Genomic DNA, 112,820 nt, shown 5'->3' with positions numbered 1-112,820 from the left:
GCCGCCAAGGCTGACAACACCAAGAAGAACAAGGAAGAGAACAAGGGGGCGACCGCCGACCAGCAAAAGGAGAACAAGTCCGACCGCGAGATCACCCGCCAGATCCGTCGCACCGTGGTGAAGGACAAGTCGCTCTCCATCACGGCGCACAACGTCAAGATCATCACCAAGGACGGCCACGTCACCCTGAAGGGGCCGGTGAAGAGCGAAGACGAGAAGAAGACGGTGGAAAAGGCCGCTGTCGGCGTGGTCGGCAAGGCGAAGGTGACCAACGAGCTGGAAGTGGCTCCCCCCAAGGAGAAGAAAGAGAAAAAGGACAAGAAGGAGACGACCGACCAGAAAGAACAAAAAGAGCAGAAGTAGTCCCCCCAATGCTACTCGTGGGGACGCGAATCGAAACGCCAGGAAAAGGGGACAGGCTACTTTTTCGGAAACGCAGCCTGTCCCCTTTTAAGTGCGAATCAAAAAGGCCAGGCTGCCTCGGGCAGCTTGGCCTTTGCCGTTGCCGGAGACGGCACCGTCAGCGGTTGCGGCGCTCCTGCTTGCGGGCCACCAGCAACTCCCACTGCCGCTGGACCTCCTCCGGTGCATAGCGCTTGAAGAAGCGGGGGAAAAACCTGGCGATGAGCCTGTCCTCCCAGGTGAAGGTGGCGACCCAACGTTGCGCGGGATCTGTATCGCGTTCTTCTTTCATGACACCCACCTCGATATCACCAACGCCCGGTCAACTGCACCTGCCGCGCTGATGCCTTTACCCACAGTTTGCCGTTGATGAGCTCGCCGGCCACCACGCCGGTCACCGATCCAAGGCCATCCGCAAGAAGATCATACCAACTGAAGTGGGTCCCGGTAAACTCGTCCGCCACCTCGATGGCGAACCCCGGGATCATGGCGAGCCCCGTGGCGGCCACCATCCGCTTGGGTCGCTCCAAGTCGGTGGCGTGATACAGCACCGTGTCCGTGGTGAGCCCCAAGATCGCGCCGCCGCCGAAGTGCGAGATCTTGTCCTTGTCCAGAGCCTGAGCCGGCAGGGCGAACAGTAACGCGAGCAAAACGATGGCTGTTTTCATGCGGAACCTCCTGTACCCTTGTGCTGGGACCGATTGCACCATGTGCCTACAGGAAAGCCGATACAGGCCAACATTTTACCGGATTGCCGCTTCATGACTACCGCCATCGGGAAATTTTATTGACAATCGCTAACACTTTAAAACGAGAGCCATCTTGCACCATTCAACTTTGTTGTATAATATCCGTTGTCTCAGCAACCAGCGACATCACCGGGCTTCGAAGGAGCGACCTATGAACAAACAAGAGATCCTGGAATTTTTGAACTCCAATCCGATATTCCATATAGCGACAACCGACGGCGATACACCGCACGTGCGCGGCATGCTTCTCTACAGGGCCGATGACAACGGCATCGTCTTCAACACCGGCAAGATCAAGGATCTTTACCACCAGTTGTCCAGGAATCCGAAGGTCGAGCTCTGTTTCAGCAACGGCATCTTCGAGAACCTGATCCAGGTCCGCATCGCCGGGACCGTCGAGGCACTGGAGGACCTGGACCTGAAAAAGGAGATCGTCGACAAGCGCGACTTTTTAAAGCCATGGGTCGACAAGGTAGGCTACGACCAGCTGGCCGTGTACGTGCTGAAGAAGGGTACCGCCACCGTCTGGACCATGGCGACCAACACCGAACCGAAGGAGTACATCCAGCTCTAGCGCCCCACTCTCCCCGCGCATGACAAAAGGCGTCTCCCCTCGAGGGAAGACGCCTTTTTCTTTGTTGCCATCCGCAATGTTGCGGCCGATCGTGCATCCAGCCGGCTCAACACATCTCCCTACACGATCTCGTTCATCTGGTTGACGGTCTTGTCACTGAGCAGATCGGCGACTGCGGCGACATACGACTTGAAGTGCGGGGAGTTCATGTGCTCCTCGAAAGCGGCTTGGTCCTTCCAGTTCTCGTAGAAAACAAAGACCGCCGGATTGGACCTGTCCTGGTGCAGGCGGTATTCGACGCACCCGCTCTCCTGTCGGGTCGGCGCGACCATCTTGATGACTTCAGCTTTTACCGCCTCAATGCAGTCGTCCTTGGCCGTCAGCTTCGCCACGATAGTTACTTTTGACATTGTTGTCCCCTTTGTTTTTGAAATGCCCCGGAGGGCGTCGAGCCTTTGCGATAGGTCATGACCGCGCCCGTTCGATGATCTCCTCCAGGGTCAGTCCACGGCTGGCCCAGAGGGGGAGTTGATCGACCGCGTCGAAAAAGGCGATCTCGCCGGCGAATTCCTCGTCCCACGGCCTGCCGTCAGGGGCGACCTTGCCGCAGGGGACGAAGCTCGCGTAGCCGGGGTAGGACTCATCGACGTAGTCCGGATCCGGCTCGCCGGGCGTGGGGGGCGGCGCCAGTTCCCCCTCCTTGAGGGTCAAGGGAAAGAGCCAGCCTTCTCGTCGTTCGCCATAATCAGTGTGTAACCGCAAAGAAAAAGGGCTATGCGTGAACATAGCCCTTCTTGCTGTTGTTGATGTACCGTGGTGCCCGGAGCCGGGGTCGAACCGGCACGGCTGCGAGGCCGACGGATTTTAAGTCCGTTGCGTCTACCAATTCCGCCATCCGGGCCGATCCCGTCGGTTGCTGCTGCTAGAGGTTGTTCACGCGCTCCCGCAGGTCTTTCCCGGTCTTGAAGAACGGGGTCTTCTTGCTCGGGATGCTGACGATCTCACCGCTCTTCGGGTTCCTCGCCTCGCGCGGCTCGCGGTCACGGATGGTGAAGCTGCCAAAGCCGCGGATCTCAACCTTGTCACCCTTGGTGAGGGCCTCGCTCATGGCGTCGAACACCATGGAGACCACAGCCTCCGAATCCTTGCGGGTCAGAGCGCCGCGTACTTCCACCAGTTTGTCGATCAATTCGCTCTTAGTCATGTACACACCTCAAATATGAACCTATAAGATTACTCAGTCGGCGAAGTGACTGGTCTATTCTTCAGTGCTCTTCTTCAGCTTCTCCTTGAGGAGGTCGCCGAAGCTGGAGGTTGCCTCACCCTGGCTCCCCATGTAGGAAGCGATTTCGGCTTTCTCCATGGCGGTCTGCAGCGCCTTGATGGAAAGGGCGATCTTCTTGTCGACCATATCCACGTTCAGCACCACGGCCTCGAGTTCGTCACCCACGTTGGCGAAGTCTTTCGGGGAGGCTACTTTCTCGTAGGAGATCTCGGAGACGTGGATGAGGCCTTCGATCCCTTCCTCGATCTCGACGAAGATGCCGAAGTCGGTCACGGAGGTCACCTTGCCCCTGACCTTGGAGCCCGGCTTGTACTTCCTGGGGATCTCTTCCCACGGATCCTGAACCAGCTGCTTGATGCCCAGGGAGAGACGCTCGTTCTCCACGTCGATGTTGAGAACCACGGCCTGCACGGTCTGCCCCTTGCTGAACAGCTCGCCCGGGTGCTTCACGCGACGGGTCCAGGAGATGTCGGAGACGTGGACCAGGCCGTCGATGCCGTCCTCGATGCCGATGAAGACGCCGAAGTCGGTGATGTTCTTGATCTGCCCCTCGATCTTGGTGCCGACCGGGTAGCGCTCGCCGATCACGGTCCAGGGGTTGACCTCGGTCTGCTTGAGACCGAGCGAGATCCTGCGGTTGCCCGGATCGACGCCCAGGATCACCGCCTCGACTTCCTCACCTACCTTGAGGATTTCGGACGGATGACGCACGCGACGGGTCCAGGACATCTCGGAGACGTGCACCAGGCCTTCGATGCCGTCCTCGAGGGAGATGAATGCGCCGTAGTCGGTGAGGCTCACGACCTTGCCGCGCACGCGCTCGCCTTCCTGGTAGCGATCGGAGACGTTGAGCCACGGATCGGGCACGGTCTGCTTGAGGCCCAGGGAGATCTTCCCTTTCTCGCGGTCGTACTTGAGCACCATGACGTTCAGGGTGTCGCCCACCTTGACCATCTCGGAGGGGTGGCCGAGGCGGCCCCAGGACATGTCGGTGACGTGCAGCAGGCCGTCGACGCCGCCCAGGTCAACGAACGCGCCGTACTCGGCGATGTTCTTCACCACGCCGCTGACGATGTCGCCCTCTTTCAGGGTCGCCAGGGTCTCGGTCCTCGCCTTGTCGCGCTCCTCCTCGAGCAGCACGCGACGGGACAGCACCAGGTTGCCGCGCTTTCTGTTCAGCTTGAGGATGCGGAACTCGTAGGTCTGGCCGACGAAGCGGTCCATGTTGCCGCCGGGACGCAGGTCAACCTGCGAAGCCGGGAGGAACGCCTCGACGCCGACATCGACGGTCATGCCGCCTTTGACCTTGCCGGTGATCTTGCCTTCGATGGTGCCGCCTTCGCCGGCAGCGGCGATGGCTTCCCAGGCTACCTGGGAATCGGCCTTCTTCTTGGAAAGGACCATGTGGCCGCGGATGTTCTCACCGCGCTCGAAGTAGACGTTGACCTCGTCGCCGACCTTGACGGTCAGTTCGCCGTTCTCGTCGATGAACTCGCCGATGCGGATGGCGCCTTCGGACTTGTAGCCGACGTCAACCAGTACCACGTCCTGCTCGATCTGAACCACGACCGCCTTGACGACTTCCCCGCTCTGCGGCTGCCTCAGACTGTCCTGGAAGAGGTCAGCAAACTCGCCACCCATTTCTGCCTGGTCCAGCTCCTCGTCATTATCGTGTAACCGCCTAATCGGCATATCTTTTTTCTTGAACGTACGTTTTTCTTCACCCATTGAAACCGTTACCCCCTCGTGTAATCTCCATATAAAATCGAGCTAATTTAGCACATCGGACAAAAATATCAACCTATTTTATCCTTGTCGATGGCCGAAATTCTTTCCGTCACTTCGTCGATCAACCACTTCGGGGTGGAAGCCCCTGCGGTCACGCCGACTCGCTGCACCCCGTCGAACCAGGCCGGATCTATCTGCCCGGCGGTCTCGATGTGGTGGGTGCGCGGCAAAAACTCCCGGCAGATCTGGGCGAGGCGCTTGGTGTTGGCGCTGTTGAAGCCGCCGATCACGATCATGCAGTCAACCTCGCTGGCCAGCTTCTTGGCCTCTTCCTGGCGCACCGCGGTGGCGTCGCAGATGGTGTTGTAGACCCTGGTCTCGCCGCCGCGGGCGAGGCAGGCGGCAACCACCTCGTTCAAGTGCTCGAAAGACTGCGTGGTCTGCGCCACGACCCCCATCTTGGCCATGCGCGGCAGCCTTTCCACGTCCTTGCCGGAGCTGACCACGTAGACCCGGCCGGTGGCGTAGGAGACGATTCCCTGCACCTCCGGATGCACGGCGTCCCCCACCACGACCACGTCGTACCCTTCCCTGGAGAGCGTCGCCACGTGTTCCTGCGCCTTTTTCACGAAGGGGCAGGTGGCGTCGACGATGGCCAGGTCGGCGCGCACGACGGCTTCCAGTTCCTCGGCGGCGACGCCGTGGGAGCGGATGATGACGGTGCTGCCGCTTTTGATCTCGGCCACGTCCTCGACCGATTTCACCCCCATCTCCTCGAGCCGCTGCACCACCTGCGGGGAGTGGATGATCGGCCCCAGGGTGCAGGTATCGCCCCCCTTGTCGGCCGCGTCGAAGGCGAGATGGGTGGCCCTTTTGACGCCAAAGCAAAAACCGGCGTGTTTGGCAAGTATCACTTCCATGGTTACCCCTTGTCGCCCTGTGCCAGGCGCTCGCGCACGGCGTTCTCCATGACGGTCAGCACCTCGCCTATGGAGAGGCTGGTGGAATCGATGGGGAGCGCGTCATCGGCCTGCCTGAGCGGAGCGTGCTCGCGTCCCTCGTCCTGGCGGTCGCGCTGGATCACCTTGGCGATGGTCTCCTCGAGGGTGGCCGCATCGCCGCGCGCGGCCAGTTCCAGGTAGCGGCGCCGGCCGCGTTCCTCGGCGCTCGCAGAGAGGAAGAACTTCACCTCGGCATCCGGAAAGACCACGGTACCGATATCGCGTCCCTCGAGGATCACGCCCCCTTTGGTCCCCATGGCGCGCTGCATGGCCAGGAGCGCGTCGCGCACCGGCTTTCTGGCCGAGATGGCGGAGGTAAGCAGGCCGATCTCCTCGGTGCGGATCTCGGTGGAGACGTCCTCGCCGTTGGCCAGGACCCGGCAGCTCTCGCCGTCCCGCACGAAGGTGATTTCCAGCCCGCGGCACAGTTCGGCCAGCCCCGCGTCGTCGTCGCTGGCGATGCCGGCACGCTTGGACATGAGGGCGACGGCGCGGAACATGGCGCCGGTATCGATGTGAATGTAACCAAGGCGCCGGGCCAAAAGCCTGGTGAGGCTGCTCTTGCCCGCCCCGGAGGGTCCGTCTATGGCTACGATGACGCCGTTTTCTCTCACTGCACTCAACGCTGTACTACCCCCTCGAGAAGTTCACGGAAGCCGGGGAACGAGGTGGCGATGCAGTCGACGTCGGAGATGGTGGTCTCCCCCTGCGCGACCAGCCCTGCCACCATCATGGACATGGCGATGCGGTGATCGCCGAAGCTGTCTGCGGCGCACGCCTTGAGGGCGGATACGCCGGTTATTTCCATGCCGTCCGGTGTCTCCACCACGGTGACCCCGGCCCGCCTGAGATTGTCGGCCATGGCCGTGATGCGGTCGGTTTCCTTGACCCGCAGTTCCTCCGCGCCGCTTACCACGGTAGTCCCCTGGGCGAGAGCCGCCGCGACGCAGATGGCCGGGAACTCGTCGATGGCGCGGGGCACCACCTCGCCCGAGATGGCCATGGCCTTCAACTGCGCATGGCGCACCCGGATGTCCGCCACCGGTTCGCCGGTCTCGTCGCGCTCGTTCAGAAGTTCCAGGTCAGCCCCCATCCCCTTCAGGATGTCGATGATGCCGGTGCGGGTCGGGTTGATGCCCACCCCCTTGATGACGAGTTCGGCGCCCGGGACGATCGATGCCGCGACCATGAAGAAGGCGGCCGAGGAAATGTCGCCGGGGACGACGATGTCGCGCCCGGTCAACTCGGCACCGCCGCGGACCTTGACGCCGCCGGGGAAGGTCTCCACGTGGGCGCCGAAAGCGCGCAGCATCCGCTCCGAGTGGTCGCGGGAGAGGTGCGGTTCGCGCACCACCGTCTCGCCCTCCGCATAGAGTCCCGCCAGCATGATGGCGGACTTAACCTGGGCGCTGGAGACCGGGGAGTCGTACTCGATACCCTTCAGCTTGGAGCCCTGGATGGCGAGCGGCGCCTTTTCCCCGCCGGCGCGGCCGCCGATGCGGGCGCCCATCTTGGAGAGCGGACCGACCACGCGCTTCATGGGGCGGGCGCGCAGGTACTTGTCGCCGGAGAGGACCGAGAAGAAGCTCTGGCCGGCCAAGAGGCCGGTGAGGAGCCGCATCGAGGTGCCGGAGTTGCCGCAGTCGAGGACGTCGGTCGGTTCCTCGAGTCCGTGCAGCCCCTTGCCCACGATGGTCACCGTCTCGCCGTCGTCGTCGATCTGCACGCCCATGGCGCGGAAGGCCTCCAGGGTGGCGAGGGCGTCCTCGCCGCGCAGAAAGCCCGAAACCTTGGTCACGCCGTTGGCGATGGAGCCGAACATGATGGAGCGGTGCGATATGGACTTGTCGCCCGGAACGCGGATTTCGCCGCGCACGCTCTTGGCGGGTTGAACGGTGTAGCTTTGCATGAAGCACCTCGCGTTGTGTCGGACCTGGTCAGACCGTCGGGTTTGCCGCTTGCGGTCCGCTACTAGAGAATGGCGTCCCGCTTCTGCTTGGAGTTCAGGAAGAACGCCTGCAGGCCGTCGGCATCGCCTTGGGCCACCAGGGCACGCAGCTTCTCCAGGTACACGGAGAAAAAGTCCATCATCTCCAGGATCGCGTCGCGGTTGGTAAGCGCGATGTCGCGCCACATGACCGGGTCCGAGGACGCGATCCGGGTGAAATCCCTGAAACCACCGGCGGAAAAGGAGAGCAGATCGCCGCCGAAACGGTCGTAGCCATCCACGGCGTTCACCAGCGAATAGGCCACCATGTGCGGCAGGTGCGAGATGGCGGCGACCACCAGGTCGTGCTGCACGGGATCCATGAGCGGCACCGTGGAACCGGCCACCTTCCAGAGCTCGACCACCTTCTCCAGCGCCACCGGATCGGTGTTGGCGGTGGGGGTGACGATGCAGCGCCTTCCCACGTAGAGTGTGGAAAAGGAGGCCTCGACGCCGGAGTGCTCGGTCCCGGCGATGGGATGGCCGCCGACAAAGAAGGTTCCCTTAGGCATGAGCGGCTCGCAGGCCGTCACCACGGTTTCCTTGACGGAACCGCCGTCGGTGACGATGCAGCCGGGCGCCAGGTAAGGCGCAATCTCGGCGACCACCTTCGGTATGGTGCAGACCGGTGTGGCCACGAAGACGAGATCAGCTCCGGCCACCCCCTCCCTGGCATCGGTGGTGTAGCTGTCCAGAACGCCCAGTTCCACGCCGCGCTTCAGGTTCGCCTCGCCGCGGCCGACGCCGACCACCTCGTCCACGGCCCCCTTCTCGCGCAGCACGCGGGCCAAGGAACCGCCGATCAGCCCGACGCCGATGACGGCCATCTTCTTGAACCGGACCATACTAATTCCCCCTCACTGGCGCGCCCGGGGGTACGAGCCCAGCACCTTGACGAACTGGCAGCACGTGGACAGGTCCTGCACCGCCTCGCCGACGCCGGGATCGGAGATGTGCCCGGAGAGGTCGAGATAGAAGATGTATTCCCAGGCCTTCTTCTTGAGCGGGCGGGACTCGATCTTGGAGAGGTTGATGCCGCGCTTGGCGAAGGGCTCCAGCATCCGGTGCAGGATGCCGGGCTCGTCGCGCACCGAGAACATGAGCGAGGTCTTGTCGTCGCCGCTGCGCTCGGCCATCTTCCGCCCCACAACCAGGAACCTGGTGAAGTTGTTCACCTGGTCCTCGATGCGGGCCTTGACGATCTTCAGGTTGTAGATGGAAGAGGCGTACTCGCTGGCGATGGCCGCTGCCGTATAGTCCTCGGCCACGATCTGGGCGGCGAGCGTCGTGGAGGCGACGTCGACCAAGGGTACGTTGGGGAGGTTCTCGGCGAGCCACTTGCGGCACTGGGCCAGGGGCTGCGGGTGCGAGTAGACCTTCTTGATGTCCTCGAAGCGCCCGGTCCTGGAGAGCAGGAAGTGGGACACCTCCAAAAGGACCTCGGCGTTGATCTTCAGTTCGCTCTCCATGAACATGTCGAGCGTGTGCGAGATCATCCCCTCGGTCGTGTTCTCGACCGGAACGACGCCGTAGTACGCCTCCCCCTTTTCCACCGCCTCGAAGACGGCGGGAATGGAGCGCTCCGGCGAGAGAGAAGCCGACAGGCCGAAGTGCTGCATGGCGGCCAGGTGGCTGAAGGTGGCGTTGGGGCCGAGGAAGGCGACCTTCAAGGGCTTTTCCAGCGCCAGCGACGCGGAGATGATTTCACGGAAGACGCCGCGCACCGCCTCGGCCGGGAAGGGGCCGGGGTTCGCCGCGGCGAGACGCTCGTAGATCTCCCTCTCGCGGCTGGGCACGTGGAAGTCGCTGCGGTTTTCCGTCTTTACCGCGCCGACTTGCATCACGAGCTTGGCCCGCTCGTTGAGGAGTTCCAGGATGCGATCGTCCACCGCATCTATGTCCTGACGGAGTTTTGCCAGAGTCTGCTTTTCTTTCAAAGCTTTTGGTCACCTTTCAGGAGGGATAGTGGCTTTTTGCGGAGCTGATACTTATAAGGCACCCGTCGCAAATATGCAACTTTTTTTCTCTTTCTCAGGTGACCTCGGGGTGCGCCTGCGGGTTCATCGGGTTCATGCGGACCGCGAGCGAGAAGAGGTAGGGGTAGTCCTTCTGCAGGTGCGCCATGTAGGAGAGCCACTCCATGAGCAGGTAGGTGTGGGCGCGTTTCATGTCACCGCTTAAGTGGTCCATGTCGCTGGCGGGGAGCCCGGTAAGGGAGCGGCGGGCCTGCAGTTCCTCGATCAGGTGGAAAACGGCCCAGAGGAGGTCGGTGAAGGATTCGTGCTCCAACAGGTTCGGGTTCTCCATGAGGGAGAGCATGACCCCTTTCTTTTCGCACAGGAAGGCCCTGAGGGCGGAGAGGTCGCCGGCGCGGGAATCGGGACGGATTTCGTGCTGCTTGAGGAATTCCCTGGCCGCGCGGTAATCCTCCGCGCGCCAGCGCACCGTGACCCCGAGTTTTTGGGAGAGTTCGTGGCCGTCGGGGTAGAAGTCGTGCAGGTCGCGCAGCAGCGGCGAACCGACCTCGCTGAAGAAGATCCCGATGACCATGTTCAGCTTCTTGATCATCGCCTCGCGCTCGCGCTCCTTGAGCACGCGTTCGATCATGAGCGTCACGAAGAGGACGTAGACCGGGAGGAAGGCCACGTTGGACATGAAGTTGAAGCCGATCTCCTCGGCGCGGGGGAACAGGAAGTAGTCGGCCAGATACAGGATCAGGGAAACCAGGAGCAGCAGCCAGACGATACGGTCCTTGGGCAGACGAAGAAATCTCAACGGGAACCTCCTGAAACAAAAGCACAAAGGCTAAAAGCTCTAACGCAAAGGCGCAAAGCCGCAGAGGCGCAGGGACAAACTAAGCGTTTTTGCACATCAGAGGCAAAGGCGCCGGGGGGAATCTCTAAGAGTACGACTGGAAAGCGGGAACACAGGCGGGTTCTTATACTGGGTTTTGCCTGAAAACACAAGATATTGGTTTTTCTTCGCGCCTTTGCGGCTTGGCGTCTTTGCGTTGAGGCTTTTCGCGCTCTAACTCTACCCAATACGCTTCAACCCGTCGGCGATGCGGATGGTGGCGCCGCGCCAGGTGGGGAAGATCCCGGAGACCACACCCACCGACAGGGCCGCGGCCAACTCCAACAGGATGGTCTCGCTGGAAACGCTGAAGTAGGGAAAGTACTGGGCCAGTTCCAACTCGATCCAGTGGGCCGCCGGGAAGGTGGCCGCCACGCCGACCAGACCGCCGCAAAGGGAGATCAGCACCGACTCCCCGAAAATGAGCCCGCCCAGGTGCCCCCCCTTGAAGCCCAGGGTCTTCAAGGTGGCGTATTCCCCGATCCGTTCCCTCGCCGTCATGGCCATGGTGTTGGCCGCCACCACCATGATGATGGCGATCACCATGTAGGAGACGATCTGGATGGCGACCATGATCGCCTCGGTCATGGAGACGAAGCTCATGTGGAACGCCTTCTCCGTTTCCGTCAGGGTCTCCGCGAGCGAATTCTTGAACAGGGAGTCGATGGCCAGCGACACCTCGGGCGCGAGTTCCGGCTTTTTCACCCCCACCACGAAGTAACCGACCTGGTCGGCGCGGCGCGGGACGGTCTGGCGCATGGCCTCGTTGAGGTAGCTCCAGTGGAAGAGGAGGATGCGCTCCTCGGTCGCCTTTTCCTTGCCGTGGTAGACGCCGCGCAGCACGAACTCCCACTGGCCGGGGTAGATGGTCCCCTTCAAGGTGATCAAGTCGCCGACCTTCCAGCCATAGGTCCTGGCCAGGCGCTCCCCGACGATGCACCCCTTGCGGTCCAGGAAGAAGTCGTTCTTCTCCTTGGGCGAGAGCATGAGCTCCGGGTAGAGCTCAAGGTAGCCGCGCGGCTCGATGGCGTAGTTGGCGAAGAAGTTCTTCTGTTCCTTGTAGTAGGCGCCGAACCAGTTGCCGTAGGAGACCGAGGTCACGCCAGGGACGCCGCGGATGCGGTCCAGGTAGGAGATGGGAAGCGGGAAGACCAGCGAGATCGCGTTGCGGGTGACCAGGCGCGTGTCCGAGGCGTGCTCGGCGCCTGAGTACCAAAGTCCCACCAGGGTGCGCAAAAGCCCGAAGGCGAGCACCGCCACGGCAACCCCCACGATGGTGAGCACCGAGCGGAGCTTGTGCCGGAAGAGATTCCTGAGGATGTATTTGAGAAAAAACATCAAAACCTCGGAAAAGACCAAACCATTGGCCACGGAGAACGTCTGAGGAAATCTGAGAAAACCAAAAACAAAAGCAAGAGACTTTGGGGTACCCCCAAAAGACGTTAGGTTCTCTCCGAAGTTCTCGGATTTTCTCCGTGGCTAACGGTTTTACGTGGCCCGGAGGGCCTCGACTATATTCATGCGCGAGGCGCGCAACGCCGGGAGCGCGCCGCCCACGAACCCCATGACGACGGAAAAGAGCAGCGACTTCCAAATGATGCTGAAGTTGAGGGTGAACGAAAAGGCCAGTTCGGAAAAGGAGGCCCAGTTCATGGTGGAAATGGTGATGAGCTGCATGAACGACGCGGCGCAGACGCCGAGAATCCCCCCGCACAGCCCGAGCAGCAGCGCCTCGATGATGAAGGCGGCCAGGATGCTCTTCCTCGGGAACCCCAGGGCACGCAGCGTCCCGATCTCGGTGACCCGGTTGGCGACGGCGGCGTACATGGTGATGGTGGCCCCGATCACGGCGCCGATGGAGAAGATGACGGTGAGCACCAGCCCCAGGATGCGCAAGAACTTGGCCATTGCCTCGGACTGGTCCAGGTAGTACTGGGTCTCGCGCTTCGCCTCGACGGTGAGCCGGGGATCACCCTCCACCCGCGCCTTGTAGGCGTCGAAGGCGGTGGTATCACGCAACCGGAAGATTATCGAGGAGTAGACCGGCCTCCTGAACGCCTGCATCATCTGGTCGCGGTCGCCCCAGATCTCGGAGGAGAACCCGGTGGACCCGGCATCGAAGACGCCGACCACGCGCCAGTCGCGCATCCCGAAACGCAGGGTCTCGCCCAGCCCGCACCCCTTGAAGCGGCGCGACACGCTCTCTCCGGCCACGACCTCGGCGGAACCGGGCCGGGGCATGCGCCCCTCCTTGAGCCGGACCGCGGGGCGCAGCTTCAACGAGGCGGCGTCGATGCCGCGGATGATGACGTTGGAGGGCTTGTCCCCCACCCGCTTTTTCAGATTGATCAGGACCACCAGCTCCTTGGCGAGCAGGGGCTCCCCGTCCGCCCCCACGGCTATCTCGGGCTGGCTCTCCAAAAGCGAGGCCTGGTCCCTCTCCACCGCGCTTTGCACCTCGGAATTGGACGATTTCCGGAGCAGGACCACGTTATCGGAAGAGCCGGTCTGCACCAGGGTCTTTTGCAGCCCCTCGGTGAGCATCAAGGTGGCGGCGAAGACGAAGACGACCAGGGCCATGCCGCTCGCGGTGAGCACCGTGGTGAGCCGCCGGGTCCAGAGGTTGCGGAAGCTGTAGGAATAGGGGATGCCCATCTAGGTCACGCTCAGCTCACCCTTTTCCAGGTGCCGTATCAGGTGGGCCTTCTCGGCGGCACGCGGGTCGTGGGTGACCATGATCACGGTCTTGCCGAACTCATGCACCAGGCGGTCCATGAGCAGCAGGATCTCCTCGGCGGAGACACGGTCCAGGTCGCCGGTCGGCTCGTCCGCCACCAGGATCTCCGGGTCGGTGACGATGGCGCGGGCGATGGCGACCCGCTGCTGCTGGCCTCCGGAAAGCTGGGAGGGATAGTGGTCCATCCGGTCGGCGAGCCCCACCACGTTCAGTACCGCCTCCACGTGCTCATGGCGCTCGCGCCGGCTCAGGTGGGTCAAGAGCAGGGGGAGCTCCACGTTCTCGTAGGCGGTCAGGACCGGGATCAGGTTGTAGAACTGGAAGATGAAGCCGACGCTGCCGGCGCGCCAGCGGGCGAGTTCGCTTTCGCCAAGGCGAGTGATCTCGACGTCGCCGATCTGGATCGACCCTTGATCGGCGCTGTCGATCCCCGCGATGAGATTCAAGAGGGTGCTCTTGCCGGAACCGGAGGGGCCCATCAGGGCGACGAACTCGCCCCGGGCGATGTCGAAGTTGATGCCGGTGAGGACGGGGATCACCTGGGTTCCGCGGCGGTATGCCTTGGAGAGGTTCCTGATCCGGACGATGGGCTCGCTGACTTCGGCCATGATCACTTTTCCGCCGTCTTGACGCGGCTGCCGTCGTGCAACCGGTCCAGGGGCTTGGTGGCGACGCGCTCGCCCGCCTTGATGCCGGAGCGGACCTGCACCAGGTCGCCGAGCTTGCCCCCAAGCACCACCGGGGTCAGTTCGGCCCGGTCCTTGACCACCTTGAAGACGTAATCCTTGCCGTCGCGGTGCACGACCGCTGCGGGCGGCAGGCCGACCAGGGGGGTTCCCTCCCCCTGCCTCAGCTCGCGCTCAAGGAAGGCGACCTTGGCGCTCATCTCCGGGAGGATGCGCCGGTCCTTGTCCAGGAAGCGGACCTTGACCATGACGCTCCCCTTGCTGCGGTCGGCGGTGGGGACGATGGTGTAGAGCGCGCCGCGGAAACGGACATCGGGGAGGGCGTCGAGCAGGATCTCGCAGGGCTGCCCCACCTTGACCTTGGCAAGGTTCGCCTCGGAGACGTCGGCCTCCACCTGAAGCGAGCCCATGTCGGCCATGGTGACCACGGCGGCCTTGGCGTTGGCGGCGGCGGCCAGCGGCGAGACGATGTCGCCGACGTCGGCGTTCTTGGTGAGCACCACGCCGTCGAAGGGGGCGCGGATCAGGGTGTAGTCGAGGGAGGCCTCGGCTCCGCTCAGGGCGCTTTGGGCGCCGTTTATGTTGGCCTGGGCCGCGGCCACCGCGGCCGCCGCGCGCTGGTAGCGGGCCTCGGCGGTGTCGTAATCGGCCTGGGCGATGATCCCCTGCCCGATCAGTTCCTTGGCGCGGGAGAGGGCGCGGCCGGCGTCGGTCCGCTCCACCTTGGCCTGCTCCAGGTTGTCGCGCGCGGCGGAAAGGGTCGCCGACGCCTGCCCTTTTTGGGCGGCCACGTCGCGGTTCTCCAGGCGGGCCAGCAACTGCCCCTCGCGCACCACGCTCCCCTCCTCCACGCCGAGCCATTCCAGCCTGCCGGTCGCCTTGGAGGAGACCGCCGCCTTTCTCTGGGCCACCACGTAGCCGCTTGCGTTGAGCAGCGAGATGGTCTGCGACGGATAGACCAGGGAAACGGTGGCCACATCCACCTCGACGCTGCGCCTGGTCGCCGCGATCCAGATCCCCAGCACCAGGGCCAGGAGCACCAGCGCCGCCACCACCTGCTTGCGCCGCCCTCTCGGGGCGCCGGCGGCGGGGGTGGAGCGTTGTTTGTCGATGGTAAGTCTGTTCAAGTCATCTTGCGCCATGCCCGGTCACCCCGATTAACGGATTCATAGAAGCGGAAGCTAACACATTTTCTGATGGGTGGGAAGCCACAATGCGGCTACAGCTCTTCGACCAGCAGGTCCACGATCTGCAGGTCCGGCCGCTCGGACACCAGCCAGTACTCCAGTTCCTGCAAGAGCTGACGGGCGCGGGTGGCGCTCGGGGCGACGGTTACGAAGCAGAGCTCGGCGTCGGCGGGTTGGTCGTTGAGGGCGCTCTCGGAACAGGCGACGTTGAACCGGTTACGCGCACGCGCCAGCACGCTCTTCACGATGGCCCTCTTCTCCTTGAGGGTGCGGCTTGGCAGCAGCAGTCTCATCCGCAGCAAGGCGACGTGCATCGAGATCCTCCTTAGACAAAGACAATGGTGCGATTCTACCACATCACCCGCGTGCTGGAGCAGCGGATCCGGTATACGGCTCAACTCGGTCCGGGCACCCTGTTCCAGGTTGTTTTGACGTGGCAAATTGAGTACACTGGCGTCGCTCAAATCAGGAGGCGTCATGAAGAATATTCTGCTGACTTTATCCGCGGTCGTTATGCTTTTCTCCCTCGCCGGCTGTGCCGCGACGCTGCCGGCACAGCTACCGGCCGGGTTCCAGGTCAAACCAGCCGGACGCTCCGACGTCGGCGCCCCGTTCCAAGCCGGCACCAAAGGAGCCGTGGCGGCGGTGGCGCAAGGTGCGGTGGAACTCACCGACAAGCAGGGTCGGAAGGTGAGGCTTGCCGACCGGCCGGCCACCGCGATCAGCTTTTCCCCAGGCGGCGAGAAGGTGGCGCTGGTGCTTCCCGTGCAGAACGCGACGCTGCTGCGGATCGTCGACCTGGAGGGCAAGACGCTCGGTGAAACGAGGGTCACCGGCAAGGTCACCTCGGTCGCCTGGCGCTCAGAGAATGAGCTGCTGGCCGGGGTGCTCAAGATCACCAAGTTCAGCTTCGGCTCGCAGATGGCGACCCATCTGCTCCAGTGGGACGGCAAAAGCACGCCGGTCGACAGCACCATAATCGATATCACCTTGCGTCCGCAGGTGGCGAGCCTGCCCGAAGATGTGCTTTACGACCAGCTCCACATCGCGGTCTCGCCCTACCGGGACGAAATCGCCTTCACCTCGCTCAAGGATCCGCCCCTTTTCGCGCCGTACCTGAAGGTGCTGGTACGCAACCTGGACACCGGCGGCGGCTACGAGGTGGGGCAGGTGCCGCTTGGGGCGGGGAAGGTCTTTTACACACCGGACGGGGAATCCCTGGTTTTCGCCCAGGGGGTTGAAGCGACCCGCAGGGTGTCGCTGCCGGAAGGAAAGGAGCTGGAAACCTGGGGGAGCCCGGCCATCAATCCGGCGGCCTCACCTTCCGGCACCTACCTGTTACTGGACGGCCACCTGTACCGGAAGGGGAAGGAGATCGCTTCCGTCCCCCCCGACGCCAGGGGGAGCTTCCTGCCCGACGGTTCCGGGCTGGTGCTGAGCTACCGAGGGAACCTGTTCCACGTCTCCGGGCTTGACGACGGTGCGCCGGCGGCGCTGCGCCCAGACCTGGAGCGGGTGCTCAAACTGCGCAGGCTCCGCAGCCAGGGGCTGATCACGGAGCAGGAGTACCGCAAGGAACTGGAACCGAAGGAGCCGGCGCGATGATGAAAGCGATCTTTGCCGCAGCCTTTTTCTGTCTGGTGCCGCTGGCCGCTCACGCCGCCGAACCATGCCTTCCCTGTCACGCCGAGAAGACCCCCGCGGCGGTGGCGCAATGGCAGGGAAGCGCCCACGCCAGGGCCGGAGTCGGCTGCGAGAAGTGCCACGGCAGCGACCACGACAAGATCGTGAAGGGCGAGGCCAAGGTCGGCATGAAGGTATGCGGCCCCTGCCACCAGAAGGCTTACCAGGAGCACCGCGCCAGCCGTCACGGCATGGGGCTGCACTCCGGGTGGGGCTGCACCAGGAACCTTCCCAACCGCAAGGAGGGAGAGTGCCGGTTCTGCCACGAGAAAGGGGACGAGATCCCGCGCTCCGAGGTGCAGTGCGCCCGGTTCCTGAAGCAGTCGCCGGAGATGGGGGAGATCGGCTGCAATTACTGTCACAGCGTCGAGGACGCCTGCGACTCCTGCCACTCAAAGCACATGACCGACCTGAAGATCGTGCGCGATCCCAACTCCTGCGCCAAGTGCCACATGGGTCCCGACCACCCGCAGTGGGAGATGTGGCAGACCTCGCTGCACGGCACGCTGAACGCGAGCACCGGCAGAAAGACCGGGCCCGACTGCCAGACCTGTCACATGCCCAAGGGGACCCACAACGTATCCATCGGCGTCACCATGAACTCCGGAGGGGTCCCCTACCCCGCCGCCAAGGCCGAACCGGCCCGGGCCGACATGGTCAGGATCTGCAGCGACTGCCACGCCCCCTCCTTCGCGAAGAGGGAGCTCGAGCGCGGCGACCAGGTGCGCGGCCAGAGCCTCGCCATCCTGAAGGAGGCGGAGCACGTCATCTGGGACCTGAACGACCGGGGGCTCCTCGACCCGATGCCGGAAAACCGACCGCCCCACCCGCTGAGCGGGCCGCGCCTGGTGACCGACAGCCAGATGCTCTACGAGGACACCTCGCACATCGAGCGGCTCTTCTTCAAGATGAAGAAGTACGACTACGCCCGGACCGTCAAGGGGGCCTATCACCAGAATCCGGCCTACACCCACTGGTACGGCAACGCCGAGCTGAAGATGGACCTCGTGGACATCAAGGGGGAGGCGAGCCGGCTCAAGGAGCGGGGGAAGAAGGGGGAGACCAAGGCGGCCGCCCCCGGTGCCGAGGACGAGTTGAAGGTGCTGAAGAACAAGTTCGATAGAGGCGCGCTGAGCGAAGAGGAATACGCGAAGGCGAAGGCGAAGGTGCTGGAGAAAATGAGGTAAAAACCAAACCGTTGGCCACGGCTTGCGGGCAAATTCAAAAGACTCAGGCTTTACCTTCAAAAGCCTTTAAGGTGTTCTCCGATTTTCTCGGACTTTCTCCGTGGCCAATGGTTTTGGCTCTTTGGCCTTTTTAACTTGCCCCCCAAGGGCAAAAGGTGTATCCATGCTGTCCCCGTTCGCGCGGGACAAGAAAAGCAAAGTGAAGGAGAATCATCGATGGGCATCCTCGCCAACACAGTAAGCGTCTGCCACTTCAAGGTCCAGGGGGATCTCCCGCCGCAGGAAGAACTTTACGCCTGGATCACCAAACAGCTGGCGGCGAACAGGTTCAACCCGATCGACCAGGGGACCGAGGAAATGTCGGTCGGCTGGGTGCACCTGGACGACTCCAGAATAGCCGACTTCGACTCCCCCGCGGCCTGCTGCCGCGAACACTACTTGATGTTCACGCTGCGCCGCGACAAGCGCGCCGTCCCCTCGGCGGTGCTGAAGGCGCACCTCGAGAAGGCCAAGGAGGAGTTCCTGGCGGAGAATCCCGGTTTCGCCAAGGTGCCCAAGCAGAAGAGGGAGGACCTCAAGGAGGCGGTGCACGCGATGCTCCTGTCGCAGACCCTCCCCACCCCGGCCACCTACGACGCGGTCTGGGACACCAAGACCGGCATCCTCACCTTCAGCTCGCTATCCCCGAAGGTCATCGAACTCTTCGAGGACATGTTCAAGAAGACCTTCGAGGGGCTCAGGGTCTCCGCCTTCCATCCCTACGCCCGGGCCGAGAGCGTTCTGGACGAGGGGAACAAGGTGCTGCTGGCGCAGGCCAACAAGGCCGGCGGCGACAACTACCTCGAGTTGATCAAGGAGAACCAGTGGCTCGGCACCGACTTCATGCTCTGGCTCATGTACCAGACCATGAACGAGTCCTCCGAGTACAGCGTCAACCAGCCGGGCGTGCTGCTCGCCAAGGAGCCGTTCGTGGCCTACCTGGACGACCGCGTGGTGCTGCTTGGTTCCGGCGAGAACGGCGCCCAGAAGATCACGGTGGCAGGCCCCCAGGATCACTTCAACGAGGTCAGAAGCGCGCTCTTGAACAAGAAGCAGATCACCGAGGCCACGCTGCACATGGAGGCGGGCGACGACCACTACAAGCTGACCTTGAAGGGTGAGCTGTTCCATTTCGCCTCCTTCAAGTCCCCCGCGGTGCAACTTGAGAAGGACAGCACGGTGGACGAGGCGATGGAGCGGGAGGCGGTCTTCTTCGAGAGGATGCTGCTGCTCGAGAAAGGGACCCAGCTCTTCGACTCGGTGTTCGCCACCTTCCTGAAGCTGAGGCTCGGCAAGGAGTGGGAAGAACAGGCGACGGCGATCCAGAAATGGCTCAACGTCTGCACCTACTGCAACAGCCAGCTGGCATAACCGCTTCGGCGTACCGGCAGCACAGGCATACAACAAAAGGGCGCGGGGGAATTTCCCCCGCGCCCTTCTTACGTCCGGTGCCTATGGCCAGGTATGCGGATCAGCAACGGTTCCCGCGAACCTATTCGCCGGAGCGCAGCGCCTTGACGATGCGGCCGCCGCCGACCAGCTCGTCCCCCTGGTAGAACACCACCGACTGCCCCGGGGTCACCGACTTCTGTGGCTCCTCGAAGAAAACCTCGCCCAGACCTTCCCCCAGGATCTTCACCCGGCACTCGATGGGCTGCTGCCGATAGCGGATCTTGCAGGTGGTCTCCACGGCATCCCCCTCGACCGGGACCACCCAGTTCAGATCGCAGGCGAGAAGCCCCGGCGCGAACAGCCCCCCGACCTCGCCGACCACGACCCTGGCGCTGTCCGCATCGATGGCGACCACGTACAGCGGCTCCTTCCAGGCAATGCCCAATCCCCTTCTCTGCCCGATGGTGTAACGATGGGTGCCGTTGTGGCGTCCGAGCACGGTGCCGTCCACGTGGACGATCTCTCCGCTTCTCCCCTCGAGCCCGCCGTCCTTTTCCAGGAAGGCGACGTAATCGTCGCCGGGGACGAAGCAGATCTCCTGGCTGTCGCTTTTCTGCGCCACCGGGATGCCGAAGCCCTCGGCCAATCTCCTCACCTCGTCCTTGCTCGGCATATCCCCCAGCGGAAAGATCACGCGGGCCAGCTGCCGCTGGGTCAGGGTATGGAGGAAATAGGATTGGTCCTTGGCGAGATAGGCCGCCTTCAAAAGGTGCCAGGTTCCGCTTTCGTCCCTGCTGGTCCTCACGTAATGGCCGGTGGCGAGGTAGTCGGCGCCCAGTTCCAGCGCCTTGTCCAGGAGCAGCCCGAACTTCACGTACTTGTTGCAGCGCACGCACGGGTTGGGGGTCTCCCCGCCGAGGTACTGGGCGCGGAAGTCCTCCATGATGAGACGGCCGAACTCCTCCTCCAGGCGCACCTGGTGAAACTCTATGCCGAGATACTCGGCGACGATCTGGGCGTCCCCCTTGGCCTGAGGGTCCTCGCCTTCACGCTTGAACAACTTCATGTTGATGCCGATCACCTCCGCCCCCTGCTCTTTGAGAAGCGCCGCGACCGTCGATGAATCCACGCCGCCGCTCATGGCGACGGCTACCTTCTTGCCTTTATAGTTTGCTGACATGTCCGCTCCGTTATGCTGCCGTTTGCCGCGCATCCATACTTGACCGAATCGCGGCTGCAAGGCAACCTTTTTCTCCCGGGGCCACGCTTATCCCGCGCCACGCCGCTCCGGCTCTCAAGTTCCAGCGCCGCCAGCCGATTTGTATTGTTATGGCTTGGCCGGGTGCATTAAACTGTCTCCTGGCCGTAGCCCAGTACAAGGAGAATCGCCATGCCCCTGTCGCTCACCATCAGGCGTCTGCTGACGAACCAGCCCATCGACCTCCCCGTCTTCCACCCCATCGCGGTGAGGATCCTGCACCTGCTGCAGACTCCCGACTTCACCATGACCCAGATCACCGACCTCGCCAACGAGGACCAGTCCCTGGCGGGCCAGATCCTCAAGATGGCCAACTCGCCGATGTACATCGGCCGGGTCCGGACCGAGACCATCAAGGAGGCGGTAGTCAGGCTGGGGGGGCAGGAAATCGCCAACCTGGCCATGGCGGCGTCGCAGGCCAGCTTGCATACCTCCGAAAACAGGACCATCAACAGGTTCATGCAGTCGCTTTGGCTGCACAGCCATGCCTGCGCCCTGGGGAGCCGGTGGCTCGCGCGCCACGCGGGGTACCCGCAGCACAGCGACCAGGCTTACATGGCCGGACTGCTGCACGACATCGGCAAGTTGTACCTGTTGAAGGCGCTGGAGCGACTGAACCAGATGGGGGTGGCGCACGCAGCGCTGGAGGAGGACCTGCTGCTGGATATTTTCGCGGAACTGCACGTCGAGCAGGGGTGCCGGCTCATGGAGCACTGGAACATGCCCAAGGTCTACTACAACGTGGTCGCCAACCACCACGACGACAACTTCGATACTCAGGACATCGTGCTGACGGTGGTGCGGCTGGTGAACACGGCCTGCAGGATGAAGGGGATCGGCCTTTTGCACGACCCGGAGATCGATCTCGCCGAGCAGACCGAGGCCGCCATGCTGCAGCTTAGCGATGAAGAGATGGATGACCTGCTGGACGTCCTGGATGACTCTCAGGAACTGGTGTTGTAAGAACTCTGATACTCCAAAATGATGGGAAGGTCGGCGTCGGCCCACTCCAGCTCCAGCATCCGCCCGGGGGGCAGCCAGGTCATGGCGGAGTGCTCGTGCAGGACGATGTCGCCGGATACGATGCTGCAGACGAACGGGTAGAGGGTCACGTCGAAGGTCGGGTAGCTGTGGGTGGTCGGCGTGAGCGGGCGCCCCACCGCTATCTCCACCCCCATTTCCTCCACGAGCTCACGCTTCAGGCACTCCTCGCGCCCCTCTCCGGGCTCAATCTTCCCACCGGGAAATTCCCACCGCAACGGCAGGTTCATGGACGCGCTGCGCCGGGCCGACAACACCAGCCCATCACGCTCGATGATGGCGCAGGCTACGTGGACGTGTTTTCGCTCTGAGTATGTCATGACGCGGCACTATAGCATCTTTGGCCGGCACCAAACACAGCTAATTTGGGACAGGCAGGACGGCGTCGGGGTCCGGCAGCACCAGCGGGATCTGCAGTTGGAATACCGAGCCGCCGTCGGGAAGGTTCTCGGCCCAGATGCTGCCGTCCATCAACTCGGTCATGCGCCGCGCCAAGGTGAGCCCGAGCCCGAGGCCGGGGTAGGAACGGGTGATCGAGCCGTCGGACTGGGTGAAGTCGCTGAAAATGCGCTCCAGGTCGGCCTGGTCGATGCCGACGCCGGTGTCCGAGACCGAGAACTGCAGCATCTGCTCCCCCGCGACTTCCTGCCGGCGCACCTCCAGCCCCACCGCCCCCGCCGGGGTGAACTTGACCGCGTTCCCAAGGAGCATGGTGAGCACCTTGTGCAACATTCCCTGGTCGCTGACCACCGCTTCCGGCAGCGCGGGTTCGACCTGGACGTTGAAGGTGAGCCCCTTGCCATCGGCCAGGGCCTGGGCCTCCATGATCACGGTGTCCAGGAAGCTTTTGAGATGGAAGGGGGCGTTCTCCGGGGCTCCACCCTCCCCTTCCAGGCGGCTGGTCTCGATGAGATCCTCAACGATCCCCAGCAGTCTCAGCGCCGATTTCTGCACCATCCCAAGGTACTTGCGCTTGTTGCCGTCCTCCTCCTGGTTGAGCACGAGGTCGGTCATGCCGATGATCGGGGTAAGCGGCGTGCGCAGTTCGTGGCTGACGCTGCGCAGAAACTCCTTCTTGGCGCGGTCGGCGGCGCTCGCCAGGGTCTCCAGGAGGTCGCGGTAGCGCTTGAGCTCCAGGTGGTTCTTGACCCGTGCCCGGACGATGTGCGGGCTGATCGGCTTGGTGAGGTAATCTATGGCGCCCAGCTCGAGCCCCTTGATCTCCTGCTCCTCCTCGATCATGGCGGTGACAAAGATGATCGGGATGTCCCGGGTAGAGGGATCGTTCTTCAGGATGCCGCACAGTTCGAAACCGTCCATGCCCGGCATCATGATGTCCAGCAGGATCAGGTCCGGCTTGTCGGCACGGATCAGTTCCAGGGCGTCCAATCCGCTGGTGGCGAAAAAAAGCTCGTAGTCGTCCCCCAGGCTCTCGCTCAGGATCTCGATGTTGGCGGGGGTGTCGTCGACTATCATCACCGTCTGGCGTTTCATAGCTACTCCCTGTTATCCGGATGGGGCTCTTGCGCGGTCGGGAAGATGGACAGCAGCTGCCGTGCCTTCCTGAAATCAAGTTTTTCCATGCAGGCCTGGAGCGCCTGCAGTTCGTTGACGAAGCGGCCACGCGGCACCTGGCTGCAGAATTTCTCGAACTGGCGCTTGGCGTCCAGGCTGTTCCTGGCCAGCAGGCGTTCCAGCTTCGTCTTCTCGGCGGCGAACCGGTCCGGCTCGAAGGAGCCCTGGGCTGCCGTCCGCACCGGCCGCGCCACCGGCTCGGAAACCGGCGCCGGTTCGGCCTGGTGTGCGGCGGTACGGGAAACCGCCCGGATCATGCCGTCCACCAGCAGCGAAGGGCGCACCGAAGCGGGATACACCGCGCTCACCCCCCACTCATCCCCCAGTTGCCGCACCGCCTCCACCTGCTCCGCCGGCACCGTGGCCAGGACCGGCACGTCGTTGTGGTACCGGCTGGAGATGGTGCGGGAGAGCTGCTCCAGCCCGTCTTCGCCAGCGGTCGCGGCGTCGATGACCACCATGTCGAACGGGAACTGCCCCGCGACCGGTGGTTCCTTGAGTGCCTCGCTGGCCGCGGCGAAAGTCGGCACCGCCTGCAGGTCGATCGGCATTCCCTGCAACATCTCGGCGATCCCCTCCACCGATGCGGGGTTGCCGTCCAGCACCAGGAGCCGCAGGTTGCGCAGTTCCTCTTTACGCGCCTCCTTGATGGCCTTCCCGGCAGCCGGGACGGCGAAGCCGACCGTGAAGGAAAAGCTGCTCCCCGCGCCGGGGACGCTCTGCACCTTCAGTTCCCCTCCCATCAGTTCAACCAGTTGCCGGCTGATGGAAAGCCCCAGGCCGGTGCCGCCGTAGCGGCGCGTGGTGGAACTGTCCGCCTGGGTGAAGGGGGTGAAAATGCGCTCCATCTGCTCGGGGGTAATACCGATGCCGGTGTCCTGGACGGAAAAATTCACCTGCACCACCCCGGCTTCCTGTTCGACCGGCTTCACCGCGACCACGACCTCGCCGCGGCCGGTGAACTTGAGCGCATTGGCGATCAGGTTGTTGAGCACCTGTGTCAGGCGCAGCGGGTCGCCCAAAAGTTTCCTGGGGAGTTCCGGGGCGAGCCGCATCTTGAAGTCGAGCCCCTTTTCCTGTGCCTTCAGGTGGTGCATGTCCGAGATGTTGCCCAGCACCTCCTGCAGGCTCAGTTCGGTCTTTTCCAGCTCCAGCTTGCCCGCCTCCATCTTGGAGAAGTCCAGGATGTCGTTGATGATGTTCAGCAGCGTCCTGCTGGCGGAGCAGATCTTCTCGAGGTACTCGCGCTGCTTGGGCATGAGCTCCGTCTTCAGGGCGAGGCGGCTCAGCCCCATCACCGCGTTCATCGGTGTCCTGATCTCGTGCCCCATGTTGGCCAGGAACTCGGTCTTGGCCTGGCTGGCAGCCTGCACAAGGTCGCGCTCCCGGCGCAGCTCCTGGGCCTCCCGCTTGGCGGTTACGTCCTCGATAACCCCGATCAGGTACTTGGGCTCCCCTTTTGGGCCGCACACCAGGGACTTGGTGAGGTTCACCCACACCACGGACCCGTCCTTCCTGAGCTGGCGCATCTCGATGCTGTAGTTGTCGATCTCGCGGTTGACCAGGCGGGAGAGCTGCCCCTGCTCGGCGGTGCGGTCGTCGGGGTGGATGGTCTGTTCCAGGGTCCACCCCAGGAGCTCCTCCTGGCTGTACCCCAGGATGTCACAGAAGCGCCGGTTGATCCTGATCAGGATGTCGCTCAGTGCGATGTGGCAGATCCCCACCGCCGCCTGCTCGAAGGTGTTGCGGAAGCGCTCCTCGCTCTCCTTCAGCTGTTCCTCGGCCTTCTTGCGGAAGGTGATGTCGGTCAGGACGCCGAGCAGGGCGTACACCCGCGCGTGGTCGTCCTTGAGCGGGATCAGGGCCTTGCTCACCCACCTGCCGTCCCGCTCACGCTGCTCGTCCCGCTCGACGGCGGTCCCCGCCGCCATCACCCTCTCGTCCTCCTCCTGGCGCTTGCGGGCCAAGGGGGCCTCGAAGAGGTCGTAATCGGTCTTGCCGAAGACGTCGGCTGGCTCAAGTCCCAGTTCCCTCGCGAAACTTGAGTTGCAGGAGAGATAGACCAGGTTGCAATCCTTGAGGAAGATGCGCTGCGGCAGGTTCTCGATCAGTCCCCGGTATCGTTTCTCGAAGAAAAGGGCGCTCTCCGCCTCCTTGCGTTCGGTGACGTCGTGCACCACGCAGACCACCCGCAACGCCGTGCCGGAATAGTCCCGAAACACCTCGCCCACTTCGGAGAGGTGGCGCTGGCTGCCGTCGGGACGAACCACGGGATATTCAACGACAAAGGAATCGCCGCCGGACAGGGCCCTGGCGACGGCAGCCTCCACCGTCTCCCGCGCCGGCGCCGGAAGCAGGGCGAGGAACTGGGCGAAGCTCTGCGGCGCCTCCTCGAACGGGATCCCGAAGATGCGGCACAGTTCCTCGGAACAATCCAGGCGACCGGTGACCACGTCCCAGTCCCAGCTCCCGATATGGGCGATGCGCTGCGAGATGCGCAACTGCTCCTCGCTGCGCCTCAGCTCGTCCTCCGACTGCCGGCGCCACTTGAGGCGCAGGGCGTGCAGCCCCCCCACGAAGACCATGGCCAAAGCTCCGACCGGTCCCGCCTGGGGGCGGCAGACGGCCGCGACCAGGACCAGGATCAGGCAGGCGCAGATGCCCAGGGCCAGCGCGCTTCGGCTGTGGATTGCTGCGGATCGGGAGATGAACAACATGGGCTCCTTTGGCCACCGGAGGGGGTGCCTGATCCCGCTGCGCGGCTTTCCAAGCACTCGAACGCAGCGGTCGCCCCACCGTCTGCAGGGGCATAGCCACATTATCGGCGCGCCGCGTTAAAACATTAATGAAATTAGCGGGAAGCGGAACGGAAATTGTGGCGTTTTCCCCCACCCCCAGCCTCCTGTGGCGTGCTCCCCGGAATTGCCTTTGTCGGGACAGGCGCCATTTTTTGGAACGCTCTATGCTCTTTAACCGGGTAACCTGTCCGTCCGGGCAGTTCCAATCGTCGTAAGGAGGTGAAATTCATGGGAAAGGCTGTCCTGTACGTTCGCGACGAGGATCTCCTTGAGAGCCTAAAAAACAGGCTGAGGGAGCGGGGTTTTGCTGAAATAATAGCGTCCGGGAGTTCGGGCGAGCTTCTGAGCGAGGCCTTGGCCAACCATCCGGAGGTGGCCGTCGTCGAATTCCGGACCGGTGACCAGGACATCGTCGGCACGGTAAGAAAACTCTGGGACAAGCTGAGCCTTCCGATCGTGATGATCGCGGAAAGTCGCGACCTGGAGGCCGTGCAGACCTGGGGTGAGTCGGCGGTCTCCACCGTTCTGGCCAAGCCGGTGCGCGAGGAGGAACTGGTCGCCGCGCTGGTCCTCTCCATCGCCGCGGCGCGGCGGGTGGAGCGGCTCAAGGAGGAGGTCTCCTCGCTGAAGGAGAGCATCGAAAGCAGGAAGGTGATCGAGAAGGCCAAGGGGCGGCTCATGGAGCGGGACAAGCTCTCCGAGGCCGAGGCGTTCCGCAGGATGCAGCGCCTCGCCATGGACCGCAGGATCTCGATGCGGCAGCTGGCCGACGCGATCCTCCTCACCGAGAGCATCGCCGGCTGACTGTAGATTCCCCCCCGTGGGAAAGGGAAAAGAAACGGTTGACACCAGTGGCTCCGTTACCTATATTTCATGATGGTAAAGGGGAGTAGCTAACGGTTGACACCGCAACCGACCCGTGTTCGTCAAGACGGCCATCAAGGCCCGGACATGGGGCATGACAATCCTGTCAGAGCAGGCAAGACCTTTATCCAGTGCAACGCGCCTGGGTAAAGGTCTTTTTATTTGACCAGGTGACTCGGCAAGGGGGTAAGTCATGAACAGATTCAAGACAGCGGTCCTGCTCACCACGCTCACGCTGATCATGGTGGCGCTCGGAAGCGCCATCGGCGGCCGGGGCGGCATGTACCTCGCCTTCATCATGGCCTGCGCCATGAACCTCTTCTCCTACTGGTTCTCCGACAAGATCGTGCTGCGCATGTACGGCGCCCAGGAGATCACCGAGGCGGAGAACCCGGCCTTCTACGGCATGATCAGGAGGCTCGCCGTGCAGGGGGGGCTTCCCATGCCCCGGGTCTACATCATCCCCTCGGAGAGCCCCAACGCCTTCGCCACCGGCAGGAACCCGGAGCACGCCGCGGTCGCCGCGACCGAGGGGATCCTGCGCATCCTCACCCCGGAGGAGATGGAGGGGGTGATGGCGCACGAGCTGAGCCACGTCGCCAACCGCGACATCCTCATTTCCACCATCGCCGCCACCATAGCGGGCGCCATCTCCATGCTGGCCAACATGATGCAGTGGGCCGCCATCTTCGGCAGCCGCAGCGACGACGAGGAAGGTGGGGGGTGGGGCGGCCTCGCCCTCGCCATCATCGCGCCCATCGCCGCCATGCTGATCCAGCTCGCCGTCTCCAGGAGCCGCGAATACCTGGCCGACGAGAGCGGCGCGAAACTGTGCGGCAAGCCGCGTTCCCTGGCCAGCGCGCTCAGGAAGCTGGACCAGGCGTCCCGGGCCCTCCCCATGTACGAGGCACGGCCGGCGACGGCGCACATGTTCATCGTCAACCCGCTCAGCGCGGGGATGCTGATGAAACTTTTTTCCACGCACCCCCCCATGGAGGAGCGTATCGCCCGACTGGAGCAGATGGGGCATTAACCGGAGGGAGTTTTGACCAACAGAGAGATGATGTGGATCGCCTTCGCGGGGATCATCACCGTGATGTTCATCCTGGACCTCTTCGTCTTCAACAGGAAGAGTCACGAGATACGGTTTCGCGAGGCGCTGGCGTGGACGGCAGTCTGGGTCGGCCTCGCCATGGCCTTCAACGTCGGCGTCTGGTACGTGCTGGGTTCGGCCAAGGCCCTGGAATTCCTCACCGGCTACATCATCGAGGAGTCGCTTTCCGTCGACAACCTCTTCGTCTTCATCATGATCTTCTCGTACTTCAAGGTGGCTAGGGCGCATCAGCCCAAGATACTGAAGTGGGGGATCATCGGGGCGCTGGTGATGCGCGGCATCTTCATCGTGGTGGGGATAGAGCTCATCGAGCGTTTCCACTGGATGGTCTACGTCTTCGGGGCGGTGCTGATCTACACCGGTTTCAAGATGGCCTTCGGAGGGGACGAGGAGGTGCACCCGGAGCACAACCCGCTGGTGCGGCTGGTGCGCCGCTTCATCCCCATCACCAAGCGGGCCCTCGGCGACCGTTTCTTCATCAGGAGGCGCGGCATCTGGGCCGCGACGCCGCTGTTTCTGACCCTGGTCGTGGTCGAGTCGAGCGACGTCATCTTCGCGGTCGATTCCATTCCCGCGGTGCTCGCCGTTACCCACGACCCCTTCATCGTGTACAGCTCCAACGTCTTCGCCATCATGGGGCTGCGCTCGCTGTACTACCTGCTGGCCAACGTCATGGAGATGTTCGCCCATCTGAAGCTCGGGGTTTCCGTGATCCTCGCCTTCGTCGGCGGGAAGATGCTCCTGTCGAACCTGGTCGAGATCCCGTTACAGCTTTCGCTGGGCGTCATCATAGGCTCGCTGACCATCTCCATCCTCACCTCGCTCATGGCGGCGAAAAGGCATAGGGGCTAGGGACTGGGGGCTAGGGGCTAGAAAAAGCAAAGGCGGGCCAAATGCCCGCCACTGCCAACAGTTCCACTTCTAATCCCGCAGTCCACAGCCCCCAGGTTTCGAAGCCGCTGAGTCCCTAGTCCCTAGTCCCTAGTCCCTAGTCCCTAGCCCCTAGCCCCTAGCCCCTAGCCCCTCGTCTTTCTTAACAATGCGCACCTGGGTGATGCCGGTGCGGGTCACTTCCTCGCAGGTCAGCAGGTATTCGCCCAGCTCGACCGTCTCGCCCTGCTCGGGAAAACGCCCGATCCGGTTCAGGATCAGCCCCGCCAGCGTGTCGTAGGGAAGGTCCTCGCCCAGGTCGACCTCGAGGAGGTCCTCGAGATCCGAGATGGAAATGAGGGCGTCCACCAGGAAGCTCCCGTCCGCCAGCACCTGCACCCGGCTTGGTTCCCCCACGTCATGCTCGTCCTCGATCTCGCCGACCAGTTCCTCGAGTAAGTCCTCCGTCGTTACGATGCCGCTGATGCTGCCGTACTCGTCCACCACGAAAGCCATGTGCACCCGGCTCTTCTGCATCTCCTTCAGCAGCTCACTCACCTTCTTCCCCTCGGGGACGAACACCGGCGGGCGCACGATGGAGCGGATGTCGAAGTCGGGCTCGCGCACCATGCGCCCCAACAGGTCCTTGCCGTGGATGAAACCGACCGTCTCCTCGATGCTGCCGAGGTACACCGGGTAGCGGGAGTACATGTTGTCCAAGACGCCGTTTAGGATCTCGTCGTTGGAGAGGTTCAGGTCGAAGGCGACCACGCGGGTGCGCGGCACCATTACCTCGCGCACGGCGGTGTGGGTGAAGTCGAAAAGGTTGTCGATAAAGGTGTGCTCGGTCTCGCTGAAGATGCCGCTTTCGTGCCCCTCGGCAACGATGTGCTGCACCTCCTCGCGGGTCATGAAGGCCGTCCCCTCCCCCTTGAGTCCGAAGATGGCCAGGGTTAACTTTGTGGAATAGCTGAGAAAGGAGACCAGGACCCCCGCCACCCGGGCCAGGAAGGTGATGGATTTCACCACCCGCAGGGCGACCGGCTCGGCGTACTGCAACCCGGCGGTCTTGGGGACCAGTTCCCCAAGGATCAGTTGCAGGTACGAGATGGCGCTGACCACGATGCCGATGGCGAGAGGCTCGGCGGCGTTGCGGATCATGGCGATGGAGGAGACCTGCAGCACGGGGCGAATGTAGTCGACCGCGATGACGCCGCCCACCGCCGAGGCGGTCGATCCGACTACCGTGACGCCGATCTGCACGATGGCCAGCAGGCGGTGCGGGTCGTTTTGCAGCGACTCCACCAGCGCGGCCCGCTGGTCCCCCAGGGCTACCAGTTGTGCCACCCTGCTTTTGCGAATGGAGATGATGGCGAATTCGGCGCAGGAAAAAAAACCGTTCAGCAGGATGAGGACGGCGATGACCAGCAGTTCAACAAAGACGGTGTCCAATTACCCTCCGGGTTAGTTCATGGGGGTCGCGGCGGCCGCGACTGCCAAAGCTCAACAGATGCTCATTTTCAACGCTAACCGGGGTCTTGTCAACCTTTTGTGTGGCTAAGGGTGCTAAAAGAGACGGCGCTGTGGCCGGGCGGAGGGATTCGCATCGAAGGCGAGAGAAGCGGCCACGCTCAGGTGGCCGCTTCGTCGATCTGTTCCGCAGGTGACTACTTGCCGATCTTGAAGGAGAGCAGGAAACGCTCCTCCCCGCAGACAAACGGCATCACCAACGATTCCGCGCTGGAAATGCTCTCCAGGGCGTAGTCGTTGCCGTAGATCACCGTCGGTATCGAGAGGTTGATGTCGGCGCCCTTGGGGGAGAAGATGTGTTTCACGTCGCCTCCCACCATGTTGGCGATCTCGCCCATGGCGTCGTTGACATCGTCGTCGACCTCGGTGACATCCATGCCGAGCATGTTGGAGGTGACCTGCAGCGCCAGCTTCTTCGGGCAGTGGATGGCCAGGATGCCCGAGTGGCTCCCGGCCAGGCCGACCATGCTGGTCACCGTTTCGTGAAAGGTCAAGACCGGCTCATCCAGGGGAGGCTCGTCGACCACGTCCAGCATCACCATGGTGGAAAAGACCCCCTTGGTGATGTCCGCGATGGTTTTCCTGACCTCGTCCTCGGTGGTGTTGGCCTCGCTGAGCACCGCTGCATCAAGCCCCATGTTCCGTCCTCCTCACCCGCATCGATTAGGTAGCGTAGTCCAGCACCTGACTGAAGAAAAGCAGGTAGATAAAGATGCGTATAAATGCATTCGGCAGATATGCGCCGGTCTTTAGCGAATTTTTAACAGACCAGGAAGTCCCCCCGGGCCAGGGCCTGGCAGAACTCGGGGATCCCGGAGAGTTGGCGCTGCATGACCTCCCGCACCTCGGCCTCCACCTCGGCGACCGTGCGCCGGGGTTCCATGACCAGTTGCGCGTTGGCCATCTGCGGCCGGTCCACCGGGTCACCGATCCGGCTCAGCAGCATGACGTAGGCCCCGCGCACACCCGCCACCGACTTGCAGATCTCCCGCGCCATCCGGTGCGACAGCACGTTATAGATCTTGCCGACGTGGCTCATCGGGTTTTTCCCCGCGGCGGCCTCGGTGCCGATGGCACGCGCGATGGGGATCAGGCCGTTGACGCGGTTGCCCCGCCCGACCTGCCCGGAGTCGGCGTCCTCGGCCGAGGTCCCGAGCAGGGAAAGGTAGACGCCGGCGAGGCCGCGCCCGGCCCGGTCCAGCGTGTTGTAGTGCACCCGGGTGCGCTCGAAGCCGCGGCACCCCCGCTCCAGGAAGTCCCGCATCTCCATCTCGACGGCGTGCTTTCTCTCGAAATACTCCCGCTCCGAGCCGATGCGCCCGGCGAGAAGCGGCATGGCGACGGTCAGGTCAAGCTCGGTCCCGTTTCTGAGCCCCATCACCTTGACGTCCTCGCCGGTCTCGGGGAAGAGCGTCTTGAACCGCCCGCTGTTCAGTTCCCGTTCCAGGGTGAGCACGGCGCGCTCGGTCGGGCTCAGGGGATAGTAGCCGACGGCGGCGGAGGTGTCGTTGGCCCCCCTCACCGCGCCGGGGCGCGCGAAGATGTCGGTCAACTCCTGCGAGCCGGGAGCGAGCTTCAGCCGGTAGCTCACGTGGCGCTCGGGATCCACGTGGCGCAGGTTGCGCGAGATCCACGCTTTGGCCGCGCCGACCGCGATGTCGTGCACCGGGATCTCCTTCCCCGCCAGGCTGAAGGTGGCGCGGTCGCCGATGGTGAGCTCCATCGGCTCGATGACCTCGCCGCCGCCGAAACGCATCTCCACGCGCCCGGCCGCCAGAAGCCCCTTGTCGATGTTGTGGTGGAGGATGGTGCCGAATTCGGAGAGGTAGGCCTGGGAGAGGGCGACCGAGATGGAGTCCATGATGCAATCGCAGATCTGGTCCGGGTGTCCCGTCCCCTTGCGCTCCACAATCTCGACCCGTTGCTGCGTGACCTGCGTGCCGTGAAACTCTTCCACCACCAGCATCGTCTTCCCCTTTCTCCGCGCGGCGCAGGATACGGCCGCCCGGGCAACCCGAAAATAGTAGCCGAAAAAGGTGGGGGCGCAATTGGAGACGGCATTGGGTCCCCCCTCCCGCCTTCGCGGACCGAAGCGCAACGGCGCGCAGGCCCGTCAAGGGAGGGGGAGAGCTGGAAGCGACAGGACACGCTGGACGGGAAGAGAAGGTTAGAAGTGGCGGCGCACCACGAAGCCGCCGCGCGAGATCTTGTTCTGCAGCCAAAGCCCGAGCCAGAGCTTGATGAAGCGCCTGGTGGCCGGGATCAGGAAGAAGATGCCGAGGAAATCGGTGAAGAAGCCGGGAGTGGTCAGGAGGACGCCGCCGATGAAGATGAGGGCGCCGTCGAGCAGTTGCGCGGCGGGAAGCCGCCCCTGGGAGAGCTCGTCGCGGATCTGGCCAAGCACCCTCCCCCCCTGGTGCCGGATCAGCCAGGCGCCCGTGAGGCTCATGAAGAGCAGAATGGCGACCGTGGCCGCCCCGCCGATCACCTGGCCGACCTTGATGATCAGGTAGATCTCGATGACCGGCACGATCAGTAAAATGAGAAACAGTCTGAAGAACATGGCGCCCCGTTACTTCTTCATGTCGATGCCGTAGCTCTTGATCTTCCGGTGCAGGTTGCTCCGCTCCAGTTCGATCGCCTCGGCGGTCTTCGAGACGTTCCAGTCGTTCTCCTCGAGCTTTTGCATGATGAACTCGCGCTCGAACTCCTCGCGCGCCTCCCTGAGGCTCGAGAGCTCCAGCACGCTGTCGAGCTTCCCCCCCGCCCCTTCCCGCCCGCCGGCGGAGACGAAGTCGTCGGGGAGGTGGTTCATGGTGATGGTGCCGCCGGGGGTCATGATCACCAGCCGCTCCACGATGTTCTTCAACTCGCGCACGTTGCCGGGCCAGTCGTAGCGCTTGAGCGACTCCATCGCCTCGGGGACGATGCGCTTTCTCTCCCTCCCCTCCTGGTCGCAGAAGGCATCCAGGAAGTAGCCGGCCAGAAGCGGGATGTCCTCGCGGCGCTCCCTAAGCGGCGGGACCTTGAAGGGGACCACGTTCAGGCGGTAGTAGAGGTCCTCGCGGAAGGTGCCGTTCTTGATCTCCTCCTCGAGGAGCTTGTTGGTGGCGGCGACGACACGGACGTCGACCTCGAGGGTCCGGGTGCCCCCCACCCTCTCGAACTTCTTCTCCTGCAGGATGCGCAGCACCTTGGCCTGGGTCTTGAGCGACATGTCGCCGATCTCGTCCAGGAAGAGCGTGCCGCCGTCGGCCAGGTCGAACTTTCCCTTCTTCTGCGCCACGGCCCCGGTAAAGGCGCCCCGCTCGTGCCCGAAGAGCTCGCTCTCGATCAGCTCCTCGGGAATGGCGGCGCAGTTGATCTCGATGAAGGGCTTGTCCCGGCGCTGGCTGTGGTAGTGGACCGAGCGGGCCACCAGCTCCTTGCCGGTGCCGTTCTCGCCGGTGATGAGGACCGACGCGTTGGTGGGCGCGACCAGCCGGATCTGCTCGGCGAGCTGCTGCATGGCGGCCGAGTTGCCGATCATCTCGTACCCCTGCTGCACCTGCCCCCGCAGCGTCGCGTTCTCCTCCTTGAGTCGGTTCATGGCGAGGGCGTTCTCCACCGTCACCACCACCTTCTCCAGGGAGAGCGGCTTCTCGATGAAGTCGTAGGCGCCCAGCTTGGTCGATTTCACCGCGGTCTCGATGGTGCCGTGACCGCTCATCATGATGACGTTCAGGGCCGGGTGCAGCTCCTTCAGCCGTTTGAGGGTCTCGATGCCGTCCATCCTGGGCATCCAGATGTCCAGAAGCACGAGCCCCGGGAGCTCCTTCTGGCAAAGGGCGAGCGCCTCGACGCCGTCGGCGGCGCAGACGGTGCGGTACCCCTCGTCCTCGAGGATGCCGGCCAGGGAGGAGCGGATGCCGTCCTCGTCATCGACTATGAGAATGGTCTCGGTCATGGTGGTCCCTTCTATCCGGGTAGCCCCGCCTCTTTTGCCAGCTCGCGCCAGGCCGGGATGCTCCGCTCGATCATCCCCTGGTCCACGCAGTAGGCGATGCGGAAGAAGCCGGGGGCGCCGAAGCCGGCGCCGGGCACCAGCAGGATGCAGTGTTTCTGCGCCATCTTCACGAATTCGACGTCGTCGGCAAGCGGCGACTTCGGGAACAGGTAGAAGGCGCCGTCGGGTTTCACCATGGAGAAGCCCATGGCGGTGAGGGAGTTGTAGAGGAGGTCGCGCTTGACCCGGTAGGCGTCGATGTCGACCGAGACGTGCTGCAGCCCGGCCACCAGGCGCTGCATCAGGGCCGGCGCGTTCACGAAGCCGAGCACGCGGTTGGAGAAGACCGCCCCCTCCATGAACTGCTCCACGTTCTTCATCCTCGGGCTCGCGGCCAGGTAGCCGATGCGCTCGCCGGGAAGCGCGAGGTCCTTGGAGTGCGAGGTGACGATGACCGAGTTCTGGACGTAGCGGAAGATGTTGGGCACGCTCTTGCCGTCGTAGGCGATGCGGGCGTAGGGCTCGTCGGAGATGACCAGGATCTGTCTGCCGAGCTCCGCTTCCTTGGCGGCCAGCATCTCCCCCAGTGCCTGCAGGCTCTCCGCGGGGTAGATGACGCCGGTCGGGTTGTTCGGGGAGCAGATGATGATGGCGCGGGTCTTTTCGGTGACCGCCGCGGCGATGGCCGGGATGTCGAGCTGGAAGGTCTCGCGGTCGGTCCAGACCTCGACCGGGACGCCGCCGTGGTTGTCGATGTAGAAACGGTACTCGACGAAGAAGGGGGTGAGGAGGATCACCTCGTCGCCGGCGTTCAGGATGGTCTTCAGCACCACGTTCAGCGCGCCGCCGGCGCCGCAGGTCATCACCACCTGGCTCCCCTGCACCGGGAGATCGGAGGCGGCGGAGAGCATGCGCGCCACGGCGTTCCTGGTCTCCAGGTAGCCGGCGTTGTTCATGTAGCGGTGCATGCCCTGGACCGGCTGCTTGGCGAGCTTCAGGAACTCGGCCTGGAACGCCGCGGGGGGCTCGACGTCGGGGTTCCCCAGGGTGAAGTCGTACACCTTGTCGGCGCCGAACTCCTTCCTGAGCTTCTCACCCTCCTCGAACATCTTCCTGATCCACGACGATTTCGCAATAAATCCGGCGATCTTATCAGCGACGGGCATGCTTCCCCTCCTTGGTTTTGGTGTCCAATTTTTTAACACATTCCGGAATAGGGGGCAAGGCGTATTACCCCGGGGGATCAGGCCACCAAAGCACCATTCTCATATTTCCCTGCAACAGCCGCGGCAATCATGCTATAGTGCGGCCCTTGCCTTGCCATATGACCCACGAAGGAGGAAACCAATGAAGAAGAATTGGCGCATCGAGACCCAGGCGATCCAGGAAGGGTTCGTCCCCAAGGACGGCGACCCGCGCATCCTGCCCATCTATCAGAGCACGACCTTCAAGTTTTCCAGTGCGGAGCACGTCGCCAAGCTGTTCGACCTCGAGGTCGGCGGGCATTTCTACACCCGGCTTTCCAACCCGACCGCGGAAGGGTTCGAACTGAAGATCGCGGCCATGGAGGGGGGCATCGCGGCCATGGCAACCTCCAGCGGACAGGCGGCCTCCACCATCGCCGTCATGAACATCTGCCAGGCGGGCCAGCACGTGGTCGCGGCCAGCACCCTGTACGGCGGCACCTATTCGCTCTTCGCCAACACCTTCCCCAAGATGGGTATCGAGGTGACTTTCGTCGACCCCGAGGCGGACGAGGCGACCATCGTCGCCGCCTTCCGTCCCGAAACCCGCTGCCTGTTCGGTGAGACCATCGGCAACCCCGGCCTCAACATCCTCGATTTCGAAAAATTCTCCCGCATCGCCAAGAAGATGCAGGTACCCCTCATCATCGACAACACCTTCCCGACGCCGTACCTGTGCCGGCCGTTTGACCACGGCGCCGACATCGTCATCCACTCGGCCACCAAGTACATCGACGGCCACGCGACCAGCGTGGGTGGCGTCATCGTGGACAGCGGCAACTTCGACTGGGGCAACGGCAAGTACCCCGAGATGACCGAGCCGGACGAGAGCTACCACGGCCTGCAGTACCTGAAGACCTTCGGCAAGCTCGCCTACATCGTCAAGGCGCGCGTGCAGCTCATGCGCGACATCGGCGCCTGCCCGGCCCCCATGAACGCCTTCTTGTTCAACCTGGGGCTCGAGACGCTGCCGCTTCGCATGCAGCGCCACTCGGAAAACGCCCTCGCCATGGCGAAGTTCCTGGAGAAGCACGAGGCGGTTTCCTGGGTGAGCTACCCGGGGCTCGAGAGCCACAAGAGCTACGCCCGGGCGCAAAAGTACCTCCCCAAGGGGGCAAGCGGCGTGCTCACCTTCGGCATCAAGGGTGGCGCCGCGGCGGGCAAGAAGTTCATGGAGAGCTGCCAGCTGGTGGCGCTCGTGGTGCACGTGGGCGACGCGAGGAGCTGCGTCCTGCACCCGGCCAGCACCACGCACCGCCAGCTTTCCGAGGAGCAGCAGATCGCTTCGGGCGTCACCCCGGACCTGATCCGGCTCTCGGTCGGGATCGAGCACATCGACGACCTGATCGAGGACGTGAACCAGGCGCTGGCGGCGAGCCAGAAGTAACGGCGGCGAGGAAGCCAGGGGCAGCGCGGCCGGGGCAAGAGCCTCACCCGGCCGTCGGCCGTCCTCTCCCGGAGGGCGAGGGTAAATCTGTCCCCGCTAAGGGTGCCAAGGTGTAGCCTGAACTCTGCCGCGGGGATTACCCGAACGGCGTCTGACGAGAAGGTGCCCCGAAGGGGCGGATGAGGGGCTGGAAGCAGCAAGCACTTCCGCAAAAAGAAAGGGGCGAGTGGATTTTCCACTCGCCCCTTCGCTATTCCCGCCTCAGCGGTGCGTACCGCGGCCGGCTACTTGCCGCAGCACTTCTTGTACTTGATGCCGCTACCGCAGCTGCAGGGATCGTTACGCCCGATCTTGGGCGAGGTCCTCACGATCGGCTGCGCGGTCACCGCCTTGCCATCGGTGAAGAGCCAGGTTTCCTTCTCCTTTTTGAACAGGGCGCGCTCGTGGTGCACCCGGTCCTGCCCCTGCTCTTTCCAGCGGGCGATGAACTCCACCTCGCCGGTGACGTCGTCCTTGTCGCCGTCCTTGGTGGAGACGATCTCCAGCCCCTGCCATTCGGACTTCTCCGCCCACTCGCGGGTCCCCTCAGCGTCGTACCCCTCGCGGTGCTTTGGGTGGGTGCTCTCGAATATGAAATCGGTCTCGACGTTGGCGTACGCGGCGTAACGCGCGCGCATCAGCGCCTCTGCCGTCTCAGCGCGGCGCTCCCCCTTGATAACGGGGCGACAGCATTCGGCGTAGGCCACGCCGCTGCCACAGGCACACAACTCCATCAGTTACTCCTCCTCATTGCTCTTTATGTGCTGCTTGAATCAGACTTCGTAGTCGGCGGCGACCACCGAAGAGCAGACGCTCCTCATGTAGGCGGCCACCTCGTTGGCGTGGTACGGATGCACCTGGTAGGCCTGCAGGTCCTCCAGGGAATCGAACTTGGTGTACAAAGCGATGTCCGCCGAGCGCTCGGAGCGGATCAGGTCCACCCCAACCTCGAGATGGCGCAGCAATTCCACCTTGCCGTCCATGCTCAAAAGACGCTGCCTGGCGGCCTCTACGTTCTCAGCGGTGGCCTCTTTGAGCTTGAAAAGCACTATATGCACGATCATGTGTAGCCCCCAGAATCAGTAATGACGTTCTCCGGATACCTGTAATACATCGGCGCCCGCCCCCCTGTCAACGGTGGCAGTCCCCTGAAGAAAAAAAAGTTGTTGCGCGGTCGAAACAATGCTGCTATAAGGACCAACAGGATCAAAAAGGTCTTTTTTAAAATTTCATGCAATGGAGGATTAAATGACTGGCGCTTTGAGATTCATGAGTATAATTGTACTGGCGTTTCTCATGATGACCGCACCTGCCCTGGCGGGAGGCAAGGTCCTTTTCGACAACGGGCACGGCGAACGCTTCCAGGTGAAGGAGCAGGGACCGCTGCAGCTTTCCGGGCTGGCCGAGGTGATCCAGGGGGCCGGACTCGAGGTCGCCACGGTGGACCAGCCTCTCTCCGATGACACCCTCTCCGGCGCGCGCGCCCTGGTCATCAGCGGCGGCTTCGCCCCGCTGCACCCAAACGAGATCGAAGCGGTGGTGAGGTTCATCGAAAACGGCGGTCATGTCGCCATCATGCTGCACATCGCGCCCCCCATGGCCTCCCTGTTGAACCGGCTGCAGGTGAGCCACAGCAACGGCGTGGTACAGGAGCGCGAGAACGTGCTCGATGGTGACCTGCTCAACTTCCGGGTCGTTCGCCTGAAGGAGCACCCCCTGTTCAAGGGCGTCACCGATTTCAGCGTGCACGGCGCCTGGGGGCTCATCAACCAGACCGACAGCGCCCAGGTCATCGCGGCCACCGGATTCCAGAGCTGGGTCGACCTGGACCTGGACCAGAAGCAGGCCAAGGAGGAGACCGCGTCCTTCGGCATCGTGGTGGCCGGCACGGTCGGCAAGGGCTCCTTCCTCGTCTTCGGCGACGACGCCATCTTCCAGAACAAGTTCCTGGAAGGCAACAACAAGATCTTGGCGGCAAACCTCGCCGCCTGGCTCAAATAGTTCGATCAAATCAACCAACCAAACAGGAGGGATTCAATGGCACAGGCTTTGGAAATCTACAAGTGTGAGATGTGCGGCAATATAGTCGAGGTGTTCCATGCCGGCGGCGGCCAACTGGTCTGCTGCGGCGAGGAGATGAAGCTGCAGAAGGAAAATACGGTCGACGCTTCCAAGGAGAAGCACGTGCCGGTTATCGAGCGCGGCGCCGGGACCGTCACCGTCAAGGTCGGGAGCATCCCGCATCCGATGGAAACCGCCCACTACATCGAGTGGATCGAAGTGATCGCCGACGGCAAGGTCTACCGCGCGCAGCTCCAGCCGGGTCAGGCGCCGGAAGCGACCTTCCCGATCAGCGCCGCCGACATCAAGGTCCGCGAGTACTGCAACCTGCACGGCCAGTGGTCCGCGTAGACCCGCACACCACGCTTTGGACGTACAAAGGGGGGACGGCGAAAGCCGTCCCCCCTTTTCATTTGCTGCAGCCGGGGGGAGGCAAATCCCCCCTGTCCACCCTTCGCGAAGGGGGGACGGCTTGGTCACGTGCGGCACTTCGTGGCTGAGGATGCCCCAGTGCCGCCGGTCTCCCTTTACGCCAGCAGGTGGCTCGCGACGTTGATGTTCTTCAAAAGCGGGTCCACCGGCGCGATGATGGAAGCGTAGCGCTTCCCCCCCTGCGCGGCGAGGGTGACCAGTCTCGGCGTTTCCAGCGCCCGTCCCTGTGCGTCGATCAGGACCTTCACCGACGGTTCCGCGCACTCCATCGGGTGCGGCTTGAGCACCAGCGCGATCTCGTTGGTGTCCAGGCGCACCAGGCTCCCCACCGGGTACTCCCCCATCATCGTTTCGAACTGCTCCACCAGCTCCCCGTTGAGCGAGGAGCCGGCCAGGCGGTGCATGATCTCCATGGCCTCCTTGGGGAGGGTCGGGCGCTGGTAGGTGCGCAGCGTGGTGATGGCGTCGTAGCAGTCGGCCACGGAGACGATCTCCGTGTAGAGACCGAAGTGCATGTCCCGCGCCCACTCGGGGTAGCCGGTGCGGTCGTGCCGTATGTGGTGCCCGAGTACCGCTTCCGCCACCGCGGGGGGGATGTTCTTCATCTTCCTGACGATCTCGGACCCTTCCTCCGCGTGGCGCTTCATCTCCTTGAACTCGGTGTCCGAGAGCTTGCCGGGGCTGTTCAGGATGGTCTTGTCGATCTTGGTCTTGCCGATGTCGTGCAAAAGCCCCGCCGTGTTGATCTCGTGCAGCGCCTCCTTTTCCAGGCCGAGAAAGGCGGCCAGGGTGAGCGCCAGGATGCCGACGTTGACCGAATGGCTGAAGGTGTAGTTGTCGTAGTCCTTGATCATGGCGAGCCCGAGCAGGGTGGTCGGCTCCTCCATGGTGACCGAGACCATGTTCTCAACGACACCGTTGATCCACTCGCCGCTGGGGATCCTGCCGTTGTCGATCTCGCGCATGGTGTCGCGTACCGCCTTCAGCGCGTCACGGTAGATGGCCGCGGGGACCAGGGCTTCCTTCTCCCCCTCCCCCTCTCCGGCGACCAGCTCGTCGATGCCCAGCCGGATGTTGCCGATCCCCTTGCGTTCCAGCTCGGCGGGAAAGGTGTCGGGGCCGATCTGCCGGGTCGCCAGCAGCGCCGCGAAGCCGAACAGGTCGTCGGGGGTGACGCCGGGATAGATGGTGACGGCATCGACCCCTTTCTGCAGCAGGCGCTCCACCAGCTCGATCACGGCGGCGTTGGGGGCGACCAGCAGGCACCCCTCGATGAAGAAGGTCCCTTCGACCACCCCCAGGTGCAGCTCGTGACGGTCCCCCATCATCTCGCCCATGAGGACGACCAGTTCCTGCAAGGGCTGGCGCACCGCCGGGTGGGCGAGCGGATAGAGCAGCACCGACTTTATCGAGGCGGTGAACAGCATCGCGGCGCGCTGCACGTCCTGTTTGGTGATGTCACTCATGCCCGGCGTCCTTCTGCGCCGTCGCCTGCAGCGCGGCGGCCGCGGGTCCGGCCAGCGCTCCCTGGCCCGAGGCGTATCCCTGCAGGAAGGCCCGCGCCTGGTCCCCGCCCAGGGCGGCGATGGCCTCGATGGCGACCAGCTTCTGTTCCAGGCGGCGGGTCGTGCCGAGCAGGCAACGCCTGCGCACCAGCTTGAACAACGCCCCCAGCGCGCGCCGGTCGCCGATACGCCCGATGGCCCGCAGCGCCTCCAGCTGCAGCGCGTGCAGCTTCCCCCTCAGGTCGCGCCGCGCCGCCAGCCGCAGCAGTGGATCGAGGGCCGCCTGGTTCCTGCAGTTCCCCAACCAGGAGATCGCCTGCAGCGCGGTGGCCTCGTCCCGCTCCTGCACCAACGACAGGAGCAGGCTGGTGGCCTCCATCCCTCCGACACGCGCCAGCGCCCTGATGCTCTCGGTGCGCACCCTCCCGTCCGGGTGGTACGCGGTCAGGGCCAGCCCCTTCACCGCCTCGCGGTTGCCGATCTCCCCGAGGATGGCCACGGCCATCTGCACCACCTGTATCCTGGCGTCCTTCAAAAGGGCGAGCAACTGGGGCTGCGCCTGCGCGCCGATCCGGACCAGGGCGGTTGCCAGGGCCTTGCGCGCGGTCCTGCTGCCGGTCGCGGTCAGGCGCCGGATCACGGCGTCCACCACGTCGCCCCCCGCGAGCCTGAGCATGCGGCAGATCCGCTCCTTGTCGGGAAAATCCACGTCCTCCAGGTGATCCAGCAGGTGTTCCGCCATCTCCCCAAGAATGAGCTGTTGCAGCACGGTGTGCGCCGCCTCCCGGCAGGCCGTGCTCCTGGCGGGATCGGCCTGCTGTTGCACCAGGCGCGTCAGCACCACGTAGAGCCGGTCGAAGTTCCCCTCCAGCTTCAACGGCAGGGCCTTTTTCAGCAAGAGGCGCGCCAGCTGCCGGTAGCGCTCGTCGTCGGTCTCGGCGGCGAGCGCGGCGAGGATCTCGTCGATGCCGGGCTCGCCCCCCTCCCCGGCCACGCTTCGCTGCGTCTGGGACGACTCGGCGGGATTTTCCTCCAGGACCTCGGCGCCGCTGTCGCCCGCCTCGTCCTCGGACTGCCCGGCCGTTTTCTTGGTGAATACCGCCGTCACGTCGATCTGGTTCACCATCACGGCGGAGACGCCGTTTCGGGCCAGCATGCCGGCCACGCCCCCCTCCTCGGCGATTTTTTGCGGCGACACCGCCAGCGCGGAAAGAAGAGCCGAGAGATCCGCCAGGGAGAGCTCCGGCAGGAAGGTGAGCCGCTGCAGCTCGCGCGCGAAGAGTTCCTGTGCCAGGGCCTTGGTCATCGGATTGCTTTCGACGGGCTCCTGGCGGCCGGCGATGGCGAAGCCACCGCGCTGCACGATGAGGGTGACGCTGCCGTGCCGAACGAGGTTGGTGACAGCCTGGTAGGCGGAATTGAGAATCTGCGAGCGCAGGGGATGGTTGTCGGGATAGAAGGAAAAGGCCTTCAATGCCTTGGAGGTTTCGGCGAGCGCTTTCTGGCAGGCGACGCCGATATCTTCACTGTCTTCGAATAGATTTCGTTGGTCTTCCGGCATTTTCCATTCCCGTTGATAGGACGCCAGATTCTAGCCGAGATAATGATAATTATCAAACAATTTCGCAGCGGTCGTGATGACCGCCTCGGCTATAGTATCTCACCGTCGCTTGTACCATGCTCAAAGGTCCGCTGCCAACTCATTTCGCAGCGAACACCGGCCGCGCATGTTTTTCATACATTGGTGTTGCTCTTGATGCCATCGCGGATAGAATTAGGTGACGTTTTCGACCATACAAACAGCCGCGAGGTGACATTGCCGAAAAACAGCACCAGCAGCCTTGATTCAAGGACCGTCCAGTCCGCCCTGGAGGCCCTGTCGCGCGAAACGAAGCAATCACGGCTCGCCCGCGTCTTCCCCTTCCTCGGCCCCGCCTTCATCGCCAGCGTCGCCTACGTCGATCCCGGCAATTTCGCCACCAACATCCAGGGGGGGGCGCAGTTCGGCTACCTGCTGCTCTGGGTGATCATCACCAGCAACCTGATCGCCATGTTGATCCAGACGCTCTCGGCCAAGTTGGGGCTCGCCACCGGCCAGAACCTCGCCGAACACTGCCGCAACCAGTTCCCCAAACCGGTGTCCATCGGCATGTGGATCATCATGGAGGCGGTGGCCATGGCCACCGACCTGGCCGAGTTCATGGGGGCGGCGCTGGGGTTCCAGCTCCTGTTCGGCATCCCGCTTCTGGCCGGGGCGCTGCTCACCGCCCTGGCCACCATCGCCATCCTCGGCATGGAGCGCTTCGGCTTCAGGCCGCTGGAGGCGGTCATTTCCGCCATGGTCGCCGTCATCGCGCTCTGTTACGTGGCCGAGATCTTCATCGTCAGCCCCGACTGGGTCGACATCGCGGGGCACGTTGCGCGCCCCCGGTTCGCCGGGAGGGAGAGCATCCTGCTGGCCACCGGCATCATCGGCGCCACCGTCATGCCCCACGCCATCTTCCTGCACTCGTCGCTCATGCAGGGGAGGATCGTGGTGAAGGACCGGCGGAAGCTGCGCACCCTGTACCGCTACGAGATCATGGACGTGGTGATCGCCATGGGGATCGCGAGCTTCGTGAACATGGCCATGCTCATCATGGCGGCGTCCACCTTCTACGCGACCGGCAAGACCTCCATCGCCACCATCGAGGAGGCCTACCGGACCCTGGAGCCGCTTTTGGGCCCGGCGGCCAAGTTCATCTTCGGCGTCTCCCTGCTCTTCTCCGGCCTCTCCTCCAGCAGCGTCGGCACCAGCGCCGGCCAGGTAATCATGCAGGGCTTCATCCAGCGCCACATCAGGCCCTGGATCCGGCGCGTGGTCACCATGGCGCCGTCCTTGTTCGTCATCGCCATGGGCTTCGACCCGACCCGCACCCTGGTGATCAGCCAGGTGGTGCTTTCCTTCGGGCTCCCCTTCGCCATCGTCCCGCTGGTGCTGTTCACCCGCCGCCGCGACCTGATGGGTGACCTGGTCAACAAACCGGCGACGACCGCCTTTGCCGCGATGGCAGCCGGCCTCATCGTCGCCCTCAACATCTACCTCATTGTCTCAACCTTATTCCCAGGATGATCGCCATGTTCAAGCACATTCTCGTCCCGATGGACGGATCGAAACTCGCCGAGGCCGCCCTGCCGGCGGCCCGTTTCATGGCCGAAAAGCTGCAGGCCCAGGTGACCCTCTTCCACGTGGTGGAGAAGGACGCCCCGAGCCAGGTGCATGGCCAGAAGCACCTGACCGGCCCCGAGGAGGCGCACGCGTACCTGCGGGAGGTCGCCCTCACCTGGTTTCAAGGCGTCTCGAAGGTCGAGTGCCACGTGCACGAAACGGAGACCCCGCTGGTCTCCGAGAGCATCGTCGCCCACGCCGCCGAGCTCGGCCACGACCTGGTGGTGATGTGCTCGCACGGGCGGGGCAAGGCCTTTCACCTGCTCTTTGGTTCCATCGCCCAGAAGGTGATCGCGGGGGGGACCCTGCCGGTTCTGATCACCCACCCCGACGAGAACGGCGAGCCGCCGCCGTTTTGCTGCGGCCAGATCCTGCTGCCGCTCGATACCGACCCGGAGCACGAGAAGGGGCTGCCGGTGGTGAAGTCGGTCGCCCGCATCTGCAACGCCGACCTGCACATCACCACGGTGATCCCCACCTACGAGTCGCTCCCGCCCGACCAGAAGGTGTCGGCGCGCACCCTGCCGGCGACCGCCGCGCGCATGCTCGACCTCGAGGCGCGCGACGCCTCCGAGCACCTGGCAGGGGTGGTACAGGAACTGGTCCGGGAAGGTATCCACGCCTCGGCCCACGTGCTCCGGGGTGATCCCGCGGAAACCATCGCCCGGGCCGCCCAGGAGGCGAAGATAGATCTCATGGTGCTCCCCACCCACGGCAAGACCGGCATGGCCGCCTTCTGGACCGGCAGCGTGGCCCACGGCATCTGCAGCCGCAGCAGGTGTCCCCTGTTGCTGGTCCCCATTTCCGAGCCGTCTGGCTCCTGAGCCGCGCGCGGGCAGAGCGGACGCAAAAAGGGAAGGCCCAAAACGGCCTCCCCCTTTTTTTCATCGCCCGTGACGCCGGGCGTTCATGCTCACGTCTCCTCGCTCTTGTTCCTATTTCCTTCCCGACCCCTTGCACATGGTGCAGGGAACTTCCTCAACGTCGTATCCGGACTGCCGGGAAGCCATCAGGATTTTTCCTCTGCCGTTGCATTTGGGGCATCTCGATCCAAGCATGGCGCTCCTCCTTTGACAGTAGCTATCTTCTTCTGTGCCAACAATTTTATCAAAAAAGCGTAGAATGGGGTAGCTACAACTCTACCGACACCCGATCAGTTCAATGACACACAGGGGCTATGACATTTTCATCAAGGGAGGTGACCATCATGGCATGCAACAAAGAGACGCACAGCGAGCACATCTGCGCCCTCACCGCTAGAGGAGAGATAGACAAGGTCCACCAGCTCACGCTGCAACCCACCGTCGAATGCGGCAACTGCGGCGCCAAGGCCAGGGACGTAGACGCGGTGTGCGACCCGGTGCAGCTCCCCGAGGCGGGGTGGCTGGGAGACTGAGGCCGACAGCCACCATGAAAAAAGGGGAAAGTCGCGAGACTTTCCCCTTTTCTTTTGCGCTTGATTACCGCTGCAGCCTACCTGCCGCTGCGGCGGGCGGCGTGGTTGCCGGGACGCTGCGCGCCGGCGCGCTGCCCTTCCCCCGCGCCGGGGCCGGCGGGGCGGCTCCCGCCCTGGCGCTGCCCGGTCTGCTGGCGGTTGCCGCCGGCGCCGCGGCTGTTGCCGGGCTGTGCGGCTCTCCCGCCGGCGGGCGCACTCTTGGCTTCGGCAGGCTTGCCCTGGGCCGCGGCGGCCGGCTTCCTGCGTTGCGGCTCGCGGGGCGCCCGGGCGAACTCGGCGTCTTTTTTCGGGGCGGGGACCGTGTAGTCGAAACCTTCCACGCGGCGCCGCTCGATCTTCGCGCCCAGCACCCGCTCGATGCTTTTCACCATGGCCTCGTCCTCGCCGGTCACCATGGTGAAGGCGTCGCCGGTCTTGGCGGCGCGCCCGGTGCGGCCGATCCGGTGCGTGTAGGCCTCGGGGGTGTCGGGGATGTCGTAGTTGATGACGTGGGAGATAAGGGAGACGTCGATGCCGCGCGCGGCGATATCGGTCGCCACCATGATCTGGTAGGTACCGTCCCTAAAGCCGTCCAGCGCCGCCTGCCTGCGGTTCTGGGACAGGTTCCCCTGCAGGCTGGTCGCCTTGTAGCCGGCCTTCTCCAGCTGCTCCCCCACCCTCTTCGCGCGGTGCTTGGTCTTGGTGAAGATGAGCACGCTCTCGGTGTCGGTGTGCTTCAAGAGCTCGAAGAGAAGCGGGGTCTTCAGGTGCTGCCCCACCGGGTAGAGCGCGTGGGACACGGTCGCCGCGGGGGCGGTGCGGCTCACCTGCACGGTCACCGGGCGGCACAGGATCTCGTGCGCCAGACGGCGGATGTCGTCGGGCATGGTGGCCGAGAACATGAGGTTCTGCCGCTTGCCGGGAAGCGCACGGAGGATCTTTCTCACGTCCGGAAGAAAGCCCATGTCGAACATCTGGTCCGCCTCGTCCAGGACCAGTACCTCGACCTTGGAGAGATTGACGGTCCCCTGGGAGATGTGGTCCAAAAGGCGTCCCGGGCAGGCGACCACGATATCGGCCCCTTCCTTCAACTTCTTGATCTGCGTGTTGATGTTGACACCGCCGTAGACGGTGATGCTTTTGAGCCGGGTCTGCTGTGCCATCGCGTTGAGCGACTCGTTGATCTGCTCGGCCAATTCCCGGGTGGGCGCGAGTACGAGCGCGCGCACGTGGCCACGCACGCCGTCGGCCAGACGGTGCAGCAAGGGAAGACCGAAGGCGGCCGTCTTGCCGGTGCCGGTCTGAGCCAGCCCCAGGACGTCCTGACCTGCGATCACGGCGGGGATCGCCTGCAGTTGGATGGGGGTGGGAACCTGGTAGCCCACGGCCTCTACGCCGGCCTGGACTTTGGGGTGCAAGTTAAACTGTTTGAAATCCACTGGTACTCCTGTTTCTTGGTGTGACGCCACAAAAAACCCCAGAAGCCTGAAAGGCCCATGGGGTCCGTGACTCATTAGAGCTGGGAGTATAACACGAAACTGAGGGAAAATGGCGGAAATTTATCCAATGCTGCGTTTTGCCGTCAGAAAAGGCCTCCCCCTCCCGTCCCGCCCCTCCAGGAGAAGGAGGAGAGCCCGGAAGATGCGGTGCGGGAGGAGGCTGCCAGCCGTGGGATCAGTGACGATCCCGGTAATCCCGATGGTCGTCCTTGCGGTCGTCGCGACGGTCATCCCTGCGGTCGTCACGGCGGTCATCACGGGACCCGTCACGGTAGCCGCTGCGGTAGGCATCGCGGTAGTAATCCTTGCGCTCGCCCCAGCGCCCGTCGCGGCGCTCGGCCACCGGACGGTACCAGTTGCCGCGGTAGCGGTCACGGTCGCTCAGGTAGGTGCGGTACTCGTGGTCGCGGTAGTAGCGGATCTGTTCGTAGCGGTGCTGGTGCAGCCCGTAGGGGAGCCGGCGCGGCGCCACGTAGGTCCACGGTCCGCGGTAGCTGCTGGCCATGTACCAGTAGCCGTCCCGGTACTGGTAGTAGCAGTCGTCCATGTAGACCACGTCGTAGGGAAGCCCCACCGACACGTAGAACCCGAGAGCGGGCGAATAGATGAAGCTGGGGGGCTCGACGTAGGCGACCGGCGCCGGAGGAGCCGGGTAGACGACCGGAGGCGGGGCCACGGGGACCGTAGCGACCGGAATACCGACATTGACGCTGAAATCCACCCTTGCCTGGGCTGTGGCGGCCGCGGCAAGTACCATAACGAATGCCAGTGCGATGAGCTTTTTCATGATCTTCTCCTTGCGGCTTCAGCCGTCTTCCTTATGACAGTTACTGTGCGTTGTTTCCCGGCTGCCATGACTTGGCGCCGGGTTCATTCATTCTTTGAGATCCAAGCTACCAGCACAATAAGGAACAATTGTGGAGCAAATGTGGAATTTCCAGAACGCTCAAAGATGCAATGGCACATTAAGCACAACTATGTTAATAACAAAGCTGTACGAGTGACTTAAACGGTGGATGTCATGAAGGTAAAGATCAAATACAGGCTCTTTTTCACCATGCTGGCAGCGACCGGCGCGGTCGTCATCAGCATGTTCCTCATCATGCAGTGGAGCATCGGGCACGGCTTCCTCGCCTACGTGAACACCATGGAGAAGGACCGCCTGCAGCGGCTGGCCCACGTGCTGGAGCAGTCCTACGCCCAAAACGGCGACTGGGATTTCCTGCAGCGGGAAACTTCCACATGGTTCGACATGGTTGCCGCGACCCGGGAAGGGCGCGAGGGTGGCGAAGCCGATCCCGGCCAGCGCAGGATGGGGCGGCGCGGGTTCATGAACCTGAGCGGCCAGGGGCAGCACCTGCCGCAGCGCTTCCTCTACCGTTTCGAAGGTCGCGTGGTGCTGCTCGACCCCGACAAGCGCCTGATCCAGGGGACCCAGGGGAACCTCGATACGGCCCAGGTGCGCAAGCTGACCAGCGACGGCGAGGTGATCGGCTACCTGGCGCTGCGCCCCAGACAACGGCTCACCGACACCTACCAGCTCCTCTTCGTGCAGCAGCAAAAGCTCACCATGGGCCTGGTCGCCATCGTGATGCTGCTCGTGTCGGCGGCGCTGTCGCTCCCGTTGGCGCACCGCCTGGTCGAGCCGATCAAGAGGCTCGCGGCTTCCCTGCACCGGCTCGCCTCGGGTGAGTACGACGCCAGGGTCCCGGTGCAGTCAAGCGACGAGCTGGGGCAACTCGCCCGCGATTTCAACACCCTGGCCCTCTCCCTGGAAAACAACGAGCGGGCCCGCCGTCGCTACCTGGCCGACATCTCCCACGAACTGCGCACACCGCTTTCCATCCTGCGCGGCGAGATCGAGGCGCTGCAGGACGGGGTCCGCCCGCTGGGACCTGAGTCGATGCGGTCGCTGCACGCCGAGGTGATGCACCTGGGGCGGCTGGTCGAAGACCTGTACCAGATCTCCATGTCCGACATCGGCGCGCTCAACTACAGAAAGGAACCTGTCGACCTGACCGAGCTCCTGGAGGACGCGCTGGAGCCGTTTGCAGCCAAGTTCCACCAGAAGAACATCGCCCTGCGGCAGCAGCTCCCCGACGAGGAACTGACCGTCTACGCGGACGGCGTGCGACTGAACCAGCTTTTCAGCAACCTTTTGGGCAACTCGCTCAAGTACACCGACCAGGGGGGTGAGCTGTCGGTACGCCTCTCCCGCAACGACGGCCGGGCCGTGGTGGAATTCGCCGATTCGGCCCCCGGCGTGCAGCCGGAGGAACTGGCGCAGCTCTTCGACCGGTTGTTCCGGGTGGAGAACTCGAGGAACCGGGCCCTGGGCGGCGCCGGGCTCGGCCTGGCCATCTGCAAGAACATCGTCGAGGCGCACGAGGGGACCATCGCGGCACTCCCTTCCCCAAAGGGGGGGGTGCTGATCAGGATAGAACTGCCGCTTAACGGGAGCCGGACATGACACAGACCATCATGATCGTCGAGGACGAGGAAAAACTGGCCAGCCTTTTGGGGGATTACCTGAAGCAGTCGGGATTCGAGACCGTCTGGATCGCCAACGGCACCGAGGTGGTGCCGCGGGTGCGGGTGCGGCAGCCCGACCTCGTGCTGCTCGACCTGATGCTCCCGGGGCGCGACGGACTGGAGATCTGCAAGGAGATACGGACCTTCTCGCAGCTCCCCATCATCATGATCACCGCCCGCGTCGAGGAGATCGACCGGCTGCTGGGGCTGGAACTGGGCGCCGACGACTACGTCTGCAAGCCCTTCAGCCCGCGCGAGGTAGTGGCGCGGGTGAAGACCGTGCTGCGCCGCAGCGTGGAGCAGCCGGCACCGTCCGCCGGCGGGCTTACCCTGGACCAGGACCGCTACTCCGCCCAGTGGCAAGGACGCGACCTCGACCTGACCGTTGTCGAATTCAAGCTTTTGCACTTTCTCTACCAGAACCCGGGGCGCATCTACTCCCGGACCCAGTTGATGGACCGCATTTACTCAGACCAGCGCATCGTGAGCGACCGGACCATCGACAGCCATATCAAGAAGCTGCGCAAGAAGATCTCCGCCGTCGCCCCCGACCAGGAGCTGATCCACTCCATCTACGGCGCCGGCTACAAGTACGAGCCCCCCAGCCAGGATTGAGGTTGGGGGCTTTGCTCATCGCTGTTCCTCCCCACTCTATGCAACCGCATCTTGCCACCATTTCCCTCTAGCTGTTTTCTAACGCCCAGTCTCTGGCGGCCACGCGGTACTCTGCATCTCAATTCTTTGCTTAAGAAAATCCCACGGCTTCCGATATTCACATTAGCACAGGGGAAAAGTGACAACTCGCTATCCTTGCCACACCGCCCTGTGGGAGTTTTAGAAAGCACCTATTCCAACAGGATGATTTGATATCCATCGCCGAAGTCGATACGTCACTTAGCTGACAGGTAAAGATAGGCGCTCTGCCTAAGGAGGGAATAAAAATGCTTAAGAACATGAAGATCGGTACCAGGTTGATGCTCAGTTTCGGGCTCGTTGTCCTGCTGTTGGTAGGAGTTGCCGGCACCGGTTACTGGGGGGTCAAAGACGGCGAACACACCATGGTCACAGTCCTTGACGGTGAAGCCAAGATCGCCGAGCACGCGGCCAGGGCCAGGGCCAACGTATTGGGGATGAGACGCTATGAAAAGGACATCTTCCTGAACATCACCGATGCTAAGAAGGCCGAGGAGTATTACGCCAAGTGGAACGAGGAGGCGGGCAAGACGTCCGAACGCGTTGCGGACCTGGAGAAGGTGGTGCGGGACAAGGAGGACGTGGAAAAGACCAAGATCATAAAAGAAAACTTCGCCCTCTACAAGGCAGGCTTTGCGAAGGTGGCCGGCTCCATCCTCGATGGCAAGTTGAAGACACCGGCCGAGGCCAACGCCGCCGTTGCCGCCTTCAAGGATGAAACCCACAAGATGGAGAATACTGCGGTCGAGCTGGCTCAGGAAGCCAACAAGGCCATGCAGCAGGAAAAAGGAATGGTCCTAAAAGCAACCCAGCGGGTGGTCTCCCTGCTGGTCACCATCTCCATAGTTGCCGTGCTGCTTGCAGTCGCACTCAGTTTCCTGGTCACGTCCAGCATCAAGAAACCGCTGCAGGTGGGGGTCGACACCGCGAACCGCCTGGCTGACGGCGACCTGACCTTCGAGATAGGCCAGACATCGAAGGACGAGACCGGACAGTTGCTCGCCGCCATGAGCACCATGCTGAACAAGCTCAAAGAGGTGGTGACCGAGGTCAAGGCGGCCACCGATTACGTGGCGCAGGGAAGCCAGGAGCTTTCCTCCAGTTCCGAGGAGATGTCCCAGGGGGCGAGCGAACAGGCGGCCGCCGCCGAGGAAGCCTCCTCCAGCATGGAGCAGATGACCTCCAACATCCGCCAGAACGCCGACAACGCGATACAGACCGAGAAGATCGCGGTGAAATCGGCCGAAGACGCCAAGGACGGCGGCAAGGCGGTACTGGAAACCGTCCACGCCATGAAGGAGATCGCCAGCAAGATCAACATCATCGAGGAGATCGCGCGCCAGACCAACCTGCTGGCCCTGAACGCGGCCATCGAGGCGGCCCGTGCCGGCGAGCACGGCAAAGGGTTCGCCGTGGTCGCGAGCGAGGTGAGGAAACTCGCCGAGCGGAGCCAAAAGGCTGCCGGTGAAATATCCGAGCTGTCCGCCAACAGCGTCAATATCGCCGAAAAGGCCGGGGAACTTCTGGCCAAGATGGTCCCGGACATCCAGAAGACCGCCGAGCTGGTCCAGGAAATCAGCGCCGCCAGCCGCGAACAGGACACCGGCGCCGAGCAGATCAACAAGGCGATCCAGCAGCTCGACCAGGTCATCCAGCAAAACGCCAGTGCCTCCGAGGAAATGTCCTCGACGGCCGAGGAACTCGCCTCGCAGGCCGAGCAGTTGCAGAGTACCATCGCCTTCTTCAAGATCGGGGACGAAGGGAGGACCAGGGCGAGATCGATCAAGTCGCCCAAGGCGAAGGACAAGCCGGGCGCCAAACAGATGACCGTGGCCAAGGCGGCGACTGCGCAGAGCGGTTCCGGGCAGATGGGCAAGGCCGTCGGGGCCGACCTGGAGATGGACAACGAATTCGAGCGGTTCTAGTCTCTAAAAACAGCGACGAAAAAGCCGGGTGCCCGGTGACCATGATGGTCGCCTGCGGCACCCGGCTTTTTTTGCGCCTTGCAATGGCGGCGGCTAGATGAGCTCCACCTGGCTCGCCCTGACGATCAGCAGCGCCTGCCGGAAGTCGGCCGTCAACTGATGCCGGTACTGCTTCCACCAGGCCCGGTCCAGTTCCTTGGTCATCACCTCGTAGATGACGATGTCGTCCTGGACCGTGGTCTCCTTGGTCTCCTTCCACAGCCCCCGGGCGGGAGAGCGCATGTAGGTGGTGATGCCGCCGAAGCGCTCGGAAAGCTCGTCGCGCACCTTGAGGAACTCGTCCTGGGTGAACTGGTTCCCATCGTTGTCGTAGAGCGGCAGCAGGATCTGGATCAGGTGCATGTCACCTCCGGGGAGTTACGAGGTCTCGCGCACGTCCATGATCTCGCGCACGTGCGGCCGGATCGCCTCCACCAGCTTCTCCTTGGACACCCCTTGCACCTTGAAGGTGTTGATCCAGGTGTCGGCCTGGTTGCCGTCCACCTCGCTGAAGCCAAGGCCGACGATGTTGCCGCCCGCCTCGTAGATGGTCTTGGTGACGTCGGCGAGGGTCCCCTTGGCACCGGTGGTGGCGACGGTGAGGCGCACCCCCTGGCGGCGGCCGCCCAGGAGCTCGAGCAGGATATTGAAGAGGTCCGACTCCGTGATGATGCCGACCAGCTTGCCCTCCTGCACCACCGGCAGCCCGCCGATCCTGCGGTCGACCATGATGCGGGCCGCCTCCTCGAGCGGGGTGTCCTCGGAGACGGTGATGACGTCCTTCGCCATGCACTTCTCGACCGTGAGCTTGGCCAGCAGGTCGTGGATTTCCCAGATGGCGAGCGAGGTCGCCGGTGACGGGGAGGCTTGCAACAGGTCGCGGTCGGAAACGATACCCACCAGTTGACCGGAGCGGTCTACTACGGGGAGGCGCCGGATCTTCTTCTCTCCCATCAGACGCAACGCCTCGGTCACCGAGATGTCGGGAATGATGGTAATCGGTTTTTGAGTCATCCTGTCTCGTACAAGCATTGTGGCACCCTCCTAGGTTTGTTGTGCTGCAGCCGGCGTCACTGCCGGTTGATAGAATCAGAGGCTGGCATCGGTGTCGCCCGAGGCTCGGCCGGGGCTCCGGCAGCGGGGTCGGGGAGCTCGCGGTTGGAAGATTTCTTCATCATGCTGACCGCGCGCTCCTTGATCTTCATGCTGCTCTCAACCATGTAGTCGACGTAGGTCTTGTAGAGAAAGACCATGACCCCGACGAAAAAGGAGATGTAGATCACCCGGGAAAGCATGGGCGAAGAGAGCCAGGAAGTGAGCTTGCAGACCGCGACGAAGAGGGCGGCGATAACGGCGAGCACCAGCAGCGGCTTGACCCAGACGTGGCGCGACGTCAGCTCCCCGAAGCGTCCCGGCTGGACCGCTGACGCCTCCTGCTGCGCCGACTGGCTTTCGGGGGTGGGCTGCGCGGCCTCCTGGGCCTGCCCGGCGGGCTGCTTTTTCGGCTCTTCACGCGTCACCTTCATGGTGGCGCGGTACTTGGCCGGGACTGCCTGCAGTTTGTTGGTCATGTGCGCCACGCCGCGGTTGTCGGTGTAGCTGTAATAGTCGGCGAGGAGCCAAGAGGGAAGCGCGCAGAGGATGAGCGCGACAAGCAGCAGGAAAAACAGTGACTTGTTCACCTTCCCCCCTTGCGGCAGCCAAAAGCCGCCATTTCAAACAAATTGCATTGCAGCTGTCAGGGCAGCAGCCCTTGCACCAGGTCGAGCACCGCCTGGTCCCGGTTCAACGTGTAGATGTGCACCCCGGGAACGCCGGCGGCCAGAAGTTCCTCGGCCTGCCTGCGCGCATGCGCCACCCCGGCCTCCTGGACGGCGGCAGCCCCCCCCCTCCGGTCGGCCTCCTCCAGCTCGGCCAGGAAGGCCGCCGGGAGGGTCGCGCCGCACAGGGAGATGATGCGCTGGATCACCTTGAGGCTCACCACCGGGATGATACCGGGAATGATAGGCTTGTCAATGCCGATGGAACGGGCCTTGGCGACGAAATCGAAGTAGAGGGCGTTGTCGAAAAAGAGCTGGGTGATGGCGAAGTCGCCCCCCTGGTCCAGCTTCAACTTCAGGTAGCCGAGGTCGTGCTCGGCGTCGACCGCCTCCGGGTGCACCTCGGGATACCCCGCCACGCCGATCCCCATGCCGGGATGGGACTCCTTGATGAAGGCGGCGAGGTCGGAGGCGTGCAGCAGGGTGCGGCAGGCGGAGAACTCGGGGGGGGCATCCTTGGGCAGGTCGCCGCGCAGGGCGAGGACGTCGTTCACGCCGGCCTCGGCGAGGCTGTCCAGGAAGAGCTGCAGGTCGCCGCGGTAGGCGCCGATGCAGGTCAGATGCGCCATCGCGTCCAGGCCGTGCTCGTTTTTGAGCCGGCTCACGATCTCGAGGGTGTCCCCCCTGGTGCTGCCGCCGGCACCGTAGGTGACCGAGGCGAAGAGCGGGTTGACGTGCGCCAGGCGATCAACCACCCGGAAGAAGGCGGGCCAGTCGTTCTTGTCTTTGGGCGGAAAAAACTCAAGAGAGATGAACTGCCGGTTGGAGTTCATCTTGTCGATTATCTTCATGTATGCTCCATTGGCTGCACCGCCGCCGGGCGCTTTGACCAGGGCCGGGGCGGCGGAGACAGGCATTGTTGTCTCCTCGTCAGGCGTGGGCGTGACTTTAGCATTTTTTTATAAGAAAAGCGACAGCGCCGTCCCGTGCCAGCGGCACCGTTAAAATCGTGTCAGAACTGAAAAAAGACGTTGCTCAGCCAGTCGCAGGAATGGTATAAGTACGAGGTTCACGACCACAGGCTACCCTGTGGTCTTTTCATTTTGCACAGAAGGAGCAAGCATGATCAGCGCATCAAACGTCACCCTTTCCTACGGCAAGAGGGTACTGTTCAAGGACGTAAACATAAAGTTCACCCCCGGCAACTGCTACGGCCTGATCGGCGCCAACGGCGCCGGCAAGTCGACCTTCCTCAAGATCCTCTCCGGCGATATCGAGCCGGACAAGGGGGAGATCTCGGTCGGCAAGGGGAGGATCGCCGTCCTCAAGCAGGACCAGTTCGCCTACGACGAGCACACCGTCTTCAACACGGTGATCATGGGGCACAAGAAGCTGTACGAGGTGATGTCCGAGCGTGACGCCATCTATTCCAAGGCCGAGTTCAGCGAGGAGGACGGCATCCGTTCCGCCGAGCTGGAGGCTGAATTCGCCGAGATGAACGGCTACGAGGCGGAGAGCGAGGCGGCGGTGCTGCTCAACGGCCTCGGCATCCCCGAGGAGCTGCGCGGCAAGCTGATGAAGGAGCTGGAAGCGGGCGACAAGGTGCGCGTGCTCCTGGCGCAGGCGCTCTTCGGTAACCCCGACGTGCTCCTCCTGGACGAGCCGACCAACCACCTGGACCTGAAATCGATCTCGTGGCTGGAGGATTTCCTGTACCGCTTCCAGAACACCGTGATCGTGGTCTCCCACGACCGTCACTTCCTGAACCAGGTCTGCACCCACATCGCCGACATCGACTTCAGCCGCATCCAGGTCTATGTCGGCAACTACGATTTCTGGTACCAGGCGAGCCAGTTGAACCTGAAGCAGCGCCAGGACGAGAGCAAGAAGGTGATGGACAAAGCCGCCGAGCTGAAGGAGTTCATCCAGCGCTTCTCCTCCAACGCATCCAAGGCGAAGCAGGCGACCTCCAGGAAGAAGCTTCTCGAGAAGCTCACCATCGAAGACATGCCGGTCTCTTCCCGCAAGTATCCGTGGGTGGTGTTCAAACCGGAGCGCCCCTGCGGCGACATCATCCTCGAGGTGAAAGGGCTTACCAAGACGGTGGACGGCGTGCAGGTGTTCAAGGACCTGGACCTGATCGTCAGGAAGGGTGACAAGATCGCCTTCGTCGGGAGCAGCTCGCTCGCGAAGACCACCCTGTTCCAGATCCTCGCCGGCGAACTGGAGCCCGACGCCGGCACCTTCCGCTGGGGCGTCACCATTACCAACGCCTACTTCCCCAAGGAGAACGGCGACTACTTCAAGGGCGATCTGAACCTGATCGAGTGGCTGGGGCAGTACTCCCCCCCCACCGAAGGTGAGAGCTTCGCGCGCGGCTTCCTGGGCAGGATGCTCTTCTCCGGCGACGAGGCCACCAAGAAGACCAGCGTCCTCTCCGGTGGCGAGCGGGTGCGCTGCATGCTCTCGCGGATGATGTTGACCGGCGCCAACGCGCTGATCCTGGACGAGCCCACCAACCACCTGGACCTCGAGTCGATCACCGCCCTCAACAACGGGCTGATCTCCTTCACCGAGGTGGTGCTCTTCGCGTCCCACGACCACGAGTTCGTCTCCACCGTGGCCAACAGGATCATCGAGATCACCCCCGGCGGCATCATCGACCGCGACATGAACTTCGACGACTACCTCGAGGACGCCGACGTCATCGCCGAGCGCGAACGGCTCTGCAACGGGCACGCGGTGTTGAGCCTGTAAAGCAGACAGGGATGAAGGGATAAAAGAAAAGGGGGCTCCGGTAAACGGAGCGCCCTTTTTTTATGTGCATGCGCCAGCCCCCCCTCCCGCCTCCCCCCTCCGGGGGGAGGAGCATGAAGTGCCGCAGCCCGGAGGACATGGCGTATCAACGTCCCCTCCCCTGGAGGGGGAGGGTTAGGGAGGGGGAAGTCTACGCGCCGATCTTCAAAAAGTTCCTGACCCCGGTAAAGACGATCTGGGCGGCGAGCGCCGCGACGAAGAGTCCGGTCAGCTTGCTCAGGATGGTGATCCCCTTCTTGCCGACGATGTGCTCGATGAAGGAGGCGCAGACGAGGAGGATGCCCACGCAGAGGACCGCCATGGCGAGGGCGGCAAGGCCCACGAAGACCTGCCAGTTATGCTGCACCTCGGCGCCCATGACCAGCAGGGCACCGGTGGTGCCGGGGCCGACGGTAACCGGAATGGCCAGCGGGACCACCGAGATGGCGCCGCGTTTTTCACTGGGAGGGGCGCTATCGTCGCCGTGCACCATGTGCACCGCCGAGAGGAAGAGGAGGCTCCCCGCCCCGATCCTGAAGGAGTCGAGGGTGATCCCGAACAGGGAGAAGAGGGTGTTGCCGAAGGAGTACAGGACGAAGCAGGCCACCAGGACGGCGAGGGTCACCCGAAGTGCCGTCGAGCGCCGTTCGCTCGCGGTGAGCTCGGGGGTCATGGCCAGGAAGGTGGAGAGTACGAAGAAGGGGGTGAGCAGGAAGAAGAACCTGATCCACACGGTGAAGAAAAAATCCGAATAAGCATTCATCCTGGAACTGTACTCTCCTTGGTCTTAAAGCGGTCACGCAAAGCCGCCAAGAACTACCAAAGCGCGGGTAGGCTCGCTTTGCGTCTTTGCGTCTTTGCGTGAGCCGGTTTTTTTATTGCGCTATCTTCAGAACGATCTTGCCGAAGTGCTTGTCTTCTTCCATCATCCGGTGCGCCTCGACCACCTGGTCGATGGGGAACACCTTTTCGATGATGGGGACGATGGTGCGGTCGGCGAACTTTGGCATGGCGCGACGCACGAACTCGGCCGCGATCTCGCCCTTCTCGGAGACCGGACGGGAACGGAGCACGCTGCCGATGATCTGCTGGCGCTTAACCATCATGAGGGCGAGGTTCAACTCCGCCTTGATGCCGGAGATGACGCCGATGACGACCAGCCTCCCCTTGTACCCCAGGGAGTTCATGTTGGGAGCGAGGTACTTGGCGCCGACGTGGTCCAGGATCACGTCCACCCCCTTCTTGTTGGTGAACTCCTTGACCGCCTCGCTGAAGTCCGGGGTCTCGCGGAAGTTGATCACCAGGTCGGCGCCCAGTTCCTTGACCCGCTCGAGCTTCTCGGGGGAGGCGGTGACGATCAGCTTGGCGTTGGGCACCAGTGCCTTGCAGAGCTGGATCGCCGCGGTGTTGACGCCACCACCGCCGCCGTGCAGGATCGCGGTCTGGCCATCCTCGAGCCCGCCGATCATGAACACGTTGAGAAACGCGGTGATGTAGGACTCGCAGATGCAGGCAGCCTCCTCGAAACTGACGGTCTCCGGGATCGGCATCAGGTGGTTGGCGTAGGCCACGGCGTACTCGGCGTAACCGCCACCGCCCACCAGCGATACCACGCGGTCACCCACCTTCCAGCCGGTCACGCCCGATCCCAGTGACTCGATGACGCCGGCCACCTCGAGACCCAGGATCTCAGAGTCGCCGGGCGGGGGGGGATACTTCCCTTCACGCTGCACCAGGTCGGGCCGGTTGATCGAGGTGGCGTGCACCTTGATCAGCACCTCGTTTTCCTTGGGAGCGGGCTTGTCCACCTCGCCCACCTTGAGCACCTCGACACCGCCGAAACCTTCCATAAGCACAGCTTTCATGGCAATCCTCCTTGAACGATAGAATTCATGGCGGCCGGAATCCCGGCCGCGATAGTGTATACGGCGCACACTATCTCAAAAATGTGCGACCTTTATCAACGGAATTCTCTCAAGGGAAGGAAAAAATCAGCGGAATTTGATGGCGGTACCGCGGGCGGTCATCTCGCTTTTCGGGAAGAAGATGAACGTGTCCATCTCGACCTTCACCTCGGGCAGAATCACGGCGTCGGCGCCGATCTTGGCCGCCTCCGCGCGCAGGGCGTCGTTGGCCCAGCTGTAGTCTGCGGGGGTCAGGTCTTCCTTGGCGCCGTAGCGCACCCGGTGCACCTCGATGGTCCCCACCTTCTGGAAGGGGCGCAGGATCTCTTCCTGGGTCAGTATGGGAGGCGCGTCGGCCCTGTAGACGACCCTGGTACAGCCGCCACAGGCTACGGCCAGGAGCAGCAAAAGCACAGGAAGGAAGTTATTGAACAGCCGGTTCGTCCCGTTCATGTTGTCTCCTATCAGGGGGAAGTCCCCCTGTGGCATCAGTCCAGCGACACAGTTTAACTAGCATTTTCCCACTTTACAACACTCTTTTGGGCATGATAGTATTTCGCGTTTCATTTACAAACTGATTGGAAAGGAAGCAGATCATGTCAGGTCATAATAAATGGAGTACCATCAAGCACAAGAAGGGCGCCGCGGATGCCAAGCGCGGCAAGATATTCACCAAGCTGATCAAGGAAATCACTGTTGCCGCGAAGCTCGGCGGTGGCGACCCCGATGGGAACCCGCGCCTGAGAACTGCTATCGATAAGGCGAAAGGCGAGAACATGCCCAAGGATAACGTCGAGCGCGCCATCAAGAAGGGCGTCGGCGGGATGGAAGGCGTGAACTACGAGGAGACCACCTACGAGGGGTACGGTCCGGGCGGCACCGCGGTGCTGGTGGAGGTCATGACCGACAACCGCAACCGCACCGTTTCCGACGTCAGGAGCACCTTCTCCAAGTGCAACGGCAACATGGGCGAGACCGGCTGCGTCTCCTGGCTCTTCGACAAGAAGGGGCTCCTGGTGTACCCGAAGAGCACCGATTTCGACAAACTGTTCGAGGCCGCCATCGAGGCCGGCGCCGACGACGTCGTGGATGAAGAAGAGCAGTACGAGGTGCTCACCGACCCGACCGCGTTCCACCAGGTGAAGACCGCGCTCGAAGCGGCAGGCTTCAAACCGGAGTCCGCGGAGATCACCATGATCCCGCAGACCATGGTCAAGCTGGAAGGAAAGAACGCCGAGAACATGCTGAAACTGATGGACCGTCTCGAGGACAACGACGACGTCCAGAACGTGTACGCCAACTTCGACATCTCCGCCGAGGACATGGAAAAGATGATGTAGCATAAGCAAGTCGTTTTGTGGTACTAAGAGCGCGGGCATCCCCCGCGCTTTTTTATTTAGAAGCAAAGGCAACACCATTAGCCACGGAGAAAATCTGAGAAAATCGGAGGAAGGCAAAAGCTTTTGGGGTGAACCAGATCCTGTTGTTTTGGTTTTCTCAGAAGTTCTCAGATTTTCTCCGTGGCTAATGGTTTTAAGGTTTTGACATGATCATCCTCGGCATAGACCCCGGCTCCCGCAAGACGGGTTACGGTCTCATCTCCAAGCAGGGCAACCGCCTGGTCCACATCGACAACGGCGCCATCTTCACCCAGAGCGCCAAGGACTTCCCGCAGCGCCTGGAGAAGATCTTCACCGGTCTCTCCGCCATCATCGCCGAATACCAGCCGGACGTGGTGGCTGTCGAGGACGTCTTTCTCGCCAAGAACGCCATGAGCGCGCTGAAGCTGGGTCAGGCCCGCGGCGCCGCCATCGTCGCCGCGGTCAACGTGGGGCTCCCCGTCCACGAGTACACCGCGATGCAGGTGAAGCAGGCGGTGGTCGGCACCGGCCGCGCCGAAAAGACCCAGGTGCAGCAGATGATCAAGGCGCTTTTGAACCTCCCCGAGATCGCCCAGGAGGACGCCTCCGACGCCCTGGCCGTCGCCATCTGCCACGCCCACTCCGCCGGCATCAGCGCCCTTCTGAAAAACATCAGGTAGCGAAACGCCCTCTCCCAGAGAGGTGAGGGGATTGTGAATGTCTTGGCGGAAGGTCATGCCTGATCAATCACCAATTTTCCATCGAGGTTTTAAATGATCGCCCTTCTCACCGGCAAGATCGCGCACAAGGCCCCCGACTACGTCATCCTCGACGTGAACGGCGTGGGCTACCAGGTCTTCATCCCCTTCTCCACCTACTACGCCCTCCCCGCCGAGGGGAGCACGACCACCCTGCAGGTCCACACCTCCGTTAAGGAGGATGCCATCAACCTGTACGGCTTCCGCACCCAGCAGGAAAAGGAGCTGTTCCAGCTGCTGATCGGCGTCTCCGGTGTCGGCCCCAAGCTCGCCAACAGCATCCTCTCCAACAGCGAACCGGCCGAACTCTCGGACTCGCTGGTAACCGGCAACATCGCCAGGCTTTCCGCGATACCGGGTATAGGGAAGAAAACCGCCGAGCGCCTGGTGCTGGAACTAAAGGAAAAGATGAAAAAGCTCGGCATCACGGCCGCGGCACCCGGGGCTGCAACCGCGCCGCCCAAGCCGGAGATCCGCGAGGACGTCCTCTCTGCGCTGATCAACCTGGGCTACAAGGAGAACGTAGTACAAAAGGCATTGGCTGATCTCAAATTTCCCGAAGAGGCCACCGTGGAGTCACTTCTTAAGCAGGCACTGAAGAAACTGATGAAATAAGAAGGCGCCGGAGCACTAAAACCCGCTCCGGCCCTGACAACAGCTGTCCCCGCCTCATCACTTTCACCTCAACTGCTGTTCATTGATTGTAGAAAGCCGCGAGATATACTAGTCAAGAGTTGATCCAATGCCGAGTTTTCGAGTCTTGATCAAGGAAAGGAGAATCCATGCGCGCAGTTATTACGGCGGCAGTTGTCTTCTTGACTGTCCTGGCAATTCCAATGACAGCTGTTTGTGCCCCGAGCAAACAGCGAAGCGGTAACGTGACTTTCGCCATAACGGTGACCTCGCCCCAGGACGCTCAAGATGTGAAGATGTGGTTCCCCTACCCCACCTCCGACCTGAACCAGAAGATCGAAAACCTGCATTTCGACGGCAACTACTCAACCTTTACCCTGTCTCGTGAGCCGCAAAGCGGCGCGCTCTACCTCTACACCCAATGGCGCGGCCCCCAAAAAGAGCGTCGACTGACGGTGACCTTCGACGCCACGGCCATGGAGCGCAAGGTCACCAGGCTAGAGGAGAAAGCTGTCCCCATCCCGCCCGAGGTGGCCAAATACGTGCAGTCCGAGTTCTGGATACCCTCGGATGACAAGAAGGTGAAGGCGCTCGCGCGCCAGATCACCAAGGGCAAGAAGGGGATCCTGCCCAAGGCGCGTGCGGTGTACGACTGGGTGGTCGACAACACCAGGCGCGACCCCAACGTGCCGGGTTGCGGCGTCGGGAACGTCCAGGCGACGCTCGCCGCACGCAGCGGCAAATGCGCCGACCTCAGCACGCTGTACGTGGCGCTGGCCCGCGCCGCCGGCGTACCGGCCCGCGAGGTCTTCGGGCTGAGGCTGGGGCGGCCGGGCCAGACGGACATCACCGACGGCCACCACTGCTGGGCGGAATTCTACCTTCCCGGCACGGGGTGGGTCCCGGTGGACCCGGCCGACGTCACCAAGGCCGTGTACGAGAAGAAACTGAGCCCGGCGGCGGCGAAGCCGTATCGCAAATATTTCTTTGGCGCCGTCGACGAGTTCCGCATCGTGCTGCAAAAGGGTGGACGCGGCATCGTCTTCACCGAGGGGAACAAGGAGAGGGTCAACTATTTCATGTATCCATACGCCGAAGTCGACGGAAAGAGCCTCGACTACTGCCGCCCTGGCACCTTCGCCTACACCGTGAAGTTCCGGGAACACTGACCGCCGGTGCCGCACCCACGCCCTGGACAACAGTGCCGGACTCCCCGCCCTCCAGCAGAGGGTCAGCAGGAGCCCTCATGCGCCTGAGCCTCAACATCTCCATCAACCTGATACTCCTCATCGTTATCCTGACGCTGGGCAGCACCATCGGCTTCTTCTTCATTTCGCAGCAAAGGGCGACCCTCCGCAACGACCTGGAGCACCGGGTGGAGATGGTCGGGCGCCAGGTGACCAGCGAGATCTATTCCCCGCTGGCCACCGGCGAACTGAAACACGTCGGGCATATCCTCGAGGCGGCCACGGCGGACCCGGAAGTGGCGTTCATCATGGTCAAGTCCCTGGACGGTGAGGTCCTCGCGGCACGTTGGATGAAAGAGGTCACCGGCGGCGTCAAGGAATTCGACTTCCCGGTGCGCGCCCAGTCCAAGGAGAGCTCCGCCCGCAGCGAAATGACCTTCGGCACCATAACCTCGCTCGCCGGGGGGAGGGAGATCGCGGTGGTCGCCGTCGGCATCGACCTGGAACGGATCACCGAGACGGAGCGGACGCTGGTGATCAGGACGGCGATGGCGGTGGTACTGGGGTCGCTGGTGGCCCTGTTCCTGGGCCTCGCCATCGTCCGCAGGCTGCTGAACCGCTCCATCACGCCGCTGCTCGACGGCATCCGCGAAATCACCTCGGGAGACTTCTCCAGCCGGGTTCGCCAGGACCCCCATCGGGAAATCGCCGAAATCGGCACCGCCTTCAACGAGATGGCGGAACGCTTCTCAACCACGCTGATCACCAAGCACGAACTGGAGGAGACGGTAGCCAAAAGGACCCTGCAGTTACGCCAGGCCCTGGACGATCAAATCCGCGTCAGAGAAGCGCTCTCGGAACGGGAGGAGCATATCCGGCTGCTGTTCAACTCGACCGCGGAGGCGATCTTCGCCATCAACCGCGAGGGGACCTGCACCTTCTGCAACCCAGCCTGTGTCCGGCTTTTGGGATACGACGCCCCGGACGACATCGTCGGCAACCACATGCACAGCTTCCTCGGGCACACCGACTCGGATGGAGCCGCCATCGAGGAGCGCGATTGCCCCATCTGCCAAACGCTGTCCGCCGGCCACGGCAGCCATACCTTGAACGAGAGTTTCCGCAAGAAGGACGGCACGGCCATCCCCGTCGAGTACTGGTCCCACCCGATCCTGCGTGACGGCGAACTGGTCGGCTGCGTGGTCACCTTCCTCGACATTACCCAGCGCAACATGCTGGAGCGACAGTTGCTCCAGGCGCAGAAGCTGGAGGGAATCGGCGTGCTGGCGGGGGGGATAGCGCACGATTTCAACAACCTGCTGACCGCCATCATCGGCGGGGCCGAGATAGCGCTGTACGACATCCCCGCTGACACGAAGGGGGCCAAGGCGATCCACGGCGTCCTCGACGCGGCCACCCGTGCCGCCGATCTGACCCGCCAGATCCTCGCCTTCAGCCGCAAGCAGGTCCTGACCATGAAGGAAATGAACCTGAACGACGAGGTGCTGTCGCAATCGAAGATGCTGCGCCGCCTGATCAGCGAGGACATCAAGTTCCAGGTGAACCTGGCCCCGGAGGAGCTCTGCATCAGGGCGGACGCCGCGCAGTTGCAGCAGGTCCTCTTGAACCTCGCCGTGAACGCGCGGGATGCCATGGCGCCTGGTGGGACCATCACCATCGAGACCACCGGAGCTGTGCTGCAGAGTTCGGACCGCTGGCTCGAGGAGGGGATGCCGCCAGGTCGCTACGCCGTGATATCGGTAAGCGACACCGGCTCCGGCATGGACGAGGCGACAAGGTCCCGCATCTTCGAGCCCTTCTTCACCACGAAGGGGCCCGGCGAGGGGACCGGGCTGGGGCTCTCCACGGTGCACGGCGTGGTCAAGCAGCACCAGGGGAGCATCTCGGTGTACAGTGAACCGGGACGGGGAACCACCTTCCGGATCTACCTCCCCCGCATCGACAGGGTCGAGACCGCCCAGCCCGCACCCGAAGCGGCCGCGATCCCCCGTGGCGTCGGGAAAATCCTCGTGGTCGAGGACGAGAAGGCGGTGCGCGATTTCCTGGAAAGCGCGCTGCAGGATCAGGGCTACAGCGTGGTCAGCGTGGGGAGCGGTCCCGAGGCGCTGGAGGCGTGCGCCGGCACCTCGTTCGACCTCATGGTCTCCGACGTCATCATGCCGGGGATGAGCGGTCCGGAGCTGTACCGGGTGATCCGTGAACAGCAGCCGCGGCTCAAGGTCATGTTCATCTCGGGCTACCCGGCGAGGTCGGCCTCGTTGCAGGACATCCTCCAGTGGGATGCGCCCTTCCTCGCCAAGCCCTTCTCCGCCAAGGTGCTCCTCACCAAGACCCACGAGCTGATGCAGGCGGCCGCGCCGGCCGGGCATGCCCCTTGACCTTTACCTTCAACTGTTATAATTTGGCTCCCTGCATTCAGGCGGCACAAGCCGCCGGCAAGGAGAGGTATGACCCGCTTTATCAGCGCCGAGAGATCCGAAGACGACCTCCTTGAAGCATCGCTGCGCCCCCGGGCGCTGGCGGACTACGTGGGACAGGAAAAGGCGAAGGGGAACCTCGGGCTCTTCATCGACGCGGCGCGCGGCAGGGGCGAGGCCCTGGACCACGTCCTGCTGTACGGCCCGCCGGGACTGGGGAAGACCACGCTCGCCAACATCATCGCCTGCGAGATGGGGGTGAACATCAAGTCCACCTCGGGTCCGGTGATCGAGCGCCCGGGCGACCTGGCCGCCATCCTCACCAACCTCGAGCCGCACGACGTCCTCTTCATCGACGAGATCCACCGACTCTCCCACGTGGTCGAGGAGATCCTCTACCCCGCCATGGAGGACTTCCAGCTCGACATCATCATCGGCCAGGGCCCCAGCGCGCGCACCATCAAGCTCGACCTCCCCAAGTTCACCCTGGTCGGCGCCACCACCCGCGCCGGGCTCCTCTCCTCGCCGCTGAGGGACCGCTTCGGCGTCATCTCCCGGCTGGAGTTCTACACCCACGACGAACTCGCCTTCATCATCACCCGCTCCGCGCGCATCTTCGGGATGGAGATCGCGCCCGATGGCGCCCTGGAACTGGCGCGCAGAAGCCGCGGCACGCCGAGGATCGCCAACCGCCTGCTGCGTCGCGTGCGCGACTTCGCCCAGGTGCGCGCCGACGGCGTGATCACCCGAAAGGTGGCGGACCAGGCGCTGGCGCTTTTGGAGATCGACGACATGGGCTTCGACACCATGGACCGCGCCATCCTTTTGACCATCATCGACAAGTTCGGGGGGGGGCCGGTGGGGCTGGACACCATCGCTGCGGCCATCAGCGAGGAGAGCGATACCATCGAGGACGTCTACGAGCCCTTCCTGATCCAGAACGGTTTCCTGAACCGCACCCCGCGTGGGCGCGTCGCCACCGCCGCGGCCTATCATCATTTCGGCAGGATCGCACCGGAGCCGCCGCAGGGAAGGTTGTTTTAGAGATGCAGCTTATCTTCGATTTCCCGGTCGTGCCCCGCTTTTGCTTCGAGAACTTCGTGGTCTGCGGCGGCAACAAGACCGCCTACCAGTTCGCCCAGCGGCTCGCCAGCGGCAGCGACGCGGAAAACCTCCTCTACGTCTACGGTCCCGAAGGCTCCGGCAAGACCCACCTGTTGACCGCCCTCTCCAGCGAAATCGACGGCAGGTACTTCTCCTTCCGCGACGCCGACGCCCTCTACGGCAAAAGCTGCCGCAGCGAGGGCCCCTCGCGCCTTGCCGAACACTTCGCCGGCGCCAAGGCGCTCATCCTCGATGACCTGGACCTGTTGCCGGACCGCCAGGAGCTGAGGGTCGAGCTTTGGGAACTGTTCAACGCCTTCTACAGTTCAGGAAGAAAGATCGCCATCTCCGGCCTCACGCCGCCGAAAGAGCTGCCGCACCTGGACGGCCACCTGACCAGCCGCCTTTTGTGGGGGCTCGTGGCCCGCATGGACGTCTCCGACGACGAATCCCGTCGCATGATCCTGAAGAAACTCGCCGAGGACCGGCAGATGACCCTGCCTGACGAGGTGATCGACGAGATGCTCCTGAAGGTGCGCCGCGACATCCCGTCCCTGGTCTACGCGCTGGAGACCATCAACCGCACCGCCATCGCCACCAAGAGAAAGGTGAGCTTGAGGCTGGCCAAGGAAATATTTAAAAGCAATTGACGAGGGGGACTGGCTCCGCCAGGTGCCAGTCCCCTTAACGGTGCCGCACAGCGAAAAGCAAAGGCTTCTGAGAGAGCGTCTCCAGAAGCCTTTGCCGTATCGACAGCGATTGCTCGCCATCACCGATTTTGGTTAAAATTTAGATTGTTGATCGTCAATGGATCACCCGCCCTTCTTCGTCTCCAACTCCTCCCACCGCCCGTATGCCGCGGCGAGTTCCGCCTCCAGCCTGCCGTAGTCGGCGGTGATGGCGGCGATGCCCCCATCGACCGTGTCGTAGCGGGTGGGATCCCCCAGAAGTTCCTGCACCCGGGCGAAATCCTGTTCCAGCACCTCGATGCTCCCCTCCAGCTTTTCCAGTTCGATCCGCTCGGCGTAGGTGAGCCCCTTCCTGGGCTTCTCCACCTTGGACGCCTGGGCCTCCTTCTTCTCGACCCGCTGCGCGGCTGCCGCCACGCGGTCCGCCTCCTTGCGCTCCCGGTAGTTGCTGTAGTTCCCCTCGTAGAAGACCACCTCGCCATCACCCTCGAAGGCCAACACGCCGGTCGCCACCTTGTCCAGGAAGAAGCGGTCGTGGGTCACCATGAGGACGCAGCCGGGAAAGGCGGAGATGGAGGCATCCAGAAGCTGCAGGGTCGGGATGTCCAGGTCGTTGGTCGGCTCGTCCAGGACCAGCAGGTTCGAGTCCTGCAGCATGAGTCTCGCCAGGATGAGCCGGCTCTTCTCGCCGCCGGAGAGGCTCCCCACCGGCCGCCTGCGATCCTCCCCCGAAAACAGGAAGTCCTCCAGGTAGCCGATCTTGTGCCTTTTCTCGCCGTTGGCGGTGGTCACGTAGTCGCCCTCGCCGAAGAAGTCGTAGATGGTCTGGTTCGGATCGAGCACCTCGCGCAGCTGGTCGAAGTAGGAGATCTTGGTCTTCTTGCCGACAACGACCTTTCCCTGGTCGGGCTCCTCCTCCCCCATGATCATCCGGATCAGGGTGGTCTTGCCGCAGCCGTTGGGACCGATCACGCCGATCCGGTCGCCGCGCTTCATGCCGAAGCTGAGCCGGTTCACCAGCGTCCTCTCACCGTACCCTTTGACGACGCCGTCCAGCTCCAGGATCGTCCCGCCCAGCCCCTCCTCGGTGTTGAAGCCGATCTTGAGGTCGCGGCGCCCCGGGCCGGAGACGCTTTCTTCGAGCGCGTGGTAGCGGTCGATCCTCGCCTTCTGCTTGGTGGAGCGCGCCGGGGGGCCGCGCCGGATCCAGTCGGTCTCGATGCGCAACAGGTTCAAAAGGCGCGAGCGGCGGCTCGCCTCGTTCATGAGCCGCTCTTCTCTCTGGGTGAGGTAGGTGGAGTATCCCCCTTGGTAGGAGACGAGGGCGCCGCGCTCGAGCTCCAGCATCCGGGTCACCACCTGGTCCAGGAAGTAGCGGTCGTGGGTGATCAGCATCACCGCGCCCGGGTAGGCCTTCAGGTGGTCCTGGAGCCACTGGGTGGTGTCGGCGTCCAGGTGGTTGGTCGGCTCGTCCAGGAGCAGCAGTTCGGGCGCCTGCAACAGGAGCTTCGCCAGCGCGACGCGACGCTTGGTGCCGCCGGAAAGCGTGCCGATCACCTGGTTCGGGTCGGGAAGCTGCAGGTGGGTCATCATCTCCAGCACACGGTGGTCGGTGTTCCACCCGCCGTGGTGCTCGATCCAGACCGTGAGTTCCCCCTGGCGGGCGAGCAGGCGGTCCATGTCGGGCGGGTTCCCCGCCATCTTTTCGGAAAGTTCGTTGAAGCTCGCCATGGCGGCACGGATGGCGGTGAGGCCGCTCTCGATCTCGGCCGCGACGGTGGCCGTGTCGTCGAGCACCGGTTCCTGGCTCAGGTAGCCGACCGAGGCCCCGCGTTTCATGGCGATGGAACCGCCGTCGCGGTCCTCGGCGCCGGCAAGGATGGTAAGGAGCGTCGACTTGCCGGCGCCGTTGGCGCCGATCACTCCCACCCGCTCGTCCTCTCCCACGGCGAAGGTGACGCAGTCCATCAAGACACGGGAGCCAAAGCTCTTGGAAAGCCCCGTGATATCTACAACGTTCATGACATCTCCATCAAGGCCAAGCCACGGGATAGACGGGCCATGCCAAGATCCCGTCCAGGTTTCTCAGATGTCCTCAGATTTTCTCCGTGGCCAAGTTTTTTTAGAATTTCAAAAGATCGGCGAGTTTGCCGAAGATGGCTGCCGGGCGGTACTTCTTGGGAATGGCGTAGGTGCCGTTTTTTTTGACCGGCACGGTCATCTGCCCCACCGGGGTCTCCAGGTCCAGACCGGCCGCGAGCTGGTACGGGATCTTGTCCGGATCAGGCTTGCGCTTGAGGATCTCCAGCAGGTCGGCATAGGTGATGCGGATCGGGATGCGGACGTCGGTCTCCTCGTTGGCGGGGAAGTTGATCTCTTCCCGCGCGCCTCCCTTGGCCAGCGGCAGCGTCATGATCTTGATGTCATAGCTGTACCCCTGCAGCTTGACGTCGAAGCTGTTGGTGTTTTGCACCCGCAGGTACAGTTCCATGCCGGCGCCGGTCGGATCCACCGAGACCACGTTCAGATCCTGCACGGTGACCACCGGGGCATTGACCAGCTTGCTGCATCCGGAAAGAAGGACGACGACTAACAAGAGGGCGAAAATTTTTCTCACTACAGACTCCTGAAAAGGTGTTAGCCCGAAAACAAAGAGGGCGGGTCCCCGAAAGAACCCGCCCACTATAGCACAACCATTGCTCAAACAGCAAAAGGACTATCCGTTGACCGCCACCTGCTGCATCAGCATGCCCCTTTGCATCTCCCGCAGTATCTCCGTTCTGAAGCGCTTGCGGATCTTGTCGTAGGCCTTCGCCGCCGGGCCGGTGCCGCAGTAGAGCCTCTTGGCCCGGGCCATGTTGCCCTTGGCCATGTCCAGCTTCTCGTAAAGCTCCTTGACGGCCGCCTCCGCGCACTTCTCGTCGTCCCACATGTCCTGCGGGGTGTAGCCGTGGCTTTCCGCCCGCTCCGGCATCAACTGCCAGACCCCCAGGGCACCCTTGGGGGATACCGCTCTCGAGGAGAGCTTGTGTCCGCCTGTTTCCGCCAGAGCTATCTCAGCCAGATCCAGCGGCGTGAATTTCGTTCCCTCCGTCTTTTCGTAGCAGATTTCCGCGAGCCACTTGGCCCGGGCAGGTGTTGTCCTGCGGGCGAACGTGGCGTAGATGGCGGGAACCAGTTTCTTCCTTCCGTCAAGTTCTGCCGCCTTGGGCAGATCCATCTGCACGGCCGGGGGTGTCGCGGGGGATTTCTCTCCCTGCTTCTCGCTCCCCTCTGCCCAGGTCAGCAACGCCCGGTCCGACTCCGAAACCGAGGGAGTCACCGGTACCTGCGCCTGCTGCAGGTGGGACTGGTCGCACGATGCGTTCATCAAGAGCACCGCGACCAGCAATGCAAGTTTTCGTTTCATAAATCGCTGTTGATATGGCTTTTGCCGGCTTTAGGTAGAGATACTAAATGTCGGTAGTGAAGCCCGCGCCAATCATCTCCTTTCATTGGAATCACATTGGCTCGTCGCCAATCTGAGGTTATCAGTGTAATCAAACCCGACAGAATTGCAAGCAGTACATTAGTTTTTTACAATAAAGTCGAATAAAAAAGGAGCCCCGCCCAGCGGAGCTCCCCCACTAAAGCCTCGAATTTTCTATATTAAAGCTGCACCCCCATAACATCTGCCACGGTATGGATGTCCTTGTCGCCTCTGCCCGACAGACAGACGACGATGCTCTCATTGGCGGAAAGTGTCGGAGCCAGACGCAGCGCGTGGGCGACCGCGTGGGAAGACTCCAGTGCGGGGATGATCCCCTCTTCGCGGGTCAGCACCTGGAATGCGTCCAGGGCCTCGTCATCGGTGACGGAGACATAGCTGGCCCGTCCGATCTCTTTTAGGTACGAGTGCTCCGGTCCCACGCCCGGGTAGTCCAATCCGGCCGAGATGGAATGGGCATGGGCGATCTGACCGTACTCGTCCTGCAGGAGGTAGGTTTTGTTGCCGTGCAGCACACCGACGCTGCCGGCGGAAAGCGGCGCCGCATGCTTGCCGCTGTCGATGCCGTAGCCGGCGGCTTCGACGCCGATCATCTTTACGGATTCGTCATTGACGAAGGGGTGGAAGAGCCCGATGGCGTTGCTGCCGCCACCTACCGCCGCGACCAGGTAATCAGGAAGCCTCCCCTCGGCCTCCAGGTGCTGCGCCCTCGCCTCCTGGCCGATGATGGCCTGGAAGTCGCGCACCATCACCGGGTAGGGATGGGGGCCGGCGACGGTGCCGATGATGTAGAAGGTGTCTTCCACGTAGGTCACCCACTGGCGCATCGCCTCGTTCATGGCGTCCTTCAGGGTCGCGGTGCCGGAGCTGACCGGCGTTACCTTGGCCCCGAGCAGTTTCATCCGGAACACGTTCAGGGACTGGCGGCGGATATCCTCCTCGCCCATGAACACCTCGCACTCCATGCCGAAGAGCGCCGCCACCGTCGCCGTCGCCACGCCGTGCTGCCCGGCGCCGGTCTCGGCGATCACCTTCTTCTTCCCCATCCGCTTGGCGAGCAGGCCCTGGCCGATGGTGTTGTTGACCTTGTGCGCGCCGGTGTGGTTCAGGTCCTCGCGCTTCAGATAGATCTTCGCGCCCCCCATTTTACGGCTCAATTTCTCGGCGAAGTAGAGCGGGTTCGGGCGGCCGACATACTGGCGCAGGTAGTAGGCGTACTCCTCCTGGAACCCCTTTTCGGTGCGAAAATGGTTGTACGCTTGCTCGAGTTCGAGCAGCGCCGGCATGAGCGTTTCCGATACGTATCTGCCGCCGAAACGGCCGAAGTGACCACTGTTGTCAGGCGTGTCCAAAGTTGCCTCCGGTAGGTGTGTGAGGGGGGCATCATAGACTATCTGTCGATAAATTGCAAGCTTACAGAACCTGCCCCCCAGACAACCTCCCGCCGTTACTGGCTTTTAGCCGTTTCTCTTTGCCTTATTTTTGGCTTTGCGCTACTAATATCACCTGTTCTGGAAGCTCATCTTCGGGGTCAAAATTTGGCTCATCCTGTGTCGATTTTTTCTCTGACAGAGCCCTTTTTCGTCACCTGAAACGTAACCATCATGAGGTCTCCGATGTCCTTGCGGCAACCATTTCACATAGTGCTGGTGGAGCCCGAGATTCCACCCAACACGGGCAACATCGCCCGTCTCTGCGGCGCCACCGGGACCATCCTGCACCTGGTCGGCAAGCTCGGCTTCTCCACCGACGACCGCTACCTGAAGCGCGCCGGGCTCGATTACTGGAGCGAGGTCGACATCCGCTACTGGGACGACCTCGCCGCGCTGAAAGAGGCGTTCCCGCAGGGGCGCTTCATCTACACCAGCAAGAAGGCGCCCCAAAGCTACCTGCAGTTCCGCTTTTGTCCCGGCGACTTCATCGTGTTCGGCAAGGAGACCAAGGGGCTCCCCGAGGAGCTCATCGAGGCGAACCCTGAGACGGCGGTGCGGATCCCGATCACGGGAAAAGTGCGCAGCCTGAACCTCTCCACCTCGGCCGGCATCGTGCTGTACGAGGCGCTGCGCCAGACCGGCGCGCTTGAGGGCGCCTGAATATTCCCCGGCGGAACCAATCAAGAGGAGGAAAGATGTTCGAAAAGAGAAGCGACGAGGGATATCAGCAGGTGCTGCCGGGAATCCGGCAGAAGACCCTGGTGCACGGGGCGAAGACTCTGATGGTGGAGTTCCTGCTGGAAAAGGGTGCGCTGCTGCCGCCGCACAGCCACCCCCACGAACAGACCGGGTACCTGGTGAGCGGCCGGATCAGGCTCAACATCGACGGGAACATCCAGGAGGTGTTGCCGGGGGACAGCTGGTGCATCGCGGGGGACGCGCGGCATAACGCCGAGATAGTCGAGGAGTCCGTGGCGATCGAGGTGTTCTCCCCGGTGCGCGAGGAGTACCTTCCCTGACCTGCCGGCCTAGCTGAACTGGTAGATCACAACACCGAGACTCACCGCCGTCACCACGAACGCGATCAGCGCCAGCAGCCCGTCGCGCGAGATAAGAGCGAGACCGAAGGCGGAAAGGGCCAGCCCGGCGCCATGCGCGGAGAAGGGGACCAACTCCATCATCGGCATCACGACCGCTATGGACGCGCAGATGAACGAGATCAGGTAGATGCTCCCCCCCCTGATCAGCGCAGGCAGGCGTGGACGCAGCCACCGGTCGATGAAGCGCGCCACGGGGCGCAGCCACCTGATCGCCGTGAGCACCTTGTCCTCAGCCAGGGAGCGCCGGAGCAACCACTTGGGGAGCCAGAAGTGATCTCGACGGAAAAACAGCTGCACCGCGATCAGGAGGATCAGAAAACCGGTGGCGGTCGGCACCCCCGGCATGCCGCTGAGCGGCGAAGCGGCGATCACCCCCACCATGAGCAGCAGCGGCCCGAAGGACCGGTTCCCCACCGATTCCACAATTTTCCCCAAGGTGACGTGCCCCGCATCGTCAGCGGAATCTCCGATCCGGTCGAGCATCTCCTGAAGAGTGGTGATCTCACGCGCCATGCGCCACCTCGCAGGTGCCGCCGATAGCGACACTCTTGCCGCAACACCCACGAAGAGTACATTGGCGTATGTTAATGTCAAGACAACCCCGCCCGCGGGCGATCCGGACCGAAAAACGTATACATATCAGACAAATATAATGTACCCGGCGCCTTGACGGGGACAGATGCCTCGTTATATTCATGCTGCACATTTACCCATAACGAGGAGGAAGAGATGTCGACCAGGGACAACCTTGCCGAGGCCTTTGCCGGAGAGAGCCAAGCCAACCGTAAATACCTCGCCTTTGCCAAGAAGGCGGAAGCGGAGGGGCTGCCGCAGGTGGCCAAGCTGTTTCGGGCCGCGGCACACGCCGAAACGGTGCACGCCCATGCGCATCTGCGCGCCATGGACGGGATCAAGAGCACCGTCGATAACCTGAAAGAGGCCATCGAGGGAGAAGGTTTCGAATTCCAGAAGATGTACCCGCCGTTTCTCGAGCAGGCGAAGCAGGAGGGGCACCGCGCCGCGGAGAACTCCTTCAAGTTCGCCCTAGCGGTGGAAGAAGTCCATCACGATCTGTACCAGCAGGCGCTGGCGGCGGTGCAAAACGGCGTCGATCTCGCCGACCGTGCCGTCTACGTCTGCGAAGTCTGCGGCAACACCGTCTACGACGAGGCCCCCGACAAGTGTGCGGTCTGCATGGTCCCCAAGGAGAAGTTCACCAGGATCGCCTGAAAAGGAAGGCGCCGCCAAAATCGGCGGCGCCTTTTGTTTCAACACCACAAAGCCCTAACGCGAAGACGCAAAGGCGCAGAGGCGCAAAGAGATGCCCTGGGGATAACCCGGATCTCCCGCCTTTCTTAGCGGCTTCGCGGCTTTGCGCCTTCGCGTTGAAGCTTTTTGTTTTCAAGGGTTCCTGATGCTGACCCGCCCCGGCGTCGCCCAGTCGTTGTGCCCCCCCTCGATCTCGCGGAACACCGTCCCCGGCCTGCTCTCCGCCAGGGCCTTGGCGAATTTCATCGGGATCACCTTGTCCTCCCTGGCGCCGAAGATCTCCACCCTCCCCCGGTACCCCTTGAGGGCCTCGATATTGTCCCAGTCGTCGGGCAGAAGCAGACGCACCGGCAGAAACCAGTAGTGGTGCTGCCCCACCCGGTGCAACTTGTCAAAAGGCGCCACCAGCACGATCTTGTCCGGCGGCGGCTCGGCCTCGGCCAGCGAGCAGGCGGGACCGCTCCCCAGGGATTCCCCCACCACGCAGACCGGCGTCGCCGGATACTGCCGTCGGAGCAGAAGGTACGCCTGCCGCGCCGCCTGGTCCAGCGACTCCTTCGAGGGCTCACCGGGGCGCCGGCCGTAGCCGGGGTACTCCAGGATGTAGACGCTGTCGGCGGCGGCAAACGAGGGGAGCGCGTAGGCACGATCAGCGGCTTGCCCCCCGTTTCCGTGCAGCATGAGCCAGACGTTCTTTGGGCCGGGAACGGTCCGGGCAAAGCCGATGAGCTCGCCCTGCTCGACCCACGGCGTCAGGCCGTTGGCGCGGTCGTGATGGGTCGGGAAGTAGAGCAGTTGCCGCGGCCAGGACGCCGCGCTCAGCACGAGGGCCACCAGGCAGACGAGCAGCAACCGGCCAATCCGTCGCACGCCATGCACCTTCTAGGCCCCTGGCAGGGTGAAGTAGACGGTGGCACCCTCATCCACCACCCCTTTGGCCCAGACCGTGCCGCCGTGCCGCTCGACGATCCGTTTCACCGTGGCCAGCCCGATGCCCGTCCCCTCGAACTCGGAGCCGTGCAGCCGCTGGAACGCCCCGAACAGCTTGTCCTGGTACGCCATGTCGAACCCGACGCCATTGTCCCTGATGAAAAAGGTCTCTTCACCTTCATGGGTGCAGGCCCCGAGCTCGATCCTGGCCCGTTCCCTGCCGCTCGAGTACTTCCACGCGTTGCCGACCAGGTTCTCCAGCATCAGTTCCAGCAGCAGCCGGTCGCCCTGCACCTGTAGCCCCGGTTCGATCAGCAGGTCGACCCGCCGTGCCGGCTCGGCATCCTGGAGCTTGCAGCCGATACCGAACGCGAGCTCGCTCAGACTCACCGTCGCCCGCCTCAACTCCAAGCGCCCGATCCGGGAAAGCTCCAGCAGGTCGTCAATCAGGTCTCCCATCCTCTTGCTGGAGGTGCGGATCCGCTCCAGATACCCCCGCGCCTCTGGTTCCAGGGTCGGACCGTACTCCTCGATAAGTATCGAGCCGTAGCTGTTGATGTGCCGCAGGGGGCCGCGCAGGTCGTGCGAGACGGAGTAGCTGAACGCCTCCTGCTCCCTCATCGCCGCTTCCAACCGCGCCGTCCGCTCGGCGACCCGCCGCTCAAGCTCTTCGTTCAAAAGCCGCAGTTCCTCCGCCATGCGCCGGCTGTGGGTGACGTCGCGGGCGATACTGAAAAGTCCGACGACGTCCCCCTGCTTGTTGTGCAAGGGCCCCTTGATGACCTCCAGCGTGATCCGCTCGCCGTCGCCCCCCTCCAACTCCTGCTCGAGCGTCTGCGCCAGGTTGTCGCGCAACACCTCCTGGTCCGTCAGCATGAACGCCTGCGCCACCCCGGCGGAAAACACTTCGCGGTCATCCCTGCCGAGCACCTGTTCCATGCTCTTGCCGGCCATGTGACAGGCGGCCTGGTTGAAGAGGAGGTAGCGCCCGCTGACGTCCTTGACGAAGACCGCGTCGGTGGTCCCGTCAATCACCGAGTTGAGCAGCTCCCTGTTTTCCACCAAAGCGCCTTCCACCGCGGCACGCTCCACGATCATCTGCTGCAACTCCTCGTTCATCGCGACCAGCCGGCCTTGCTCCCTCTCGTAGCTTCTCAAAAGCGACCACATCATCACCGCGCAACATACGGTGGTCACCGCGAATCCCACCATGTTGTCGGCGAGACGGTCCTGTTCGGAGCGGAACGGGGTGACCCATTCCGGAAACTGAAACTCCAACGCCATCAAGGCGATGGCGTCGAGCAAGGTCAGGACCAGGGGGAGCCAGCGCGCCCGTCTCCTGAAAAAGATGGGCAGGTACATCAACAGGCAGAAATAGTACAAGGGGAGGCTCCCATCCGAGGCGCCGTTGGGAAACCAGATCAGGTTAAGCAGGACCAGGAACATGAAGAAGAGCGCGGTCGTGTGGTAGCGCCCCCGCCTCGCCTCGACCAGAAGCAGCAGTACGAGCACGCCGAATACCGCGACGCAGACGTTTATGTAGGCAGGGAGATGCTGCAGGTAGTTGGTCGGAATAACGACAAAAAACGAGGCGACGGCCGCCGTGATGCAGAGCAGTTCAAAGAGGTGTTGCTCCATGGTGGAGCCTCCCCTCTTCCATATGCAGGACGTGAACCTTGCAATGGCAGATCGCATCTCGCTCATCTGTTACCTCGCGCGCGGCTGAAAAAGACAGCAGGGCGATAAAAATAACACATTAGCGACAGCTGATAAACACTTTTTTCAGTTATCCCTGAGTGTGGAGCGCCAACCAAAGTGGAAAGGTGCTGACTTTGGGCCAGGTAATGAGTAAGGCAGCATGGTGCAATGACTGTCTCGGCGCGAAGCGATGAATCTATTACTTACACAGATCGCCGTCACCCCCCTCAGCGTGGCGGACGCGCATCGACCTTCAGGTGCACGTACCAGTAGGCGAAGGCCACGAAGAGCACACCGCCCAGGATGTTCCCAAGCGTGACCGGCAGGAGGTTGTCCCGGAAGAAAGCGCCCCAGGAGAGGCCGGGGACCTCACGTCCGAGCCTTCCCGCCAGCAACAGCCCGGTCGGGATGAAGTACATGTTGGCGATGGAGTGCTCGAAGCCGCTGGCCACGAAGGCCGTGATGGGTGCATAGCAGGCGAGCATCTTGCCGGAGACGTCACGGGCCGCTGTGGCCATGAAGACGGCAAGGCAGACCAGCCAGTTGCACAGGATCCCGCGCACGAGGGCGACGCCGAAGGGAAGCTGGCACTTGGCCGTCGCGGTCCGGATGGCGCTCTCCGCTACGGACCCGTTCATCCAGAGCTGGGATTCGAACATGAGGGCGGCGAAGAACAGCGACCCCGCGAGGTTGCCGACGATGACGATGCCCCAGTTCTCCAGGAGCTGCCCCCAGGTGATCTCGCCATGGAGCGCGGAGCTGGTGAGGAGGCTGTTCCCGGTGAAAAGCTCGGCGCCGCAGATCACCACCAGCATGAGCCCCAGCGAGAAGACGCTCCCTCCCAAAAGTGCGGCCACGCCCCTGCCGGCGAAGGCGGCGGCGTCCTGGGTGACCACGGTGGCCAGCTGGGCGCCGAAGCCGATGTAGAAACCGGCCAAGAGGCTCAGGACGAAGGTGCGCAGCCGCGACTGGGTCAGCACCCTCTTGCCGTTGTCCACGATGGTGCGCACGGTCTCGGCCGGCGTCAGGTACATCTTTTCCATGTCAGCGCCCCTTCGGGCCGGCCATCTTGCGGAAGATGACCAGCTGCGCGGTGATGTCCACGGCAAGAACTACGGTGGTGCAGTACAAAAGCCAGGCGACCCGGTCGAAATAGGCGAAGCAGTTGAAGAACATGTACAGGGCCACCACGAACGAGAGCAGCCTGCGGATGCCGTGTACCGCCCCCTCGTTTTCCTCCTCATCGCTTCCCACCAGCGCGGCCAGCGCCGGTGCGGCGTGGTACCCGATGGTGGCGTCGATGAAGGTGAGGAAGATGTTGGCGACGAAGACGTAAGTTAGCGATTCCATATAGCTCCCATCGGCTGAAGCCGGCTGCGCCAGAAAGTAAGGCAAATCGGGACCGGAATCAAGTGAATTAACGGGTGCCCGCCGATAAAAAAAGGGCGGAAGGTTTCCCTTCCGCCCCGGGTTTTTCTTGATACGGGCTGCTTACTTGAACAGCGCCTTCTGGTACTCGCGGTTCAGTTTCGCGATGAACTTGACGTTGATCCCTTTCGGGCACGCGGCCTGGCACTCGTAGTGGTTCGAGCAGTTGCCAAAGCCCGCTTCCTGCATCGCCTCGGTCATGGCGCAGACGCGCTCGGCGGCCTCCGCCTGGCCCTGCGGCAGGGCGGCCAGCTGGGCAACCTTGGCCGAGGTGTAGAGCATCGCGGAGCCGTTCGGGCAGGCGGCGACGCAGGCGCCGCAGCCGATGCACTCGGCGGCGTCCATGGCGTAGTCGGCGGCGACCTTCGGCACCAGGATGGCGTTGCCGTCGGCAACACCGCCGGTGTGGCAGGAGGTGTAGCCACCGGCCTGCATGATCTTCTCGAGGTTGCTCCTGTCCACGATCAGGTCCTTCTGGATCGGGAAGGCGAGCGCACGCCACGGCTCGATGTAGATGGTGTCGCCGTCGTTGAAGCGCCTCATGTGCAGCTGGCAGACGGTGGTGCGCTCCTGGCCGCCGTGCGGCACGCCGTTGATGACCTGGGAGCACATGCCGCAGATCCCCTCGCGGCAGTCATGGTCGAACGCGATCGGGTCTTTGCCTTCTTTGATCAGGTGCTCGTTCACTTCGTCGAGCATCTCCAGGAAGGACTGGTCGGGGCTTACGTTTTTGGCCTCGTACTGCTCGAGCTTGCCCGGAGCTTTGGGGCCACTTTGGCGCCATACGTGTAGTGTGAGGTTCATTATTTATAACTCCTTACCGCCAGATGAACGTTCTCGAACGTCAACGGCTCCTTGTGCAGTTCGGGCTCCTTGTCGACACCTTTGAACTCCCAGGCTCCGACGTAGCAGTAGTTCTCGTCGTCGCGCTTGGCCTCGCCGTCGGGCATCTGGTGCTCGACGCGGAAGTGGCCGCCGCAGGACTCGTTCCTGTGCAGGGCGTCCTTCGCCATCAGCTCGCCGAACTCGAGGAAGTCCGCCACGCGGCCGGCGTTCTCGAGCTGCTGGTTGAGCTCCTCGCCCTTGCCGGTGACCTTGACGTTGTTCCAGAACTCCTCGCGCAGGACCGGGATACGCTTGATGGCGTCCTTGAGGCTCTCCTCGCTCCTCGCCATGCCGACGTTTTCCCACATAATCTTGCCAAGTTCGCGGTGGAACTCGGAAACGGTCTTCTTGCCGTTGATGTTCAGGAGGCGGTTGTTGTAGGCCTTGACGTCCTCGACCGACTTCTTGCACTCGGCGTGATCGGCGCTGACGGCGCCCGGCTTGGTCTTCGCCAGGTAGTTGGCGATGGTGTAGGGGATGACGAAGTAGCCGTCGGCCAGACCCTGCATCAGCGCGGAGGCGCCCAGGCGGTTCGCGCCGTGGACGGAGAAGTTCGCCTCGCCCAGGACGAAGAGGCCCGGGACGTTGCTCTCGCAGTTGTAGTCGACCCAGAGACCGCCCATGGAGTAGTGCGGTGCCGGGTACATGCGCATCGGCTGCTTGTACGCGTTCTCGTCGGTGATCTTCTCGTACATCTCGAAGAGGTTACCGTAGCGCTCGCGGATGGTGTGCTCGCCCACGCGCTTGATGGCTGCGGAGAAGTCGAGGTTGACGCCGCGGCCACCGGGGCCGACGCCGCGCCCGTCGTCGCACTGCTCTTTGGCGGCGCGGGAGGCGATATCGCGGGGAGCGAGGTTACCGAAGGAGGGGTATTTCCTCTCCAGGTAGTAGTCGCGCTCTTCTTCCGGGATGTCGTTGGGGTGACGGTTGTCGCCCTTCTTCTTCGGAGCCCAGCAGCGGCCGTCGTTCCTGAGCGACTCGGACATGAGGGTCAGCTTGGACTGGTGGTCGCCGGACTGCGGGATGCAGGTCGGGTGGATCTGGGTATAGCAGGGGTTGGCGAAGAAGGCGCCCTTCTTGTGGGCACGCCAGTTCGCGGTGACCGAGCAGCCCATCGCGTTGGTGGAGAGGTAGAACACGTTGACGTAGCCGCCGGTGGCGAGAACGACCGCGTCGCCCACGTGGGTGCGGATCTCGCCGGTGATCAGGTCACGGACGGTGATACCTTTGGCCTCGCCGTCGACCACCACGAGGTCCAGCATCTCGGTGCGGGCGAAGAGCTTGACGGTACCGGCTTTCACCTGGCGGGACAGGGCCGAGTAGGCACCCAGGAGGAGCTGCTGACCGGTTTGGCCGCGGGCGTAGAAGGTACGGGAAACCTGGGCGCCGCCGAAGGAGCGGTTGTCCAGGTAGCCGGCGTAGTCGCGGGCGAACGGAACGCCCTGGGCCACGCACTGGTCGATGATGTTGTTGGACACCTGGGCCAGACGCCACACGTCCGCCTCGCGGGCACGGAAGTCGCCCCCCTTGATGGTGTCGTAGAACAGGCGGTAGATGCTGTCGCCGTCGTTCGGGTAGTTTTTCGCGGCGTTGATGCCGCCCTGCGCCGCGATGGAGTGGGCGCGGCGTGCGCTGTCCTGGTAGCAGAAGGCTTCGACGTTGTAGCCGAGCTCGCCCAGGCTGGCTGCGGCTGCGCCACCGGCCAGGCCGGTGCCGACAACGAGGACTTTGTACTTACGTTTGTTAGCGGGGTTAACCAGCTTCAGGTCGAAGCGGTGCCTGTCCCACGAGGTCTGAATCGGTCCTTTCGGACATTTTCCGTCGAGTATCACTTGAACCCCCTAAAGTTTCAATAAGCCGGCCAGGATGACCGCAGGAATCGAGATGTAAGCAAGCATGAGGAGGGCGGAGATGACCTTGCCGCCGGTACCGAAGGCCGGGATGGTCTTCTCGTTGTTCCACCCCATGGTCTGCAGGAAGCTCGGGATGCCGTGGGAGAGGTGCAGGAACAGCATCAGCATGGCGAACATGTAGGCCAGGGCGATGAGGCCGTTGCCGAAGCTGGTCACCACCATCCTGAATACGTCCGGACGGTTGGCGGAGTCGAGGCCGACCACGACGTCAGGGGTGCCATGAATGGTGAACTGGAGCAGGTGGTAGATGATGAAGGCCGCCACGAGGAGGCCGGTCCAGATCATGTTCTCGGAGGCGAAGCTCGCCTTTAGGTTCCTTTTCACGGCATAGGCGCCGGGGTTGGCGGCCTTGTTCTCCAGGGTCAGCGTGACGCCGTAGCAGATGTGGACGGCGATGGCTGCCAGCATGAAGAGGCGGAAGGCCCAGACCAGCGGCGGCAGGCTGTGCAGATGCTCAGCATAAGCGTTGATGCCGTTGGGGCCAAAGAAAATGGTGGAGTTTCCGATCAGGTGTATCAGGATGAAGATGATCAGGAGCTGACCCGTGATGGACATCAGGATCTTTCTTCCCACAGAGCTAGATAAGATTCGCATGTTTTTTGTCCCTTTGCCTTTTTTCGATTTCAGATAAGTTGGATTGCGTGCGTACACCGGAGGAGTACAAGTCCCGAAGACCCGTTCACGGGGCGGACTCGCGGCTTCCGCTTTCGGGGGATGGGGGACCGCGCCACGGGCTCAGTGTCTGCATTCGATCTCTCCTTTATTGAACTCACATTAGCAACAGTGGATGGTATCTATAACATAAAAATCGGCGGGTTGATAGACGCGCATATTAAATGCCGTTATACGAAAATGCAACAGTTTTTTGTATACAGCATACAATTAATGGTTCAGACACCTTAGCCCCTTCTAAACTGCACTAACCATGTTTTGAAATAACGCTTACGCGGCCGCATTGTTGCATTTTTTACCCCGCTCTGCTAATTAGGATAGGCACCGTCAGTAAAACATTAAAGCCAGGAAGGTTCATGATTTATAAACTGCTCAAGAAGGACCCCAAGTCCGGCGCGCGCCGCGGCGTAGTGACCACCGCCCACGGCGAGATCCAGACCCCGATCTTCATGCCGGTGGCCACCCACGCCGCCATGAAGGCGATGACCCCGGCGCAGGTCAAGGAGACCGGCGCCCAGATCATCCTCTCCAACACCTACCACCTGCACCTGCACCCCGGCGAGGCCCTGGTGCAGAAGGCGGGCGGCCTGCACAAGTTCATGTGCTGGGACGGCCCCATCCTCACCGACTCCGGCGGCTTCCAGGTCTTCTCGCTGCCGAAAAAACGCATCACCGAGGAAGGGGTCTTCTTCCGCCACGAGGACACCGGAGAGGAGATCTTTCTCGATCCGGCCAAGGCCGTCGCCATCCAGGAGGCCCTGGGCGCCGACATCATCATGAACTTCGACGAGTGCATCCCCTACCCCTGCGACAAGGCGTACGCGGAGCGCTCCACCGAGAAGACCATCCGCTGGGCCAAGCAGTGCATCGACGCGCACTCGCGCGAGAACCAGTATCTGTTCGGCATCGTGCAGGGAAGCGTGTTCGAGGACTTGAGGAAGCGCTGCGCCAAGGCGCTGGTGAAGATGGATTTCCCCGGCTACGCCATCGGCGGCGTGTCCGTGGGCGAGGGGCTCGAACTGTTGAAGCAGGTGGTCGGCTACACCGCGCCGCACCTTCCCGAGGACAAGCCGCGTTACCTGATGGGCGTCGGCCTTCCCGAGGACATCCTGGAGAGCGTCGAGCGCGGCATCGACATGTTCGACTGCGTCATCCCGACCCGTTACGCGAGAAGCGCCACGCTCTTCACCAACCGCGGCCGGATCCGGCTCACCAACAAGAACTACCGGCGTGACTTCTACCCGGTCGAGCCCAACTGCACCTGCTACACCTGCCGCAACTTTACCAGGGCGTACCTGCACCACCTGTTCACCTCGAACGAGGTGCTCTCGGCGATCCTGGCGAGCATCCACAACGTGCATTTCTACCTGAACATGATGGCGGAGATCAGGACCTCCATCGAGGAGGGGCGCTTCCTGGAATACAAGCAGCAGTTCCTCTCCGCCTACTTGAAGGGGAAATAGGCATGCGACGCGGCGTCCTCATCGCGGCGACGGTGCTGGGGCTCTCCTGTGGCTGCTCCCAAAAGGAACCGGCGCAGGCTCCCGCGCCGAAACGGTCGTCGGCCCAAATGGAGCTCTTCGGCGCGGAGCTTTTCAACGAACGCTGCCGGGACTGCCACATCGTCAAGGAAAAGGGAGGCGTGGTCGGCCCGGAACTGTCCCACGTCGGGAGCAAGCGGGACCGCCGTTTCCTCGAGCAGGTGATTCGCGAGCCCGCCAAGGTCTACCCCGGCACCGTGATGCCCCCCTACGACACCTTCTCGAAGAAGCAGGTCGACTCCCTGGTCGACTACCTGGCCGGGCTCAAGTAGTTCCCGACTCCCCTCTTCCCCTACCCTCTCCCCCCGGGAGAGGGGGCGTGGAACACATCTCACAATCAATTCCTCACCGGAGAGCCATAGATGTCCACTGAAACCACGCAAAACCGCTTCGACCGCCTCATGGAAATCATGCGCAGGCTGCGCGCCCCAGGCGGCTGCCCCTGGGACGCCGAGCAGACCCACGAGTCGCTCAAGCGCTACCTTTTGGAGGAATCCTACGAGGTCATCGAGGCGATCGACGCCGGCGACAAGGAACTTCTCAAGGAGGAACTGGGGGACTTGATGCTGCAGCCGGTGTTCCACGCGGCCATAGCCGAGGAGGCCGGCGCCTTCACCATGGACCAGGTGCTGGACGCCATCAACGAAAAGTTGGTGCGCCGCCACCCCCACGTCTTCGGCAACCAGGTCATCGAGAGCAGCGCCGCGCAGGTGGAGAACTGGGAGAAGATCAAGAAGAACGAGAAGGGGGAGGAACGCAAATCCGCGCTGTCAGGCATCCCCCCTCACCTCCCCGCGCTCATGAAGGCGCAGAAGATCACGGAAAAGGCGGCCCGGGTCGGCTTCGACTGGGAACATACCGACCAGGTCTTCGCCAAGGTGATGGAGGAGTTGCACGAATTTCAGGAGGCAATGGCCGCCGGAGACCAGCAGGAGATGGAGTCGGAACTGGGGGACCTCCTGTTCGCCATCGTCAACCTGGGACGGTTCCTGTCCCTCGACCCGGAGGACGCCCTCAGGAAGACCATCGAGCGCTTCACGCGACGTTTCGGTCACATCGAGGAGACCCTGCACGGCGCCGGCCGCAGGATGCAGGAGGCGACCCTGGAGGAGATGGATTCGCTCTGGGAGGAGGCGAAGAAATTAGAGAAAGGTTCAATCTAATTAATGTTTTTAGGAGACCAGCGGCTTATCCACATTTTTTGTGGATAAGGTGTGGATAACGATGTTGACAAACTGAGAAACCCACGGCTTTTAAGCACTTTCCGCGTTCTGCATAAATATTGGCCACAGCGATATTCGAACGAAAAATCAGCTAGTTACAAAGAAAAGTATACAATCGGGGTTTATCAACCACAGGCTAAATTAGTCATACCTAATTAGGCGTAGGGCCCGGTGGAAATCCTGTGCATAACTACCTGATTTTCGCCCACGTCACGCCCCCCTTCGCATCCAGATTCACCCCTTCCATCGACAACAGCTCCCGCTTGGAATCCGTGCCGCCAGGAGCGGTGAAACCGGTCATGACGCCGTTGGCCCCGACCACCCTGTGGCAGGGGATGATGATCGGCACGAGGTTTCTCGCCATGGCCCCTCCGATCGCCCGCGCCCCCCGGGGAGATCCGCAGGCGCCGGCGACATCCTGGTAGCTGAGCACGGTACCGTACGGGATGGCGGCCACCACGTGGTAGACGTTTTTCTGGAACGGCGTGCAGCCATCCAGGTCCAAGGGGAGGTCGAAAACCACCCTCTCTCCCCCGAAGTAACGCCGCAGCAGCGCGGCTCCCTTGGCGGTCAACTCGTTCTCGCCGGTTGCCCGCGGGTACAGGGCCGCCGCCAACTCCAGCGCCTCGGCTGCGGACTTTGCGCCGTAGGGGAGATGATGGGCCACCACCCCATGCTCGCTCGCCGCCAGCACACCGCACCCCGCGCCGGTTTCGTACATGGTCCACGCCGTGACGGCCGACCGGTCTCTCATACCCTTCCTCCATAAAAAAACCGCGCAAGATTGACGACATCCGTTGGGACAGCAGAAACAATACCACGTTGTTCCTGCGCCTTGCCAGCGGATTTTGCTCTCCCGTGCGCGGTTCTTTCAGCCTATTTTTTAAGCAGCTTTCTCTTCACCAAGCCGATCACGTCTCCGGCCTCCTCGCAGCGCAGCAGGTGCGCCGACACCAGGAAGATCACCATACCCGCCAGCACCCCGCCCCCCAGCACGCCACCTTTGAGGAGCCTTTTCCCCGCCGGCGACCAGTCGATGAGATGCATGATCCAATACACCGCCAACGCCATCGGGATGGAGGCGACGATCCCCTTCACCCCGGCGACCGAGATGGCCCGACCGCCGAAGGGGCCGATCTTCTTGCGCAGGAACCAGAGCAGGAGCAGCATGTTGCCCAGCGCGGAAAGCGAGGACGCCAGCGCCAGCCCGCCGTGCTGCAACGGCCCCATCAGGATGAGACTGAAGAACAGGTTGAGCAGGAAAGCGACGAAGGCGATGACGACCGGAGTCTTGGTGTCCTTGAGCGCGTAGAAGGCGGGGACCAGAACGCGCACCAGCGCCACGAAGGCGAGCCCCACGGAGTAGTACAACAGGGCGATGCCGCAGTTGACCGCCTTGGCGTAGTCGAAGGCGCCCCCCATGAACAGCAGCGAGAAGATCGGGGTGGCGCAGAACATGAGCCCGACCATGGCCGGGATGGTGATGAACAGGGTGAGCCGGACGCCGTAGGAGAGCGACTCCTTGAGCGCGTCCATGTCGCCCATGGCGGCCTGCCGGCTCATCGAGGGAAGGACCGCCTGGGCGACCGAGACGGTGAAGATCCCTTGGGGAAACTCGAAGAGCCGCTGCGCGTAGTAGAGGTAGGAGACGCTTCCCTCCGGGAGCAGGGACGCCAGGATCGAGCCGACCGTGATGTTGAGGTAGTACACCCCGACGCCGAACACGGAGGGGCCCATGAGCAGGGCGATCCGTTTCAGGGCCGGGTGGTTTAGGTCGAAGTTCGGCTTGAGCGGGAAACCCATCCGGTACAGTACCGGCAACTGCAGGAGAAGTTGCAGCACCCCGCCGATCAGCACGCCGACGGCGAGGGCGACGATGGGGACCTGAAACCGGTCGTGCAGCAGCAGGGCGCACAGGATCATGGAGATATTGAGGAATACCGTGGAGATGGCCGGGGTGAAGAAGTGGCGCAGCGTGTTCAGTATCCCCATGCACAGGGCGACCAGGCTCACGAAGAAGATATACGGGAACATGAGCCGGTTCAGCAGGATGGTCACCGAGAGCTTTTGCGGGTTGGAGGAGAACCCCGGGAACATCAGGTGCACGAGTTGCGGCGAGAAGATGATGCCGAGGATGGTGATCACGGCCATCACCATGGTGAGCGCGGTGAAGCAGACGTTGGCGAGAGCGCGGGTCTCCTCCTCACCCTTGTTGGTGTGCCATTCCGAGAAGGTCGGGACGAAGGCGGAGGTGAGCGCCCCTTCCGCGAAGAAGCGGCGCAGCATGTTGGGGATCTGGAACGCGGCGAAGAAGGCGTCCGTGTAGAGACCGGCGCCGAACAGGCGGGAAACCACCATGTCGCGGATCATCCCCATGATGCGGGACAGCATGGTGGCGGCGCCCAAGACGCCGGCGGCGCGGGCTATGTTCTTCTTTTCAGACAAACAACCTCCTGGAAACAGAAACCGGGAACTCAACGCGAAGACGCAAAGCCGCAAGGAAAACCAAAGCACGACGGATGGTAAAAAGCGAAAGCCTTACGCCTTCTCCGCGTCTTTGCGACTTTGCGTTAAATATTCGGGACTTCAGCCTTTAGCACCATCAACTCGCCGGAAGTATTCGTCGCGGCAGAAGTTCTCCACGTCGACCATGGCGGCGAAGGCCTCGCCGAAGCCTTCGCGCCCGAGCGTGAAGACGCCGTGGCCGTAGACGATAGCCGAACCGCCGGCGCCGATCACCGGCGGCACGCGCTTGGCCAGCCCCCCTGCCCCGATCTCGCCCGCGACCACCGGGGTGCCGCCCAGCTCCCGCACGTGGGGGCAGTCCTTCCAGCAATCCTTGATGGCGCATTCCGCCTTCCGGTCGCAGAGCATGCTCATCACCACGGAAAACTTGGGATGCCCGTGCAGGATGACGCGGGCCCCGGTCTGCTCGTAGATCTTTCGGTGCGCCAAAAGCTCGCTCGATGCGGTGATCCCGGTGGTGGACGAGTTGTCCGCCGGAACCGGGTCGATGCATCCCCTCAGTTCGTCCAGGCTCGCCGCCGTCTGCGAGATGTAGATCAGCTCGCCCGCCACCGCCGAGATATTGCCGAAAAAGGAGTCAACCAGCCCCCGCTCCACGGTGTAACGCCCCACCCGCTCGATCTCGGCGAGGATCTCCTCCTTCTCCTGCGAAAGCGCCGGGATGAAGTCGAGGCCGGTGGCGGAGAGCGGCCTCAGCCATTGCCGCCGGAAGGAGTCGAACGCCTCCCGCTCGCCGGGAAGGCGGAAGCCGTCGGCAAGGACATCCTGCAGGTACTTGACGAAGGTGGAATGAAATACGGAGGAGTAGTTGATGAAGGCCTGCTCCACGGTGATGGCGCCCACCGCGACGATGCCGATCCCCTCGACGATGACCCCTTTCCTGGTGCCGAGCAGCCTGGCCAGGAGCGGACCGGGATCGTCGGGAAGGTCCTGTCGACGCAGGAAGGGGATGTCGTGCAGGAAGGTGCGCGTCTCGGTATCCTGCGGCACGATGCACTCCTCCCCCTGCCCGGCCCGGGCGATCAGGAAGTCGGCGAAGGGAAGGGACGGACGCGCCGCCACCAGCGCCAGGGAGTTCAGACGCGACAGCGTGCCGCCGGCAAGGGCGGCCAACTCGGGCGCCCCCGCCGTGATGAGCACGTCGTCCTGCGCAGCGAAGGCGATGCCGTCGGCGCAGGCCGAGCGGTCGGCAAGGAGTTTTCCCGTGTATTTAGTGATCTGGTCGCGCATGTCAGGGCAACTCCGCGAGGAGGTTCCGGCCGCCGAATCCGCCTTCGGCATCGAGGCCGCGGATGCGGTAGTACTTCTGCAGCTCCTCCTCGAAGCGGACCCGGTCGATGGGGGGAACCTCGATCCCCTCGCCGGCGCTCCCCGCCTCCTCGAAGAAGCGTTGCGGCAGCGTGTCGTGGGCGTGGCTGAACCCGTTGGCGCAGTTGTAGTAGCGCTCGGTGAGGTAGATGCGGTCGCCGATCGCCTTGAGCGACTCCGGGCCGTACTCCACCCCGGTCACCGCCGAGAGGAGCTCCCCGTACTCCTCGAGCGTCGCTCCGAAGAAGGCGAACTTGCAGGCGACCAGCGAATCGACCGCCGCGTTGACGTCCTCGGCGATCTTGATGATGCGGGCCTTGCCGGAGAAAGAGAAGCGGTCGGTGGGGACCGGCTTTCTCAGGATCTCGTGCGAGATGGGATAGGCGCGCAGATGGCAGCCGCCGCGGTTGGAGGTGACGTAGGCGAGCGCCATGCCGTAGGCGCCGCGCGGATCGTAGGCGGGAAGCTCCAGGGATTTCACGCTCATGGAAAGCTCGGGCTTCCCCATGATCTCCGCGACGCGGCGCGAGCCGAGGCTCAGGAGCTCGCCCTGGTCGTGCCGGTAGGCGATGTCGGCGAGGAGGCTCGCCACTTCCGCCGCGTCCGGGAAGCGCCCGCGCGCCTCCCCGAAGGCGGACAGGGTCGCCGCGGCGGAGATGGTGTCCAGCCCCAGCTCGTTGCACAGCGAGTTGGCCTTGACGATGGCGTGCAGGTCCGAGATGCCGTTCAAGGCGCCGAAGTGGTTCACCGTTTCGTACTCCGGCAGCGGCTCCCCGGCGGCGCTCGCCTTCTTGCACTGGATGGGGCAGCCGTAGCACCCTTCCTTCTTGGCGCCGCACTCCTTGCGGATGGCGGGTCCGGAGTAGTTGCCTGACTCGGCGAAGAAGGTGGAGCGGAAGTTCTCGGTGGGCGCCATGCGCCGCTGCGCCATCAGGTCCACCAGCGCCGGGGTGCCGTACTCGGCGATGCCCAATTCGCCGAAGATGACCGGCGAGGCCCGGAACAGGCGCATGACATCGGCGCGGGCGGCCTCGAAGCGTTCCTTGTCGGCAACGCCGGTGACGCCGTCGCCCTGCACCGTGATCGCCTTGAGCCCCTTGGCCCCCATGACGGCGCCGAGGCCGCCGCGGCCGATCGAGTTCCCCTCCCCCATCATGATGTTGGCGAAGAGGACGCCGTGCTCGCCGGCGGGGCCGATGGTGGTGACCGAGCCGCGCTCGCTGAGGGCCGCGACCGTCTCCTTCACCCCCTTGCCCCACAGCGACTGGGCCGGGTGCAGTTCGTCCCGCGCCGGGTCGACGGAAAGAAAGACCGGGTGGGGGCTCTTCCCCGTGATGAAGAGGGCGTCGAGCCCGGCTCCCTTCAGGCGCCAGGCGAAGCGCCCGCCGGCCGAGCAGTCGTAGATGGTGCCGGTGAGGGGCGAGCGTGACACGCAGGCGAGGCGAGCCGCGGTGGGTGAATTGGTGCCGCACAGGGGGCCGACGGCGAAGATGAGCGGCAGGTCCGGCTCGAAGGGGCCGAGGCGGAAGTAGTCCCGCATGAGCCGGACGCCCAGCCCCCTGCCGCCGAGGTAGGCGTGCAGGATATCAGCGGGAATCTCCCTGCGCTCGCAGGTACCGCGGGTGAGATCGACATGCAGCAACTTTCCGGTCCAGCCAAACATACTAACCCCAGAAAACCCGTTCTACGTTCTATGTTCTACGTTCTACGTTTAAGCTCCCCCGCCATCCACTCAGCACCTGACAAACAGGTTAGGTAGTTAACGTAGAACCTAGAACGTAGAACGTAGAACAGTTTCTAAAGCAGTTCCTGCTTCCCCTGCCGCTCCAGTTCCTCGACCACTTTCTTCACGTCCTGGGCGGCCTCCTTGGAGCAGACCAGCAGCGCGTCGGGGGTGTCCACCACGATCAGGTCGCTGACGCCGACAAAGGCTACCACTTTACCGTTGCCATAGGCAAGACACCCCTTGGAGCCGACCGACACGGCGCCGGCCGAGTTGATCAGCACGTGCCCCTGCGCATCGGACTCGATGACCTCGGGAAGCGCGCTCCAGGAGCCCACGTCGCTCCAGCCGAAGGAGGCGGCGATCACCTGCACGTCCTGCGCCTTCTCCATGACGCCGAAGTCGATCGACTCCCCCGTGATGCCGCCGTAAACCTCCGCTATCTGCGGCTTCAGGTCGGAAAGTTCCCAGACGTCGGACTCGAAGCAGAGCTTGGCCAGGGCCTGGGAGAGCCCGGGCATGTGCCGCCCGATCTGGTCCAGTATGGCGCAGGCCCCCCAGACGAACATGCCGCTGTTCCAGTAGAAGTTCCCGGAGGCCAGGAACTCCATGGCGCGCTCCAGGTTCGGCTTTTCGACGAAGCGTTTCACCGGCGCGGCGCCCGAATCGCCCGGCTGGGATGCCTCGATATAGCCGTAGCCGGTCTCCGGCCTGGTCGGGGTGATGCCGAGCGTCACCAGCGCGCCGCTCACGGCGACGGAACGGGCGGTCACCAGCGTGGCGCGGAAGGTCTCCTCGTCGACGATGTAGTGGTCGGCCGGGAGCACCACCATGATCCCGTCCGGATCGAAACGGGCGATGATCGAGGCGGCCAGGCCGATGGCCGGCGCGGTGTTGCGCCCGACCGGTTCCTCGATCACGTCGACCGGGACCCCCTTGATGTACGCCAGTTGCGCCCGGGTCTCGGCCGCCTGCAAGGCGTTGGTGACCACCATTACCCGCTTGGGATCGAGCGGCAGGACGCGTTCCACCGTCCTTTGCAGCATGGACTTGCCGCCAAAGACGGACATGAGCTGCTTCGGTGTGCTCTTGCGGGACAGCGGCCAGAACCTGGTGCCGGAGCCGCCCGCCAGGATGACGATGTACATGGTTTCCTCCAGCTGTGAAATATTTCCGACTAGGCCCCTCCCCGCTTGGGGCCGCGCATTTTCATGACCAGCGCCGCGGGAAAGAAGGAAAGAAGGCTCAACATGGCGCCCATCTTGGCGGACGAACCGGTTTCGGAATCGGGGAACGCCTCGCCGGCGACGAAGAGCGCCACGGTGAAACCGATTCCGGCGACGAGCCCGGTGGCGAAGAGTTCGCGCAGCCCCACCCCGATGGGGAGCGGGAAACCGAGCTTGCTCCCCATGAGCCCGAAGCCGACGATACCGATCATCTTGCCGCAGAGCAGGGAAGCCAGCACCAGCCAAGTGGCCGGGCCGACGGAACCGAAGGCGACCCCCGCGTTGACCAGCCCGAAGACGAAGAGCCCAAGGTCGACGAACAGCTTCCAGTCATGCTCGAAGCGTGACAGCGGCGTGAGGTCGTCAGGATCGAAGTCGAACATGTGGCGCTTCTCCACCGGCGGGTGCGGCAGGAAGGGAACCACCAGGGTAAGCGCCAACGCCGGGTGCAGGTGCGCCTCATGCAGCCCGAACCAGCTGAGCGTCCCCCCGAAGATGAGGTAGGGCCAGTAACTGGCGACCCTGGCGCGGCGCAGCCCCCAGCAAAGGGCCAGCGCGGCGCCGCACAAGAGCAGCCATTGGGGCTGCACCGGGGCGAGCGGGTCGCCGTAGAAAAGGGCTATGATCAGCAGCCCCACGGCGTCGTCGGCTATCGCCAGCAGGAGCAGGAACGAGATGGCCGGGTGCCCCTTGCCGAAGATGAAGCGCGCCGCGAGCCAGGCCAGTGCGATGTCGGTCGCGGTCGGAATGCCCCAGCCGCGGTACAGCGCGGGAGCGCCGAAGGCGGCGTTGAGGAGCAGGTAGAGCACGACCGGCCCCAGAATCCCTCCAACGGTCGCCAACAGCGGGTTGACGGCGCGCCGAAGGGGATACAGATCGCCCCCCGGCAGACAGCTCTGGGTGATCTCCACGGCTGCGATGCCGAAGAAAAACGCCATGAACAGGTCGTTGGTGACGAAGTGAACAGAAAGACCCGCGAAAAGCGGGTCGTGCAGGAAGTGGTGGTACTGCTCCGGCGCCAGGTTCGCCCAGAACAGCGCGGCGATGACGCCGGCCGCCAGGGGAACGGAGAACTCCCTGAGCAGGCTCAGTTGTTTATGCATCTATACGACAGGCTCCACGACGGCCTCGACGGCGCTCTCCGCACCAGGAGACTCGACGCGGTGGTAGTCGTCCTGGAAGCGGACGATGTCGTCCTCGCCCAGGTACTCGCCGCTTTGCACCTCGATGATGACCAGCGGGATCACGCCGGGGTTCTCCAGGCGGTGCGTCGACCCGATCGGGATGAAGGTCGACTCGTTGATGTTGATGATCTTCACCGTCTCGCCGCAGGTGACCTTGGCTGTGCCGGAAACCACGATCCAGTGTTCGCTGCGGTGATGGTGCATCTGCAGCGAAAGCCTCTGGCCGGGCAGCACCTCGATGCGCTTGATCTTGTAGCCGTTGTGCTCGTCCAGGACTGTGTATGTTCCCCAGGGACGCTCTCCGCGTTCCATGATCGCCTCCATGTCGTTTAGTGGTGGTTGCGCAACCTGTTTAGGTGCATTCAGGTCTGTAGGGGCGAACAATCATGCGCCCAAGTTTCAGGATTTATCGTGCCGGCCTCAGTTCCAGGTAGCGTTTGAGCGCGTCCTGCCAGGGCTGGGGCACAAAGCCCGTGTCCTGCCGCAGTTTGCCGCAGTCCAGGGTGGAATACAGCGGCCGCGGCGCCGGTCGGTTCAACTGTTGCGTGGTCATCGGCAGGACGGCGACGTCGAGTCCGGCCAACCGGAAGATCTCCTTGGCGAAGCCGTTCCAGGACACGAACCCGGAGTTGGCCGCGTGATAGGTCCCCTGGCATCCCTTGTCCAGCAGCGCCTTGATGGCGAGGGCCAGGTCGCGGGTCCAGGTGGGGGAGCCGATCTGGTCGTCAACCACGGTCAACTCCTTCTTCTCCGCGCCCAGTTTCAGCATGGTCTCCACGAAATTCTTGCCGCCGTGGCCGTAGAGCCACTGGGTGCGCACGATCAGGTGGTTGGGGTTAAACCAGGTGTTCATCTCGCCGCCGAGCTTCGACTCGCCGTAGACGCTGAGCGGGCCCGCCAGGTCATCTTCGACGTAGGGCGACCCCTTCTGGCCGTCGAAGATGTAGTCCGTGCTCACCTGGACCAGCTTGGCGCCGATCTCCTTGCTGATCATGGCGAGAAAGCCCACCCCTTCGCTGTTGACCATCATGGCCTGTTCCGCGTTGGACTGGCAGCCGTCCACGTCGGTGTAAGCGGCGGCGTTGATCACCACGGAGGGTTTCAGGGTGAGGAGTGTCCGCTGCACCGATTCGAGGTCGGTGATATCGATCTCGTCGACATCGACCCCGCGCGCGGCGTCACCGTACAGCGCCATCAACTCCTGCCCCAACATCCCCTTGCTGCCGACTACCAGAATCATCTCAACCCCTTAAAACCTGTTCTACGTTCTACGTTCTAAGTTCTAGGTTGGCACCAAACATCGTGCTCGTGCGCTTGTGGCACCAGAACCACAGAAGGTGCGACCAGGAACAGGCAAAGATTTTAACGTAGAACGTAGAACATAGAACGTAGAACTTGTATTTTTCTTTAGGCCGCTCCGTACTGCATCTCGTAATACTCCCGGTAGGCGCCGGTGACCACTTCTTCGACCCACCCCTGGTTGGCCAGGTACCAGTCGATGGTCTCGGCGATGCCGCGCTCGAAGGTGTAGCTCGGCTCCCAGGAGAGCTCGCGCTTCAACTTGGAGGCGTCGATGGCGTAGCGCCGGTCGTGCCCCTTGCGGTCCTTGACGAAGGTGATCAGCTCGCGGCTCGCGCCGGGAGCGCGCCCGAGGCGCTCGTCCATCAGGTCGCAGACCAGCTTCACGATGTCGATGTTCTTCCACTCGTTGTTGCCGCCCACGTTGAAGATCTCACCGGGCTTGCCCCGCTTGAGCACGCGCTCGATGGCTGCGGAGTGGTCCTTCACGTGCAGCCAGTCGCGCACGTTGAGGCCGTCGCCGTACACCGGCAGGGAGCGCTTCTTGAGGATATTGTGGATCATGAGCGGGATCAGCTTCTCGGGGAAGTGATAGGGGCCGTAGTTGTTGGAGCAGCGGGTGTTGAGGGTGGGCAGACCGAAGGTCTCGAAGTAGGCGCGCACCAGGAGGTCCGCCCCGGCCTTGCTCGCGGAATAGGGGGAGTTCGGCGCCAGCGGCGTCTCCTCGGTGAAGTAACCCTCGGAGCCCAGGCTGCCGTAGACCTCGTCGGTGGAAACCTGCAGGAAGCGGAAGTCAGGGAGCTTCTCGGCGTGCAGACGGCTCGCCTCCAGGAGGGTCTGGGTCCCCATCACGTTGGTTCTCACGAAGATGTCGGGGCCGGTGATGGAGCGGTCGACGTGCGATTCGGCGGCGAAGTGCGCCACGGCATCGACCTTTTCCTCGGCCAGCAGGCGCGCCACCAGCTCGCCGTCGCAGATGTCCCCCTTCACGAAGCGGTAGTTGGCGTTCCCCTCCACCGCGGTCAGGTTCTTCAGATTGCCGGCGTAGGTCAACAGGTCCAGGTTGATGACCCGGCAGTTCGGGTTCCCGGCCATGAAGTGGTTGATGAAATTGGAACCGATGAACCCCGCCCCTCCGGTAACGAGCAACGAGGTGGGGGTGAATACATCCTGCATAAGACCTCCTGACGGCTCTCGCAGTCGGGCGCTGACCAAGAGGCGCCCGTTTTCAGCCGACTATTGTAGATACACCGGGAAAAGCAAAAGTGTCAACTTCTTAGCGCTTGCGCCGGGACGGCGGCGCCCCGTCCCTAGAAGGTCTGGATCGGCCCCAGGGAGCCCACGCCGGCCAGCGAGAAGTTGATGGTGAACTGCTTCTCGCCGCTTACCTGGTGACTGCTCACGCGGTCGGAATAAGCGAGGATCACGCTCCAGCACTGCTGCCGGTACTCAACGGCGTAGCGCGATTCCAGGAAGCCCCCCTTGTCGAAGGAGTAGCGCCCGAGGACGTCGGCGGTCAGCTGGCTGGTGAGCGGGAAGGTGACCCCGGCGCCGAGGTAGTCGAGCTCGTCGCGGCTGTGCCGGTAGGTGACGCTGGCTTGGTTACGTCCCTCCCCCTTGACCTGCAGCCCGAGGTTGGCGGTGGAAAGGACGTTGTCGGACGTGTTGTAGCGCCCGTCCATCAGCAGGGACACGTCCTTCAGCGGGGTGACGACGCTCTCCAGCATCAGGTCGGTGAGGCGGTTTCCCTCGTCCACAAGGGTGAGCAGCTCGCGGCGCTGCCCGGAGAACTGGTACCCCTGGGACAACTTCAGGTAGAGGATGTCGCGGTACTCGTCGGGCATCCCTTCCCTCGCGTACTTGCGGGTGAAGGTGTTGGCGACGGACCAGTAGGCGATGCTCTGCCCGAGCACCCGGTCGCCGTAGTCGTAGAAGGGAAGATCCTCGTCGCTGCGCCGCTGCACGTAGTTGTAGTGCAGCGACGGGACCAGCAGGTGCCGCAGCGTGCCGTTGTCGTAAATCCGCTCCAGCGGCAAGGAGAGCGAGCCGCCGCCGTCGGCCTGGCCGATCTGGCGCCAGCCGGTCTCGGCGGTGTCGCCATGCGCGTTGTACAGGCGCTGCTGGAACGCCCCGAAGAGCGAGAAATCGAGGATCCCGGCCGGTTTCGCGTAGTAGCTGACGCGGGGGTGCAGGACGAGGCGCTGCCCGGTCGGCCCCACGGCGTGTTCGAAGTTGGTCAGGCTGGAGTCCATGGAGACGAAGACCGGGCCCAGCTTCTCGCCGGCGGCGATGAAGCCGAAGGTGGGGAGCCGCTGCAGCGTGGCGCGGTTGTTGAGCGCCTCGAGGTCCTGGTCGTAGGTCAGCGCGCCGAAAAGGCCGTAACGCTGCCAGCGCCGGTCGAAGGAGACCGACGACTCGAGGAGCTGGCGGTTGTACTCGCCGGAGAACTCGCCGTAATCGAGGTAGTACTTGCGGTCCGAGACCATGTGGATGGTGGAGGCGAGGGTCAGCTCCGGCGTCAGCAGCTCCAGGTGCTTTTGCTGCACCTCGCCGCGGAACTTGGACTCGTTGGTGTCGTAGATGCCGAAGGCGCGCAGGCGCCCCTGGCTGTCGTTAGGACGCAGGTAACGGTAATCGACGCCGGTCCCGACGCCGCGCGAGCTCTCGAGGTCGAGGTCGAAGGTCGCCTCCTGGCTCGGGTCGATAGCCCAGTAATAGGGTTGATCGACGAAGAAGCCCTTTTTCGAGGAAAAGCCGAGCTTCGGGATCATGAGGCCGGACTGCCGTTCGGTGTTGGCCGGGAAGACCAGGTACGGGGTGTAAAAGATCGGGATGTCATCCACGTAGAAGACCGCGTCTCTCGCGGTGGCGTATTCATCCAGGGTGACGTCCACCTTCTTCGCCTCGAAGCGCCAGCTCGGGTGATCGCCGTCGCAGGTGGTGAAGATGCCGCTCTCGACCCGGTAATCATCCTCGCCGGTTTTCAACAGGCGCGGGGCGCGCAGCCGGAAATTGGATTTCTTGATGAAGAGCTCGCCGTTTAGGAGCTCCCCTTTCTGGGTGAGCAGGTTCAGGGAGAGCTGGTCCCCCTTCATGGTGTCGCCGCCGCGCTCCAGGAGCACGTCCCCCTCGGCCAGGGCGTCGCTGCTCAAGCGACGGTAGATGACGCTGTCGGCAAGCAGGGAAGCGCCCCCCTGCAGGATGTGCACGTTCCCCTCAGCCTGGTAGCTCTCGGTCGGGGTATCGACGAAGACGGAGTCGGCCTTGAGGGTGACCTCCTTGTCGGGGAGGTTCACCTTTTCGGACGTGTTCGCCTTATCAGGGGCGACTGCCCTCTCGGTGGGAGGCGCCTTGCTGAAAGACATGGCCTTATCCTTGCCATGGGCAAGGCTCGCCGAAAACAGCAGGTAGGTAAGGAGCCAAAGGGCTCTTGCAGGTTTCATCTCACTCCACGGCAAAAAGACGTTCAACACGTTAATTCAAGTCCAACCAGTCTGACCAGTCTGACCTACAGTCGCCTTTTTCGCGCCTACCCTCTAAACGGCTCGAAGTTCCGCGATTTCAAGTGACTGCGGGCTTCACCGACGGTGAACAGGGAGCCGCAGACCAGGATCAGGTCGTCGTCCTGGGCCAGGCTGCGCGCCAGCTCGAGCCCTTCCGCCACGCTCCCCGCGTCCATCGCCTCCACGCCGGCGCCGAAACAGTAGGTCGCCAACTCCCCGGCGGGAAGGGCGCGCTCCAGGGCGGGAGCGACGGCGAAGACGCGGTCCGCCAACGGCAATAGCGGCGCCAGTATGCCCGAGAGCTCCTTGTCCGCCATGACGCCGGCGACCAGGAAGAGCTGCCGGCGCGGGAAATCGACGAGCGCCTCGGCCAGTGCGGTGGCCCCCGCCGGATTGTGGGCGCCGTCGAGCAGCAGCCGGGGTGGCCCCGGGAAAAGTTCCATCCTACCAGGCCAGCGCGCGCTGGCCACCCCCGCGATCATCGCCTGGGGCGTCACCGGGAATCCCACCGCCCGCATGAGCTCCGCCGAGGCAAGTGCCAGCGCCGCGTTGCCGCTTTGGTAGCGACCGTAAAGGCCGCAGGAAAGGGCATCCAGCGTCACCCCGATGCCGCGGTAGTTGAGCAGACCATCGAGCCAGAAGGCGTCGAAGGACTCCCCCTGGCGGAAAAGCGGCGCGTCGAGCTGGGCCGCGTGGTGCTCGATGATGAACTGCGCGTCGCGCTCCTGGCGAGCCGCCAGGATGGGCGCGCCCGGCTTGCAGATACCGGCCTTCTCGGCGGCGATATCCTCGATAGTTTTACCAAGATAATCGGTATGTTCCAGGGAGATCGGCGCGATGGCGCAGAGCACGCCCGGCAAAACGTTGGTGGCGTCCAGCCGTCCCCCCATCCCCGCCTCGAAAACGGCGATCTCCACGCCCGCCTCGGCGAAATAGAGGATCGCCAGCGCCGTGACGATCTCGAAGAAGGTGGTCTCCTCGGGCGCGACCGCCATCACCGCCTCGGCGAGGCGCACCACGTCCGCCTCCCCGATTTCGGCGCCGTTGATCTGGATGCGCTCGGTGAAGGAGATCAGGTGCGGCGAGGTGAACAGTCCCGTGCGGTAGCCGCCGGCCTTGAGAATGGAGCAGAGAAAGGACGCCGTCGACCCCTTGCCGTTGGTGCCGACCACGTGGACCGCCTTGAAGGCGTCCTGCGGATTGCCCAGGGCGGCCAGAAGGGCCGTGATCCTGCTGAGCCCGGGCTTGATGCCGAACCGACCAAGGGCATAGATGTGCGCGAGCGTTTCGGCGTAGGTCATGACAGGCGGGGATTATAGGTAAAGAAGGTGAAAAAGTCCATATTAATCCCGGAACCTGACGCTACCGTTCCGGCCAAGCCAGGCGCAGTCCCAGGCCGATCAGGATGCACCCCGCGGTCTGGCCGATCCGGTTGCCGGCGCCGGCGCAGCGGTTCAGCCAGCGCCCGATTTCGCCGGACAAAAGTGCGACCACGCCGAAGCCGAGCATGGTGAGCACGACGAAGGTGCTCCCGAGGATGAACATCTGCACGGGGACCCCGCCCCGGGCGCGATCAACGAACTGCGGGAAGAACGCGAGGAAGAAGAGCGCCACCTTGGGGTTCATGATGTTGGCCAGGATGCTCTGCCGGAAGATGACCCGGGTCTCGAGTTCCCCCGCGGCGCCCTCCGGCACCAGCGAGGTGCGGCTTTTGATCATCATGTAGCCGATGTACACGAGATAGGCGGCCCCGGCGTACCTGACGCAGGCGAACGCGGTGGCCGAGGAGGTGATCAGGGCGGAGAGACCGACGACGGCGAAGAAGGTGTGCGCGAAGTTGCCCAGGGCGAACCCGGCCGCCGCCGCCAGCGCGGCCTTTCTCCCCTGCGCCACGCCGCGGGTCATCACGTAGATGATGTCGGGGCCCGGGGTGAAGATGAGCACGGTGGAGGCGAGAGCGAAAAGGGCCAGTTGGGAGAGGGAAACCATGTGAACCTCACGTCGGGTTAATAAGGTTTGAATGAAGCTTGCCGTTCATATCCCCTCTCCCTTTGGGAGAGGGCTAGGGTGAGGGAGGGTGTGGGCACCCTCTCCCAGAGGGAGAGGGGAGTGGCCGGTCCTTCGCCGATCAATTAAAAAAGGGTCAAGGTTTGGAAGAGAACCCTCCGCTGCCTTAACCCTTGTTTGTTACCGCTGGCCGGGTTTGCTTACCTCGCCCCCGACCTGCGTTAGTTCCTGTACAGCATCTTGAGGATGCTGGAGAGCTGCGACTTCATCTTGGCGCGCTCCACGATGACGTCCACCATGCCGTGGTCGAGGAGGTACTCGGAACGCTGGAAGCCCTGCGGCAGCTTCTGGCGGATGGTCTGCTCGATGACACGGGGACCGGCGAAGCCGATCAGCGCCTTGGGCTCGGCCATGTTGATGTCGCCCAGCATGGCGAAACTCGCGGTGACGCCGCCGGTGGTCGGGTCGGTCAGGATGGAGACGAAGGGGAGACCGGCTTCGCGCAGTTTGGCCAGCGCCGCCGAGGTCTTGGCCATCTGCATCAGGGACAGGATGCTCTCCTGCATCCTGGCGCCGCCGGAGGCGGAGACGATGATGCACGGGGTGCCGTCTGCAAGGGCACGCTCGATGCCGCGGGTGATCTTCTCGCCCACCACGCTCCCCATGGACCCACCCATGAAGGCGAAGTCGAACACACAGATCTGCACCGGCGTCCCCTCGATCTTGCCGGAACCGCAGACGATGGCGTCCTTGCTGCCGCCCTTGGCCACGGCCTGGTCGATGCGATCCTGGTAGCTCTTGCTGTCCTTGAACTCGAGGAAGTCGACCGAGACCATGCCGGCATCGAACTCGGTGAAGGTCCCCTCGTCGATGAGGAGTTCGATCCTCTTCTTGGTGGAGATGCGGTAGTGATGGCCGCACTTCGGACAGACGTTCAGGTTGCTCTCGATGTCCTTCGTATAGATGGTCTCGTTGCAGCTGACGCACTTCGTCCAAAGGCCTTCCGGAACCTTTACCTTGTGCTCCCCAGCCTTCGCCATCGGCGGATTATCCCTTTTGAACCAAGCCATATGTGCCCTCTTTTGGGAAATGCCCCAAGTTGTTTTATTAAGACCTGAAATCAGCGCTGATTCTTAGCAGATCGAACCTGCCATGTCAAACAAAACGGTATGACAACGCCACTAACCCGTTGAAAGAAATACCGATTATTTCTACGTCCCCTGCAGCACCCCTTGTTTTAAAGCGGAGACGAAGGAGGAGAGCTCACGCAGCAGTTCCTCCCCCTGGTATTTCTCGAAATACTTCACCAGGGCGCTCCCCACCACCACGCCGTCGGCCACCCGGGCGACCTGGCCGGCCTGTTCCGGGGTGGAGATGCCAAAACCGACCACAAGCGGAAGGTCCAGGGCGCCGCGCACCTCGGTGACGCGGTCGGCCAGGGTATCGGCGACCGCGGTCCTGGCGCCGGTGACACCGGTGACGGAGACGTAGTAGATGAATCCGGAGCCCTGGCGGGCAACCGAAGCGACGCGGGATGCGTCGGAGGTGGGGGTGAGCAGGAAGATCAGGTCCAGCCCGCAGCCGTCGGTGTGCTCCTTGAGTTCCGCGGCCTCCTCCGGGGGAAGATCGACCACCAGCAAGGCGTCCACGCCCGCCTTGGCGGCGTCGCAGGCGAAGCGCTCCGCGCCGTAGGCGAAGATCGGGTTGAAGTATCCCATGAGGACGATGGGAATCTGGGTCCGGCTCCTCAGCCGCGCCACCATTTCCAGGATCCCCGGCAGCGTGGTACCCGCCGCGAGAGCGCGGTCGGAGGAGAGCTGGATGGTCGGCCCGTCGGCCATGGGATCGGAGAAGGGAACCCCCAGCTCGATCAGGTCGGCGCCCGCCTTCTCCAGTTCCAGCACGACCCGCTCGGTGCAGGAGAGGTCCGGGTCGCCGGCGGTCACGAAGGTCACCAGCGCCTTTTCCCCGCGCGCTTTCAATGTTGCGAATCTATCGGCAATCCTGCTCATGGTCACTCCTTTTAAAAAGCAAAAGACGTTCGACGTTCTACGTTCTACGTTGAAGGTCGCTATTACGTCCCCCCCTTTGCGAAGGGGGAGGCTCAGCCAGACATCACGCGCCTTGGCGGGCCTACCCTTATAACAAAAAAAGTCCCCCTCGGGGAGAGGGGGATTTGATCGGTACCGCAAAAACTTGGCTGGTGGGCGTTCTAGATCTTGAACGCGGCCATCTCCTGCTTCAGCATCTCGGTCTGGCGGAAGAGCTTGTAGACCGCCTCGTCCATGACCCGGGTCGCCTCGAGGTTGGCGTCGGTGGCCTGCTGGATGTCCTCCACCGACATGACGATCTGCTCGGAGCCGCGGGTCTGCTCGTCGCAGGCGCGCTTGATGTGGCGGATCATCTCGGTGATGCTCTCGGTGGACTGGGCGATCAGGTTCCCCACCTTGTTCTGCTCGCGGGTGGAGGAGAGCACCTGGGAGGTCAGACTCTTCATGTTCTCGACCGCACCCATGATCAGCTCGCTCCCCTGCCCCTGCTCCCGGGTCGCCTTGGCGATCTGGGCCACCATCTCGGAGACCTGCTCCATCGCCTCGCGGATCATCTGGCTTCCCTTGGCCTGCTCAACCGTGGTGCGCGCGATCTCGCTCACCTGGGCGGTCGCCTCGGTGACGCCGACCACGATCTTGGTGAGCGCCTCGCCCGACTTCTGCGACAACAGCTCGCCGTCGGCGATGGAGCGCTCGGCCTGGTCGATGGCGTCGACGGCGCGCCGGGTCTCCTCCTGAACGCCGCGGATCACCAGGGAGATCTCGCGGGTGGAGCTGGAGGTGCGCTCGGAGAGCTCCTTGATCTCGTCGGCCACCACGGCGAAGCCCTTGCCGTGCTCGCCGGCCTGGGCCGCGATGATGGCGGCGTTCAACGCCAGCAGGTTGGTCTGCTCGGCCACCTCGTCGATGACCGAGAGGATATCGCCGATGTCGGCGGCGCGTTCGGAGAGGGTCGCGATGACCTCGCTGGTGATCAGGGAGGCGCGCTTGATCTCCTGCATGCCGTTGATGACGGCGTCGACCGCCTCGCGCCCGGTCTCGGCGTCGACACGCACCGCCTTGGAGATGGCTGCGGTTTCGTTGGCGTTTCTTTCCACCTGCTTGATGGAGCTGTCCATCTCCATGACCGACGATGCGGTGGCGGTGGAGACCTCCATGAGGCTCACCACGCCGTTGCCGACCTGCTTGATGGAGGCGCCCATCTCGACGATGGAGGAGCTCACCTCGTTCACCGACAGGGCAAGGTTCTCCATGTTCTGCACCACCTCCTCGACGCTCGAGGCCATCTCCAGGATGGAGGAGGAGCTTTCCGAGGCGGAGACGGAGAGGGAGTCGACCCCCTGGGCCACCCCCTTCACCGAGGTGTTGATCTGCACGATGGCCGCTGAAGTCTTGGAGACACTCTCGGCCTGGGTCTTGGCGGAGCCGACCACCGAGTGGGAGGCCTTGGCCATGGTGTCGGAGATGCCCGCCAGCTCGTTGGAGGAGCGGGAGACCTTGCCGATCATCCCGGAGAGCTTGCCGACCATCTCGTTGAAGTCGCTGCCGAGCTTGCCGATCTCGTCGTGGGTGGACATCTCCACCCGGGCGGTCAGGTCACCCTCGGAGCCGCTGTTGACCGCCTCGGCCATCACGGAGAGACGGGAAACGATGTTGCGGGTAATGAGAAGGCCGAGCAAAATGGCCAACGCAACCGCGACCAGGATCACCGCCGCGAAGGTGATCCCCGCGGACTGCTGGATGTCGCTGACCTGTTTGTTGGCCGCGGTCATCCGGTTGCCGACCTCGACCAGGATGTCGTCGAGATCCTCCTTGGCCTTGTCGTTGGCCGTGCCGATCTCCTCGTTGGCGAGCTGGTTCAGCCGCGGGTCGGCCAGCGCGTCCTTGGCCGCCTGGCTCATCACGCCGGCAGGCACCCCTTTCATGAGCGTCTGCTTGCGCGCGATCAGCTCGTCGGCCACCTTCTCGAACTCGGCCCAGCTCACCAGGAACTGCCGGGTGCGCTTTTCGACGACGCTCCCCTTGGTCGCCGGGAGCACCCCCAGCTTCTTGTTCCCTTCCAGGATGATCTGGGCCTGGCTCAAGAGCGTATCCCGCTTCATCTGGTAGTCGTCGATGTACTCCTGGAGCTTCTCCGGGTCGTTGTGGACCAGGGCGGCCTGCATCAGGCTCACGTGGCAGTACTTCTGGGTCACCCCCATGAGGAGCACCAGCTTCTGCTGCTTGGAGAGCTGCTCGAGGATGTTCTGGATCTGGCCGCCGACCCTCTTGATGTTGAGAGCGCCGAAACCGCCGGTGAAGGCGACCAGGAGGGCCATGATCAGGAAGGACCCGATCAGGCGGGTACGCAAGGTCAGGTCTTTCATTATGATTACTTCTCCGCTTCAGAGAGGAGGTAGTTCATCAGTTCCACGGAGGCCTTCACTTCGGCCTTGGTCATGTTGGAGTCCGGCTTCCTGAGCATCTTGATCCCGTAGGCCTTGGTGGCGTTACGGTCGAAGGGCTGCCCGGAGATGGGGGCGACACCGGTCTGGATGGCGACGATGGTGCGCTCCAGGGTGTGGCACTTCACGCACTTGACCCTGACGATCTCGTAGTTGGCCTTCATGGCCGGCGGGAAGCCGGAGGGGTCGAGGCGCATGGCGTCGCCCTTGCCGACGACTTTGAGCCCGGCGTGGGCGACGGTAGCGGTTGCTGCAACAAGGAGCATGGTAACGAGGAGCTTTTTCATAATGCGATGAATCCTCCAAATTTTTGTCGACGGCTGCCGCCGCCGTTTGGGCATTCCCGCCCGTCAGCTACATGCTGAAGGCGATGGAAGCAAAGGCGATGTTGCCGGTTCCTTCCGGGGCGATGCTGTGTGTGTATTCGATCGACATGCGCACGTTCTGCAGCGGCGTGTAGGCGATGGCCGGGGTCAGGCGCTTGATGGTGCCGTCGCCTGCGTTCAGGTACTCGTAGCGGAAGATCGGGACGAGGTTCACCGGCGCGCCCAGGTAGTACTCGCCCTCGAGGGTGTAGACCTTGCTGTTGATGACCGACTTCACAACTGCGAACTCAGGATTGGAATCACGACCGAAGCTGCCGCTTCCCTTTAAGTGCAGCCGCTGGTAAAGGATGTCCGCCTCGGCGCCGATCCTTCTGAAGCTGTTCAGGTTCTGCGCGACGCCGTTGGCGTTGAACTCGCCGTTTTGCCCCCAGTAGCCAAAGGACCCGAGGGTGACGCTCAGGTAGTCCCACAGGCTGTCCTTCTCCAGGTCGACTTCGGGCTCCTGTCCCTTCAGGTCGGTGCCGCCGATCTTCAAGGAGATGTGCCCGTAGCCGTCTTCCCGATCCTGGCCGTTGCGGTCCACGACCCCGCCGGCGACGAAGATGCGGTTACCCAGCAGGGCGTTCAGTTCCACGCCGTCCTCGGTGGCATCGCTGCTGAATGGGGAGAGACCGACACGGTAGGTGGTCGACGCATAGGAAGGGACCGGCAGGATGCGGTTACTCTTCTTCCACAGCGAAAGCTTCGGCTCGAAGCGCCCCACCTTCATGTTGACCGGGGAGCCCAGGGCCTGACGCCAGACCAGGAACAGCTCGTCCAGGTCGGGGTCGTTGCCCGGGGGAACGTTGGTGTTGTTGGCGGGATTGGAGAGCGAGGAGGCGCGCTGCATCCCCTGGGAGTAGAGGTTGTAGGTGGCGAAGAACCCGAACAGGTCGCGGAAGGAACCGCCGGCCTGCAGCGTGATCGACCTGGCGGAAAGATCGACCTTGTTGCCGTCCGCGGCATCTTCGTCATAGGCGAGGTCGGCGCTCGCGGTAAGCGAGAGCGGTATCTGCTGGGGCAAGCCCGAGATGGCGGACCACTCGTTGCCCGGCTCGGTGGCTTTAGCCGCCGCTTTTGCCCCCTCTTTCTTGTGGGGGTAAACGTAGCCGTTTTTCAGGAAAGCATCGCCGAACTCGTTGAGCTCGGGGTAGATGGTGTGACAGGTGGAACATTCGGTCTTGTGCTGCCGACTGAAAGCCGGGATGGCGTTTGCCGTGCCCGGGGCCAACAGGGGGGCACAGGAGATGCCGAGAAGGAACATGACCGCTACAGTATGCTTTTTCAGAAACATAGTTGGTCTCCTACACTGCAACCAGCGTTTAAATTAAATTACATTAATACCAATAGAGCGGTACAATCCCTCTCCAAATGCGCATTTGACGCAAGTGGACTGCTGTTTAATACAATATTGCAGAAGTGAAGTCAACTTAACAAAAAGTGAGTTCAGGCTGCTGTGAGCTAACACTCATTTTTCTCTACTTTTTTGCTGGAGAAAATGCTATAAGGTAGCGTCTCAAATCTCAGGGAGGACGTCCTATGCTGCTAAAAAGCCTTGTTTTCCTCATTCTCACCACGCTGCTTGTGGCGGGGTGTGGAGGTGGTTCCGCAAACAACGCGACGGGGGTATCAAAGCTAGCCCAGTCCCAGAAGTGCATGGATGCAAGCTGCCACGCCGGCTCTGTCTCCCCGGGAACGGGCGCCTTGATCGTCCAGGAGTGGATGAATTCCACGCACAACACCCAAAACGGTGCCGGCTGCGCCGACTGTCACGAACCCCACCCCGGGCACCCGGAATCCTGTGCCAAATGTCACGGCGGAGGAAGCGGCGTGGCGACGCAGAATCCCGACGCCAGCCGCAAGTGCGACAAGTGCCACGGGCTCACGCACCCCAACGACATCCAGGTGAGGCTCGCGCCGCAGCACTTCGGAAACATGACCGCGAGCATCAACAACAGCACCTACCGCGCCTCGTACCTGAGCTCCAACTACATCGGCAACTGCCGCAAGTGCCATAACCCGCACGACCCGACCACGGCGATGGCGGCCAACGCCGAGTGGGCCGGGTCCGGTCACGGCGACGTCCTCGCCGGCGCGAGAACCCGCTACGAATTCAAGACCCGCGGCAGCTACGAACCGGTCAACAAGACCTTCCAGTACTACTGCGTTCGTTGCCACACCTCCACCGGCTATATCAGGTTCGTGACCAGCGGTTTCACCGACATCAGACCCTTCGCTGGCCCCGGCTATCCGGTGGTGCAGAACTACCCGGTCAAGGTAGCGGCCGGCGCCGCGCAGCCTGCGGACGCCCCCTCGCCGGACAAGAGCAAGGAAGTCACCGCCTGCGACGTCTGCCATGACAACGGCGCCGGCCGTGCCTACAACTGGGCCACCCGCACGGTACCGGCTTACCGCGGCTACTACAACTTCTCGTCCTCCAACAGCTCCCCGACGGTGAAGCTCAACGACAAGGTCACCGTCTATCCCAATCTCAACGACTCCAACGTCTGCATCCCCTGCCATTCCGGCCGCGGCGTAGGCACCATGATCAAAGACGCGCAGGCTGCCGGGATGGACTTCAGCAACACCACCGCGCCGGGAGCACACGACCGCGCCGCCGCAACGCTGATCTTCGAGACCGGTGGCTACGAGTTCCCCGGCAGGAACTATGTTCCGACCAGGTTCCTCCACGGCAGCATCGGCGTGGCCAACACGCGCGGAACCGGCAACGCCGGCCCCTGCGTGACCTGCCACATGAAAACGGCCACGCCGCATGGTTTCGAGCCGGTGGCGAAGGACGGCGCAGGCAAGATATCGGCCATCCTCAGCACGGCGTGCGCCCACTGCCACACCGGCGACCCGGTACAGCTCACTTCGACTGTCCTGCAGACCGAGAAGGATGGCTACGCGGCGGCGATCGCCATGCTGAACGTGCTGAAGACTGATTCGACGCTGCCGGTCAACCCGCTCAACCCGTCGCGCTCGAAGGTGCGCCCCTTGGCCAACAAGAACTCCGACTACAACGCGGCCTTCCCCGGTGGGGGTGCCAATACCATGGGGGCGTTCTTCAACTCGAGCCTGTTGCAAAACGATCCCGGCGCCTTCGCGCACAACCACCAGTACGTGAAGCGGCTCATCTACGACTCCATGGACTGGCTGAACAACGGGGTCCTCGACGACGACGTCGAAGCTGCCATCAACAACGCGACCCTGGCTGTGAACAGCAGCACCGGGAAGGTCTCCCTCAGCAACCCCATCATGGGCGGGTATTACGTTCCAGCGCAGCCTGCGACCACCCCATACGCCGCGCTATTGGACCCCGTCAAACAGGCCGCGATCAACTACCTGTTGGGCGGCCCCGGTGGGGGACGCCCGTAAGGGAAAGCATGAAGATACTGCTGCACATCTGCTGCGCGCCCTGTGCCATCTACCCGGTGAAGGAACTGAGATCCGCCGGGCTCGATGTCACGGGGCTCTTCTTCAACCACAACATCCACCCGTTCACCGAGTACAAGCTGCGCATGGAGGCGTTGAAGACCTACGCGAAGCTGGTGGAGTTGGAGGTGCACTACCGGGAGGAATACCTGCTGGAGGAGTTCCTCACCAACGTGGCCGGCGAGCCCCAGGCGCGCTGCGCCTACTGCTACCGCTCCCGGCTGGAGGAAGCGGCGCGCACCGCCGCGGAGATGGGCTTCAAGAGGTACACCTCCACCCTGCTCTACAGCCGCTATCAAAACCAGCAGATGATCCGCGAATTCGGTGATAAGCTTGGCGAGCGCTACGGCGTGGAATTCCACTACGAGGATTTCCGCACCGGCTGGCAGGAGGGTATCAACCTCTCCAAGGAGATGGGACTGTACCGCCAGAAATACTGCGGCTGCATCTACAGCGAGAAGGAACGCTACGTAAGGAAGTAACCAGAGGCGAAAGTGCAGGGGGACTGGCTCCGAAAGTGCCGGTCCCCTTTTTTCCTTTGCCGGCGCCTGCCCCCTTTTTCCCTCGCCCTCAGGGAGAGGGTGCCCGAAGGGCGGGTGAGGGGACAGGTTGTAGGGGCAAATAATTATTTGCCCAGCCGCTCATGCCCCTTCGCCGCCGTGGCAAAATAGAAGCCGCGGCACCGGGGGCGAATGATTATTCGCCCCTACAGGTTCGCGCCACCCGCCTCGTCTTCACGACATCGCACGAGGAACTCCCATGCCCTCCTTCGGAAAATCCCTCATCATCATCGGCCTGATCATCGCCGCCATCGGCGGGCTCTTCACCCTCGCCGGCAAACTCCCCTGGCTGGGGCGGCTGCCGGGCGACATCTACGTGAAGAAGGAAAACTTCACCTTCTACTTTCCGCTCGCCACCAGCATCATCATCTCGCTGCTGCTCTCCCTCATCCTCTGGCTGTTCCGCAGATAGCTTTCCGCAGGGGGGGCGGGCGAATGATTATTCGCCCCTACGGAATCATCAGCTTCCGGGCTCTATAACGGCGCGTCTCCCATCGCCACGATCCTCCCCCCCTTCTCCAGCAGGAACAAATCCCCGCGCCAGCGCACGCGCTTCCCGACGAGCGACAGCGCCCACACCCCGAATGACAACGCGTCGCGCAACGGCAGGAGCCAGAGCCAGCGCGGCAACAGCCGGTCCTTGACCAGCGCCTGGCTGTACGTGGTGCAAACAAGCGACCGCACCAGGTACAGAAGCCCCGCCGCGCCCCACCCCGCTGCGGAGAATCCCGCGACGAGCAGCGCGAGGAGCGCGCCCGGAAACGGCAGCGTGATCCCTGAGGCGAAATACCCGCCCGGCCGGGAGACCCGCATGGTGCGCCCCCAGCGCAGTTGCCGCGACAGCAGTTCGGAGAGCTTCTCATCCCCGCGCATCATGCTCTCCACGAAATACGGCGAGAGCTCCAGCCGATACCCCGCACGGTGGATCATGTTGCCCAACTGGTAGTCGTCGGCGAGATAGTCGACCAGCGCCTCGAAGCCTCCGATCCGCTCCAGCGCCTCCCGGCGCACCGCCATCGACGCCCCCAGTGCGAAGGAAAGCCCCTCAAGCTTCAGCGCCGCCATCACGTTGGGTATCATCTCGCAGCAAAAGCCCAGTGCCTCGATGGCGCAGCCGGTTCCCTGCACCTGAGAACTGCGGTACAGCGAGGTGACCAGGCCGACCTCGGGATCGGCGAAGGGAGCGCAAACCTGGCGCAGGTACCGCTCCCCCACCCTGATGTCGCTGTCGCAGACGACCAAAAGCGGGTGCTTCGCCCAGGCGTAGGCGTGCATGAGGTTGCAAACCTTGTAGTTCGCCCCGTGGATGGCCGGATCGATCACCAGCTCGATGTCCGTCTCCGGGTAGGTCCCCATGAGCCGCCTGATGATGGGGATCACGGGGTCGTCGTCCGAGGCGACGGCGAAGACGATCTGGTAGCAGGGATAGTCCTGGCGGCAGAAAGAGGCGAAGTTCTCGAGGCTGTCGCCGTCCACGCCCCGCACCGGCTTCAGGATGGAGACCGGCGGCGCGTGCTCGGGAAGGGATCCGGCCCCGGCGAAATAGCTGCGGCCGCAGTAAAGGGTGATCGCGGCGTAGGCGAGGGAGGGGGCGACGGCGAGGAACGGGAGGGCTTGGCGCAGCATCAGCGGATCCTTTCCACCAGCACCAGGTACGGTGCCGTGTCGGGGCGGTTCAGTTGCCGGTGCCGCCAGACGTTGAAGCGGCCGGGGTGAAGAGCGGCGGACCAGCGCTCGACGGCGGCCGCCTCTTGCGGCCCGCCGGCGTGCCCGGTATAGAGGGCGATGGTGATGATCCCGCCTGCGGCGAGGAGTTCCGCGGCCTGCCCCAGGGCGGCGACGGTATCGGCCGGGTCGGTGATGAGGGTGGTGTCACCGCCGGGAAGATAGCCGAGGTTGAAGGCGGCGGCCTTTATTCCGTGCGGCACGAAGTCGGCGAGCCGCTCGTGTCCCGCCTCGATGAGCCGCACCTGCGCGAGCCGCCCTTCCCGCTCGAGCAGTTCGCGCGTGGCCGTGATGGCGCGCGGCTGGACGTCGAAGGCCCAGACCGTACCGCCCTCCCCGACCAGTTCCGCGAGGAACAGGGTATCGAGCCCGTTGCCGCAGGTGGCATCCAGCACCAGGTCTCCCGGGCGTACCCGTTCCCTCAGGAAGTAATGCGACAGCGGCACCGCGCCCCGCAAAGATTCAGCCTTGTTACCGCCCTTCCCCACGTCCCCCCCAAAACGACCATAGTTTCCCCTGCCCTCCGGGAGAGGGGCAGGGGGGCGGGCCTGACCATGCCCGCCCTTGCCGCTTAGAATCCATCATCTGCAAGAAAGGCAGGGCGAATGATTATTCGCCCCTACAGTCGACGGTCTCCGCCCGATTTCTTCGCAGCCAGGGCGAGCACCGCCGGCAGCGTCACCATGAACGCGACCTGGCACGCGACCATCCCCAGCGACATCACGGCGCCGATGCTGAACACCCCCTGGTGCCGCGCCACCATGAGCGCGCCGAAACTCGCCATGATGGTGAGCGTGTTCAAGAGCACCCCGACCCCGGTGGAACTCAGGATCACGCCCGCCGCGCTCCCCTCCTCGCGCCGGTACCGGTTGATGATGTAGATCCCCGAGTCGACCGCGATCCCCAGCACCAGCGGCATGACGATGATGTTGGCCGAGTTGAAACTGATGCCGAAGAGCCACATGCCGCTTACCATGAAGAGAAGCCCCACCAGCAGCGGCACCAGCCCGATGAGCGCGAACTTCACGCTCCTGAAGGCGAACAGGAGAATCCCGACAATGGCGACGAAGGCGTAGATGAAGGCGAGCCGGTAGGAGTCGCGCATGATGGTCATGGACTCGTAGACCATGACCGGCTCCCCGGTCGCATGCGGGTCGACGCTCCTCACCTCGTCCACGAAGGCCTTGAGCGGCTCCCGGTTGAAGATCTCCCCCTTGGGAGCCACCTGCAGCATCAGCTTGCCGCTCTTGCCCACGAACCGGGTGCGCAGCTCCTTCGGTATGTCCGCCTCGCTGACCGGCTTGGCCGCCAGGCTCTGCTTCAGGAGCTCGATCTTGCCCGGGAGTTCCTTGAACATCCCCCCCTGGAAATCCTGGAGCATCCCGACCGCGTTCTTGTCCCGCTCCTTCTCAAGCCCTGCGAAGAACTTGTCCAGGGTCGCCACGAAGGCGGCCGCCTGTTTCGCCTCGGGACGCCGCTCCTTTTCCAGGCGCTCCTTCAAGGACACCGCCGCGTTCCTGAAGTTCTCGAAGACCCGCGGGAGCTCCATGAGCGACAGGTCCTCCTGGTACGGGACCGGCTTCACGTCGGCAAGTTCCCGGCGCAGAGCGGCCAGCTCGGCGAGTTTTTCTCGCTGGTGGTCCGGCACCAGGGTGTTCAGGCTCACCACATGGTCAACGCTCGGCAGGCGCTCCAAAAGGGCCGTCTTCGCCTGCGCTTGCGAGGCGTCGTTTGCCATCACCACGGCAAAGTAGCCGCTGTTCTCCTTGCTTCTCATCAGCTTGTAGGCGTAGGTGACCGACTCGAGCCCCTTCGCCTGCAGGTTCATCAGGTTGTAGTCGAAGGAGACCCGGGACAGCGGATACAGGGAGGCGACGCACAGCGCCAGGGTGAGGCCGATGACCAGCCTGGGGCGGCCGAAGAGGAGCCGGGACAGTACCCCGTGCTCGCTCAGCCGTGCCGCCGTCGCGGGGGTGCGGGCCTTGCGGTACCGGGCGAGGAGCACCAGCAGCGCGGGGAGCACGGTGAAGGTGACCAGGACGCAGATGACCACGCCGCCGGCCGCGATGATGCCAAGCTCGGCGATGCCGCGGAAGTCGGTGAAGACGAAGGTGAGGAAGGCGGCGGCGACGGTGGCGGCGGCCATGACGATGGCCCAGACGTTCCTGGTCACGCCGGTTTCCAGGGCCACCATCTCCCCCGCCCCCAGTTGCAGCTCCTCCTGGTAGCGCAGCACCACCTGGATGCCGTACTCGATGCCGATGCCGATCAGCATGACGGCGAACACCATGGAGAGTATGTTCAGGTGACCGACCGCTGCGGTGGCGAAGCCGAAGGAGAGCGAGATGGCCACCAGCAGCGAGACCATGGCGGCCAGCACGTTGAGCACGCCCCTGAAGGCGAACAGGAGCAGCACCACGGTCAGCACCAGGGAGACCACCGTCGCCAGGGTGATGTCCTTCTCGCTGGTGGTCATCTCCTCGTGCTCCAGAACCGGAGTCCCGGTGAGCCCAACGCTCACCCCCTTGAACTCCGGCAGGGCCTTTAGGCGCGCCACCTCGGCGCGGACCACCGCTATCGCCGCCTTGGCGGGGACGAAACCGGCCATGTCCCGCACCGGGAGCGCGGTCAGTATCTGCTGGCGCCCGGCGCGCGCTAAGGGAGAATCCGGGTTCATGAAGACGCTTTCCATGGAGGGGACGCTCCCCTTCCCGGTCCCGAAGCTGGTGAA

The 112,820-nt window shown here is 63.2% G+C and carries 107 protein-coding genes and 1 tRNA gene (2 of these 108 cut by a window edge); 35 read left to right on the top strand and 73 right to left on the bottom strand.

Annotated elements, in window-relative coordinates; all coding sequences use genetic code 11:
• Positions 1-363, top strand: partial view of a BON domain-containing protein gene (locus tag KOL99_RS19150; protein WP_216512077.1) — the 3' portion only. 102 nt of this gene lie to the left of the window's left edge; only the last 363 of its 465 coding nucleotides appear in the window; the start codon falls outside the window, past its left edge; the stop codon is at positions 361-363.
• 157 nt (positions 364-520) lie between these two features.
• Here the strand turns inward: KOL99_RS19150 and KOL99_RS19145 are convergent, their stop codons facing one another.
• Entirely contained in the window at positions 521-694 is a 174-nt protein-coding gene (locus KOL99_RS19145) for a hypothetical protein (protein WP_216512076.1), read from the bottom strand.
• Positions 695-710: 16 nt separating this feature from the next.
• Positions 711-1,070, bottom strand: coding sequence for a VanZ family protein (locus KOL99_RS19140; RefSeq protein WP_216512075.1), 360 nt, complete (start codon positions 1,068-1,070; stop codon positions 711-713).
• Positions 1,071-1,302: 232 nt separating this feature from the next.
• Between KOL99_RS19140 and KOL99_RS19135 the strand changes: the two genes are divergently transcribed.
• Entirely contained in the window at positions 1,303-1,725 is a 423-nt protein-coding gene (locus tag KOL99_RS19135) for a pyridoxamine 5'-phosphate oxidase family protein (protein WP_216512074.1), read from the top strand.
• Positions 1,726-1,844: 119 nt separating this feature from the next.
• Here the strand turns inward: KOL99_RS19135 and KOL99_RS19130 are convergent, their stop codons facing one another.
• From KOL99_RS19130 to KOL99_RS19055, 16 genes are all read right to left on the bottom strand, one after another.
• Complete coding sequence (locus KOL99_RS19130) at positions 1,845-2,135, bottom strand: putative quinol monooxygenase (protein ID WP_216512073.1); 291 nt, start codon at positions 2,133-2,135, stop codon at positions 1,845-1,847.
• A gap of 55 nt (positions 2,136-2,190) precedes the next feature.
• Entirely contained in the window at positions 2,191-2,436 is a 246-nt protein-coding gene (locus tag KOL99_RS19125) for a hypothetical protein (RefSeq protein WP_216512072.1), read from the bottom strand.
• 103 nt (positions 2,437-2,539) lie between these two features.
• A tRNA-Leu gene (locus KOL99_RS19120) sits at positions 2,540-2,626 on the bottom strand.
• A 21-nt stretch (positions 2,627-2,647) separates the two neighbouring features.
• A complete protein-coding gene (locus KOL99_RS19115) occupies positions 2,648-2,929 on the bottom strand; it encodes an integration host factor subunit beta (RefSeq protein ID WP_129126735.1) in 282 nt (93 codons plus the stop codon).
• A gap of 54 nt (positions 2,930-2,983) precedes the next feature.
• Entirely contained in the window at positions 2,984-4,738 is a 1,755-nt protein-coding gene (locus tag KOL99_RS19110; protein ID WP_216512071.1) for a 30S ribosomal protein S1, read from the bottom strand.
• Positions 4,739-4,806: 68 nt separating this feature from the next.
• A complete protein-coding gene (gene ispH / locus KOL99_RS19105; protein ID WP_216512070.1) occupies positions 4,807-5,658 on the bottom strand; it encodes a 4-hydroxy-3-methylbut-2-enyl diphosphate reductase in 852 nt (283 codons plus the stop codon).
• Between the two features lie 2 nt (positions 5,659-5,660).
• Positions 5,661-6,362: a (d)CMP kinase gene (gene cmk, locus KOL99_RS19100; protein WP_216512069.1), complete on the bottom strand. Its 702-nt coding sequence runs from the start codon at positions 6,360-6,362 to the stop codon at positions 5,661-5,663.
• Entirely contained in the window at positions 6,359-7,648 is a 1,290-nt protein-coding gene (aroA, locus tag KOL99_RS19095; protein WP_216512068.1) for a 3-phosphoshikimate 1-carboxyvinyltransferase, read from the bottom strand. The genes cmk and aroA overlap by 4 nt, the downstream gene beginning before the upstream one ends.
• A gap of 62 nt (positions 7,649-7,710) precedes the next feature.
• Entirely contained in the window at positions 7,711-8,571 is an 861-nt protein-coding gene (locus tag KOL99_RS19090) for a prephenate dehydrogenase (protein WP_216512067.1), read from the bottom strand.
• A gap of 12 nt (positions 8,572-8,583) precedes the next feature.
• Positions 8,584-9,663, bottom strand: a complete 1,080-nt coding sequence (gene pheA / locus KOL99_RS19085; protein WP_216512066.1) for a prephenate dehydratase — start codon at positions 9,661-9,663, stop codon at positions 8,584-8,586.
• A 94-nt stretch (positions 9,664-9,757) separates the two neighbouring features.
• Positions 9,758-10,501, bottom strand: a complete 744-nt coding sequence (locus KOL99_RS19080; protein ID WP_216512065.1) for a hypothetical protein — start codon at positions 10,499-10,501, stop codon at positions 9,758-9,760.
• Between the two features lie 258 nt (positions 10,502-10,759).
• Positions 10,760-11,917, bottom strand: a complete 1,158-nt coding sequence (locus KOL99_RS19075; RefSeq protein WP_216512064.1) for an ABC transporter permease — start codon at positions 11,915-11,917, stop codon at positions 10,760-10,762.
• A gap of 150 nt (positions 11,918-12,067) precedes the next feature.
• On the bottom strand, positions 12,068-13,234 hold the full coding sequence (locus KOL99_RS19070) for an ABC transporter permease (protein WP_216512063.1): 1,167 nt from the start codon (positions 13,232-13,234) through the stop codon (positions 12,068-12,070).
• Complete coding sequence (locus KOL99_RS19065) at positions 13,235-13,924, bottom strand: ABC transporter ATP-binding protein (RefSeq protein ID WP_216512062.1); 690 nt, start codon at positions 13,922-13,924, stop codon at positions 13,235-13,237.
• 2 nt (positions 13,925-13,926) lie between these two features.
• Positions 13,927-15,144 carry an efflux RND transporter periplasmic adaptor subunit gene (locus KOL99_RS19060; RefSeq protein ID WP_216512061.1) on the bottom strand — a complete coding sequence of 406 codons (1,218 nt, stop codon included), beginning with the start codon at positions 15,142-15,144 and terminating at the stop codon, positions 13,927-13,929.
• A 77-nt stretch (positions 15,145-15,221) separates the two neighbouring features.
• Positions 15,222-15,503, bottom strand: a complete 282-nt coding sequence (locus tag KOL99_RS19055; protein ID WP_216512060.1) for a DUF503 domain-containing protein — start codon at positions 15,501-15,503, stop codon at positions 15,222-15,224.
• Positions 15,504-15,666: 163 nt separating this feature from the next.
• On the opposite strand from KOL99_RS19055, the gene KOL99_RS19050 reads away from it, so the two are divergent.
• From KOL99_RS19050 to rdgC, 3 genes are all read left to right on the top strand, one after another.
• A complete protein-coding gene (locus tag KOL99_RS19050) occupies positions 15,667-16,794 on the top strand; it encodes a hypothetical protein (RefSeq protein ID WP_216512059.1) in 1,128 nt (375 codons plus the stop codon).
• The gene (locus KOL99_RS19045; protein WP_216512058.1) at positions 16,791-18,059 is read left to right on the top strand and encodes a multiheme c-type cytochrome; all 1,269 of its coding nucleotides are present in this window, start codon (positions 16,791-16,793) and stop codon (positions 18,057-18,059) included. Before KOL99_RS19050 ends, KOL99_RS19045 begins: the two co-directional genes overlap by 4 nt.
• Before the next feature lie 216 nt (positions 18,060-18,275).
• Positions 18,276-19,469 carry a recombination-associated protein RdgC gene (gene rdgC, locus KOL99_RS19040; protein WP_216512057.1) on the top strand — a complete coding sequence of 398 codons (1,194 nt, stop codon included), beginning with the start codon at positions 18,276-18,278 and terminating at the stop codon, positions 19,467-19,469.
• A 121-nt stretch (positions 19,470-19,590) separates the two neighbouring features.
• On the opposite strand, the gene mnmA is transcribed toward rdgC, so the two are convergent.
• Entirely contained in the window at positions 19,591-20,670 is a 1,080-nt protein-coding gene (gene mnmA / locus KOL99_RS19035) for a tRNA 2-thiouridine(34) synthase MnmA (protein ID WP_216512056.1), read from the bottom strand.
• A 210-nt stretch (positions 20,671-20,880) separates the two neighbouring features.
• On the opposite strand from mnmA, the gene KOL99_RS19030 reads away from it, so the two are divergent.
• On the top strand, positions 20,881-21,711 hold the full coding sequence (locus tag KOL99_RS19030) for an HDOD domain-containing protein (RefSeq protein WP_216512055.1): 831 nt from the start codon (positions 20,881-20,883) through the stop codon (positions 21,709-21,711).
• Here the strand turns inward: KOL99_RS19030 and KOL99_RS19025 are convergent.
• From KOL99_RS19025 to KOL99_RS19015, 3 genes are read right to left on the bottom strand one after another with little or no spacing between them, the layout of a single operon-like run.
• Positions 21,693-22,109: a (deoxy)nucleoside triphosphate pyrophosphohydrolase gene (locus KOL99_RS19025; protein ID WP_216512054.1), complete on the bottom strand. Its 417-nt coding sequence runs from the start codon at positions 22,107-22,109 to the stop codon at positions 21,693-21,695. The two genes, KOL99_RS19030 and KOL99_RS19025, sit on opposite strands and share 19 nt — an antisense overlap.
• 40 nt (positions 22,110-22,149) lie before the next feature.
• Positions 22,150-23,283 (bottom strand): hybrid sensor histidine kinase/response regulator, encoded by a 1,134-nt coding sequence (locus tag KOL99_RS19020; protein WP_216512053.1) that lies wholly within the window; start codon positions 23,281-23,283, stop codon positions 22,150-22,152.
• A gap of 2 nt (positions 23,284-23,285) precedes the next feature.
• Entirely contained in the window at positions 23,286-26,081 is a 2,796-nt protein-coding gene (locus tag KOL99_RS19015; protein WP_216512052.1) for a PAS domain-containing hybrid sensor histidine kinase/response regulator, read from the bottom strand.
• A gap of 309 nt (positions 26,082-26,390) precedes the next feature.
• Here KOL99_RS19015 and KOL99_RS19010 point away from each other — a divergent pair, with 309 nt between their 5' ends.
• The 3 genes from KOL99_RS19010 (at position 26,391) to KOL99_RS19000 (ending at position 28,992) form a co-directional block, all read left to right on the top strand.
• Positions 26,391-26,966, top strand: coding sequence for an ANTAR domain-containing response regulator (locus tag KOL99_RS19010; RefSeq protein ID WP_216512051.1), 576 nt, complete (start codon positions 26,391-26,393; stop codon positions 26,964-26,966).
• 253 nt (positions 26,967-27,219) lie between these two features.
• Positions 27,220-28,059 carry a zinc metalloprotease HtpX gene (htpX, locus tag KOL99_RS19005; protein WP_216512050.1) on the top strand — a complete coding sequence of 280 codons (840 nt, stop codon included), beginning with the start codon at positions 27,220-27,222 and terminating at the stop codon, positions 28,057-28,059.
• Between the two features lie 12 nt (positions 28,060-28,071).
• Positions 28,072-28,992: a TerC family protein gene (locus tag KOL99_RS19000; protein ID WP_216512049.1), complete on the top strand. Its 921-nt coding sequence runs from the start codon at positions 28,072-28,074 to the stop codon at positions 28,990-28,992.
• A gap of 150 nt (positions 28,993-29,142) precedes the next feature.
• On the opposite strand, the gene KOL99_RS18995 is transcribed toward KOL99_RS19000, so the two are convergent.
• The 6 genes from KOL99_RS18995 to KOL99_RS18970 form a co-directional block, all read right to left on the bottom strand.
• The gene (locus KOL99_RS18995; RefSeq protein ID WP_216512048.1) at positions 29,143-30,462 is read right to left on the bottom strand and encodes a hemolysin family protein; all 1,320 of its coding nucleotides are present in this window, start codon (positions 30,460-30,462) and stop codon (positions 29,143-29,145) included.
• 215 nt (positions 30,463-30,677) lie between these two features.
• The gene (locus KOL99_RS18990; RefSeq protein ID WP_216512047.1) at positions 30,678-31,178 is read right to left on the bottom strand and encodes a chemotaxis protein CheX; all 501 of its coding nucleotides are present in this window, start codon (positions 31,176-31,178) and stop codon (positions 30,678-30,680) included.
• A gap of 122 nt (positions 31,179-31,300) precedes the next feature.
• Positions 31,301-32,506, bottom strand: coding sequence for a methionine adenosyltransferase (locus tag KOL99_RS18985; protein WP_216512046.1), 1,206 nt, complete (start codon positions 32,504-32,506; stop codon positions 31,301-31,303).
• Between the two features lie 201 nt (positions 32,507-32,707).
• Complete coding sequence (locus tag KOL99_RS18980; protein WP_216512045.1) at positions 32,708-33,103, bottom strand: FxsA family protein; 396 nt, start codon at positions 33,101-33,103, stop codon at positions 32,708-32,710.
• Positions 33,104-33,112: 9 nt separating this feature from the next.
• Entirely contained in the window at positions 33,113-34,486 is a 1,374-nt protein-coding gene (locus KOL99_RS18975) for a sigma-54-dependent transcriptional regulator (protein WP_216512044.1), read from the bottom strand.
• An 11-nt stretch (positions 34,487-34,497) separates the two neighbouring features.
• Entirely contained in the window at positions 34,498-35,691 is a 1,194-nt protein-coding gene (locus KOL99_RS18970) for a pyridoxal phosphate-dependent aminotransferase (protein ID WP_216512043.1), read from the bottom strand.
• Positions 35,692-35,872: 181 nt separating this feature from the next.
• Between KOL99_RS18970 and KOL99_RS18965 the strand changes: the two genes are divergently transcribed.
• Positions 35,873-37,156 (top strand): O-acetylhomoserine aminocarboxypropyltransferase/cysteine synthase family protein, encoded by a 1,284-nt coding sequence (locus KOL99_RS18965; protein ID WP_216512042.1) that lies wholly within the window; start codon positions 35,873-35,875, stop codon positions 37,154-37,156.
• 284 nt (positions 37,157-37,440) lie between these two features.
• On the opposite strand, the gene KOL99_RS18960 is transcribed toward KOL99_RS18965, so the two are convergent.
• Both KOL99_RS18960 and KOL99_RS18955 read right to left on the bottom strand, forming a co-directional pair.
• Entirely contained in the window at positions 37,441-37,932 is a 492-nt protein-coding gene (locus tag KOL99_RS18960; RefSeq protein WP_216512088.1) for a YchJ family protein, read from the bottom strand.
• Between the two features lie 36 nt (positions 37,933-37,968).
• Positions 37,969-38,259 (bottom strand): Dabb family protein, encoded by a 291-nt coding sequence (locus KOL99_RS18955; protein WP_183349410.1) that lies wholly within the window; start codon positions 38,257-38,259, stop codon positions 37,969-37,971.
• A gap of 205 nt (positions 38,260-38,464) precedes the next feature.
• Between KOL99_RS18955 and KOL99_RS18950 the strand changes: the two genes are divergently transcribed.
• Positions 38,465-39,196 carry a DUF4350 domain-containing protein gene (locus KOL99_RS18950; protein WP_236026442.1) on the top strand — a complete coding sequence of 244 codons (732 nt, stop codon included), beginning with the start codon at positions 38,465-38,467 and terminating at the stop codon, positions 39,194-39,196.
• A gap of 36 nt (positions 39,197-39,232) precedes the next feature.
• The gene (locus KOL99_RS18945; RefSeq protein WP_216512040.1) at positions 39,233-39,607 is read left to right on the top strand and encodes a desulfoferrodoxin; all 375 of its coding nucleotides are present in this window, start codon (positions 39,233-39,235) and stop codon (positions 39,605-39,607) included.
• A 176-nt stretch (positions 39,608-39,783) separates the two neighbouring features.
• Here KOL99_RS18945 and KOL99_RS18940 read toward each other — a convergent pair whose 3' ends face one another.
• Together KOL99_RS18940 and KOL99_RS18935 are read right to left on the bottom strand one after the other, a co-directional pair.
• Complete coding sequence (locus tag KOL99_RS18940) at positions 39,784-41,154, bottom strand: HD-GYP domain-containing protein (RefSeq protein WP_216512039.1); 1,371 nt, start codon at positions 41,152-41,154, stop codon at positions 39,784-39,786.
• Positions 41,147-42,754 (bottom strand): HEAT repeat domain-containing protein, encoded by a 1,608-nt coding sequence (locus tag KOL99_RS18935; protein ID WP_216512038.1) that lies wholly within the window; start codon positions 42,752-42,754, stop codon positions 41,147-41,149. Before KOL99_RS18935 ends, KOL99_RS18940 begins: the two co-directional genes overlap by 8 nt.
• 255 nt (positions 42,755-43,009) lie before the next feature.
• Between KOL99_RS18935 and KOL99_RS18930 the strand changes: the two genes are divergently transcribed.
• The 3 genes from KOL99_RS18930 (at position 43,010) to KOL99_RS18920 (ending at position 45,797) form a co-directional block, all read left to right on the top strand.
• Positions 43,010-44,305, top strand: a complete 1,296-nt coding sequence (locus KOL99_RS18930; protein WP_236026440.1) for an Nramp family divalent metal transporter — start codon at positions 43,010-43,012, stop codon at positions 44,303-44,305.
• Between the two features lie 5 nt (positions 44,306-44,310).
• Positions 44,311-45,225: a universal stress protein gene (locus KOL99_RS18925; protein WP_216512036.1), complete on the top strand. Its 915-nt coding sequence runs from the start codon at positions 44,311-44,313 to the stop codon at positions 45,223-45,225.
• Positions 45,226-45,608: 383 nt separating this feature from the next.
• A complete protein-coding gene (locus tag KOL99_RS18920; protein ID WP_216512035.1) occupies positions 45,609-45,797 on the top strand; it encodes a hypothetical protein in 189 nt (62 codons plus the stop codon).
• A 77-nt stretch (positions 45,798-45,874) separates the two neighbouring features.
• Here the strand turns inward: KOL99_RS18920 and KOL99_RS18915 are convergent, their stop codons facing one another.
• Positions 45,875-47,275, bottom strand: coding sequence for a DEAD/DEAH box helicase (locus KOL99_RS18915; RefSeq protein WP_216512034.1), 1,401 nt, complete (start codon positions 47,273-47,275; stop codon positions 45,875-45,877).
• 235 nt (positions 47,276-47,510) lie between these two features.
• A complete protein-coding gene (locus KOL99_RS18910) occupies positions 47,511-48,122 on the bottom strand; it encodes a hypothetical protein (RefSeq protein WP_216512033.1) in 612 nt (203 codons plus the stop codon).
• Positions 48,123-48,356: 234 nt separating this feature from the next.
• Here KOL99_RS18910 and KOL99_RS18905 point away from each other — a divergent pair, with 234 nt between their 5' ends.
• From KOL99_RS18905 to KOL99_RS18895, 3 genes are all read left to right on the top strand, one after another.
• Positions 48,357-49,805: an ATP-binding protein gene (locus KOL99_RS18905; protein ID WP_216512032.1), complete on the top strand. Its 1,449-nt coding sequence runs from the start codon at positions 48,357-48,359 to the stop codon at positions 49,803-49,805.
• Complete coding sequence (locus KOL99_RS18900) at positions 49,802-50,482, top strand: response regulator (protein WP_216512031.1); 681 nt, start codon at positions 49,802-49,804, stop codon at positions 50,480-50,482. The genes KOL99_RS18905 and KOL99_RS18900 overlap by 4 nt, the downstream gene beginning before the upstream one ends.
• Positions 50,483-50,808: 326 nt before the next feature.
• Positions 50,809-52,485 carry a methyl-accepting chemotaxis protein gene (locus KOL99_RS18895; RefSeq protein WP_216512030.1) on the top strand — a complete coding sequence of 559 codons (1,677 nt, stop codon included), beginning with the start codon at positions 50,809-50,811 and terminating at the stop codon, positions 52,483-52,485.
• A gap of 93 nt (positions 52,486-52,578) precedes the next feature.
• Here the strand turns inward: KOL99_RS18895 and KOL99_RS18890 are convergent, their stop codons facing one another.
• The 4 genes from KOL99_RS18890 to KOL99_RS18875 are packed head-to-tail and all read right to left on the bottom strand — an operon-like array spanning position 52,579 to position 55,135.
• Complete coding sequence (locus KOL99_RS18890) at positions 52,579-52,887, bottom strand: hypothetical protein (protein WP_216512029.1); 309 nt, start codon at positions 52,885-52,887, stop codon at positions 52,579-52,581.
• Between the two features lie 15 nt (positions 52,888-52,902).
• Positions 52,903-53,538, bottom strand: coding sequence for a CBS domain-containing protein (locus KOL99_RS18885; RefSeq protein ID WP_236026438.1), 636 nt, complete (start codon positions 53,536-53,538; stop codon positions 52,903-52,905).
• Between the two features lie 56 nt (positions 53,539-53,594).
• Positions 53,595-54,206, bottom strand: coding sequence for a DUF4124 domain-containing protein (locus tag KOL99_RS18880; RefSeq protein ID WP_216512027.1), 612 nt, complete (start codon positions 54,204-54,206; stop codon positions 53,595-53,597).
• Between the two features lie 56 nt (positions 54,207-54,262).
• Entirely contained in the window at positions 54,263-55,135 is an 873-nt protein-coding gene (locus KOL99_RS18875) for a methylenetetrahydrofolate reductase (RefSeq protein WP_216512026.1), read from the bottom strand.
• Between the two features lie 271 nt (positions 55,136-55,406).
• Here KOL99_RS18875 and KOL99_RS18870 point away from each other — a divergent pair, with 271 nt between their 5' ends.
• Positions 55,407-57,041 (top strand): ABC-F family ATP-binding cassette domain-containing protein, encoded by a 1,635-nt coding sequence (locus KOL99_RS18870; protein ID WP_216512025.1) that lies wholly within the window; start codon positions 55,407-55,409, stop codon positions 57,039-57,041.
• Positions 57,042-57,231: 190 nt separating this feature from the next.
• Here KOL99_RS18870 and KOL99_RS18865 read toward each other — a convergent pair whose 3' ends face one another.
• From KOL99_RS18865 to KOL99_RS18855, 3 genes are all read right to left on the bottom strand, one after another.
• Positions 57,232-57,843 carry a MarC family protein gene (locus KOL99_RS18865; RefSeq protein WP_216512024.1) on the bottom strand — a complete coding sequence of 204 codons (612 nt, stop codon included), beginning with the start codon at positions 57,841-57,843 and terminating at the stop codon, positions 57,232-57,234.
• A 112-nt stretch (positions 57,844-57,955) separates the two neighbouring features.
• Positions 57,956-58,945 carry an NAD(P)H-quinone oxidoreductase gene (locus tag KOL99_RS18860; protein ID WP_216512023.1) on the bottom strand — a complete coding sequence of 330 codons (990 nt, stop codon included), beginning with the start codon at positions 58,943-58,945 and terminating at the stop codon, positions 57,956-57,958.
• Positions 58,946-59,071: 126 nt separating this feature from the next.
• Positions 59,072-59,437: a hypothetical protein gene (locus KOL99_RS18855; protein ID WP_216512022.1), complete on the bottom strand. Its 366-nt coding sequence runs from the start codon at positions 59,435-59,437 to the stop codon at positions 59,072-59,074.
• Between the two features lie 143 nt (positions 59,438-59,580).
• On the opposite strand from KOL99_RS18855, the gene KOL99_RS18850 reads away from it, so the two are divergent.
• From KOL99_RS18850 to KOL99_RS18820, 7 genes are all read left to right on the top strand, one after another.
• Complete coding sequence (locus KOL99_RS18850; RefSeq protein ID WP_216512021.1) at positions 59,581-60,324, top strand: YebC/PmpR family DNA-binding transcriptional regulator; 744 nt, start codon at positions 59,581-59,583, stop codon at positions 60,322-60,324.
• A 206-nt stretch (positions 60,325-60,530) separates the two neighbouring features.
• Positions 60,531-61,025, top strand: a complete 495-nt coding sequence (gene ruvC / locus KOL99_RS18845) for a crossover junction endodeoxyribonuclease RuvC (RefSeq protein ID WP_216512020.1) — start codon at positions 60,531-60,533, stop codon at positions 61,023-61,025.
• 93 nt (positions 61,026-61,118) lie between these two features.
• Positions 61,119-61,718 carry a Holliday junction branch migration protein RuvA gene (gene ruvA, locus KOL99_RS18840; RefSeq protein WP_216512019.1) on the top strand — a complete coding sequence of 200 codons (600 nt, stop codon included), beginning with the start codon at positions 61,119-61,121 and terminating at the stop codon, positions 61,716-61,718.
• A 263-nt stretch (positions 61,719-61,981) separates the two neighbouring features.
• A complete protein-coding gene (locus KOL99_RS18835; RefSeq protein ID WP_216512018.1) occupies positions 61,982-62,905 on the top strand; it encodes a transglutaminase-like domain-containing protein in 924 nt (307 codons plus the stop codon).
• Between the two features lie 77 nt (positions 62,906-62,982).
• Positions 62,983-65,322, top strand: coding sequence for an ATP-binding protein (locus KOL99_RS18830; RefSeq protein WP_216512017.1), 2,340 nt, complete (start codon positions 62,983-62,985; stop codon positions 65,320-65,322).
• Between the two features lie 69 nt (positions 65,323-65,391).
• Complete coding sequence (gene ruvB, locus KOL99_RS18825) at positions 65,392-66,405, top strand: Holliday junction branch migration DNA helicase RuvB (protein ID WP_216512016.1); 1,014 nt, start codon at positions 65,392-65,394, stop codon at positions 66,403-66,405.
• A gap of 2 nt (positions 66,406-66,407) precedes the next feature.
• On the top strand, positions 66,408-67,115 hold the full coding sequence (locus tag KOL99_RS18820) for a DnaA/Hda family protein (protein ID WP_216512015.1): 708 nt from the start codon (positions 66,408-66,410) through the stop codon (positions 67,113-67,115).
• 162 nt (positions 67,116-67,277) lie between these two features.
• Here the strand turns inward: KOL99_RS18820 and KOL99_RS18815 are convergent, their stop codons facing one another.
• The 4 genes from KOL99_RS18815 to trpB form a co-directional block, all read right to left on the bottom strand.
• On the bottom strand, positions 67,278-69,176 hold the full coding sequence (locus tag KOL99_RS18815; protein WP_216512014.1) for an ABC-F family ATP-binding cassette domain-containing protein: 1,899 nt from the start codon (positions 69,174-69,176) through the stop codon (positions 67,278-67,280).
• A 100-nt stretch (positions 69,177-69,276) separates the two neighbouring features.
• Positions 69,277-69,771, bottom strand: coding sequence for an LEA type 2 family protein (locus tag KOL99_RS18810; protein WP_216512013.1), 495 nt, complete (start codon positions 69,769-69,771; stop codon positions 69,277-69,279).
• Positions 69,772-69,870: 99 nt separating this feature from the next.
• On the bottom strand, positions 69,871-70,563 hold the full coding sequence (locus tag KOL99_RS18805; protein WP_216512012.1) for a transglycosylase SLT domain-containing protein: 693 nt from the start codon (positions 70,561-70,563) through the stop codon (positions 69,871-69,873).
• Positions 70,564-70,802: 239 nt separating this feature from the next.
• Complete coding sequence (gene trpB, locus KOL99_RS18800; protein WP_216512011.1) at positions 70,803-71,993, bottom strand: tryptophan synthase subunit beta; 1,191 nt, start codon at positions 71,991-71,993, stop codon at positions 70,803-70,805.
• Between the two features lie 264 nt (positions 71,994-72,257).
• Between trpB and KOL99_RS18795 the strand changes: the two genes are divergently transcribed.
• Both KOL99_RS18795 and KOL99_RS18790 read left to right on the top strand, forming a co-directional pair.
• A complete protein-coding gene (locus KOL99_RS18795; RefSeq protein WP_216512010.1) occupies positions 72,258-72,734 on the top strand; it encodes a tRNA (cytidine(34)-2'-O)-methyltransferase in 477 nt (158 codons plus the stop codon).
• 35 nt (positions 72,735-72,769) lie between these two features.
• Positions 72,770-73,093, top strand: a complete 324-nt coding sequence (locus KOL99_RS18790) for a cupin domain-containing protein (protein ID WP_216512009.1) — start codon at positions 72,770-72,772, stop codon at positions 73,091-73,093.
• A gap of 9 nt (positions 73,094-73,102) precedes the next feature.
• Here KOL99_RS18790 and KOL99_RS18785 read toward each other — a convergent pair whose 3' ends face one another.
• The gene (locus KOL99_RS18785; RefSeq protein ID WP_216512008.1) at positions 73,103-73,687 is read right to left on the bottom strand and encodes an exopolysaccharide biosynthesis protein; all 585 of its coding nucleotides are present in this window, start codon (positions 73,685-73,687) and stop codon (positions 73,103-73,105) included.
• Positions 73,688-73,903: 216 nt separating this feature from the next.
• Here KOL99_RS18785 and KOL99_RS18780 point away from each other — a divergent pair, with 216 nt between their 5' ends.
• Positions 73,904-74,404, top strand: a complete 501-nt coding sequence (locus KOL99_RS18780; protein WP_216512007.1) for a rubrerythrin family protein — start codon at positions 73,904-73,906, stop codon at positions 74,402-74,404.
• Between the two features lie 171 nt (positions 74,405-74,575).
• Here the strand turns inward: KOL99_RS18780 and KOL99_RS18775 are convergent, their stop codons facing one another.
• From KOL99_RS18775 to KOL99_RS18745, 7 genes are all read right to left on the bottom strand, one after another.
• Positions 74,576-75,313 (bottom strand): alpha/beta hydrolase, encoded by a 738-nt coding sequence (locus KOL99_RS18775; RefSeq protein ID WP_216512006.1) that lies wholly within the window; start codon positions 75,311-75,313, stop codon positions 74,576-74,578.
• A 12-nt stretch (positions 75,314-75,325) separates the two neighbouring features.
• Positions 75,326-77,011 (bottom strand): sensor histidine kinase, encoded by a 1,686-nt coding sequence (locus KOL99_RS18770; protein ID WP_216512005.1) that lies wholly within the window; start codon positions 77,009-77,011, stop codon positions 75,326-75,328.
• Positions 77,012-77,298: 287 nt separating this feature from the next.
• On the bottom strand, positions 77,299-78,114 hold the full coding sequence (locus KOL99_RS18765; RefSeq protein WP_216512004.1) for a formate/nitrite transporter family protein: 816 nt from the start codon (positions 78,112-78,114) through the stop codon (positions 77,299-77,301).
• Between the two features lies 1 nt (position 78,115).
• A complete protein-coding gene (locus KOL99_RS18760) occupies positions 78,116-78,421 on the bottom strand; it encodes a hypothetical protein (RefSeq protein ID WP_216512003.1) in 306 nt (101 codons plus the stop codon).
• Between the two features lie 141 nt (positions 78,422-78,562).
• Complete coding sequence (locus KOL99_RS18755; RefSeq protein ID WP_216512002.1) at positions 78,563-79,303, bottom strand: succinate dehydrogenase/fumarate reductase iron-sulfur subunit; 741 nt, start codon at positions 79,301-79,303, stop codon at positions 78,563-78,565.
• The gene (locus tag KOL99_RS18750) at positions 79,303-81,216 is read right to left on the bottom strand and encodes a fumarate reductase/succinate dehydrogenase flavoprotein subunit (RefSeq protein WP_216512001.1); all 1,914 of its coding nucleotides are present in this window, start codon (positions 81,214-81,216) and stop codon (positions 79,303-79,305) included. Before KOL99_RS18750 ends, KOL99_RS18755 begins: the two co-directional genes overlap by 1 nt.
• A 9-nt stretch (positions 81,217-81,225) precedes the next feature.
• On the bottom strand, positions 81,226-81,891 hold the full coding sequence (locus tag KOL99_RS18745; protein ID WP_216512000.1) for a succinate dehydrogenase cytochrome b subunit: 666 nt from the start codon (positions 81,889-81,891) through the stop codon (positions 81,226-81,228).
• 434 nt (positions 81,892-82,325) lie between these two features.
• On the opposite strand from KOL99_RS18745, the gene tgt reads away from it, so the two are divergent.
• From tgt to mazG, 3 genes are all read left to right on the top strand, one after another.
• Positions 82,326-83,432 carry a tRNA guanosine(34) transglycosylase Tgt gene (gene tgt / locus KOL99_RS18740; protein WP_216511999.1) on the top strand — a complete coding sequence of 369 codons (1,107 nt, stop codon included), beginning with the start codon at positions 82,326-82,328 and terminating at the stop codon, positions 83,430-83,432.
• Between the two features lie 2 nt (positions 83,433-83,434).
• A complete protein-coding gene (locus tag KOL99_RS18735) occupies positions 83,435-83,782 on the top strand; it encodes a c-type cytochrome (RefSeq protein ID WP_216511998.1) in 348 nt (115 codons plus the stop codon).
• Positions 83,783-83,872: 90 nt separating this feature from the next.
• Positions 83,873-84,673: a nucleoside triphosphate pyrophosphohydrolase gene (gene mazG / locus KOL99_RS18730; protein ID WP_216511997.1), complete on the top strand. Its 801-nt coding sequence runs from the start codon at positions 83,873-83,875 to the stop codon at positions 84,671-84,673.
• Between the two features lie 250 nt (positions 84,674-84,923).
• Here the strand turns inward: mazG and KOL99_RS18725 are convergent, their stop codons facing one another.
• The 17 genes from KOL99_RS18725 to KOL99_RS18645 all read right to left on the bottom strand — a co-directional run bounded on the left by KOL99_RS18725 (position 84,924) and on the right by KOL99_RS18645 (position 105,663).
• Positions 84,924-85,487, bottom strand: coding sequence for a methylated-DNA--[protein]-cysteine S-methyltransferase (locus KOL99_RS18725; protein WP_216511996.1), 564 nt, complete (start codon positions 85,485-85,487; stop codon positions 84,924-84,926).
• A 122-nt stretch (positions 85,488-85,609) separates the two neighbouring features.
• Positions 85,610-87,178 (bottom strand): murein biosynthesis integral membrane protein MurJ, encoded by a 1,569-nt coding sequence (gene murJ, locus KOL99_RS18720; RefSeq protein WP_216511995.1) that lies wholly within the window; start codon positions 87,176-87,178, stop codon positions 85,610-85,612.
• Positions 87,179-87,319: 141 nt separating this feature from the next.
• A complete protein-coding gene (locus KOL99_RS18715; RefSeq protein WP_216511994.1) occupies positions 87,320-88,489 on the bottom strand; it encodes a class II aldolase/adducin family protein in 1,170 nt (389 codons plus the stop codon).
• Position 88,490: 1 nt separating this feature from the next.
• A complete protein-coding gene (locus tag KOL99_RS18710) occupies positions 88,491-90,230 on the bottom strand; it encodes an aldehyde ferredoxin oxidoreductase family protein (protein ID WP_216511993.1) in 1,740 nt (579 codons plus the stop codon).
• A 134-nt stretch (positions 90,231-90,364) separates the two neighbouring features.
• Positions 90,365-91,438: a mannose-1-phosphate guanylyltransferase gene (locus tag KOL99_RS18705; protein ID WP_216511992.1), complete on the bottom strand. Its 1,074-nt coding sequence runs from the start codon at positions 91,436-91,438 to the stop codon at positions 90,365-90,367.
• A 29-nt stretch (positions 91,439-91,467) separates the two neighbouring features.
• Positions 91,468-92,619 carry a Na+/H+ antiporter NhaA gene (locus KOL99_RS18700; RefSeq protein ID WP_216511991.1) on the bottom strand — a complete coding sequence of 384 codons (1,152 nt, stop codon included), beginning with the start codon at positions 92,617-92,619 and terminating at the stop codon, positions 91,468-91,470.
• Positions 92,620-93,012 (bottom strand): cupin domain-containing protein, encoded by a 393-nt coding sequence (locus KOL99_RS18695; RefSeq protein WP_216511990.1) that lies wholly within the window; start codon positions 93,010-93,012, stop codon positions 92,620-92,622.
• 94 nt (positions 93,013-93,106) lie between these two features.
• A complete protein-coding gene (gene rfbD, locus KOL99_RS18690) occupies positions 93,107-93,940 on the bottom strand; it encodes a dTDP-4-dehydrorhamnose reductase (RefSeq protein ID WP_216511989.1) in 834 nt (277 codons plus the stop codon).
• Between the two features lie 167 nt (positions 93,941-94,107).
• Positions 94,108-95,175, bottom strand: a complete 1,068-nt coding sequence (gene rfbB, locus KOL99_RS18685; protein WP_216511988.1) for a dTDP-glucose 4,6-dehydratase — start codon at positions 95,173-95,175, stop codon at positions 94,108-94,110.
• Positions 95,176-95,309: 134 nt separating this feature from the next.
• A complete protein-coding gene (locus tag KOL99_RS18680; protein ID WP_216511987.1) occupies positions 95,310-97,442 on the bottom strand; it encodes an LPS-assembly protein LptD in 2,133 nt (710 codons plus the stop codon).
• A gap of 86 nt (positions 97,443-97,528) precedes the next feature.
• On the bottom strand, positions 97,529-98,803 hold the full coding sequence (locus tag KOL99_RS18675; RefSeq protein WP_216511986.1) for a bifunctional folylpolyglutamate synthase/dihydrofolate synthase: 1,275 nt from the start codon (positions 98,801-98,803) through the stop codon (positions 97,529-97,531).
• Positions 98,804-98,864: 61 nt separating this feature from the next.
• Positions 98,865-99,491 carry a LysE family translocator gene (locus tag KOL99_RS18670; RefSeq protein WP_216511985.1) on the bottom strand — a complete coding sequence of 209 codons (627 nt, stop codon included), beginning with the start codon at positions 99,489-99,491 and terminating at the stop codon, positions 98,865-98,867.
• A 239-nt stretch (positions 99,492-99,730) separates the two neighbouring features.
• Positions 99,731-100,579 carry an acetyl-CoA carboxylase, carboxyltransferase subunit beta gene (gene accD / locus KOL99_RS18665; RefSeq protein WP_216511984.1) on the bottom strand — a complete coding sequence of 283 codons (849 nt, stop codon included), beginning with the start codon at positions 100,577-100,579 and terminating at the stop codon, positions 99,731-99,733.
• A 141-nt stretch (positions 100,580-100,720) separates the two neighbouring features.
• A complete protein-coding gene (trpA, locus tag KOL99_RS18660) occupies positions 100,721-101,521 on the bottom strand; it encodes a tryptophan synthase subunit alpha (protein ID WP_216511983.1) in 801 nt (266 codons plus the stop codon).
• 200 nt (positions 101,522-101,721) lie between these two features.
• The gene (locus tag KOL99_RS18655) at positions 101,722-103,926 is read right to left on the bottom strand and encodes a methyl-accepting chemotaxis protein (RefSeq protein WP_216511982.1); all 2,205 of its coding nucleotides are present in this window, start codon (positions 103,924-103,926) and stop codon (positions 101,722-101,724) included.
• A 5-nt stretch (positions 103,927-103,931) separates the two neighbouring features.
• Complete coding sequence (locus tag KOL99_RS18650) at positions 103,932-104,291, bottom strand: cytochrome C (protein ID WP_216511981.1); 360 nt, start codon at positions 104,289-104,291, stop codon at positions 103,932-103,934.
• 67 nt (positions 104,292-104,358) lie between these two features.
• A complete protein-coding gene (locus KOL99_RS18645) occupies positions 104,359-105,663 on the bottom strand; it encodes a cytochrome C (protein ID WP_216511980.1) in 1,305 nt (434 codons plus the stop codon).
• Between the two features lie 428 nt (positions 105,664-106,091).
• Here KOL99_RS18645 and KOL99_RS18640 point away from each other — a divergent pair, with 428 nt between their 5' ends.
• The 3 genes from KOL99_RS18640 (at position 106,092) to KOL99_RS18630 (ending at position 108,776) form a co-directional block, all read left to right on the top strand.
• Positions 106,092-107,747 (top strand): cytochrome C, encoded by a 1,656-nt coding sequence (locus tag KOL99_RS18640; RefSeq protein WP_236026436.1) that lies wholly within the window; start codon positions 106,092-106,094, stop codon positions 107,745-107,747.
• A gap of 8 nt (positions 107,748-107,755) precedes the next feature.
• A complete protein-coding gene (locus tag KOL99_RS18635; protein WP_216511978.1) occupies positions 107,756-108,286 on the top strand; it encodes an epoxyqueuosine reductase QueH in 531 nt (176 codons plus the stop codon).
• A gap of 277 nt (positions 108,287-108,563) precedes the next feature.
• Positions 108,564-108,776, top strand: a complete 213-nt coding sequence (locus tag KOL99_RS18630) for a DUF2905 domain-containing protein (protein WP_216511977.1) — start codon at positions 108,564-108,566, stop codon at positions 108,774-108,776.
• Between the two features lie 62 nt (positions 108,777-108,838).
• Here KOL99_RS18630 and hpnI read toward each other — a convergent pair whose 3' ends face one another.
• The 3 genes from hpnI to KOL99_RS18615 form a co-directional block, all read right to left on the bottom strand.
• The gene (gene hpnI / locus KOL99_RS18625; RefSeq protein ID WP_216511976.1) at positions 108,839-109,990 is read right to left on the bottom strand and encodes a bacteriohopanetetrol glucosamine biosynthesis glycosyltransferase HpnI; all 1,152 of its coding nucleotides are present in this window, start codon (positions 109,988-109,990) and stop codon (positions 108,839-108,841) included.
• Entirely contained in the window at positions 109,990-110,577 is a 588-nt protein-coding gene (locus KOL99_RS18620) for a class I SAM-dependent methyltransferase (RefSeq protein WP_216511975.1), read from the bottom strand. Before KOL99_RS18620 ends, hpnI begins: the two co-directional genes overlap by 1 nt.
• 131 nt (positions 110,578-110,708) lie before the next feature.
• Positions 110,709-112,820, bottom strand: partial view of an MMPL family transporter gene (locus KOL99_RS18615; protein ID WP_216511974.1) — the 3' portion only. 558 nt of this gene lie beyond the right edge of the window; the window shows 2,112 of its 2,670 coding nt (coding positions 559-2,670); its start codon lies off the right edge, out of view; its stop codon occupies positions 110,709-110,711.

This window comes from Geomonas azotofigens (assembly GCF_018919395.1).
Taxonomy (GTDB): domain Bacteria; phylum Desulfobacterota; class Desulfuromonadia; order Geobacterales; family Geobacteraceae; genus Geomonas; species Geomonas azotofigens.
This window is presented reverse-complemented; position numbering and strand designations above follow the sequence as displayed.

Excerpts from the sequence above, each read along its gene's own strand:
- KOL99_RS18895 (WP_216512030.1), top strand. The coding sequence starts at position 50,809 with ATGCTTAAGAACATGAAGATCGGTACCAGGTTGATGCTCAGTTTCGGG.
- KOL99_RS19070 (WP_216512063.1), bottom strand. The coding sequence starts at position 13,234 with ATGGGCATCCCCTATTCCTACAGCTTCCGCAACCTCTGGACCCGGCGG.
- KOL99_RS18950 (WP_236026442.1), top strand. The coding sequence starts at position 38,465 with ATGAGTATAATTGTACTGGCGTTTCTCATGATGACCGCACCTGCCCTG.
- KOL99_RS19050 (WP_216512059.1), top strand. The coding sequence starts at position 15,667 with ATGAAGAATATTCTGCTGACTTTATCCGCGGTCGTTATGCTTTTCTCC.
- KOL99_RS18885 (WP_236026438.1), bottom strand. The coding sequence starts at position 53,538 with ATGACTCAAAAACCGATTACCATCATTCCCGACATCTCGGTGACCGAG.
- htpX (WP_216512050.1), top strand. The coding sequence starts at position 27,220 with ATGAACAGATTCAAGACAGCGGTCCTGCTCACCACGCTCACGCTGATC.
- KOL99_RS18805 (WP_216512012.1), bottom strand. The coding sequence starts at position 70,563 with ATGAAACGAAAACTTGCATTGCTGGTCGCGGTGCTCTTGATGAACGCA.
- KOL99_RS18975 (WP_216512044.1), bottom strand. The coding sequence starts at position 34,486 with ATGACCGAGACCATTCTCATAGTCGATGACGAGGACGGCATCCGCTCC.
- rfbB (WP_216511988.1), bottom strand. The coding sequence starts at position 95,175 with ATGCAGGATGTATTCACCCCCACCTCGTTGCTCGTTACCGGAGGGGCG.
- ruvA (WP_216512019.1), top strand. The coding sequence starts at position 61,119 with ATGATCGCCCTTCTCACCGGCAAGATCGCGCACAAGGCCCCCGACTAC.
- trpA (WP_216511983.1), bottom strand. The coding sequence starts at position 101,521 with ATGAGCAGGATTGCCGATAGATTCGCAACATTGAAAGCGCGCGGGGAA.
- KOL99_RS19065 (WP_216512062.1), bottom strand. The coding sequence starts at position 13,924 with ATGGCCGAAGTCAGCGAGCCCATCGTCCGGATCAGGAACCTCTCCAAG.
- KOL99_RS18860 (WP_216512023.1), bottom strand. The coding sequence starts at position 58,945 with ATGAAAGCTGTGCTTATGGAAGGTTTCGGCGGTGTCGAGGTGCTCAAG.
- KOL99_RS18655 (WP_216511982.1), bottom strand. The coding sequence starts at position 103,926 with ATGAAAGACCTGACCTTGCGTACCCGCCTGATCGGGTCCTTCCTGATC.
- mnmA (WP_216512056.1), bottom strand. The coding sequence starts at position 20,670 with ATGTCAGCAAACTATAAAGGCAAGAAGGTAGCCGTCGCCATGAGCGGC.
- KOL99_RS19140 (WP_216512075.1), bottom strand. The coding sequence starts at position 1,070 with ATGAAAACAGCCATCGTTTTGCTCGCGTTACTGTTCGCCCTGCCGGCT.
- KOL99_RS19030 (WP_216512055.1), top strand. The coding sequence starts at position 20,881 with ATGCCCCTGTCGCTCACCATCAGGCGTCTGCTGACGAACCAGCCCATC.
- KOL99_RS18910 (WP_216512033.1), bottom strand. The coding sequence starts at position 48,122 with ATGAAAAAGCTCATCGCACTGGCATTCGTTATGGTACTTGCCGCGGCC.
- KOL99_RS18795 (WP_216512010.1), top strand. The coding sequence starts at position 72,258 with ATGTCCTTGCGGCAACCATTTCACATAGTGCTGGTGGAGCCCGAGATT.
- KOL99_RS18935 (WP_216512038.1), bottom strand. The coding sequence starts at position 42,754 with ATGCCGGAAGACCAACGAAATCTATTCGAAGACAGTGAAGATATCGGC.
- KOL99_RS18640 (WP_236026436.1), top strand. The coding sequence starts at position 106,092 with ATGAATTCCACGCACAACACCCAAAACGGTGCCGGCTGCGCCGACTGT.
- KOL99_RS18635 (WP_216511978.1), top strand. The coding sequence starts at position 107,756 with ATGAAGATACTGCTGCACATCTGCTGCGCGCCCTGTGCCATCTACCCG.
- KOL99_RS19025 (WP_216512054.1), bottom strand. The coding sequence starts at position 22,109 with ATGACATACTCAGAGCGAAAACACGTCCACGTAGCCTGCGCCATCATC.
- KOL99_RS18955 (WP_183349410.1), bottom strand. The coding sequence starts at position 38,259 with ATGATCGTGCATATAGTGCTTTTCAAGCTCAAAGAGGCCACCGCTGAG.
- KOL99_RS18650 (WP_216511981.1), bottom strand. The coding sequence starts at position 104,291 with ATGAAAAAGCTCCTCGTTACCATGCTCCTTGTTGCAGCAACCGCTACC.
- KOL99_RS19015 (WP_216512052.1), bottom strand. The coding sequence starts at position 26,081 with ATGTTGTTCATCTCCCGATCCGCAGCAATCCACAGCCGAAGCGCGCTG.
- KOL99_RS18875 (WP_216512026.1), bottom strand. The coding sequence starts at position 55,135 with ATGAAGATAATCGACAAGATGAACTCCAACCGGCAGTTCATCTCTCTT.
- KOL99_RS18820 (WP_216512015.1), top strand. The coding sequence starts at position 66,408 with ATGCAGCTTATCTTCGATTTCCCGGTCGTGCCCCGCTTTTGCTTCGAG.
- KOL99_RS19055 (WP_216512060.1), bottom strand. The coding sequence starts at position 15,503 with ATGCACGTCGCCTTGCTGCGGATGAGACTGCTGCTGCCAAGCCGCACC.
- KOL99_RS18700 (WP_216511991.1), bottom strand. The coding sequence starts at position 92,619 with ATGCATAAACAACTGAGCCTGCTCAGGGAGTTCTCCGTTCCCCTGGCG.
- KOL99_RS18965 (WP_216512042.1), top strand. The coding sequence starts at position 35,873 with ATGAAGAAGAATTGGCGCATCGAGACCCAGGCGATCCAGGAAGGGTTC.
- KOL99_RS18865 (WP_216512024.1), bottom strand. The coding sequence starts at position 57,843 with ATGAATGCTTATTCGGATTTTTTCTTCACCGTGTGGATCAGGTTCTTC.
- aroA (WP_216512068.1), bottom strand. The coding sequence starts at position 7,648 with ATGCAAAGCTACACCGTTCAACCCGCCAAGAGCGTGCGCGGCGAAATC.
- KOL99_RS18990 (WP_216512047.1), bottom strand. The coding sequence starts at position 31,178 with ATGGGGCTTGATGCAGCGGTGCTCAGCGAGGCCAACACCACCGAGGAC.
- KOL99_RS18830 (WP_216512017.1), top strand. The coding sequence starts at position 62,983 with ATGCGCCTGAGCCTCAACATCTCCATCAACCTGATACTCCTCATCGTT.
- KOL99_RS18815 (WP_216512014.1), bottom strand. The coding sequence starts at position 69,176 with ATGAACGTTGTAGATATCACGGGGCTTTCCAAGAGCTTTGGCTCCCGT.
- KOL99_RS18780 (WP_216512007.1), top strand. The coding sequence starts at position 73,904 with ATGTCGACCAGGGACAACCTTGCCGAGGCCTTTGCCGGAGAGAGCCAA.
- KOL99_RS18905 (WP_216512032.1), top strand. The coding sequence starts at position 48,357 with ATGAAGGTAAAGATCAAATACAGGCTCTTTTTCACCATGCTGGCAGCG.
- mazG (WP_216511997.1), top strand. The coding sequence starts at position 83,873 with ATGTCCACTGAAACCACGCAAAACCGCTTCGACCGCCTCATGGAAATC.
- tgt (WP_216511999.1), top strand. The coding sequence starts at position 82,326 with ATGATTTATAAACTGCTCAAGAAGGACCCCAAGTCCGGCGCGCGCCGC.
- KOL99_RS19010 (WP_216512051.1), top strand. The coding sequence starts at position 26,391 with ATGGGAAAGGCTGTCCTGTACGTTCGCGACGAGGATCTCCTTGAGAGC.
- KOL99_RS18855 (WP_216512022.1), bottom strand. The coding sequence starts at position 59,437 with ATGAACGGGACGAACCGGCTGTTCAATAACTTCCTTCCTGTGCTTTTG.
- KOL99_RS18680 (WP_216511987.1), bottom strand. The coding sequence starts at position 97,442 with ATGAAACCTGCAAGAGCCCTTTGGCTCCTTACCTACCTGCTGTTTTCG.
- KOL99_RS18725 (WP_216511996.1), bottom strand. The coding sequence starts at position 85,487 with ATGAGAGACCGGTCGGCCGTCACGGCGTGGACCATGTACGAAACCGGC.
- KOL99_RS19075 (WP_216512064.1), bottom strand. The coding sequence starts at position 11,917 with ATGTTTTTTCTCAAATACATCCTCAGGAATCTCTTCCGGCACAAGCTC.
- KOL99_RS18630 (WP_216511977.1), top strand. The coding sequence starts at position 108,564 with ATGCCCTCCTTCGGAAAATCCCTCATCATCATCGGCCTGATCATCGCC.
- KOL99_RS18710 (WP_216511993.1), bottom strand. The coding sequence starts at position 90,230 with ATGTTTGGCTGGACCGGAAAGTTGCTGCATGTCGATCTCACCCGCGGT.
- ruvB (WP_216512016.1), top strand. The coding sequence starts at position 65,392 with ATGACCCGCTTTATCAGCGCCGAGAGATCCGAAGACGACCTCCTTGAA.
- KOL99_RS19045 (WP_216512058.1), top strand. The coding sequence starts at position 16,791 with ATGATGAAAGCGATCTTTGCCGCAGCCTTTTTCTGTCTGGTGCCGCTG.
- KOL99_RS18920 (WP_216512035.1), top strand. The coding sequence starts at position 45,609 with ATGGCATGCAACAAAGAGACGCACAGCGAGCACATCTGCGCCCTCACC.
- KOL99_RS18770 (WP_216512005.1), bottom strand. The coding sequence starts at position 77,011 with ATGGAGCAACACCTCTTTGAACTGCTCTGCATCACGGCGGCCGTCGCC.
- KOL99_RS18765 (WP_216512004.1), bottom strand. The coding sequence starts at position 78,114 with ATGGAAAAGATGTACCTGACGCCGGCCGAGACCGTGCGCACCATCGTG.
- KOL99_RS19130 (WP_216512073.1), bottom strand. The coding sequence starts at position 2,135 with ATGTCAAAAGTAACTATCGTGGCGAAGCTGACGGCCAAGGACGACTGC.
- KOL99_RS18945 (WP_216512040.1), top strand. The coding sequence starts at position 39,233 with ATGGCACAGGCTTTGGAAATCTACAAGTGTGAGATGTGCGGCAATATA.
- KOL99_RS18850 (WP_216512021.1), top strand. The coding sequence starts at position 59,581 with ATGTCAGGTCATAATAAATGGAGTACCATCAAGCACAAGAAGGGCGCC.
- KOL99_RS19060 (WP_216512061.1), bottom strand. The coding sequence starts at position 15,144 with ATGGCGCAAGATGACTTGAACAGACTTACCATCGACAAACAACGCTCC.
- KOL99_RS18695 (WP_216511990.1), bottom strand. The coding sequence starts at position 93,012 with ATGGAACGCGGAGAGCGTCCCTGGGGAACATACACAGTCCTGGACGAG.
- KOL99_RS18985 (WP_216512046.1), bottom strand. The coding sequence starts at position 32,506 with ATGCTGGTGGTGGAAGAGTTTCACGGCACGCAGGTCACGCAGCAACGG.
- KOL99_RS18760 (WP_216512003.1), bottom strand. The coding sequence starts at position 78,421 with ATGGAATCGCTAACTTACGTCTTCGTCGCCAACATCTTCCTCACCTTC.
- KOL99_RS18890 (WP_216512029.1), bottom strand. The coding sequence starts at position 52,887 with ATGCACCTGATCCAGATCCTGCTGCCGCTCTACGACAACGATGGGAAC.
- ruvC (WP_216512020.1), top strand. The coding sequence starts at position 60,531 with ATGATCATCCTCGGCATAGACCCCGGCTCCCGCAAGACGGGTTACGGT.
- KOL99_RS18925 (WP_216512036.1), top strand. The coding sequence starts at position 44,311 with ATGTTCAAGCACATTCTCGTCCCGATGGACGGATCGAAACTCGCCGAG.
- KOL99_RS18790 (WP_216512009.1), top strand. The coding sequence starts at position 72,770 with ATGTTCGAAAAGAGAAGCGACGAGGGATATCAGCAGGTGCTGCCGGGA.
- rdgC (WP_216512057.1), top strand. The coding sequence starts at position 18,276 with ATGGGCATCCTCGCCAACACAGTAAGCGTCTGCCACTTCAAGGTCCAG.
- KOL99_RS18870 (WP_216512025.1), top strand. The coding sequence starts at position 55,407 with ATGATCAGCGCATCAAACGTCACCCTTTCCTACGGCAAGAGGGTACTG.
- KOL99_RS18900 (WP_216512031.1), top strand. The coding sequence starts at position 49,802 with ATGACACAGACCATCATGATCGTCGAGGACGAGGAAAAACTGGCCAGC.
- KOL99_RS18705 (WP_216511992.1), bottom strand. The coding sequence starts at position 91,438 with ATGTACATCGTCATCCTGGCGGGCGGCTCCGGCACCAGGTTCTGGCCG.
- KOL99_RS19110 (WP_216512071.1), bottom strand. The coding sequence starts at position 4,738 with ATGGGTGAAGAAAAACGTACGTTCAAGAAAAAAGATATGCCGATTAGG.
- KOL99_RS18755 (WP_216512002.1), bottom strand. The coding sequence starts at position 79,303 with ATGAACCTCACACTACACGTATGGCGCCAAAGTGGCCCCAAAGCTCCG.
- KOL99_RS18745 (WP_216512000.1), bottom strand. The coding sequence starts at position 81,891 with ATGCGAATCTTATCTAGCTCTGTGGGAAGAAAGATCCTGATGTCCATC.
- ispH (WP_216512070.1), bottom strand. The coding sequence starts at position 5,658 with ATGGAAGTGATACTTGCCAAACACGCCGGTTTTTGCTTTGGCGTCAAA.
- KOL99_RS19115 (WP_129126735.1), bottom strand. The coding sequence starts at position 2,929 with ATGACTAAGAGCGAATTGATCGACAAACTGGTGGAAGTACGCGGCGCT.
- KOL99_RS18715 (WP_216511994.1), bottom strand. The coding sequence starts at position 88,489 with ATGCGCGACCAGATCACTAAATACACGGGAAAACTCCTTGCCGACCGC.
- KOL99_RS18980 (WP_216512045.1), bottom strand. The coding sequence starts at position 33,103 with ATGTTCTTCAGACTGTTTCTCATTTTACTGATCGTGCCGGTCATCGAG.
- rfbD (WP_216511989.1), bottom strand. The coding sequence starts at position 93,940 with ATGATTCTGGTAGTCGGCAGCAAGGGGATGTTGGGGCAGGAGTTGATG.
- accD (WP_216511984.1), bottom strand. The coding sequence starts at position 100,579 with ATGGCTTGGTTCAAAAGGGATAATCCGCCGATGGCGAAGGCTGGGGAG.
- KOL99_RS18670 (WP_216511985.1), bottom strand. The coding sequence starts at position 99,491 with ATGGTTTCCCTCTCCCAACTGGCCCTTTTCGCTCTCGCCTCCACCGTG.
- KOL99_RS19135 (WP_216512074.1), top strand. The coding sequence starts at position 1,303 with ATGAACAAACAAGAGATCCTGGAATTTTTGAACTCCAATCCGATATTC.
- KOL99_RS18735 (WP_216511998.1), top strand. The coding sequence starts at position 83,435 with ATGCGACGCGGCGTCCTCATCGCGGCGACGGTGCTGGGGCTCTCCTGT.
- KOL99_RS18645 (WP_216511980.1), bottom strand. The coding sequence starts at position 105,663 with ATGTTTCTGAAAAAGCATACTGTAGCGGTCATGTTCCTTCTCGGCATC.
- KOL99_RS18785 (WP_216512008.1), bottom strand. The coding sequence starts at position 73,687 with ATGGCGCGTGAGATCACCACTCTTCAGGAGATGCTCGACCGGATCGGA.
- KOL99_RS18675 (WP_216511986.1), bottom strand. The coding sequence starts at position 98,803 with ATGACCTACGCCGAAACGCTCGCGCACATCTATGCCCTTGGTCGGTTC.
- hpnI (WP_216511976.1), bottom strand. The coding sequence starts at position 109,990 with ATGCTGCGCCAAGCCCTCCCGTTCCTCGCCGTCGCCCCCTCCCTCGCC.
- KOL99_RS19020 (WP_216512053.1), bottom strand. The coding sequence starts at position 23,283 with ATGAAACGCCAGACGGTGATGATAGTCGACGACACCCCCGCCAACATC.
- KOL99_RS19090 (WP_216512067.1), bottom strand. The coding sequence starts at position 8,571 with ATGGTCCGGTTCAAGAAGATGGCCGTCATCGGCGTCGGGCTGATCGGC.
- KOL99_RS19145 (WP_216512076.1), bottom strand. The coding sequence starts at position 694 with ATGAAAGAAGAACGCGATACAGATCCCGCGCAACGTTGGGTCGCCACC.
- KOL99_RS18940 (WP_216512039.1), bottom strand. The coding sequence starts at position 41,154 with ATGAGTGACATCACCAAACAGGACGTGCAGCGCGCCGCGATGCTGTTC.
- KOL99_RS18970 (WP_216512043.1), bottom strand. The coding sequence starts at position 35,691 with ATGCCCGTCGCTGATAAGATCGCCGGATTTATTGCGAAATCGTCGTGG.